The organism is Deinococcus arboris (genome assembly GCF_009755355.1).
Taxonomy (GTDB): Bacteria; Deinococcota; Deinococci; order Deinococcales; family Deinococcaceae; genus Deinococcus; species Deinococcus betulae.
Genome location: NZ_WQLB01000003.1, coordinates 113142 through 227228 on the forward strand (window position 1 = coordinate 113142; position 114087 = coordinate 227228).

At 67.5% G+C, this 114087-nt stretch carries 99 protein-coding genes and 1 tRNA gene (2 of these 100 running past the window's edge); 55 read left to right on the forward strand and 45 right to left on the reverse strand.

Features of this window, described 5'->3' with window-relative positions; all coding sequences use genetic code 11:
- The 3 genes from GO986_RS03365 to ald all read right to left on the reverse strand — a co-directional run.
- Positions 1-896 carry the start of an ABC transporter ATP-binding protein gene (locus tag GO986_RS03365; protein WP_439648692.1) on the reverse strand. Its footprint begins 946 nt before the window's first position, so only the first 896 of its 1842 coding nucleotides appear in the window; its start codon is at positions 894-896; its stop codon lies beyond the left edge, outside the window.
- 111 nt (positions 897-1007) lie between these two features.
- Positions 1008-2168, reverse strand: a complete 1161-nt coding sequence (locus GO986_RS03370; protein WP_157457830.1) for a hypothetical protein — start codon at positions 2166-2168, stop codon at positions 1008-1010.
- 354 nt (positions 2169-2522) lie between these two features.
- Positions 2523-3629 carry an alanine dehydrogenase gene (ald, locus tag GO986_RS03375; protein ID WP_157457832.1) on the reverse strand — a complete coding sequence of 369 codons (1107 nt, stop codon included), beginning with the start codon at positions 3627-3629 and terminating at the stop codon, positions 2523-2525.
- 162 nt (positions 3630-3791) lie between these two features.
- Here ald and GO986_RS03380 point away from each other — a divergent pair, with 162 nt between their 5' ends.
- The 4 genes from GO986_RS03380 (at position 3792) to GO986_RS03395 (ending at position 7221) form a co-directional block, all read left to right on the forward strand.
- Positions 3792-4262, forward strand: coding sequence for an Lrp/AsnC family transcriptional regulator (locus tag GO986_RS03380; RefSeq protein ID WP_157457835.1), 471 nt, complete (start codon positions 3792-3794; stop codon positions 4260-4262).
- A 465-nt stretch (positions 4263-4727) separates the two neighbouring features.
- Positions 4728-5468, forward strand: a complete 741-nt coding sequence (locus GO986_RS03385; RefSeq protein WP_157457837.1) for a peptidylprolyl isomerase — start codon at positions 4728-4730, stop codon at positions 5466-5468.
- Positions 5469-5504: 36 nt separating this feature from the next.
- Positions 5505-6170: a phosphatidylserine decarboxylase gene (locus GO986_RS03390; protein WP_157457840.1), complete on the forward strand. Its 666-nt coding sequence runs from the start codon at positions 5505-5507 to the stop codon at positions 6168-6170.
- A gap of 181 nt (positions 6171-6351) precedes the next feature.
- The gene (locus GO986_RS03395; protein WP_157458005.1) at positions 6352-7221 is read left to right on the forward strand and encodes a hypothetical protein; all 870 of its coding nucleotides are present in this window, start codon (positions 6352-6354) and stop codon (positions 7219-7221) included.
- 95 nt (positions 7222-7316) lie between these two features.
- On the opposite strand, the gene GO986_RS03400 is transcribed toward GO986_RS03395, so the two are convergent.
- Positions 7317-7763: an Hsp20/alpha crystallin family protein gene (locus tag GO986_RS03400; RefSeq protein WP_157457841.1), complete on the reverse strand. Its 447-nt coding sequence runs from the start codon at positions 7761-7763 to the stop codon at positions 7317-7319.
- A gap of 358 nt (positions 7764-8121) precedes the next feature.
- On the opposite strand from GO986_RS03400, the gene pyrR reads away from it, so the two are divergent.
- The 6 genes from pyrR to GO986_RS03430 are packed head-to-tail and all read left to right on the forward strand — an operon-like array spanning position 8122 to position 12829.
- Positions 8122-8670 (forward strand): bifunctional pyr operon transcriptional regulator/uracil phosphoribosyltransferase PyrR, encoded by a 549-nt coding sequence (gene pyrR, locus GO986_RS03405; protein WP_157457843.1) that lies wholly within the window; start codon positions 8122-8124, stop codon positions 8668-8670.
- Positions 8667-9611, forward strand: coding sequence for an aspartate carbamoyltransferase catalytic subunit (locus GO986_RS03410; protein WP_157457844.1), 945 nt, complete (start codon positions 8667-8669; stop codon positions 9609-9611). The genes pyrR and GO986_RS03410 overlap by 4 nt, the downstream gene beginning before the upstream one ends.
- Before the next feature lie 26 nt (positions 9612-9637).
- Entirely contained in the window at positions 9638-10255 is a 618-nt protein-coding gene (locus GO986_RS03415) for a hypothetical protein (protein WP_157457845.1), read from the forward strand.
- An 11-nt stretch (positions 10256-10266) separates the two neighbouring features.
- A complete protein-coding gene (locus GO986_RS03420) occupies positions 10267-10896 on the forward strand; it encodes a hypothetical protein (protein WP_157457846.1) in 630 nt (209 codons plus the stop codon).
- A gap of 4 nt (positions 10897-10900) precedes the next feature.
- Positions 10901-11551, forward strand: a complete 651-nt coding sequence (locus tag GO986_RS03425; RefSeq protein ID WP_157457847.1) for a hypothetical protein — start codon at positions 10901-10903, stop codon at positions 11549-11551.
- Positions 11552-11563: 12 nt separating this feature from the next.
- Entirely contained in the window at positions 11564-12829 is a 1266-nt protein-coding gene (locus GO986_RS03430; protein WP_157457848.1) for a dihydroorotase, read from the forward strand.
- A gap of 60 nt (positions 12830-12889) precedes the next feature.
- Here GO986_RS03430 and GO986_RS03435 read toward each other — a convergent pair whose 3' ends face one another.
- From GO986_RS03435 to GO986_RS03445, 3 genes are all read right to left on the reverse strand, one after another.
- Positions 12890-14098 carry an NAD(P)/FAD-dependent oxidoreductase gene (locus GO986_RS03435; RefSeq protein WP_369409117.1) on the reverse strand — a complete coding sequence of 403 codons (1209 nt, stop codon included), beginning with the start codon at positions 14096-14098 and terminating at the stop codon, positions 12890-12892.
- Between the two features lie 151 nt (positions 14099-14249).
- Positions 14250-15359 carry a Gfo/Idh/MocA family protein gene (locus GO986_RS03440; protein WP_157457850.1) on the reverse strand — a complete coding sequence of 370 codons (1110 nt, stop codon included), beginning with the start codon at positions 15357-15359 and terminating at the stop codon, positions 14250-14252.
- A 163-nt stretch (positions 15360-15522) separates the two neighbouring features.
- Positions 15523-17301, reverse strand: coding sequence for a tetratricopeptide repeat protein (locus GO986_RS03445; protein ID WP_157457852.1), 1779 nt, complete (start codon positions 17299-17301; stop codon positions 15523-15525).
- Positions 17302-17491: 190 nt separating this feature from the next.
- Here GO986_RS03445 and GO986_RS03450 point away from each other — a divergent pair, with 190 nt between their 5' ends.
- Positions 17492-18352, forward strand: coding sequence for an IclR family transcriptional regulator (locus GO986_RS03450; RefSeq protein ID WP_157457854.1), 861 nt, complete (start codon positions 17492-17494; stop codon positions 18350-18352).
- 519 nt (positions 18353-18871) lie between these two features.
- Here GO986_RS03450 and GO986_RS03455 read toward each other — a convergent pair.
- Both GO986_RS03455 and GO986_RS03460 read right to left on the reverse strand, forming a co-directional pair.
- Entirely contained in the window at positions 18872-20449 is a 1578-nt protein-coding gene (locus GO986_RS03455) for a S8 family peptidase (RefSeq protein ID WP_157457856.1), read from the reverse strand.
- Between the two features lie 575 nt (positions 20450-21024).
- Positions 21025-21348 carry a winged helix-turn-helix transcriptional regulator gene (locus GO986_RS03460; RefSeq protein ID WP_198170378.1) on the reverse strand — a complete coding sequence of 108 codons (324 nt, stop codon included), beginning with the start codon at positions 21346-21348 and terminating at the stop codon, positions 21025-21027.
- A gap of 336 nt (positions 21349-21684) precedes the next feature.
- Between GO986_RS03460 and GO986_RS03465 the strand changes: the two genes are divergently transcribed.
- Positions 21685-22092, forward strand: a complete 408-nt coding sequence (locus GO986_RS03465) for an antibiotic biosynthesis monooxygenase family protein (protein WP_198170379.1) — start codon at positions 21685-21687, stop codon at positions 22090-22092.
- Between the two features lie 59 nt (positions 22093-22151).
- Here the strand turns inward: GO986_RS03465 and GO986_RS03470 are convergent, their stop codons facing one another.
- The 3 genes from GO986_RS03470 to GO986_RS03480 all read right to left on the reverse strand — a co-directional run bounded on the left by GO986_RS03470 (position 22152) and on the right by GO986_RS03480 (position 30500).
- A complete protein-coding gene (locus GO986_RS03470; protein WP_157457861.1) occupies positions 22152-26165 on the reverse strand; it encodes a VWD domain-containing protein in 4014 nt (1337 codons plus the stop codon).
- Between the two features lie 569 nt (positions 26166-26734).
- On the reverse strand, positions 26735-29911 hold the full coding sequence (locus tag GO986_RS23370) for a BTAD domain-containing putative transcriptional regulator (protein ID WP_157457863.1): 3177 nt from the start codon (positions 29909-29911) through the stop codon (positions 26735-26737).
- A 382-nt stretch (positions 29912-30293) separates the two neighbouring features.
- Entirely contained in the window at positions 30294-30500 is a 207-nt protein-coding gene (locus GO986_RS03480; RefSeq protein WP_157457865.1) for a hypothetical protein, read from the reverse strand.
- Positions 30501-30821: 321 nt separating this feature from the next.
- On the opposite strand from GO986_RS03480, the gene GO986_RS03485 reads away from it, so the two are divergent.
- Positions 30822-32009 (forward strand): M20 family metallopeptidase, encoded by a 1188-nt coding sequence (locus GO986_RS03485; protein ID WP_157457867.1) that lies wholly within the window; start codon positions 30822-30824, stop codon positions 32007-32009.
- A gap of 176 nt (positions 32010-32185) precedes the next feature.
- Here GO986_RS03485 and GO986_RS03490 read toward each other — a convergent pair whose 3' ends face one another.
- From GO986_RS03490 to GO986_RS03510, 5 genes are all read right to left on the reverse strand, one after another.
- Positions 32186-34879, reverse strand: coding sequence for an HD domain-containing phosphohydrolase (locus GO986_RS03490; protein ID WP_157457869.1), 2694 nt, complete (start codon positions 34877-34879; stop codon positions 32186-32188).
- Positions 34880-35098: 219 nt separating this feature from the next.
- Positions 35099-35710, reverse strand: a complete 612-nt coding sequence (gene folE / locus GO986_RS03495; protein ID WP_198170380.1) for a GTP cyclohydrolase I FolE — start codon at positions 35708-35710, stop codon at positions 35099-35101.
- 408 nt (positions 35711-36118) lie between these two features.
- A complete protein-coding gene (locus GO986_RS03500) occupies positions 36119-37336 on the reverse strand; it encodes an adenylosuccinate synthase (RefSeq protein WP_157457870.1) in 1218 nt (405 codons plus the stop codon).
- Positions 37337-37503: 167 nt separating this feature from the next.
- Complete coding sequence (locus tag GO986_RS03505; RefSeq protein WP_157457873.1) at positions 37504-37929, reverse strand: secondary thiamine-phosphate synthase enzyme YjbQ; 426 nt, start codon at positions 37927-37929, stop codon at positions 37504-37506.
- A gap of 323 nt (positions 37930-38252) precedes the next feature.
- Positions 38253-39140 carry an intradiol ring-cleavage dioxygenase gene (locus GO986_RS03510; RefSeq protein WP_232337382.1) on the reverse strand — a complete coding sequence of 296 codons (888 nt, stop codon included), beginning with the start codon at positions 39138-39140 and terminating at the stop codon, positions 38253-38255.
- A gap of 146 nt (positions 39141-39286) precedes the next feature.
- Between GO986_RS03510 and GO986_RS03515 the strand changes: the two genes are divergently transcribed.
- Positions 39287-40654, forward strand: a complete 1368-nt coding sequence (locus GO986_RS03515; protein WP_157457875.1) for a DUF4403 family protein — start codon at positions 39287-39289, stop codon at positions 40652-40654.
- Positions 40655-40658: 4 nt separating this feature from the next.
- On the opposite strand, the gene GO986_RS03520 is transcribed toward GO986_RS03515, so the two are convergent.
- On the reverse strand, positions 40659-41324 hold the full coding sequence (locus tag GO986_RS03520) for a flavin reductase family protein (protein ID WP_157457876.1): 666 nt from the start codon (positions 41322-41324) through the stop codon (positions 40659-40661).
- 257 nt (positions 41325-41581) lie between these two features.
- Here GO986_RS03520 and xseB point away from each other — a divergent pair, with 257 nt between their 5' ends.
- The 6 genes from xseB to GO986_RS03550 all read left to right on the forward strand — a co-directional run bounded on the left by xseB (position 41582) and on the right by GO986_RS03550 (position 46163).
- Complete coding sequence (gene xseB / locus GO986_RS03525) at positions 41582-41815, forward strand: exodeoxyribonuclease VII small subunit (protein WP_157457878.1); 234 nt, start codon at positions 41582-41584, stop codon at positions 41813-41815.
- A gap of 287 nt (positions 41816-42102) precedes the next feature.
- On the forward strand, positions 42103-42759 hold the full coding sequence (locus tag GO986_RS03530) for a lysophospholipid acyltransferase family protein (protein ID WP_157457879.1): 657 nt from the start codon (positions 42103-42105) through the stop codon (positions 42757-42759).
- A 261-nt stretch (positions 42760-43020) separates the two neighbouring features.
- Positions 43021-43893: an ABC transporter substrate-binding protein gene (locus GO986_RS03535; RefSeq protein WP_157457881.1), complete on the forward strand. Its 873-nt coding sequence runs from the start codon at positions 43021-43023 to the stop codon at positions 43891-43893.
- Between the two features lie 72 nt (positions 43894-43965).
- Positions 43966-44913, forward strand: a complete 948-nt coding sequence (locus GO986_RS03540) for a FecCD family ABC transporter permease (protein WP_439648695.1) — start codon at positions 43966-43968, stop codon at positions 44911-44913.
- On the forward strand, positions 44906-45721 hold the full coding sequence (locus GO986_RS03545) for an ABC transporter ATP-binding protein (protein ID WP_439648693.1): 816 nt from the start codon (positions 44906-44908) through the stop codon (positions 45719-45721). The genes GO986_RS03540 and GO986_RS03545 overlap by 8 nt, the downstream gene beginning before the upstream one ends.
- A 97-nt stretch (positions 45722-45818) precedes the next feature.
- Positions 45819-46163 carry a (2Fe-2S) ferredoxin domain-containing protein gene (locus GO986_RS03550; RefSeq protein WP_157457883.1) on the forward strand — a complete coding sequence of 115 codons (345 nt, stop codon included), beginning with the start codon at positions 45819-45821 and terminating at the stop codon, positions 46161-46163.
- Positions 46164-46304: 141 nt separating this feature from the next.
- Here GO986_RS03550 and GO986_RS03555 read toward each other — a convergent pair whose 3' ends face one another.
- Positions 46305-47990, reverse strand: a complete 1686-nt coding sequence (locus tag GO986_RS03555; protein WP_157457885.1) for an HRDC domain-containing protein — start codon at positions 47988-47990, stop codon at positions 46305-46307.
- A 352-nt stretch (positions 47991-48342) separates the two neighbouring features.
- Between GO986_RS03555 and GO986_RS03560 the strand changes: the two genes are divergently transcribed.
- The 3 genes from GO986_RS03560 (at position 48343) to GO986_RS03570 (ending at position 51487) form a co-directional block, all read left to right on the forward strand.
- Complete coding sequence (locus tag GO986_RS03560) at positions 48343-49296, forward strand: peptidoglycan-binding domain-containing protein (protein WP_157457886.1); 954 nt, start codon at positions 48343-48345, stop codon at positions 49294-49296.
- A 196-nt stretch (positions 49297-49492) separates the two neighbouring features.
- Entirely contained in the window at positions 49493-50701 is a 1209-nt protein-coding gene (locus tag GO986_RS03565; protein ID WP_157457888.1) for a vWA domain-containing protein, read from the forward strand.
- 255 nt (positions 50702-50956) lie between these two features.
- On the forward strand, positions 50957-51487 hold the full coding sequence (locus GO986_RS03570) for a hypothetical protein (RefSeq protein WP_157457889.1): 531 nt from the start codon (positions 50957-50959) through the stop codon (positions 51485-51487).
- Between the two features lie 194 nt (positions 51488-51681).
- On the opposite strand, the gene GO986_RS03575 is transcribed toward GO986_RS03570, so the two are convergent.
- From GO986_RS03575 to GO986_RS03625, 11 genes are all read right to left on the reverse strand, one after another.
- On the reverse strand, positions 51682-52134 hold the full coding sequence (locus GO986_RS03575; protein WP_232337383.1) for a DinB family protein: 453 nt from the start codon (positions 52132-52134) through the stop codon (positions 51682-51684).
- A 62-nt stretch (positions 52135-52196) separates the two neighbouring features.
- Positions 52197-52604, reverse strand: coding sequence for a large conductance mechanosensitive channel protein MscL (gene mscL, locus GO986_RS03580; protein ID WP_157457891.1), 408 nt, complete (start codon positions 52602-52604; stop codon positions 52197-52199).
- Between the two features lie 51 nt (positions 52605-52655).
- Positions 52656-54110: a DUF512 domain-containing protein gene (locus GO986_RS03585; RefSeq protein WP_198170391.1), complete on the reverse strand. Its 1455-nt coding sequence runs from the start codon at positions 54108-54110 to the stop codon at positions 52656-52658.
- 577 nt (positions 54111-54687) lie between these two features.
- Complete coding sequence (gene ribH / locus GO986_RS03590) at positions 54688-55152, reverse strand: 6,7-dimethyl-8-ribityllumazine synthase (protein ID WP_157457893.1); 465 nt, start codon at positions 55150-55152, stop codon at positions 54688-54690.
- Positions 55153-55237: 85 nt separating this feature from the next.
- Positions 55238-56461, reverse strand: a complete 1224-nt coding sequence (gene ribA / locus GO986_RS03595) for a GTP cyclohydrolase II (protein WP_157457894.1) — start codon at positions 56459-56461, stop codon at positions 55238-55240.
- The gene (locus GO986_RS03600; RefSeq protein ID WP_157457895.1) at positions 56458-57099 is read right to left on the reverse strand and encodes a riboflavin synthase; all 642 of its coding nucleotides are present in this window, start codon (positions 57097-57099) and stop codon (positions 56458-56460) included. The genes ribA and GO986_RS03600 overlap by 4 nt, the downstream gene beginning before the upstream one ends.
- A gap of 54 nt (positions 57100-57153) precedes the next feature.
- Entirely contained in the window at positions 57154-58194 is a 1041-nt protein-coding gene (gene ribD, locus GO986_RS03605; RefSeq protein ID WP_439648696.1) for a bifunctional diaminohydroxyphosphoribosylaminopyrimidine deaminase/5-amino-6-(5-phosphoribosylamino)uracil reductase RibD, read from the reverse strand.
- 430 nt (positions 58195-58624) lie between these two features.
- Positions 58625-59116, reverse strand: coding sequence for a hypothetical protein (locus tag GO986_RS03610; RefSeq protein WP_157457897.1), 492 nt, complete (start codon positions 59114-59116; stop codon positions 58625-58627).
- Between the two features lie 307 nt (positions 59117-59423).
- The gene (locus tag GO986_RS03615; RefSeq protein WP_157457898.1) at positions 59424-60155 is read right to left on the reverse strand and encodes a Sir2 family NAD-dependent protein deacetylase; all 732 of its coding nucleotides are present in this window, start codon (positions 60153-60155) and stop codon (positions 59424-59426) included.
- Positions 60156-60164: 9 nt separating this feature from the next.
- Positions 60165-60686, reverse strand: coding sequence for an RNA 2'-phosphotransferase (locus tag GO986_RS03620; RefSeq protein WP_157457899.1), 522 nt, complete (start codon positions 60684-60686; stop codon positions 60165-60167).
- A 210-nt stretch (positions 60687-60896) separates the two neighbouring features.
- Entirely contained in the window at positions 60897-61760 is an 864-nt protein-coding gene (locus GO986_RS03625; protein WP_369409118.1) for an ion transporter, read from the reverse strand.
- A gap of 40 nt (positions 61761-61800) precedes the next feature.
- Here GO986_RS03625 and GO986_RS03630 point away from each other — a divergent pair, with 40 nt between their 5' ends.
- Both GO986_RS03630 and GO986_RS03635 read left to right on the forward strand, forming a co-directional pair.
- Positions 61801-63297, forward strand: coding sequence for a carboxypeptidase M32 (locus GO986_RS03630; protein ID WP_157457900.1), 1497 nt, complete (start codon positions 61801-61803; stop codon positions 63295-63297).
- Between the two features lie 2 nt (positions 63298-63299).
- A complete protein-coding gene (locus GO986_RS03635) occupies positions 63300-64109 on the forward strand; it encodes a YDG/SRA domain-containing protein (RefSeq protein WP_369409119.1) in 810 nt (269 codons plus the stop codon).
- 194 nt (positions 64110-64303) lie between these two features.
- Here GO986_RS03635 and GO986_RS03640 read toward each other — a convergent pair whose 3' ends face one another.
- Positions 64304-66529, reverse strand: coding sequence for an esterase-like activity of phytase family protein (locus GO986_RS03640; RefSeq protein WP_369409120.1), 2226 nt, complete (start codon positions 66527-66529; stop codon positions 64304-64306).
- 45 nt (positions 66530-66574) lie between these two features.
- Positions 66575-67258, reverse strand: coding sequence for a glycerophosphodiester phosphodiesterase (locus GO986_RS03645; RefSeq protein ID WP_157457901.1), 684 nt, complete (start codon positions 67256-67258; stop codon positions 66575-66577).
- A 303-nt stretch (positions 67259-67561) separates the two neighbouring features.
- Between GO986_RS03645 and GO986_RS23355 the strand changes: the two genes are divergently transcribed.
- Both GO986_RS23355 and paaI read left to right on the forward strand, forming a co-directional pair.
- Positions 67562-68398: a MerR family transcriptional regulator gene (locus GO986_RS23355; protein ID WP_157457902.1), complete on the forward strand. Its 837-nt coding sequence runs from the start codon at positions 67562-67564 to the stop codon at positions 68396-68398.
- A 28-nt stretch (positions 68399-68426) separates the two neighbouring features.
- Positions 68427-68789 carry a hydroxyphenylacetyl-CoA thioesterase PaaI gene (paaI, locus tag GO986_RS03655; RefSeq protein WP_157457903.1) on the forward strand — a complete coding sequence of 121 codons (363 nt, stop codon included), beginning with the start codon at positions 68427-68429 and terminating at the stop codon, positions 68787-68789.
- Here paaI and GO986_RS03660 read toward each other — a convergent pair.
- The 5 genes from GO986_RS03660 to GO986_RS03680 form a co-directional block, all read right to left on the reverse strand.
- Positions 68767-69843: a DUF4357 domain-containing protein gene (locus GO986_RS03660; RefSeq protein WP_157457904.1), complete on the reverse strand. Its 1077-nt coding sequence runs from the start codon at positions 69841-69843 to the stop codon at positions 68767-68769. The genes paaI and GO986_RS03660 overlap by 23 nt on opposite strands.
- Positions 69844-69926: 83 nt before the next feature.
- Positions 69927-70523 carry a DUF4384 domain-containing protein gene (locus tag GO986_RS03665; protein WP_157457905.1) on the reverse strand — a complete coding sequence of 199 codons (597 nt, stop codon included), beginning with the start codon at positions 70521-70523 and terminating at the stop codon, positions 69927-69929.
- A gap of 217 nt (positions 70524-70740) precedes the next feature.
- Positions 70741-70814, reverse strand: a tRNA-Gln gene (locus tag GO986_RS03670).
- Positions 70815-70881: 67 nt separating this feature from the next.
- On the reverse strand, positions 70882-73521 hold the full coding sequence (locus GO986_RS03675) for a DEAD/DEAH box helicase (protein WP_369409121.1): 2640 nt from the start codon (positions 73519-73521) through the stop codon (positions 70882-70884).
- Between the two features lie 599 nt (positions 73522-74120).
- Positions 74121-75161 carry a bifunctional nicotinamide-nucleotide adenylyltransferase/Nudix hydroxylase gene (locus tag GO986_RS03680; RefSeq protein WP_157457907.1) on the reverse strand — a complete coding sequence of 347 codons (1041 nt, stop codon included), beginning with the start codon at positions 75159-75161 and terminating at the stop codon, positions 74121-74123.
- Between the two features lie 98 nt (positions 75162-75259).
- On the opposite strand from GO986_RS03680, the gene GO986_RS03685 reads away from it, so the two are divergent.
- From GO986_RS03685 to GO986_RS03715, 7 genes are all read left to right on the forward strand, one after another.
- Positions 75260-75748 carry a YbjN domain-containing protein gene (locus GO986_RS03685; protein ID WP_157457908.1) on the forward strand — a complete coding sequence of 163 codons (489 nt, stop codon included), beginning with the start codon at positions 75260-75262 and terminating at the stop codon, positions 75746-75748.
- A 166-nt stretch (positions 75749-75914) separates the two neighbouring features.
- Positions 75915-76814: a DUF1206 domain-containing protein gene (locus tag GO986_RS03690; RefSeq protein WP_157457909.1), complete on the forward strand. Its 900-nt coding sequence runs from the start codon at positions 75915-75917 to the stop codon at positions 76812-76814.
- Between the two features lie 277 nt (positions 76815-77091).
- Complete coding sequence (locus GO986_RS03695; protein ID WP_157457910.1) at positions 77092-77505, forward strand: methylglyoxal synthase; 414 nt, start codon at positions 77092-77094, stop codon at positions 77503-77505.
- Between the two features lie 62 nt (positions 77506-77567).
- Positions 77568-78635 (forward strand): PP2C family protein-serine/threonine phosphatase, encoded by a 1068-nt coding sequence (locus GO986_RS03700; RefSeq protein ID WP_157457911.1) that lies wholly within the window; start codon positions 77568-77570, stop codon positions 78633-78635.
- Positions 78636-78665: 30 nt separating this feature from the next.
- A complete protein-coding gene (locus tag GO986_RS03705; RefSeq protein ID WP_157457912.1) occupies positions 78666-79043 on the forward strand; it encodes a RidA family protein in 378 nt (125 codons plus the stop codon).
- 331 nt (positions 79044-79374) lie between these two features.
- Positions 79375-80241, forward strand: coding sequence for a PSP1 domain-containing protein (locus GO986_RS03710; RefSeq protein WP_157457913.1), 867 nt, complete (start codon positions 79375-79377; stop codon positions 80239-80241).
- Between the two features lie 122 nt (positions 80242-80363).
- A complete protein-coding gene (locus GO986_RS03715; protein ID WP_157457914.1) occupies positions 80364-82085 on the forward strand; it encodes a M3 family oligoendopeptidase in 1722 nt (573 codons plus the stop codon).
- 108 nt (positions 82086-82193) lie between these two features.
- Here the strand turns inward: GO986_RS03715 and GO986_RS03720 are convergent, their stop codons facing one another.
- A complete protein-coding gene (locus tag GO986_RS03720) occupies positions 82194-83288 on the reverse strand; it encodes a DUF4384 domain-containing protein (protein WP_157457915.1) in 1095 nt (364 codons plus the stop codon).
- Positions 83289-83448: 160 nt separating this feature from the next.
- Between GO986_RS03720 and GO986_RS03725 the strand changes: the two genes are divergently transcribed.
- Complete coding sequence (locus tag GO986_RS03725) at positions 83449-86385, forward strand: tetratricopeptide repeat protein (protein ID WP_157457916.1); 2937 nt, start codon at positions 83449-83451, stop codon at positions 86383-86385.
- Here the strand turns inward: GO986_RS03725 and GO986_RS03730 are convergent.
- Positions 86382-86996 carry an endonuclease dU gene (locus GO986_RS03730; protein ID WP_157457917.1) on the reverse strand — a complete coding sequence of 205 codons (615 nt, stop codon included), beginning with the start codon at positions 86994-86996 and terminating at the stop codon, positions 86382-86384. The two genes, GO986_RS03725 and GO986_RS03730, sit on opposite strands and share 4 nt — an antisense overlap.
- A gap of 170 nt (positions 86997-87166) precedes the next feature.
- Between GO986_RS03730 and GO986_RS03735 the strand changes: the two genes are divergently transcribed.
- The 4 genes from GO986_RS03735 to GO986_RS03750 all read left to right on the forward strand — a co-directional run bounded on the left by GO986_RS03735 (position 87167) and on the right by GO986_RS03750 (position 92085).
- Positions 87167-88213 carry a GNAT family N-acetyltransferase gene (locus GO986_RS03735; protein WP_232337384.1) on the forward strand — a complete coding sequence of 349 codons (1047 nt, stop codon included), beginning with the start codon at positions 87167-87169 and terminating at the stop codon, positions 88211-88213.
- 512 nt (positions 88214-88725) lie between these two features.
- Positions 88726-90249 carry a Ppx/GppA phosphatase family protein gene (locus GO986_RS03740; RefSeq protein WP_157457918.1) on the forward strand — a complete coding sequence of 508 codons (1524 nt, stop codon included), beginning with the start codon at positions 88726-88728 and terminating at the stop codon, positions 90247-90249.
- A 162-nt stretch (positions 90250-90411) separates the two neighbouring features.
- Entirely contained in the window at positions 90412-91308 is an 897-nt protein-coding gene (gene pdxY, locus GO986_RS03745) for a pyridoxal kinase PdxY (RefSeq protein WP_369409122.1), read from the forward strand.
- A gap of 183 nt (positions 91309-91491) precedes the next feature.
- Positions 91492-92085, forward strand: coding sequence for a hypothetical protein (locus tag GO986_RS03750; protein WP_157457920.1), 594 nt, complete (start codon positions 91492-91494; stop codon positions 92083-92085).
- 477 nt (positions 92086-92562) lie between these two features.
- Here the strand turns inward: GO986_RS03750 and GO986_RS03755 are convergent, their stop codons facing one another.
- Entirely contained in the window at positions 92563-92997 is a 435-nt protein-coding gene (locus GO986_RS03755; RefSeq protein ID WP_157457921.1) for a response regulator, read from the reverse strand.
- A complete protein-coding gene (locus tag GO986_RS03760; protein ID WP_157457922.1) occupies positions 92994-94601 on the reverse strand; it encodes a sensor histidine kinase in 1608 nt (535 codons plus the stop codon). Before GO986_RS03760 ends, GO986_RS03755 begins: the two co-directional genes overlap by 4 nt.
- Positions 94602-94772: 171 nt before the next feature.
- Here GO986_RS03760 and GO986_RS03765 point away from each other — a divergent pair, with 171 nt between their 5' ends.
- Genes GO986_RS03765 through GO986_RS03775 form a run of 3 tightly spaced genes read left to right on the forward strand, consistent with a single transcriptional unit; the run spans position 94773 to position 97310 of the window.
- Positions 94773-95543: an enoyl-CoA hydratase-related protein gene (locus GO986_RS03765; RefSeq protein WP_157457923.1), complete on the forward strand. Its 771-nt coding sequence runs from the start codon at positions 94773-94775 to the stop codon at positions 95541-95543.
- A gap of 38 nt (positions 95544-95581) precedes the next feature.
- Positions 95582-96427, forward strand: a complete 846-nt coding sequence (locus GO986_RS03770) for an SDR family oxidoreductase (RefSeq protein ID WP_157457924.1) — start codon at positions 95582-95584, stop codon at positions 96425-96427.
- A gap of 55 nt (positions 96428-96482) precedes the next feature.
- Positions 96483-97310, forward strand: coding sequence for a metallophosphoesterase family protein (locus GO986_RS03775; protein ID WP_157457925.1), 828 nt, complete (start codon positions 96483-96485; stop codon positions 97308-97310).
- On the opposite strand, the gene GO986_RS03780 is transcribed toward GO986_RS03775, so the two are convergent.
- Positions 97268-99787 carry a G8 domain-containing protein gene (locus tag GO986_RS03780; protein ID WP_157457926.1) on the reverse strand — a complete coding sequence of 840 codons (2520 nt, stop codon included), beginning with the start codon at positions 99785-99787 and terminating at the stop codon, positions 97268-97270. The two genes, GO986_RS03775 and GO986_RS03780, sit on opposite strands and share 43 nt — an antisense overlap.
- Before the next feature lie 204 nt (positions 99788-99991).
- On the opposite strand from GO986_RS03780, the gene GO986_RS03785 reads away from it, so the two are divergent.
- From GO986_RS03785 to GO986_RS03825, 9 genes are all read left to right on the forward strand, one after another.
- The gene (locus GO986_RS03785) at positions 99992-101377 is read left to right on the forward strand and encodes a nicotinate phosphoribosyltransferase (RefSeq protein WP_157457927.1); all 1386 of its coding nucleotides are present in this window, start codon (positions 99992-99994) and stop codon (positions 101375-101377) included.
- Positions 101374-102000 (forward strand): hypothetical protein, encoded by a 627-nt coding sequence (locus tag GO986_RS03790; protein WP_157457928.1) that lies wholly within the window; start codon positions 101374-101376, stop codon positions 101998-102000. Before GO986_RS03785 ends, GO986_RS03790 begins: the two co-directional genes overlap by 4 nt.
- Before the next feature lies 1 nt (position 102001).
- On the forward strand, positions 102002-102634 hold the full coding sequence (locus GO986_RS03795; protein WP_157457929.1) for a hypothetical protein: 633 nt from the start codon (positions 102002-102004) through the stop codon (positions 102632-102634).
- Positions 102631-103104, forward strand: coding sequence for a hypothetical protein (locus GO986_RS03800; RefSeq protein WP_198170382.1), 474 nt, complete (start codon positions 102631-102633; stop codon positions 103102-103104). Before GO986_RS03795 ends, GO986_RS03800 begins: the two co-directional genes overlap by 4 nt.
- Before the next feature lie 30 nt (positions 103105-103134).
- The gene (locus GO986_RS03805) at positions 103135-103728 is read left to right on the forward strand and encodes a hypothetical protein (RefSeq protein ID WP_157457930.1); all 594 of its coding nucleotides are present in this window, start codon (positions 103135-103137) and stop codon (positions 103726-103728) included.
- 94 nt (positions 103729-103822) lie between these two features.
- A complete protein-coding gene (locus GO986_RS03810) occupies positions 103823-104413 on the forward strand; it encodes a nicotinamide mononucleotide transporter family protein (RefSeq protein WP_198170383.1) in 591 nt (196 codons plus the stop codon).
- On the forward strand, positions 104406-105410 hold the full coding sequence (locus GO986_RS03815) for an AAA family ATPase (protein ID WP_157457931.1): 1005 nt from the start codon (positions 104406-104408) through the stop codon (positions 105408-105410). Before GO986_RS03810 ends, GO986_RS03815 begins: the two co-directional genes overlap by 8 nt.
- Positions 105407-106231, forward strand: a complete 825-nt coding sequence (locus GO986_RS03820; protein WP_157457932.1) for a class I SAM-dependent methyltransferase — start codon at positions 105407-105409, stop codon at positions 106229-106231. Before GO986_RS03815 ends, GO986_RS03820 begins: the two co-directional genes overlap by 4 nt.
- 3 nt (positions 106232-106234) lie before the next feature.
- On the forward strand, positions 106235-106999 hold the full coding sequence (locus GO986_RS03825; protein WP_157457933.1) for a TM2 domain-containing protein: 765 nt from the start codon (positions 106235-106237) through the stop codon (positions 106997-106999).
- A 49-nt stretch (positions 107000-107048) separates the two neighbouring features.
- Here GO986_RS03825 and GO986_RS03830 read toward each other — a convergent pair whose 3' ends face one another.
- Entirely contained in the window at positions 107049-108302 is a 1254-nt protein-coding gene (locus tag GO986_RS03830) for an aminotransferase class V-fold PLP-dependent enzyme (RefSeq protein ID WP_157457934.1), read from the reverse strand.
- Positions 108303-108342: 40 nt separating this feature from the next.
- On the opposite strand from GO986_RS03830, the gene GO986_RS03835 reads away from it, so the two are divergent.
- The 3 genes from GO986_RS03835 to GO986_RS03845 all read left to right on the forward strand — a co-directional run bounded on the left by GO986_RS03835 (position 108343) and on the right by GO986_RS03845 (position 110847).
- On the forward strand, positions 108343-108813 hold the full coding sequence (locus tag GO986_RS03835; RefSeq protein ID WP_157457935.1) for an NUDIX domain-containing protein: 471 nt from the start codon (positions 108343-108345) through the stop codon (positions 108811-108813).
- Positions 108814-108845: 32 nt separating this feature from the next.
- Entirely contained in the window at positions 108846-110063 is a 1218-nt protein-coding gene (locus GO986_RS03840; RefSeq protein ID WP_157457936.1) for a hypothetical protein, read from the forward strand.
- A gap of 82 nt (positions 110064-110145) precedes the next feature.
- On the forward strand, positions 110146-110847 hold the full coding sequence (locus GO986_RS03845; protein WP_157457937.1) for a creatininase family protein: 702 nt from the start codon (positions 110146-110148) through the stop codon (positions 110845-110847).
- Positions 110848-111238: 391 nt separating this feature from the next.
- Here GO986_RS03845 and GO986_RS03850 read toward each other — a convergent pair whose 3' ends face one another.
- Complete coding sequence (locus tag GO986_RS03850) at positions 111239-112465, reverse strand: lipid-A-disaccharide synthase-related protein (RefSeq protein ID WP_369409123.1); 1227 nt, start codon at positions 112463-112465, stop codon at positions 111239-111241.
- Between the two features lie 29 nt (positions 112466-112494).
- On the opposite strand from GO986_RS03850, the gene GO986_RS03855 reads away from it, so the two are divergent.
- Positions 112495-113484, forward strand: a complete 990-nt coding sequence (locus GO986_RS03855; RefSeq protein ID WP_157457939.1) for an NUDIX domain-containing protein — start codon at positions 112495-112497, stop codon at positions 113482-113484.
- Positions 113485-113507: 23 nt separating this feature from the next.
- Here GO986_RS03855 and GO986_RS03860 read toward each other — a convergent pair whose 3' ends face one another.
- On the reverse strand, positions 113508-114087 hold the 3' end of the coding sequence (locus GO986_RS03860) for a phenylalanine--tRNA ligase subunit beta (protein ID WP_157457940.1). The gene runs 1877 nt beyond the window's last position; 580 of the gene's 2457 nt are visible here — the last part of the coding sequence; its start codon lies off the right edge, out of view — the gene reads right to left on this strand; it ends in the stop codon at positions 113508-113510.

The window sequence follows — 114087 nt, forward strand, 5'->3', positions numbered from 1 at the left end:
TTGCCGGGGGTCATGGCGCCCCCCATAACCTGCCGCCCGCCGTACCACAGCACCACGGCCAGCGCACCAAACGTCAGGAAGCTCATGGTGCCGGTCATCAGGGCCTGCAATTGCGCGCGTTTCAGGGCGGCCAGAAAGCTCAGCTTCACGCCCTGGCCGTAGCGGCCCCGTTCCAGGTTTTCGGCGGTAAAGCTCTGCACCACCCGCACGCCGCTGATGGCTTCCTCGGCGCTGGCGTTGGCGCTCGCCACCGCGTCCTGCACTTCACGGCTGACCACGCGAATGCGGCGGCCGATGGCAAAGGCCGTGCCAATCACCAGCGGAATCACCGCCAGCGTCAGCAGGCTCAGGCGCGGACTGGTGGTCACCAGCAAGATCACCGCCCCGATCAGGCTGACCGTCTGCGCCGCCAGCTGCGCCAGTGCCGAACTCGAGACGCCCTGCACCGTGGCCACATCGGCGGTCAGGCGGCTGGTCAGGTCGCCGGTCTTGTGGTCGCCAAAAAAGCGCGGCGAGAGGGTCAGCAGGTGCGAAAACAGCGCCCCCCGCAGGTCTGCCACCACCCCTGCCCCTACGCGCGCCAGCAGATACGACTGCGCGGCCCCGAACAGCGCCGACAGCGCGAAAATGCCCAGCAGGCCCAACACGGTGCGGTCCAGCGGGCCGGTGTCAGTGCTGCCCACCTTCAGAAACGAGGCGTCGATCAGCTGCCCAAACAGCGCCGGAAACGCCAGGTTCAGGCCGCTGGAAACCAGGGTGGCCAGTACGCCCAGCACAAACAGGGCGCGGTAGGGGCGGGCGTAGGCCAGCAGGCGGCGCAGCTGCCGGGGGTCGCCTTTGGGGCGGCGGCCACCAGCGCCGGCCGTCACCATCATGGAGCTGGGGCGAGAAAGCATGGCTGTAGGGTACGCCCCCACCAGGGGGACGGGTGGCTCAAGAGAGAAGTGGGCGGTGGCCAGTCGGGGGTGAGACCAGCGGGGGATGAAGCGGCCTTCCCCACCTTCTCTTTACTTCAGGCCTGTGACCACTGGCCGCACCCAGCATTCACCCGTAGCTTCGAGGTCGTCGCCTTCCTGACGCAGGGCGCGGCCCAGGACACGGTTGGTCAGTTGCAGGCCTGGCCCATCAAACTGGTCTACCTTGGCAATCCCTATATCGCGGCCCTGCTCTACCACGCAGGCGTGAATGACGCCCTGGTCGTCGTGGCGGAAAAAGAACACCCGCTCCTGGGCGCTGCCGCCGTCCACCCGCTCAATGCTCAGCAGCCCCGATGTGGGCCCGAACCAGCCGCCGGTCAACTCGCCTGAGGCGGTGCGCTCCGCCGCCACACCGGTAAAGGTGCCCTCCGGCATGCCCATTTCCCAGACCTGACCAGCTCCCAGTGCCAGCGGCCAGCGGGGGAGGGCGCTGGCCAGGCGTGGGAGGGTGGTGCGCGCTGGCCGCATCACACACAGGCCCACGGGCGTCCCGCCGCTGCTCAGGTATTGTCCCTGAAGCACGCCATCTTTCAGACCGTCCAGACTGGCCAGGCAGCCGGTCTGCAACTCGACTGGGCGGGCCGTGGCGAAGTTGATGCTGAATCCCTGGGGGTCATAGGTGGTCAGCGCCAGCAGGTTGGGGGCCGCGCCCAGGTCACCCAGCCGGCCTTTGACCGCCTGCCCGCTGGGCGTCTTCCCGAAACTCGTCAGGCGGGCGGCGTAGATGCCGTCAGGCGTGTCTATTTCCCAGTCCCCCACGGCGGGAATTCCAGCCCAGGTCAGCGCTTGGCCCTGCGGAAGCAGGTTGCGGGTTTCACCCCGGCAGGTGCCCAGGTCGTGACCGCTTTCCCGCTGACTCAGGTAAACCCGCGCCGCGCCGTTCAGGACTGTGCTGCTGGATGTGAGACCAGTGGTCGGCACCCGGCATATCCACCACGTCGTTTTGTCCACGGCCACGAACCTCAGAGCGTCGGCTTCATGCAGCACGAAGCCCGACAACTGGCGACCACCTACGTTAACCTGCCCCAGCGCGTCTCCATCCTTGTCTGTGCCCTTGGCCTTGAACGTCATCATCTGCGCCCCCAGCACAAACGTCCAGGTGGCGCCCGCCTGGGGATGAGGCTGGCTCTGGGCCAACGCGGGTGAGGCGAGGGCGGCGGTCAGGGTCAACCAACGAACCAGGCGTGTCATGGCCCCAGCTTGCCCCTCCACCTGGGACAGTTAGCAGGACAGTTCGGTCGTAAGGAGCCGCGCTGCGTGGTTTTTCAAAAGTCGAACCAATTGCATGCACCAAGGCTTCCTGTCCCAGTGCCACCTAGGTTCAGGCAAGGCCGTTGTGCGCACAGCGTGCAGGCCCTTGCGATGGGCGCAGGGGATAGCGTCGAGGCCAAACCCGTCAACGAAAGATGCGACCTCGCCAACGCCAGTAAAAACTCTTGCCCAGTGCCGACGTCTGTTCCCCGGCACTTTGGGGATAGGGGCCACGCTCAAAACAAAACCGCCCCCCACCTCACCGGCAGGGGACGATCTCTAGTTCTGTCTCTCTTAGGCCAGCGCCGCTTCCGCCGCTACATACGGCAGGTCAAAGGCGTCGGCCACACCTTGATAGGTCAGCTTGCCCTGGTGCGTATTCAGACCCAGGCCTAGCGCCTTGCTGCGGGCCAGGGCCGCCACGCCGTGGTCGGCCAGCAGTAGGGCGTAGGGCAGCGTCTGGTTCGTCAGCGCAAAGGTGCTGGTACGGGGCACGGCGCCGGGCATGTTCGCCACGCCGTAGTGAATGACGCCGTCCACCAGGTAGGTGGGGTCGTCGTGGGTGGTCGCGTGAATCGTCTCCACGCAGCCGCCCTGGTCCACGGCCACGTCCACGATGACGCTGCCTTCCGGCATGAGCTTCAGCATGTCGCGCGTCACCAGATGCGGGGCCTTGGCGCCGGGAATCAGCACGCCGCCGATCAAGAGGTCCGTGTCGGGCAGCAGGGCGCGGATGTTGGCCTCACTGCTCATCATGGTGGTCAGCTTGCCGAAGAACACGTCATCCAGGTAAGCCAGGCGGCGCTGCGACACGTCCAGAATGGTCACCTTGGCGCCCAACCCCATCGCCATCTTGGCGGCGTTGGTGCCCACCACGCCCCCGCCGATAATCGTGACCTGGCCAGGCTGCACGCCGGGCACGCCGCCCAGCAGGACGCCACGGCCACCCACGGGCTTTTGCAGGTGGTACGCGCCGGCCTGCACGCTCAGGCGGCCCGCAACCTCGCTCATGGGGGTCAGCAGCGGCAGGCTGCCGTCTTCAAGCTGCACGGTTTCGTAGGCCACGCCGGTTGTGCCGCTTTGCAGCAGCGCGTCGGTCAGGGGGCGGTCGGCGGCCAGGTGCAGGTAGGTAAACAGCAGCAGATCGGCCCGCAGGTACTTGTACTCACTGGCAATCGGCTCTTTGACCTTTACGACCATCTCGGCGGCCCAGGCGTCGTCGGCGCTGCCCAGGGTGGCGCCAGCGTCTACATATTCCTGATCGGCAATGCCGCTGCCCACGCCCGCACCCTGCTGAACGGTGACGCGGTGGCCCCGGCGCACCAGGGTGGCGACCCCGCCGGGCGTGAGGGCGACGCGGTTTTCCTTGACCTTGATTTCTTTGGGCAGTCCAATATGCATGGTGACCTCGCAGGCCGCGCAGGCAAGGGCCTACGGGCAGATGTGGTTTAACTTTCAACGCAAGATTAACAGTTTCGGCTGCGGCAACGATTGCCAACACAGGCCGGATTTGGGGGCAGAGCCGCAACACAGTTGCGCGAATGTGCCAGAATAGTGGCAATCATGTCGCAAGCCATTCTGGACGCCACCGACCGGCAGATTCTGGGCATCCTGCAACGGGACGCCCGCATTCCCAACACGGAACTGGCCGATGAAATTGGCCTGACCCCTGCCCCCACCCTGCGCCGGGTGCGGCGGCTGGAAGAAGAGGGGGTCATCCAGCGCTACGTGGCGCTGCTGGACCCCAAACTGGTGGGCCGCGAACTGATGGTCATGGTGCGCGTGACGCTGGACAAGCAGACCAAAGCGGGCTTTGAGCAGTTTGCCCAGAAAATGCAGGAGCGGCCCGAGGTGCTGGAATGCTTCCTGTGCCTGGGGGACATCGACTACCTGCTGAAAGTCTGTGTGCCGGACCTGGACGCCTACCAGCATTTTCTGGTGAACACGCTGGCGGCGATTCCGGGCGTCAGGAATACCGCCAGCACGATTGTGGTCAAGCAGGAGAAACACACCACGAGCCTGCCGCTGGACTGAGGATTGGGGGACTCCAATTGATGACAGGGTCAGCCTCCTGCCCAGAGGGGCAGAGGGAGCCCCGCTACGCCCGGCAAACGTTTTGATTTGAGCTGGCGGTGTTGACTGCTCTGTTCATACGTCTTGCTTCGACGCCGCCCTTCGCCCATTAAAAAACCTGCGCGCCCAAGCGCAAGTGGGCCGCTTGAGGTAGCAGGGCGGGCGGGAACCGCCCCCAAGCGAGTGGAGATACTCAAAGGCCTCGCCTATGCCTGGATGCCACCGGAACAGGACTCTTGTTGCGGCCTAGAGGTTTTTTCTCCTCACCCGCAGGGAACTCATCAAGCTGCGGAGCAAAGAGAGGGCGTCCGGGCTTACTCCCCTACTCCCGACTGCCCACATCCCATGCCTCTCCGCACCCCCCTTCCTGTATCACCTATACCCCACTCTCCCCTCTCTCATCTTGTGCATGAAACACTGCAGTTCATGCGTTCATGCCTTCCGTTTGCCCTGGCCCTGACGGGACTGCTCGCCTCCTGCGCGCCTGCGGCGACCACCACGACCCAGCCGGCGGCTCCGTCGCCTGCCCGTGTGGCCACCACGCCAACCGCACCGACGGCGCCTGCCAGCCCAGCGCCAGCCCAGAGCTTCACGGCTGTCGCGCCCCTGTCAGCCACGCCAGTCCGCACCTTTAGCGCGGCGCCGGCTCAGGTCACCGACCCCGCCAAGACGTACCGCGCCGTCCTGAAGACCAGCCGGGGGGACGTGACGCTGGAACTGCTGCCCAAGGCGGCGCCAGTGGCCGTCAACAATTTTGTGTTTCTGGCGCTCAACCACTTTTACGACGGCACCCGCTTTCACCGGGTCATTGACGGCTTCATGGCCCAGGGCGGTGATCCCCTGAGCGCTGATACCAGTCGGCAAGCGGTGTGGGGCACGGGTGGCCCCGGCTACCAGTTCAGCGCCGAGGTGAACAGCGGCCTGCGCTTTGACCGCGCGGGCGTCTTGGGCATGGCGCGCGCCCAGAGCCTGAATTCTCAGGGCAGCCAGTTCTTCATCACGGTGGCGCCCGCCGACTTTCTTAGCGGCAGCTACACGGTTTTTGGGCGGGTGCTGGCCGGCCAGGACGTGCTCGATAAACTGACGCGCAACTACAACAACGCTGGACCTATCGCCGGGGCCGCCGCCGACACCCTGCTGAGCGTGCAGATTCTTCAGTCGCCGTAAACGCTGGGCGCGCGGCCCACTGGCTACACTGGGCCTATGCGCGCGCGCTTCGCCCTGCCCCTGCTGGCCGCCGCTGCGGCTGGGTGGTACCTCCGCAGCGTCTACCGTTTTCGTGATCCGGTGCGGCTCCCGCCCCCTGACGCTGGTGCTGTACTCAGCCCAGCCGATGGGGTGGTCTGCTTTGTTCGGCGGGTGGAGGGCGGCCTGATCACCGGTGAGACCGCTGTGGAAGCGGCGGCCCTGCTCGGCACGGCCGTGAGCGACGGGTGGCTGCTGGGCTTCTTTGTGGGGCCGCTGGACGTGCATTACGCCTACCAGCCGGTCACTGGTCAGCTCCTTCACGCCAGCCACACGGGCGCGCGGGTGAATGTGCCGCTGCTGGGTCTGGGCGAGGCCCTGGGACTCCTGACTGGTCGCCCCGCTGACCTGCTGGCCCAACGCGGGCCGCTGGAAAATGAACGAATGACCGCTGTCACCCGTACCGCCCACGGTGACGTGACGCTGACCCTGGTGGCCCCAGGCGCGGGGCTGCACGGCACGTCTTTTGTGCGCGCAGGGGACGAGGCGAGGGCTGGACACAAAGCCGCGTTTCTGGCTGAAGGCGGGCTGGCGCTGCTTCACCTCCCGGCTGGGTACACGCCTGCCGTCATCGTGGGCGACCGGGTCCAGGGCGCCCAGAGCGTGGCGGCGCGGCAAGACTAATCAGCGTCACGGCGCGGCGGCGGCCAGAGCGGCTATGCTGCCGCAGCGCGTGCCACCCGGCCGCGCCAAGGGAGAGAACGTGACCAGGGAAGGCAGGAAGCCCGCCAGGAGCAGCGAGCCACAAGGGCTGGACAGCCAGGGAACCGAACGCCACAGCCCCGAACGCGTCGGCGAACGCCTGATGGCCGACCGCAAGGTGCGGGCCGTTGCCCAGGCCGGCAGCTACGGCACCGAGTTCACCTGGGCCGGCAGCCTGCCCACCTTCGTGACCTTTGAACGTGGTCTGGCTGCGCCCCTCAGCGAGGCCCGCGCGGGCATTGTCACCGAACGCTTTTCCTACGAGCAGCTTGAAGCGTGGCGCGACTGGAACGTGGCCCGGCAGGAAGCGCCGCTGGCCCTGCTGGCCACCAGCCGCGTGCTGTACGACCCCACCGGGCATTACGGCCGCATTCAGCGCACCCTCTGGAACCTCAGTGATGCCCAGCGCTCAGCCCACCGCACCGACCTGCTCAACGCTGCCCAGAGCGCTATAGACAGCGCGTGGCAGGCGCACACCGGTCCCGGCCACGGCGTGCAGGAACAGCTCCTGGCCCTGGCCGACGCGCGCGAGATTGCCCTGACGCTGCTGTACCCCGCCCTGCTGACCCGGCTGCACCTGTGGCCCGAGTTCGAGATCCGGCTGCCACATGCGTGGCGGGCCTCGGCAGGTCTGCGCTTTCCCAAAGCGGTGTACCGCCTGGAAGCCCTGTACGGCTTTGGCGGCGAGGACGAGGCGCGGCGCGTGCTGCTGGCCACCCGGGGCTTTGGCCTATTGGCCCAGGAACGCCGGGCGCGCGCCGCCTTTCAGGCCGGCTACTACGATGGGGCCGTGCGCTACTTGCGCGACGAGGCCGCCCGCACCCACAGAGACGACCTGCGCCGCTGGCTGGCCCTGACCCCCGCCCGCCGCGAGAAACTGGGCACCCTGCTGGGCGTCACGCGCGCGCCGCTGGGCCCGGCCGCCCTGCGGGTCACGCAGGAACTGCTGGAGGCGGTGCAGGAAGGACAGTAAGTGGGCAGTGGCCAGTGGAGAGAGCACCTTCTTCCACTGACCACTTCCCACTTTCTCCTTTGACAAGGGCGAGTCTGGAGGCTCGCCCTTTATCTTTACGCGCTGGCGCCGGTGTCCTGCTCCAACACCTTGCCGGTGCGGACCGTCACCGTGCGCTTCTGCGCGGCCTCGCTGCGGGGCACGCGGAGGGTCAGGGTGCCGTGGTTCAGCTCGGCTTCGACCTTGGTCAGGTCGTATTTGGGCGGCACGCTGAAGGTGCGGGCCAGGGTGCCATGGGCGCGCTCGACGCGGTGGGCGGTGCGGCCTTCCTTGCGCTCGTAGGCGCGGGTGGCCTGCACCGTCAGGGTCTGGTTCTCGGCCTCAATCTGAAGGGCCTCGGGCGTCACGCCGGGCAGGTCAAGGGTAAGTTCCAGGCCCTGCTCGTCCTCATGCACGTCAACGGGGGGAGCAAAGCGGGTGGGGGCGGCACTGGCCTGGCCAAACGTGCGATCCAGGCGCTGGGTCAATTCTTCAATCTCACGGAAAGGGTCAAATCGCATCATGCAAGTACCTCCTGGGACTGGAAGCGTGTGGCCAACTTGAGTGCCTCACGCTCAACTTGATATAGATTAAAACCTGAGCGTCATGTTGTCAAGTTTGATGCGCCATTAAAGAACTGTCTCTGCTGGACAGTCGCCCGCCGAGGTGGGCTGAGACTGGGCCGGCGGTGTACACTGCCACAGACTGCGCCGGCTCTGGTGGCCTGTGCGATGGTCCTCAATTCGTTTTTTCGTCCTTTCCCGGCAGTCCCGTGAGGCTGCACCCGCCCCGTGAGGCAGGAGAAGGAGTGCCTATGCAGAGTCATCCCGTTTGCCCTCAGCCGGTGCTGAGCGGCGTTTTTTTTACCCAGCTGGGGCGCGCATGACGCCCAAGGCCACGATTCTGACCTCGGACGAGGTGCGCCGCGCGCTGACCCGCATTGCCCACGAGATCATCGAGCGTAATAAGGGCGCGCAGCAGCTGGCGCTGATAGGCGTGCATACGCGCGGGATTCCGCTGGCGGCCCGCCTGGCCCAGAAGCTGAGTGAGCTGGAAGGCGTAGACGTGCCCACCGGCATGCTGGACATCACCCTGTACCGCGACGACCTCTCGGAAGTGGCGCAGCAGCCGATTATCCGCGAGACGCAGGTGCCGTTTGACCTGCGTGACCGCCGCGTGGTGCTGGTGGACGACGTGCTGTACACCGGCCGCACCGTGCGCGCCGCCCTGGACGCCCTGATTGACCTGGGCCGCCCGGCGGGCATTCAGCTGGCGGTGCTGGTGGACCGGGGCCACCGCGAACTGCCTATCCGCGCCGATTACGTGGGCAAGAACCTGCCCACCGCCGCCAACGAAGTCGTGAAGGTGAAGGTGCAGGAAACCGACGGCGTGGACAGCGTGGAGCTGTGGGACCTGGAGGCGCTGCGATGAACGCGCCCGTGAGCATGGGGCCGCGCCCCCGCAACCTGCTGGACTTTCAGGACTGGACCCCCGAACGCCTGACGGCCATCCTCGACAACGCCGACACCATGCTGCAGGTGCTCGACCGCCCGGTGAAGAAGGTTCCGGCGCTGCAAGGCCTGACCGTCTGCAACGCCTTTTTCGAGAACTCCACCCGCACCCGCACCTCGTTTGAACTGGCGGCCCGCCGCATGAGCGCCGACGTGCTGACCTTTGCCGCCGGGGCCAGCAGCGTGAACAAGGGCGAGAGCCTGCGCGACACCTTAGAAGTGCTGACCTCATACAAGGTGGACGCCTACATCGTGCGGCACCATGCCTCCGGGGCGGCGCATCTGGTGGCCAAATACAGCGGCAAGCCCGTGATTAACGCCGGGGACGGCCGCCGCGCCCACCCCACCCAGGCGCTGCTGGACGCCTACACCGTGCGCCAGGAATTTGGCAGCCTGGAAGGCAAAACGGTCGCCATTCTGGGTGACGTGCGCCACAGCCGCGTGGCGCGCAGCAACGCCGAACTGCTGCCCAAACTGGGCGCCAAGGTCGTGCTGTGTGGCCCGGCGACCTTACTGCCTGCTGGGCTGGCAGCCCTACCCGGCGTCACCCTGACCACTGACCCGCGCGAAGCCGTGCGCGGCGCTCACGCCGTCATGGCCCTGCGCCTGCAACGCGAGCGCATGACGGGCGGCTTTCTGGGCAGCCTTCAGGAGTACGCCGACACCTACCAGGTGAATGAGCGGCTGATGCAGGAGGCCGAGAGCGGCGCGGTGGTCTTGCACCCCGGCCCCATGAACCGTGACCTGGAAATCAGCGGTGAGGCGGCCGACGGCCCGCGCAGCCGGATTTTGAAACAGGTGGAAAACGGTCAGGCGATCCGCATGAGCGTGCTGTACCACCTGCTGGTGGGCCGGGAGTAAGGGTGAGGCGGGCGGCCTTATGGCTGATGGCAGCCCTGCACGGTGAGGCCTGGGCGTGCAGTCCTCTGCCACCCAGTCCGGCCCTGCTGCAGGCTCAGGCTGCGCTTGAAGCGGCGCAAATCACGAGTCCTCTGTGTGCGGGTAAGGACGAGTCCAGCTGCGCCGCTTACCGCCTGGGTGCGGCGCAGGCCGCTGCACTGCGCCTGACGGTGGCCCGTGAGGTCAGCCGACTGAACCTGGGCGCGCCGCTGCCCGAGCTGACGCTGCGCCAGCAGGGCAGCACCTGGCACCTGACGGAATCAGTGCGGTACGGGCTGGACACACAGCTCCGCGCCGTTCCTGGCGGCAGCGTGGCCCTCACCACGGACCGGCAGACGGCCCACGAACGGGTGACTGAGCGCCTGAGCCGGGCCGCAGGTCGGTCGGCTTTTTGGTGGAGCTGCGGGCTGGCGGGGCTGAGCGGCGCAGGGCTTGTGGTGCGTGACTGCCGCTGGACGCCAGCCACTGGCGAGTGGCCCCGCACCTTTGACTTCACGGTGGTGCGGGCCGATGCCAGTCTGCCGCCGGGCCGCTACTCGTGGTATGCCCCAGACGGAGGCAGCTGCCACGGCGGCGTCCCGTTTCGCAAAGCGGATATCCGCTAGGAGGGAAAGCGATGCGCCACCTGCTTGTCATCCTTCTACTCAGCCAGACTGCGGCGCTGGCGTGTCTGCCGCCCTACCAGAGCCCGGCCATGATGAGCGCCGAGCGCACGCTGAGTGCACTGGGGGTGGGTGAGCCGTGCCCTCCTGTGGTGGACGACACCTGCCAGCGCACCTACCGCGCCGGGCCGCAGGAGGTCGCGCGGCTCTTTGCCCAGCAGCAGAACACGGTGGCCCGACGCAGCGGCGCCGTCTGGACCGTGGTGTTGGACGAGTACCGGGGCCAGCAGGTTCAGATTCGGGCGGTGGCGGAAGGCGCGAAGGTTCTCCAGAGCAACCGGGAAACGGCGTATGAAACGCTGCTCTCGCGGCTGGTCGAAGCGGTAGACCGGGCTGGGCACAGCGCTCAACCCGTGACCTGCGCGCAGTTGGGCCTGGCCAGTGACCCCGTGCTGGGGTTTCGGCAGTGCCGTGTGAGCTGGGAAAAACTGCGCTTCCCTCTGCCTGGACAGGTGGAACAGGCCGTCATTCACTTCACGCTAGACCGCAGTGCAGATAGAACGGCGGAAGTCGGGCGGGCGTTCGTCTATAGCCCACTCATGCCGGGCGATTATCCCTGCGCCAGTCCACTGAACTATGACTAGGCGAGTGACGACAAAGCGAGCAAATCTCGGAGCCAGACTCTCAAAATTCTGCCGAGTAGGGTTGACTGCGCTATTCACGGCGCAGGGGTGGGCCAGCGCCTGTGATCGGTCAGGAACACTGGAAGACTTTCTTTTGATCACCCAGGACGAAGAATGGATGCGGCCAATACCATGTAGCCCCGCCGTTTCTTCTGGGGTAAAGACGCGCTCATGCTTCAAGACCCGCAACCTGAATGACATCTTCCAGGAAACGTTCTGGCCGTATGAACTTGAACGGCGAGGCGACCGATTTGAAACGTCGAAGGACACTTTCTTTGAGACGGGCATCAGGGCCAGAGCTCTGCCCTACTGTCAAGGCCATCTGCTCATCGTTGAAAAGGCCCTAACACACTATTCTTACCTCCTGAACCTTTTCGAGTCAGTCAGTTTTTCACGCGATACTCTTTGTTCTAAAGTCCTGCAAAATGATAAAGCTGCACTTATAGAGACCTGTCAACTGAATGAATTTGAAGATGATAGAGGAGATCGCTACGGCAGCACGGAGTATGTGCTGCTGACTCTTACACGCCATACAGAATTCGGGCGATGCGGAGAACCTGTTCTCCTCATCATTGGCCTCTGCAATTGGTTCATCAGACCACTTAAAGATCTCTAAGGAGAGTCATCTATGACCATCACCATTACCAACATCAAGCGCGTCGGTTCGGGCGCCACCGAAACGGTCACCATCGAAAACGGCGTCATCAAGGGCTGGAACCTACCCGAAGAGGGGCAGGTCATTGACGGGCAGGGCGGCACCGTGGCCCCGGCTCTGATTGAACTGCACGCCCACCTGCGCGAACCCGGCCAGACCGAGAAAGAAGACCTGGCCTCGGGCCTGGCCGCAGCGGCGGCGGGCGGCTACGGCACGGTAGTCTCAATGCCCAACACCAGCCCCGTCGTAGATGACCCGGCCATTGTTCGCACGCTGATCGAGAAGGCGGCAGGCCTGGGTTTTGCGCGCTTGAAACCGGCCGCCGCCCTGACCAAGGGCCAGCAGGGCGAGACCCTGGCAGAGCTGAGCTACCTGAAAGCCGCTGGGGCCGCCATGTTCACCGACGACGGGCGCACCAACGAGAACGCCCGCACCCTGCGCCTGGGCCTGGAAACGGCGGGCAGCCTGGGCCTGATGGTCTCTGTTCATGCCGAGGACGCCTCGCTGCGCGCTGACGGTGTGATGAACGAGGGGCCAGTCAGCGAGGCGCTGGGCCTGCCCGGCAACCCGGCGGCGGCCGAGGCCGCGCGCGTGGCCCGCGACATCGAGATTGTGGCGGAGTTGCATGCGCAGGGGCGCCCAGCGCGGCTGCACATTCAGCACCTGTCCACCGCCCGCGCCCTGGACCTGGTGCGCGGGGCCAAGGCGCGCAGCCTGCCCGTGACCTGCGAGGTCTGCCCCCATCACCTCACCCTGACGGACGAGGCGCTGCGCTCCTTTGATGCCATCTACAAGGTGGCCCCGCCCCTGCGCACCCAGGCCGACGCGGACGCCCTGCTAGAAGGCCTGAAAGACGGCAGCGTGGACTGCCTGGCCACCGACCACGCGCCCCACACCCGCGCCGAGAAGGAACGGGACCTGCTGGACGCCCCCAGCGGCATCGCCTACATCGAACTGGCGTTTCCGCTGATGTACACCCGGTTTGGCGATACGCTGGGCCTGCAAAACCTGCTGAACCTGTTCACCGTGGCCCCCGCCCGCCTGATGGGCTGGACCGAGCCGAGCCTGGAAGCCGGCGCCCCCGCCGACCTGGTGGTGCTGGACCTGGACACCGAGCGCACGGTGAACCCAGCCGAATTCAAGAGCAAAGCCAAGTTCACCCCCTGGGCCGGCGAAGCCTTAAAGGGCTGGCCGCTGCTGACGGTGGTGGACGGCAAGTTGGCCTACCAGCGAAGCTGAGTCAGAGGCCGAGAGCGCCGAAGGGTCCAGGGGAATACCTCTCCCTGGACCCTTCGACCTTCACCGGTCCAGACGGAAAATCCGCAGGTCGTCCTCGGCGTGGCCCTGAATGCAGGCGGTGAGCAGCCGCGCCGCCTGCACCGAATAGGTAATGCCGTTGCCGCCATACCCCAGGGCAAACAGGAGCCTCTCTCCGGGCGCCTTTGGGCCGATATAAGCGAGGCCGTCTTTGGTCTCGCCGAACGTGCCGGCCCAGGCAAAAGCCACTTCAGGGTTCAGGTGAGGCAGCAGCTTTTCCAGGCGGCGTTCCAGGCGCCGCTGCTTGGCCGCCAGGGCGCGGTCCCGCCGGGCCGGGTTGTGGTGGGCATCGTCCTCGCCGCCCACGACCACGCGGCCGTCGGCGGTGGTGCGGGCATACAGGTACGGGCGGGCCGTCTCCCAGATCAGGCAGCCCTCAGGCCACGGCTCGCCGTCCGTCTGGGCAATCGGCTCGGTGGCCAGGGCATAGGAATTTTTCAGCTGCGCCAGGCGCCGCCCCAGGAAGGTTTCTGCCTCGTAGCCGGTCGCCACGACCACCCAGCGGGCCTGCACCTGTGCGCCCCGGTCGGTATGGGCCGTGAAGAGGCGGCGGTCCTCGTCCAGGCGCGTCACTACCGTCCGGTCGTAGACCCGAGCGCCCCGGCCCAGAGCCCGCTGAAGCAGATGCTGCGCCAGGCGGTAGGGGTCCACCTCGGCGCCGTCGGTGCTGTACAGCGCTGCTGGGGCGTCAATCCCGAAGCGGGCTTTGAGGTCGCGGGCGTCCAGATACTCGACGTTCAGGCCGGCGCGGGTGCGGGCCGCGTGTTCTTCTCGCAGCAGCTGGGCGTCCCGCCGGCGACTGGCGTAGTACAGGCTGCCCCGCGCCCTGAACCCGCAGTCGTCGGGCAGCCCAGCGGTCAGGTCACGCACCCGGTCAATGGCGTCCCGGCACAGGGCGTAGGCGCGTTCAGCGTCAGGCTGACCAATCATGGCGCTCAGGTCCACGAGGTTGGTGTCGATCTCGTATTGCAGCAGGGCCGTGCTGGCGCTGGTGCTGCCAAAGCCAGCGTCGCGGCGGTCCAGCACCACCGTGTCGAGCCCAGCGGCGCTCAGGGCGTCGGCCAGCAGGGCGCCGGTAATGCCGGCCCCGATGACCAGCACGTCTGCCTGCTCATGATCCAGCAGGGGCGGGTAGGTGTGCATCAGTCCGTTGGTCAGAGGCCAGAAGGCGCGTCCACTGCGAAGGTCCACCGCCCCAATCTACGCAGCACGCTGCCCCCTGAACTGCGCCCAATGCTCCGGTTGTGCCCCAGAGCCGTTTCTCTTCAACTCTCTTCAATGCCGCAAAAAGCCGGGAGAGTGTCCTGGCTTCTAACGCTATTCAGTCAGGCCCGCTGCGCCGTCACTCTTCCTGCTTCGGCACGTCGGGCTGGGTGCCCCGGAAAGCGTCCTGACCGTCAACCTTCGGCAGCTCGACCACCCGCCCAGTGCGGGCACTCTCGTAGATGGCGGCCATAATCACGTGGTCCTGCACCCCTTCCTCGCCGGGGGTCCAGGGGGTCTGGTCCTGGCGAATGCAGCGGGCAAAGTGGTCAAATTCCAGCCCAAACTGGTTGTAGTCCGGAAAGGACGGCTCGCGCTTGCCCGCCTTGTCGCTGATCTGCACCTTGAGTCCTTCATAGGGAAAAGCCGGGTCCATCAGCAGGCTGCCGTCCTCGCCCAGCACGCGCAGGGTGGTGGTTTTATAGGCCCCGTAACTGGTCAGGGCATTGGCGATCACGCCGCCCGGAAAGCCCAGCATGAAGCTGACCGATTCCTCGACTTCCCTGAAGCGCGGGTCACCGCCGGGCTGGTGCTGAGCCGCAAACACCCACTGGGGCTCCTGCCCCAGCACGAAGCGCAGGGTGTTCAGGCAGTAGATGCCCACGTCGGGGACCGGCCCGCCGCCAGCCAGGTCCCGCTTGAGGCGCCAGGCTTCGGGGTCATCTTCCACCTGAACGTGAATGGAGTCGAGCAGCTTGACCTTGCCCAGCGCGCCGCCCTGCACCGCCTCCCGCGCTGCCCAGTGTTCAGGGGTGTACTGGCAGCGGTAGGCGGTCATCAGCTTGACCCCGGCCTCCTGGCAGGCGTCCACAATGGCCTGGGCGTCTTCCACATTCACGCTCAGGGGTTTTTCGCACAGCACATGCTTGCCCATCTGGGCGGCCCGTACGGCGTACTCGCGGTGCAGGCTGTTGGGCAGCACGATATACACGGCTTCCACGTCGTCACGTTCGGCCAGACGGTCAAACTCTTCGTAGCTGTACACGTCCCCTTCGGTCAGGTTGAAGGCGCGGGCAAAGGCCTCGCCCTTGTCCTCTTCACTGGTGACCAGCGCGGCGATATAGGCTTCCTCGCTGATGCGGGCCGCCGGAATCAGTTCCTCGGCTGTCAACTTGCCAATGCCCACCAGCGCAAAGCCCACGCGCTGGGCCTGGGGGGTCGGAGGGTCAATGTCGGGTTTCAGAGGCATGCGCCCACCGTAAACGCGGCGGCCCCCAGGCACCATGCGGCCACCATTGAGCTGTTCTTCAGCCCAGCAAGACCTCTTCTGAAGAATTGGGCCTAAGTAGGAAAGGCAGAGCGCCTGAGAGGAAGGTACGTTGACCCAGCCAGGCCAGGACCGGTCCTTGCCACTACGGCTGAGACAGGTCACCCGCAGCAGAGTGGCGCCCAGTGGCCCGGCCGGCGGAATGTTGCTGCCGCGCCTGGTCCAGCATGTCCTCGGCCTGGGCGCGGGCGGTGTCGGCGCACACCGTGCTCCCCAGCGTCAGGCGCAGGCCCGGCAGGTCTGGCCAGGCCCGCGCGGCCAGGGCCCGGCGCAGCCGCTCCAGCAAACGCTCGGCGCCCTCTGCGTCGGTGCCAGGGAGCAGCAGTGCGAAGTCGTCGCCGTCCAGGTGCGTCAGCAGGTCACCCCCACGAATGAGCTGCTGAATCTGACGGCCCGCGTCTTGCAGCACCCGCGCAGCGGCTGGGGCCGGCACCGGCTCGGCCCCGAAGTCCAGGCTCAGCACGGCCAGCGACAGGGGCTGATTCCCGCGCCGCGCCTGCTCGAACGCGCGTTCCAGCGCCGGCAGCAGGACGCGGCGCCCAGGCAGGCCGGTGCGCGGGTCCAGCAGGGCCTGCCCGGCCAGTTCGGCGCGCAGCGGCCCCAGGGTGTGGTGGTGTTCCAGCCCTGCCTGCGCCAGTTGCAGCCCCTCAAGCCACTCGCGCTGGGCCGCCGCCACCTGGCGGCTGCGCTCCAGGTCCCGCTCAATGACCCGCACGGCGCTTTGCCGCTCGGCGGCGGCCCGGTTCAGCGCCACCGTCAGGCGCAGGTGTTCGCGCAGATGGCGCAGCGCCCCTGTGAGTTCCTGGCGCGTTTCATGCAGGGCGCACAGCTGTTTGTGGGCTTCGCTGGCAATCGCGTCGGCATGCAGGCGTTCGGCCAGGGTCAGTGCGCGGTGCAGGGCGTCCCTGGCCGACTCCAGCTGGCCGCCGTCCAGCAACGTTGTGCCCCGGCGCAGCTGCACGCTGGCTTCCAGATAAAAGTCGCCCATGCGCCCCACCAGCGTCAGGGCCTGCTCGTAGGCGGCCAGGGCGCTGGCGGCGTCGCCAAAGCGGCGGTGGGTGTCACCCAGGCTGGAGCAGATTTCCACCAGATTTTCCAGGTCGTCGGAGGTTTCAGACAGCTCGCCAGCCCGGCGCAGAGAACTCAGGGCGCCGTCCCGCTGGCCCAGGGTGGCCTGCAAGCTCCCCAGATTGGTCAGGGCCACAATCTCGTTGTAGGGGCTGCCGTGGACGCGTGCCAGGTGCAGGGCCTCGTTCTGGTACGACAGGGCTTCCTCGTGGCGTTCCAGGGCCATGCACACGTTGCCAACGTTGTTGGTCGCGGCAATCCGCACGGTGGTGTTGCCCACGCCCGTTGCCATCCGCAGCGCGCGCAGGGCGTAGTTCAGCGAGGCCGGGTTGTCGTCCAGGCGGTGATACACCAGGCCTATGTTGTTCAGGCAGGCGCACAGATACCACTCGTTGCCCTGCGACTCGAACATGGTCTGCGCCGTGAAGAGGGCTTCCAGCGCGCTGGGCAGCTGGCCCAGGCTGGAGCGCACAGTGCCGGTGCCCATCCAGCTGCGCGCCAGCCCCACCGTGTCGCCCGCCGCCTCATGGCCGCGCGCCGCTTCGTCCAGGGCGTCCAGAGCGGCGCGGTACTGGCCCATGCGGTAGAGGCTGCGGCCCAGTTCCAGCAGCGCCTGCGCGTGGGCGCCGCCGTCCTGCAAGGTCAGGGCCAGGGCCGCCGCTTCCTTTGCCCGGCGCACGGCGGCGGCGGGGTTCTTGTCCCACAGTTCGGCTGCCAGGGCCAGCAGCGCGCGCAGGCGCTCACGGCCCTGAGCGGTGTGCACCTGACGCTCAAGCTGGTCCAGCAGGTCGGACATGGGTCTAGGGCACAGTGTAGACCCCGGCGTTCAGGCCCGGCTCGGCCCAGCGGGACACCCCGCCGCTGGTGTACGATAAAGCTCCTGTGTGGGGGAGCCTGTGGAAGTGGCCAGTCAACCGGAAGTTCAGCGGTCAGCCTGCCTCACGCCTGCACCCGGCGCCGCGCGCCCGCCTCTTTCCGGAGGCCGCGTGACGCCCCCCGCAACCCTCAGCACTCCCCGCCCGGTCGTGCAGGGCACCGACGTGCCGACACTGGAGCGGCCCCTCTTCGTGCTGACGTTCTTCACGCCGCAGCAGCCGCAGTGGTCTCTGTCGAATCTGGCGCGGGCCAGTGGGCTGCCCAAGGCCAGCTGCCTGCGGGCGCTGCGGGTGCTGGAAAAATACGACCTGCTGGTGCGTGAGGGCGACCGCTACCGCCTGGGCAGCGGCTTTATCGCCATGAAAGCCCACGCCCAGCAACACGCGCCCCCCCTGAATGTGGCCCTGCCACATCTGGCCCACCTGGCCGAGCAGACTGGCCTGCAGGTGTCGTGGGCCGTGCTGGACGACGAACAGACCCTCTACACCGAGGTGCTGCCCCTGGCCGGGTCAGGGCTGGCGCCGGGGGACCGGCGCGCGCTGCTGGGGGACGCTTCAGGGCGTCTGCTGCTGGCCTTTGCCGAGCGCACCCTGCGCGAGCGGGTTTTTGCCGGGGCCGCTGCACTGGACCACGCCGAGCGCGCCACCCTGGACACCCTGGACAGCGTGAGCCGCCGCACCTGGCTCTCGGCGCCGGTGGCGCGTGACCACCTGGAGGGCGCGGTGCAAGTGGCCGCCCCTGCCTTCCGCGCCGGCGGACGCCTGGCAGCGGCCCTGGCCCTGACCTGGCCCGCCGCCCCCACCACCTGGGCCGGTGCGCACGACACCGTGCAGCATCTGGTGAACACCGCCCAGAAGGTTTCGCGCGACCTGGGGTACGAACGGGCCTGGGTCACGGACACCACCTTCTTCCTTCAGGTGCTCACGCGGCTGTCCATGCCGGCCCTGTCTGACCTTCCCCGTCCAGAGTAGGGGCGAGAGGTACGGCGCGGCCAGGAAAAGGCGCGGTGGGCGGGGCTGACGCGCGACCAGAATGGCAAGGCCCGCCGTGGGATGCTCCCTCTCAGCAGGATTCCCAGAGCACCCCCCTCTCCCGAAACCATGCATACGGTCTCCGACTGAACTGCTGGCACAATCAGTAAAAGCTGACCGAAGAAAGCAGGAGCAGGAGCGAGCTGACCGGCGTGGAGTTTGCATATCGGTCCTGTTCCAACGTGTCAACGGAACATATGGAATCTGCCTCACAGCGGCTGCCCGTTCCATTGAGGGGCCAACCACGCCCCTCCACTCCCCTTTCGCCGCTGTCTCTGACGGACACTCCCTGTGTTCGCCTCAGCGTGGTTAAGGACCATCACTTTCAACCACGCTGAGTTCCGTCGTCAGGCCCTGGGCGGGCGCCTCGTCACCCCCCTTCTCAACCTCACCAAACAAACTGCCTGGCCGATATGGCCAGGCAGCTTCTCCCAGGTGTTCAGCCGCAGAGGCTCTGGATCAGCGGTTTTCCACCAGGGTGTACTGGCCGCTGCCAGCGTAGGCGTACACTTCCCAGCGGTAGTAGCCGCTGGCCGCGTTGTAGGTGATGTTTTCGGTGCTGGTGCTGCCTTCGGCGGCGGCCACGTCCACCCAGGCGCTGCCGTTGTACTTCTGGAGGTAGAGGTCGAAATCGGTGCCGCTGGGGCCCGTCAGCGTGGCCTTCAGGGTGCCGCCCGCGTACTGGAAGTAGCCAGGGTTGCCAGGCTGGTAGCTGGTGCCGCCGGCATACACGCTGCCCTTGTAGGTGGTGCCAGGCGTGGGGGTGGGGGGCTCGGGATCAGGGTTGGGGTTGGTGGTGCCGCTGGGGTTCGTGAACAGCAGCTTGTTGGGGCTGCCGGTGCCCACGTTCGAGATCTTGTTGGCCGAGGAGGCGTTGAGCAGCGCGCTCGTGACCTGCGCGTTGGTGTAGCTGGGGTTGGCCGCCAGGATCAGGGCGACGGCGCCGGCCACGTGGGGGGTCGCCATGCTGGTGCCGCTGATGGAGTTCGTGGCGCTGTCGCTGGAGTTCCAGGTGCTGGTGATGCTCGTGCCGGGCCCGAAGATATCCACGCAGTTGCCGAAGTTGCTGAAGGTGCTGCGCACGTCAGAGCTGTCGGTGGCGCCCACCGTGATGGCGCTGGCCGCGCTGGCCGGGCTGTAGTTACAGGCGTTCTTGTTGTCGTTGCCGGCGGCGATGGCCATGATCAGGCCCTTGCTGGCGGCGTTGTTCACGGCGTCGTTGACCGCCTGGTCAAAGCCGCCGCCGATGCTGAGGTTGGCGACTGCCGGGCCGCTCTTGTTGTTCAGGGCCCAGTTGATGCCGGAGATGATGGCGCTGTACGCCCCGCTGCCCTGGCAGTTCAGGACCTTCACGGCCACCAGCTTGACGCCCTTGGCCACGCCGTAGGTGCTGCTGCCGATGGTGCCGGCGACGTGCGTGCCGTGCCCGTTACAGTCGGTGTTGTTGCCGTCGTTCAGGGCATTGGTGCCCCAGACGGCGCGGCCGCCGAACTGGCTGTGGGAGGTGCGGATGCCGGTGTCGACCACGTAGGCCGTGACGGTGCTGGCGGTGGTGTCGTAGGTGTAGGTGCCGCTGAGGGGACGGTCGCGCTGGTCAATGCGGTCAATGCCCCAGGTGGCGTTGCTCTGGGTGGCCACGGCGTGCGCCATGGCGTCTTGCTGGATGTACTTCACGCGCTTGTCGGCCCGCAGGGTGGCGAGGTTCTGGGCGCTCAGCTTGGCGGCAAAGCCGTTCAGGGCCTGGTTGTAGAGGTACTGAACAGTGATGCCCTGAGGATCCAGGCCCAGGGCGCTGACCAGGCCGCCGCTCTGGGTGGCCAGGGTGCTGGCGGAAGTGCCGCCGCTCAGCACGACGATGTACTGGCCAGGGATGGTGTCGGCGGCGTCCTGGCCCAGCACAGGCGCCAGCGCGGGGGCGGTGCGCGCCACCGTCGGCGCCGAGGCGTCGGGCACCCCAGCCTGCAGGGCGGTTTGCTGCCCACAGGCAGCCAGGAGGCCAGTAACGGTCAGAACAGCGGCAGTCAGACGTGCATTCATGGTGAAACCTCCTGGTCACCTGCCCCTTATGTAAAGAGCAAGCGGCCTGCCTCGGTGGCAAGATGAGATGACATTGAGCAGACAAATAAGTTTTATTCGTTTCACTGAGTGGAACAACAGGGTTGTCTAGGTCGCTCAGCGGATGATTTCCAGCCTGGCTGCGCCTGGGGTCTGAAAGGGCAGATTCTTTCCGGCCATTTCCATCTGGGTGCCTATAAACACGACGTTTTCAGCCCTCTTCTTCCTGGAGAGAGGCGGAGGAAAGCGGGCTTGTTGGCCTCTTGGGCAGCGTTGCATTGATTGAACCATCAGGGGACTGCACCGCTGTCGGAACCATAGGTCTCTGGGGTTGGGCAAGAAAGAGTGCTCAAGGAAAACCGTTCTTCTGGACGGGGGTTTTCAATTCAATGTCCAGAGGATTAGGGCCACTGCGCGCAGAGGTCAGAAGGCCAAGCAAGTGAAAGGGCCAGCGCTGACACTGGCCCCTCGTTGAAGGAAGTCCTCTCAGTGTTGGACAACACGGTCAAGCGGTCAGAAGCGGCCCTCCATCACCGGCCCACTGGGCTGTTCATCACCTACTCCTTTGCGTCGTACTCGGCGCGAGCAGCTTTGATCTCCGCCTGGTTACTCAGCGCCCACTGAACCAGCGCCTGAATGGTGGGCACCAGGGTTTGACCCAGGGGTGTCAGCGCATAGTCCACCCTCGGCGGGATGCTGGGATAAACCGTGCGGTCAACCACGCCGTCGCGCTCTAGCTTGCGGAGGGTCGCCGTCAGCATCCGCTGGCTGATGCCGTCAATTTGCCGCTTGAGGGTGCTGAAGCGGGCCGGGCCCTGGGCAAGATTCACGATCACGCTCGCGGCCCATTTGTCACCGACCCGTTCCAGGATGCTCCGCACAGGACACTCGGCGTCGTCTGCCTGCGGACCACAGAGAGGCACATCGGTGATACTCGGTTCCCTTGGTGTGCTGTCTTCCATACCGGCCCAACATGGCACATACTCCATTCAGTTACGAATCCTGCCTTAGTTCTATTTCGTAACCCAGCTGGACACGGCCTGTCTATCGTGGCGCCTTGCCGTCAACCCAGCCTGCAGACCAGCGCCACCGCTGATGCAGTGCGGGTGCCAGACAGGTCTCGGGGGCAGTCCATTCGGGGACGGAAGACACCACCTGCCCAGTCCCCACGCATTCCTCTAACCGCCCCTTAGCTGTTGTTTCCAAGGAGAAATCACTTGACCCCCATTGACCCCACTTCACAATCGTCAGGAGCAGGAACAGCGGAGACGCCGCTGACCACGCTTAACCCGGCTGCCGGGCACCTCACCATCATCAACACCTACACGGTGGCGCCCGAACGCGCGGACGCGCTGCTGGCAACGCTCATCCGCGCCACTGAGGAGACCCTGCGTTTTGTTCCGGGCTTCGTCTCGGCCAACTTTCACATCAATGCCGAGCGCACCCAGATTGTCAACTATGCCCAGTGGGAGAGTCGAGAGGCGCTGCTGAGGGCCGGAAGCGACCCTGCGGTGGTTACGCGCATTCAGGAGGCCGGCCAGATCGCAGAGCGGTTTACCCCGGTGCAGTACGAGCTGCGGCAGTCTATCGCGGGGGCCAGTGGCCTTGACTCGCTGAAACCCTGAGCCGGGCACACCTATTCTCAGGTGTGCCCGGTCAAAGCTGGGCCGCAGGGAAGTGGTCTTCAGGGGTCGCAGGGTGCCTGGTCAATCTTGACGTCATAGCGGCCAGAATTGTCCAGCGAATAAGTGTCGTTATGGGTCAGCCACAGGTGACCGCCCGCCGGCACACACGTCCATTCCGTAAACCCATAGCCCCAGGTCAGGGCCGACTTGTCCGTCTTTGGCTGCCCCGGCTGCGTAACTCGGGCCACCAGGTTAAAGCGGTTTTGCACGTTGTCCGCCGGGAAGTCGTAGGTCCAGCCAGCGCGGTCGACCCCTTCGGGGCCCAGAGGCCAGTTCAGCCAGTTGCCGTGGTCGCCCACAAACACTGTCCCGGCAGCCACCAGGCGCACTTTCGTGTTGGCCGGCAGCGTGATGCCTGTATCCTGCCAGTTGTAGTCCGTGCCCCGGATATCGAAACTCAGGTCGGCGGCCACGACCGTTACCGTCACTTCGCGGGTCAGGGCGCCGCTGACCGCGCGCACCCTGTACGTTCCGGGCTGGGCCGGGGCGGTGTAAGTGCCGTCTGCGCCCACGGTCCCCTGGTCAGCGCTCCAGGTGATGCTGGCCGGATTCAGGCCGCCGGTCAGCTGCACGCGCAGAGGCAGGCTCCGGCCGACAAACACGGTGGCCGTGCTGGGCTGGACCGAGAACCCCGGCGTGTGCTCCTCGCGGTGGTGCGCCAGGACTTCCGCATCGCGGTCGGTCAGCAACACGTCCATAACGCAGGCCTCCAGGGCCGAGGGCGGCAGGGGCACGTCCGGCGTGGCGGGGTCGGTGTCGCGGCCCAGGCAGCGGTCCTCGGCCTGCTGAAAGGCGGCGGGGTCGCGTCCACGCAGGCCGTCCAGGGTCACGATCTGGCTGGGGAAACTGAGGTCCGTGAAGGTGGCGGTGGACTGGCCGGCGGTGTAGTCAAACAGCGAGGTTGCGTCCGTGACACGCCAGCTGTGGCCAAAGGTCCAGTGGAGGTCGTGGGCGCTAGGGTTCGTCAGGGGCTGGCCAGCGCCCTGCACCACAAAGTCGTCGTCCTGGCCGTTGGCATTGCCCAGCAGGCCGGTGACCTGCCCGCGCCGCGCCGCCGCCAGCCGCACATGCACGGACGAGCCGTGCATCCGAACGAAGGTGCCGTCCGGCCAGGTCACGGTGACGCGGGCGCCGTCGCGGTCAATGCGGCCACCGCCCGGCAGGGTCACGGTGGGCACACCTGCCCCGATGCCCTGTCCATTCACTCGCAGCGCGCCGTCTCCGGCCACGTTCACGCGGTTCTGCCCGACCCGCAGGGCGTAGGCGCTGTTCCAGGCCACCTGACCGTAAAACCACCCGTTGGGTTCCTTGACCGTCCGCACCTGCACTTCAAAGTCGCTTGCGCTCTGGGTGGTGCGCGCCAGCACGAACTCGCCGACCAGTTGCAGGTCGTAGCGCTGGCCGTCCAGCGTTTCCAGGTGCGGGTCCCCGGTGCTGCCCCCGTCCGGCGCTTCACCCTTGCAGACAAAAGTGACGGTGGCGTCGCGCGTTTCGGCGTGCCCACCCACGCTGACCACCGCCCGGACGCTGGCCGAATGCACCGAGTCCTCGGGCACCTGGGGACAAGTAAAGCTGAGGGGAATGCCCAGATTGCCCTCGCCGCTCTCGAAGACGCCCGAGGCAGGGGCTGAACTGCTGGCCCCGGTCCAGCTCAGGTCGTAGTGCGCGGGGGCGCCGCCCTCTTTGACCGTCAGCCCCACCGTTTTGGTCACGGTTTTACCCGCTCGGCCCTCGGCGCGCGAGTTGGGGGGGTCCAGGGTGACGAGCAGGTTGCGGCAGGTGATGTCAATGCCCCCCACATACCCCGCCGCTGGCACGCGACCAAACAGCCGGTTATGCGACAGCAGCATCAGGTGGCCGCTGTCACCCATGCGGTCGCACAGCGCCTGCGTGACCTCGATAGGCTGGGTGTCCAGGCGCGCGGCGTCCTCGCTGCCAGGGCTTTCCACGATAAAGTTCGGCACGTCGGCCCCCAGCGCGAAGGTCTCGTCACCGTCCACCCACACGCCGCCCCGGCGGGCCACCAGGCTGCCTGGCTCGGCCAGCAGGCCCGTTACGTCTTCCAGGGTGGCCTGCCCGCCCAGTTGCAGGCGGTCCCCCACGCGCACCCGGCCGCCGCCGAAGGGCTGACCATTTTTCAGGGCCTCAAAGTCGCCCTCGCCCACCGGGCGGTAGAAGTTCAGCTCGGCAGGGCGCCAGGACAGCACGTCAAAGGGGCCCAGGTCAGCCAGACCCAGCCGGCTCAGGGCCTCCGAGACTGCCCGCACGAACTTCAGGTCCGTCTCGACGCTCAGGACCGCGCCGGCCTCGGTGGGGGTTTCCCGGTTCTGGGCCACCGTGATGTCGTCCCCGTACACGGCCTTGAACTCGGGGCCAATCTTGACGGTCACCAGTTCCAGTTTGGTGGCCTCCAGCAGGGGGTCAAGCCAGCCGCCCAGGTTCAGCCAGCCCGAGAGGCGTTTCAGGGCGCGGGTGGTCTGACCGCCCACGATCATGTTCAGGCTGCCGGTGCCGTACAGGCCGGCTTGCTGCTCGAACGTCCAGGCCTTGAAATCCGGTTCCAGGGTCCAGTCCAGGGTGGGGGTGGCGGGCAGCACCTGCACCCCCCGCCGGTAATCGGGGTCGTGGCGCCCGGCCACGTCGGCGTCGGTGCTGACCGGCACGATGACCTTGACGCTGGCGGTGGCCTCGGCTTTCAGGTGGGGGCCGCCTTCCAGCTGCATGGAGGCCTCGAAGCTGGGGGTCAGGGTCACGCTGGGCGAGAGCACGGCGGCAAACGGCCCTGTGATGGGCAGGTCAATGTCGAGTTCGCCCAGTTCACAGCTCACCTCGGCCGAGCCACCGCCCCGGAACTCCGCAGAAGATTTGAGGCCCAGCTGCGCGGTCAGTTTGGCGGCCATGACCGGCTCAGCCGACATCAGGTCGGCGTAGACATCGAAGTCGAAGTCATGTGTCAGTTCCAGCGGCTGCACCGACCCGTTCCCCAGCTGGCCCGAGACCTCGCACAGCTCGCCCGGTCGCGGCCGGGCCTGACGTGAAGTGCCCCCGACCGGCGCCGCGACCTGATGAACGCGGGCCAGGTCCCAGCCCTGGGCGGTCAGGCGGGTGGTGTCCAGCCGCAGGTCGTACTTGCCCAGATACAGGGCGATGGCCTCGGTCTCCAGCTGCACCAGGCTGTACTCGCCCCGCGTTTCGGCGGCGCGCACCGTGCCCATGACTGTGGCGCCCCCCTGCCCCAGCAGCCGCGTGCCCAGCGCCGGGGCCGGGCCCCGCAGGACCACCGGCTCGCGCACCAGCTGAACCTTCCCGCCGTCCAGGGGCCGCGTGATCAGCGCCGCCTGCACCTCCTGAACCGAGAACCCGCCCACCAGGCCGTTTTCAATGCCGGGCAGCGGAAAGTTGCCGGGGTCAGCGCCGTCTGGGATGTAGCCCACCGGAAAGACCACCTGCTGGTCACTCAGCAGCTGGGTGCCCTTGGTGGCGGTGGCGGTGGCGACCAGCACGGGCGGCGCGGTCAGCACCGTGTCCGCCGGCCCCGTGGCCCGCACAGCGATCAGGCTGGACCCCACGGCCGAGGTGGCGGTAACGCGCACCCGCCCCTTGCCCAGCGGCTCGACCGTGTAGGCGCCGCGCGCCGAATTGGCCCATTCCAGCGAGGCCAGCACCTCGTCCGGCAGTGGCGCGCCGGGCCGCGCGGGGTCAAAGTAGTGCACCGTCAACTCGGCACTGTCACCCGCACGGGTCAGCAGGGCCGCGCTGGGGGTCACGTAGAGGCTGGGGGCGGCGCGGCCCGGCAGCGGGCGACCGGGCGAGGCTGGCGCCGGGGTGCCCTGGGGGGCCACGCTGGCACGGGGGCTGGCCGCAGCCTGCGCCGGGCTTTGAGCCGCTGGAGCGGCGGGCGTGTTCAGGCCGCAGGCCGTCAGGGCCAGGCACGTGCCGGTCAGCAGCAGCGTCCGCAGGGGCCGCCGGGGCGAGGACGGAAAGACAGTGGTGGGCGGGTGGGGGTCGTTCATGCGCGTTCCTCCTGGGCCGCGCGCCTGGCCTGAGGGCCGGGGGCGGGGTGGCACGCGTCACGGTAAGAGGGGCCTGCTCATACGCCACTCGCAAGAACAGGGCATTTGGTAACGGGGTGGTAGAGGGTGAGCTGAGGAGAAGCTGTCTTCAGGCGCTCGAGACAGATCAGACGTTTCAGGCCCGCTGATCCGGCTTCCATCTGTTCTGGACGCAGCGCAGACAGTAGGCAGTTGCCAACACGGGATGGCTGACACTGTGCCCGAACAGGGTTGGGGTCACTCTCTCCTACCTCACCACTCCGCTCTGATTAGGGCTGCCTCGCGCGCATTTCCAGAGTCGTGCCTGTATGCCTCTGAGCCATTGATCTGATCCTCGGCGTTGGCATGTTCCGGTCGGACCTTCGAGAGATCATCGGTGCCCCGCCGGAAAAGGCTTCAGATTCAGACGGTCAGCAGTTGAGCTGGATAGGCCTTTCCGCTCGGTCTCTCCTAGAGCAACACGGTCGGAGGGCCTGGGCACAGCAAGGACAGCAGGACCTGACGCCCCGCTCCTAACTTCTGCTGCCGCCCTACCCGGCGGGGCGCTCATCCAAAAAATCCTGCCACGCGGGCGGCAGGGTCTCCCCCACTTCGGCAAAGCGCGCCGCTGCACTCTGGTATGTGGCTAGGGCGCCCTTGCGGTTGCCACTGGCCCGCAGCGCGCGCAGGGTCAGGGCCAGCGCCGCCCGGTCATAGGGGTCGGCCTGCAGCAGGATGCGGCCCGCGCGCGCCGCTTCCCTGGGGTCATGGGCCAGCGCCGCGTCTGCCGCACTGTGCAGCGCCGCATACAGCAGGTCGGCCGCGTCGGCGCCCTGCTCGCTGTCCAGACCGTCCAGCAGCGGGCCGCGCCACAAAGACAGGTCCCGCGTGTGCAAGAAGGTCTCGGCGTCGCACATCACGTCGCCCAGCGCGTAGCCCCCCAGGGTGGTGCGCACACTGGCCGCCCCCAGCGCACGGCGCAGGTGATACACCACCTGTTGCAGCCGGTTCAGGGCGTCGGCCTCGGTCTGGGCGTCGGGGTCATCGGGCAGACCCAGGGCCAGCGCCCGCGCGCTCAGGCTGTCCTGGCCGGTCAGGCGCGCCAGGGCCAGCCGGGCCAGCACCTCGCGCCGCAGCCCGCCGGCCACGCGGACCACCTCGCCCCCGACCACCACACGCAGGGGCCCCAGCACCTCCACACGGCATCCCGCCGTGGCCGGCGCTGGCATGAGGTGGGGCGGCGCTGCCGTGCCAGGCGCACCCAACTCGCTCAGGGCGCGGCGAGTCAGCGCCGCCGTGTGTCCCCCACCCTGTGCCTCCAGACGGGCCAGCAGGGCGTGCAGGGCTGCCGCGTCCCCCTGCACGCGGGCCAGCGCCAGGGCCGCCAGGTCGGCGCCCGCCGTCTGGCCCTGGGCACGCAGCGCCGCCTGGCTGCGGGCCAGGGCAGCTTCGGCTTCGGCCGGGCGGCCCAGCCGCTCTAGCAGCAGGCCCCGCACCGTCAGGGCGTCGGCGGCCGGCGCGCCTACCAGGCGGTCGTGTTCGTCCAGCAGGGCCAGGGTCGGCGCCTCGGCACCCTGCGCGGCCTCCACCCGCGCGGCGCTCAGCAGGGCGCTGGCCACAATGGTGGCGGCCCCCGAGGCGCGGGCGCTGCGCAGGGCGTCGCGGGCGTGTTTCTGGGCGCGGGCCAGGCCATGTGGCCGCTCGGCCTCCAGATTGAGGGTCACCAGCGCCTGCTTGGCGACCATCACGAGGTACATCTGGTCCCCCTGCGCCTCCAGCACGTCGGCGGCACGCAGCAGGGTGGCCTCGGCCTCGTCGTAGCGGCCCAGCTGCACCAGGGTGGAGCCCAGATACGCCTCACGCTGCGCCAGGCGGTAGGGGTTCCCCAGGACCTCGGTGGCGGTCACCGCCGCCGCAAAGTCCTGCCCGGCCCCGGCGTAGTCGCCCTGCGCCAGCCGCAAAAAGGCGCGCTGGGTCACCGCCAGTTCGCGGGCGCGCTGCAGGTCGCGGTCGGGGCTGTCGCCCGGCAGGGTGCCCAGCAGGGCCAGGGCGCTGCTCAGGCGCTCCAGGGCCAGGTCGGGCTGACCCTGGTGGTAGGCCACGCCAGCGTAGGCCATCCACAATTCGGCGCGGGCCAGCGGGTCAACGCCGCACCGGTCCAGCGCGCCGCTCAGGGTCGCTGCCGCCTCATCCGTGCGGCCCAGGCGCATCAGGGCGTCGCCCACCACGTACAGCGTGGCGGGGGGCGCCCCAGCCTGCAGGTTGGGGGCAGCGGCCCACTGCTCGGCGGCGGCAGCAAAGTCCTGCCCCATCCCCAGCAACTGCACCTGTTTGTGGTGCCAGCGGGCCTGGCCCGGGGCGCCGCCCCCCAGGCTGGCCATCAGCGCACTGGCCTCGGCTGGGCGGCCCTGTTCCCACAGCAGTTCGGCACGCAGCAGCCACATGTCCAGCCGCTGCTCGGGCGTGGCCTGCGGCATGGTGTCCAGCAGCGCGGCGTACCCCTCGGCCCGCGCCGGGTCGTAGGGCTGCCAGGCCAGGGCCGTGCGCACGGCGGCGCCCGGCCGCGCCGGGTCAGGCGGGGCCAGCGTCGCCAGGTGGGCAGCCCAGTGACCAGCGGCCTCCTGCCCGGCGCCAGCCGCTTCGGCGGCGTGGGCGGCCTGGGCCAGCAGGTCGCGCGCCTGGGCCGGGTCCAGCGCCGCACTGGGCACAAAAGGCGCGCGGGCGCGGGGGTCACTCAGCACCTGGAGCGCGCGGCCAGCCAGCGTACGGTGCACCGGGGCGGGCAGGTCACGCCGCACCACCTCGCCGTACAGCGGATGCACAAACAGTGGCCCGGCCAGCAGGCCGCGCGTTTCCAGGAGGTCACGGGCCTGGGCAAAGGCCGGCGCGGACAGCCCCGCCACCGCCCGCCAGACTTCCGGGTCGGCCCGCTGTTCGGGGCTCAGCAGCGCGGCGGCGCCCAGCAGCACCTCGGCATCGGGGTCCTCTACGCGCACCGCCTGCCCCAGCAGCGCCTCTATGGTGTCGGGCAGGGGGTCGCTGCCCGGCGCCTGCCACCGCCAGCCCTGGCCGTCGTTCCACAGCTGGCGGCTGCGGGTCAGCAGGCGAAAATATTCCAGAGCGAACAGCGGGTTGCCCTGGGCGCGCGCCGTAATCCACTCGGCGGCGGCCGGCGGCAGGGGCGCGTCCGCCTGCCTTTCCAGCAGGGCGGCCAGTGCTGCCGGGCTCTGGGGCGGGACCGGCCAGCCACACCAGGGGTCGGCTTCCCCCTGCGGCTGCCGGCTGGTGCCCAGCACGCCCACCCCCCGCTTGTGCGCCGACTGCCGCGCCAGTTCGGACCACAGCGCCGCGCGGGCAGGGGTGCCAGTGTGCAGGTCCTCGACCAGCAGGACCACGGGCGCCAAAGTACCCAGCGCCGAGAGCAGCGCGCCGGCCAGGGCCGCCGGTTCCAGCGCCTCGCCCGCGGCAGCGCGGCGCAGCAGCCGCTCGGCCCAGCCGCCCGCTCCCGGCACCAGGGCGGCCAGTGCGGCGGGGGCGACGTCGGCCTGCACCGTCAGGGTGCGGCAGCCCAGCGCCGCCAGCACCTGCTGGGCCAGGTGGGTTTTGCCCCGGCCAGCCTCACCCCACAGCAGCTGCGGCGCGGCGGCGCGGCGCGACTGCACGGGGCGCAACGCCGCCACCACGCGGCGGGCCAGGTCCACTGGCACGGGGGCCACAGCTTTCCTCACGGTGCACTCACCTCCTGGATGGGGCAAGTGTACCTCGAGTCAGCCAGGACGGGTTTGAGGGCGAGGCGAGCGCGCCTGTTCCCAGTTCCCTCTTGCGCGGCGGGTTAACCCAGCAGCGCTATACCGCCTGACCCACAAGCGGCCTCATACGGATTCCGTCTATACCGCCAACAAATCGGAAAAGAAGTGACTTGCACACTCCACGCCTGGAACCCGTTTTTCTCTTTCTGGCTTTTCTGCGAAGCTCTCCGAGTCTGCTGCGCCGCTTGCCAAGTCCACTTGGATTAAATCGTTTTTACAAACGATTTAATCGGAGGCTGTCTCACACCATAGCGTCCCCGCCCTGACACCACGTCAGGGCGGGGACGGCATAGGCAGCGGTTTAGAACCAGCGGCTGCGGCGACTTTTGCCCCCCAGCTTGCGCTGCGCCTGATTCAATATGAAGTCGAAGGCGCGGTCACGCTTGCTCGCTTTGGTGTACTTGCTTTTGCGCCCAGACTTGCGGGCCAGGGCCAGCAGTTCAAGGATGACAGGAGCAGCGGTCAGCAGTAGGCCCAGTTTGCCTTTGGAGCGGGTGCGCGTTTTCATGCTGCCCAGTACGGGGCGAGGGGCAGAAAAGTTGCGGGGATAAGGCTCAGGTCTGACCCTCAAGGCAAGAGTGGCTCCAGACAGGCCGCCGGGGCGCTGCGCCCTGCTCTGGCAGCTGAGACAACGGAACCATTCAGGCCCCTTGTGGGTCAAATCTCAAGCCCGTCACCCCACCGACTTGCCAGTCTTCCGCCACCGGCTTACCTCTGCTCGGCTTCCAGGGCCACTCCATCCGAACAGGACTGCATGGCTTGTCCGGGCATGGCCGCCTGTTCGCCTCACGGCCGCTGCCTTGCCCTCCAGGCGCGCTAGGCTAAGGCCATGACCGCAATTCAGGAGAAGGTGGCGGGGCTGCGAGAGCAGCTCGTGGCGTGGCGGCGGCATCTGCACATGCACCCGGAGGTCGGCTTTCACGAGTACGAAACGTCGGCCTACATTGAGGCCGAACTGCAGCAGATGCCGGGCCTGACCGTCACGCGGCCTACTGCCACCAGCGTCCTGGCGGTCCTGAAGGGCGGGCAGCCGGGCCGCACCGTGCTGCTGCGCGCCGACATTGACGCGCTGCCCATCCACGAGGAAAACAACTTCGAGTTCGCCTCCACGCGTCCCGGCGTCATGCACGCCTGCGGCCACGACGGGCACACGGCCATCTTGCTGGGGGTTGCTAAGCTGCTCTCGGAGCATCCCCAGGACGTGCCGGGCGAAGTACGCATGATCTTCCAGCACGCCGAGGAAATTGGGCCGGGCGGGGCCGAGGAACTGGTCATGAACACCGACCTCATGAGCGGCGTAGACGTGGTCACAGGCCTGCACCTGAACAGCCAGCTGCCCGCTGGTGTGGTGGCGGTCAAGCCCGGCGCCTTCATGGCGGCCCCCGATATGATTGAGCTGACCATTCGCGGGAAGGGGGGCCACGGCGCCCACCCCGAAGAAACGGTGGACCCCATCGCCGTGGGCGCGCAGGTGGTCACCAACCTGCAGCATGTGGTCAGCCGCCACGTGGCCGCGCAGGACGCGCTGGTGGTCAGCATCACGCGCTTTGCCAGTGGCACGACCCACAACGTCATTCCCGACACCGCCGAGCTGATGGGCACGGTGCGGACCTTCGACCCGGCCCTGCGCGAGCGCGCCCCACAGCTGATCGAGCGCGTGATTAAGGGCGTCTGCGAGGCCCACGGCGCCACTTACGACCTGCGCTACGAACTTGGTTACCGCCCCCTGATTAACACCGACTGGGTGGCGGCGCAGCTGAAAGCCATCGCCCTGGACGTGGTGGGCGCAGAGCAGTTCCGCGAGGCCCGGCCCACGATGGGCGGCGAGGACTTCAGCGCGTACCTGGAAAAGGCGCCGGGCGCGTACTTTAACGTCGGCTCGGGCAGCGACGAGGCCGACAGCCGCTGGCCGCACCACCACCCGCGCTTCACCATTGACGAGGCCAGCCTGGAAGCCGGGGTGCGGATGCTCCACGCCGCCGCGCTGCGCCTGACGGGTCCAGACGCGCAGCTGTAAAGCCTCTGGAGAGAGCCGCCGCTCACAGCGAGCCGTGATGGCAACAACGATCCACTCACGAAGAGCACTGGAGGGCCGCAGAGACTCGCTTTTCTGTGCCCGTCTGCTCGCCCCAGCGGCATGAAGGATCAATCTCTCCATGCCGCTGGGTGCTCCTCTTCGGGCAAACTGAACTTTTACGCTGCTGGAATCCCCGCACCGGGTGCGCCTTCGGGTGCCGGCACCACCTTTCCAAACAGCACGGTCAGTTCGGGGTCAAACTGGCTGCCACTGCCGGCCATGATGATGCCCAGGGCCTGTTCGTGGGTCATGGCGCCCTTGTAGGGCCGCACGCTGGTCAGGGCGTCGTAGACATCGCACAGCGCGAACACGCGGGCCAGCAGCGGAATCTGGGTGCCCGCCAGGCGGTCCGGGTAGCCGGCGCCGTCCCAGCGTTCGTGGTGCCAGCGCACGACCCCGTGGGCCTGTGGGTGCAGGAAGGGAATGCGCGAGACCAGTTCGGCGCCCAGCGGCGCGTGCTGCTCCATGACCCGCCGCTCTTCCGGGGTCAGGCGGCCCGGTTTGAGCAGGATGGTGTCGGGCACGCTCAGCTTGCCGATGTCGTGCAGGGTGGCGCCGTGACGCAGGGCAGTCAGCTCGTCTTCGGGCAGGGCCAGGGCTTCCCCCATGCGCTGCGCCAGCGCCCGCACACGCTGGGTGTGCCCCTGGGTTTCCAGGTCGCGGGCTTCCAGCGCCACGCCCAGCATGTTCAGCGAGGCTTCCAGGGTGGCGCGCAGGTCGCTCAGGTGGGCGCCTCGTTCCATCACCCGGGTGCCCACCGAGGCAATCATGGCCGCCAGCGCCTCGTCGGTGGTCTGAAAGGGCCGGCCAGCCAGGCGCAGCAGGCACAGCGCGCCCAGCGGCTGACGGTCATGCGAGAGCAGCGGCACGGCCATGACCGCACTGTCGGCAGTGCTGCCGTCCGGCTGCAGGTGGGCGCCAGGGGCGTCGGCCAGGCGGTCAGCGCGAATAATCTGACCACTGTCCAGCGCCTGCCAGGACAACCCGTCGCCCCGGCGCAGCAGGGCCGGGGTGGAGGGTCGGCCCACGACAGGCCCGGCCTGCGCCGCCGGCACCAGGCAGTCCTGGGCCGCGTCGTAGCGCAGCAGCAGCGTGGAGGTGGTGCGCAGCAGATCGTGGGCCGTCGTGGCCAGTTGCGCGGCCACCGCCTGGTCATCGGCGCTGAGATTCAGGTCGCCGTGGAGCCGCGCCAGCTGCTCAAGTTCATGCCAGCGCTCTTGAAGTTGCAGCAGCGCCGCAATCTGCTGGGCAAACACCTGGGCATCCTGAATGGCCACCTGGGTAAAGGCGTCCTCGGCCGCCGTGGATTCCAGGTTCAGGTGGGCCACGACCTCGCCGCCCAGCACCACCGGCAGGCACAGGCTGGCCTTGAGGGCCTTGCGGGCGCCCAGCTCCTCAAACACCTGGCGCTCCTCGGTGCCCAGCCGGGCGTCGGCCTCAGCCCACACCTGCCCGATATCCTGACGGCGGCGCACGCGCGGCACGCCACGGCGCCACGCCTCTGGCCCCTGGCCGTACCAGCTGACCTGCGAGACCTCAGACAGCGGCGTGCCCACCAGGTCTGGCGCATAGCCCTGCACCGCCCGAATAAAGAAGGTGTCGCCCTGGCGGATGTTCAGGCTGCCGCAAGTCACGTCACCCAGGGTGGCCACCGCCAGCCGCAGCAGCTCCTGCCAGTCGGCGTCGGTCAGGGGGCGGCGCTGCGAGAGCAGTTCCACAGTGGTGCGCTGCGCCTGCCACAGCGAGTAACGGGGCCGCAGGTCCGGCAGGGTTGAGACCGGCAGACGCCGGGGCATGTGCTCCACGGCCACCAGGCGCCCCCCCCCGTTCGTCTTGGCCAGATACAGCGCCTCGTCGGCGCGGTGAATCAGTTCGGCGGGTTTCTCGCGTGTCAGGCGGGTGGCCAAGCCTGCCGACAGGGTCAGGGCCGCCCAGGGCGCCGCGCCGGGTTCGGCCAGCTGCGCCTGAATATGGGCCACCACGGCGCGCACCTGCGCTTCAGGCTGGTCCAGCAGCAGCGCAAACGAATCGTGGCCCAGCCGGAAACTGTGGCCCGGCGCGGCGTCACGCAGCACCTGACCCACGTAGCGCAGCGCCCGGTCACTCTCATCGGGGCCGTGCGTGTCGGTCAGGCGGCGGAAGTCGTCCAGGTCCAGCAGCACCAGGTGGCCGCCAGTCTCCAACCGGGCCAGTTCCTCTTCAAAGCGGCGGCGGTTGCCCAAGCGGGTCAGGTCGTCGGTTAGCACCTGCTGGCGCAGGTCATGCGTGACCTGCAAGAGCTTCAGGCGAGTGTGTAGCACCCCCAGCACGAGCAGGGTGGCCACGCTGTGCAGCAGCAGCATACCGGGGTAGGCCAAGAGCCCCAGGCCGCGTGATTCGGGCACGACAAACAGCGCCGCGCCCACCCCTAAAAAGGGAATGGGCACCTTCCAGAAGTCCCACATGGTCAGGCGCGTCATATCCAGGGTGGGGCGCAGCAGGCTGGAGAGCCCCAGGACACTCAGCGTGTTGACCAGCGACACCAGGCCGCCGCTCTGGGATTCCAGCAGCCGCCACACCACCACTGGCAGCGCCACCGCTGCCCCCGCCCGGAAGCCGTAGCGCAGCGTAATTAGGGCGATAGGCACGTAGCGCAGGTCCAGCTTGAACGCACCCACCGACTCGGTGTAGTACACCAGCAGCAAAGTAGTCATCCCGGCCAGCAGCAGCCGCAGGGCATGTTCGTTGCGTGAGCGGCTGACCGGCCACTCGCGGTAGGTCAAACTGACCAGAAACGTGCAGGTCAGCAGCAAGCAGAGATTGAGCAGCACGGCACGTCCTCCCGAGCTACCCTACCCAGCGGCCCCTTACACGAGTCTCACGCCGCACCACATGTTGTAACCGGTTCAACATTGAACAGAGCGCCGCCCAGGTTGAATCGTGGGCGGTGGCGACCTTGCCGGTAGACAGGTCCGCCATCAGCAGGAGTCATACCAGTTCTGGCGCCGCTCGCCTCATCTCGAAAACCCACGAAGAGGCGGGCGAGAGGCTTACCGGCCGCGCAGGGTGCCCTGCACGGCGCTCATGAACTCGGCGCGGGTGCGCGGATCGGTGCGGAAACGGCCGCGCATGGCGCTGGTGGTGGTGCTGGAATTCTGCTTCTGGACGCCGCGCATGGCCATGCACAGGTGAACGCCTTCCATGAAGACGGCCACGCCCTTGGGCGAGAGCAGGGCCTCGGTGGCGTCAGCAATCTGGGTGGTGATGCGCTCCTGCACCTGAAGGCGGCGCGAGTACAGGTCCACGATGCGCGCAAACTTGCTGAGGCCCAGAATCTTGCCGTCCGGGATGTAAGCCACATGCGCCCGCCCATAAAAGGGGAGCATGTGGTGTTCACACATGGAATAGAACTCGATGTCCTTGACGATCACCATCTCGCTGCCTTCGGCGGCGAACACGGCGTCCCCCACGGCGTCCTCCAGCGTTTTGTGATAGCCGGCGGTCATGAAACTCCAGGCCTTGGCCACGCGGTGCGGGGTGCGCAGCAGGCCCTCGCGCGCGGGGTCTTCCCCGATGGCCGAGAGCCATTCGTGCGTCAGGGCGCTCAGACCGGGCACCTCCTGCTTCTCGTCGTTGGCACTGATGACGGGTTCGGTGGTCAAAATGTCACTCCTTTGGCGGCGCCCGCACGGCAGGCCGGGCGCCACGATGAATGCCGCGAGTGTACGGCGGCCGGGGTGCGTCTGGTGTCCTCCTCTCCCCGAACACCACCGGAAAGGAAGTTCACGACCCGCACCACGGCTCTTTGACCGCTCATCCCGACGCCGATTGAATCGTTTACAAACACGACGAAAGCCAACCGGAGGAAGGAGCCAAGAGAGTTCTGGCCGTGGAAGTGGCACATCGGTTCTTGCCCGTTGTGTTGGCGTGACAGACACGGCAGTCCGTCTCACGCCGCTTGGGCCAGTCGTCTACTGAACGACCTGCCTCCAAGTGGGCCTCACCGCCTCTCGCAGCAACTGTCGGCTGGCTTTCAGGCGGCGAGAGGCCTGCCCCCGCCCCACCTGTGTTCAGGTCCAGCTGACCTGGCCGTAAGTCTGCTCGCGCGCGGGCCCGGCCGAGAAGATGACCACTGGGCAGCCCACCGTCTCTTCAATCAGGTCGAGGTAGGCCTGCGCTTCTTTGGCCAGCGTCGCGCGGCTGGTGGCGCCGTCGGTGGTGGCCCAGCCGGGCATCTCTTTGATCAGGGGCTCGCCGCTGGAGCCGTAGCCCACGCACACGGGAATGGTGTCCAGGCCCGCCAGAATGTCCATCTTGTTGATGACCAGGCCGTCCAGGCCGTTCACGTCCACAGCGTATTTGAGGAGGTGCAGGTCCAGCCAGCCCACCCGGCGGGCGCGGCCGGTGGTCGTGCCGTACTCGTCCCAGGGCTTGGAGCCGTCACCGCGCAGGCGCAGAATGCCGGCTTCGTCGTGCACTTCTGTCACAAAGGGGCCGTGGCCCACGCGGGTATTGAAGGCTTTGGCCACGCCGTAGACCTTGTGAATGGCCTTGTGGTTCACGCCCGCGCCCACCAGGATGCCGCCTACGGTGGGGTGAGAACTGGTGACAAAGGGGTAGGTGCCGTAGTTCAGGTCCAGCAGGGTGGCCTGCGCGCCTTCAAACAGCACGTTGCGGCCCTGGGCAATGGCCGCCCGCAGCTGCGCGCCCGTGTCCTGAATGAAGGGGGCCAGCGCCTCGCGGGTGGGGGCCAGGCTGTCCAGGGCCACCTGAACATCCGTCCACCCCGCGTCGCGGGTGGAGTTGGGCTTGGCTTCCAGCAGGCGCTCGATACGCTCTGAGAGCACGTGGTCGTCCAGCAGATCGCCAAAGCGGATGCCCACGCGCCGGGCGCGGTCAGCGTAGGCCGGGCCAATTCCGCGCCCGGTGGTGCCCACGAAGTCCTTGCGGCCGTCCACATATTTGTGGTGCGGCAACACCAGATGCGCCCGGTCGCTGATACGCAGTTCGGGGTCCAGTCCACCGGCTTGCAGGTTGCGCCGCTCTTCCATGAACTTGTCGGCGTCAATGACCATCCCGTCGCCCAGCACACTGACGGTGCCTTCGTGCAGCACGCCACTGGGCAGCAAGTTGAGCTTAAAGGTCTGCCCCTTTGCCGTGACCGTATGCCCGGCATTGGCCCCACCCTGATAGCGCACCACGAACTCGGCTTCCGGCGCGAGAAAATCGGTGATTTTCCCCTTGCCCTCGTCGCCCCACTGGGCGCCCACAATTGCAATTCCAGGCATGTATTGCCCCTTATGCTGCGCCGCCCAGACTTACTTTTCCGGTCCCTGGTTGGGGCAAAAAAAAGCACGGCGCGCAGCACCGTACCTCAGTGTAAGCGAGAGGGGGCTGGAAGGCGCGGGACTTGTTTACGTGGGGTGGACGCGGGCGCAGGAGGCACTGCGCCGCGTCACAGCCGCTCGCCCTGCACCGTCAGCACCAGCCGGCGCGCTCCGCCATCGTCTCTGTGTTCGCACAGATAGATGCCTTGCCAGGTGCCCAGCGCCAGGCAGCCCCCCTGCACCGGCAGGCTCAGGCTTGGCCCCAGCAGACTCGCCTTAATGTGCGCGGGCATGTCGTCTGGACCTTCCAGGGTGTGCTCGAAGGCCGGCCAGCCGTCAGGGACTGCATGATTGAAATACCGCTCGAAGTCCCGCCGCACGTCGGGGCTGGCATTTTCATTCAGGGTCAGGCTGGCGCTGGTGTGCTGGAGAAAGACGTGGAGCAGGCCCACGCGAAGCCGGGCCAGTTCTGGCACTGCCGCAGCGACCTCCCGCGTGATGAGGTGAAAGCCGCGCCGCCGCGCCGGCAAGGTCAGAAGGTGCTGCGCCCACATGAGGGGAGTGTAGAGGCCAGGCTGTTGCGAGGCGCTAAATCAGGTCGCCAGAGCCGCTCGCGCTGATTGGGCAAAGAAAAAGCCGCGCTGACAGTTCAGATGCCGGCGGCCAGAGGGGGCGCTGAGAGCCCGCACAGGCTGTATGGGGCGCGGCTTCGTGACTTCACCGTTTCAGGGTGCGCTCCAGAGGGTCGCCCAGACAGAGGCATGCTTATCAGAACGTCACCCTGGTCGCGCACGGCCTCGCTGAAAAGAGATAGAAAACGCATGGACCACCATCAAGCAGGGCGAGCCCGGCGGCCCGCCCCTGCCACCTTCCGCCCTTACCTTGCCAGTCCTACCGTCAGATTCGCCGTGTACCCCGCCGCCACACTGCCGGTCACAGTGGGCAACTGGGTGGCGTATCCGTCGCTGAACACGTTGTCGCGGCCCAGGCTCGTCTGGGCCAGGTTGCGGGTGCTGCCCGCGTAGGCGGCCTGGGTATACACCTGGGCGCACATGTCCTGCGGCAGGGCCAGCTGCGAGGTCTGAATCTTGTTGCTGGCGTTCGTGGCACTGGTCAGAGTCGGGTAAACCTCAAAGTGAATGTGCGGCCAGCGCCCGGCGTAGCAGCCCGGCACGATGGTCTGGAAGGTCACGGTGCCGTCAGCGTCCGCCACCTGCACCCCCCGCAGAAAATCCTCGCCCACCGCCGAGCCGCTGTACATCGAATACTGGCCGTCGGCGGTGCAGTGCCAGGCGTAGACCGCGTAGCCTGCCAGGGGCGCGCAGCTGGCGTTCACGTTCACCAGTTTCAGGGTCAGGGTCAGCGGCACGCCCGCCGCCGTGTTGCCCGTGCCCAGGCTGGTGCGCAGGTCGCGGCGCACGATCCCGCTGCGGGTCAGCACATTCAGCGACTGACCCGAGGCCACCGAGCCGTCGGCGGGGTACGGCCCGGCAGTCTCTGAAGGAATGGCGCTGGGGCAGGCGTCCGTGCCTGGCGTGGTCGGTGTCGTTGGCGTCGTGGGGGTGGTCGGCGTGCCGGTGGTGGGGGCGGTGGCCGCCACGCCGCAGCCCACCAGCAGGCCAATGCCCAGCAGGCCCAGGCCAATCACCTTTCGCCGGTCAACCACCGGACGCAGAATCATGTTGGTGTCGGCCTGCAGGCCCAGGTTGTTCAGGTCGTCATGGTGGTCGTGGTCGTCGGCGGGGTAGGGACGGATGGGGTTCATGGGGGCCTCCTGTGTGGGGGTGCTCGGCTCTTGCCACGCCCCCTTTGCTCTTGCTCCGCACAGTACGGAGGGCCGGTTAAAGGACTGAGAAAGCCGGAGAGGCCAGGCGGCGGCGGGTCTCATGGGAGGCCGGTAGCCTGCCCCGGATGCGCCGCCTTCTCATGCCCGCCCTGTTGACTGTGCTGATGACTGCCCCCGCCGCTGCCGTGTCCACCCTGACGGTGCCTGTCACCGTGCCCCTGGCCAGCGTGCAGGAGGCCGCCAACGCCCGCGTGCCGCTGGAATTTGCGCGGGTGGATGAAACCCGCAGCTTTGCCGGGGGGCTCCTGAGCGTCAAGCTCGGCGGCACAGTTACGCGCGCCGGGCACGTCCGGGTGGGGCCCACGGCCGACGGGTCGGGCCTGGTGGTCCGCGTGCCCATTCGCGCGGCGCTGCGGGCCACGCCGGGCGGCGCCGGGGCCGTGCTGGCCCGCGACTTTGGTGGCGAGGCCACCGTCAGCCTGACCGTGACGCCCTATGTCACGCCCCAGTGGGAGGCAGGCGTGCGGGTCAGGGGCGACTACACCTGGACCGACCCCCTGAGCGTGGAACTGGCGCCGGGTGTGCGCGTCAGCGTGCAGTCGCTGGTGGACACGCAGGTGCGGGCGCAGCTGGACCGGGTCACGGCCCAGGTGGAAACGGCAGTCCGTGACGGCGCCCGGCTGCGCGAGCGGGCGCAGACCCTGTGGACGCGGGCCGCCCAGCCCTGGACCCTGCCCACCCCCGACCCGGCCTACGCCCGCGCCCAGCCCCGCAGCCTCAGCGTGACGCCCATTCGGTTTACTCCGGACGCCCTGAAGCTGACGCTGGGGGCGGCGCTGGACCTGAATGCGGGGCTGGGCCGCCCGCCAGCGGCGTCCTCTGCCGGCCCCCTGCCGGCCCTGAACACGGTGCCCAGCCTCCAAGAGGGGCTGGACCTTCAGGTGCCGGTGCGCCTGCCCTACGCCGAGCTGTCACGGGCGGCCACACAGGCGGCGGCGACCCGCACCCTGCCGCTGCCCGTGCCCACCAGTCCGGTGCTGCGGGTGCTGGGGGTAACCCTCTCGCCGGCCGGGCCACGCCTGAATGCCGCCGTTCAGGTGCAGGTCACCGGGCCGCTGGGCCTGCGGGTAGGCGCTACGGTGGACGTGCAAGGAACTCCCGCCCTGGACCCAGCCGGCCAGACACTGACCCTGAAAGACGTGCGCGTGGTTACCCGGCGCGAGGGCGTAACCGGCCGCGTCATCGGCTGGCTGGCCGACGCCCGCGCGCAGGCTTACGTGCAGTCGGCGGCACGCTTTGACCTGCGGCCCCAGCTGGAGAGGGCGCGGGCGCAGCTGCAGGCGCGCCTTCCCCTGACCCCCGCGCCGGGGCTGGTGCTGGCCGGCACAGTTCGCACCCTGAGCGTGACCGGCGTGCAGGTCACGCCCGAGGCCCTGGTAGTCAGCGGCCAGGCCACGGGCGACCTGTGGGCCACCGTGGAGATGCCGCGCTAAAGGTTTACCCTTCCCGGTCTTGCCCCGCCTGCCAGGCCTCAAAGGAAACGCGGTCCAGCGAAAAGGTGTCGCGGGTGGTGGCGTAACCCCCGCCGCCACCCAGCCGGCCCACCAGGTCCAGCCGGGCGGTGTCAATGTGCCAGCGCGCCGCGTCCTGAACGGCGTCGCTGCGCAGGGTCAGACCCAGTACCTCACCCAGAATGATGCGGGTGCGCCCAATGGTCAGGGTCTGCACCTCGCGGCATTCCAGCGCGGCAGGGGCCGCCTGCACGCGTGGCGTGGGCACCTGCCGCCCTGGCTCCAGGGCAATGCCCAGGGCGCCGGGTTCGGCGTGCCCGTACGGGAAATCGGTGGCGGTGGCGTTCATCAGGGGCGCCAGGTCCGCGCTGACCAGATTGACGGTAAAGGTGCCGCCAGCGCCGATGTTGCGGGCCGTGTCCTTGGGGGTGCCGTCTGGGCGGTCCCCTGGCGCAAAGGCCACCACGGGCGGGTCCGACCCCATCAGGCCAAAAAAGGAGTAGGGAGCCAGGTTGACATGGCCGTCTTCCCCCAGCGTGCAGACCCAGGCAATCGGCCGGGGCACCACCGTGGCGGTCAGGAGCTTGTAGCGGGCCGCCGCTGGTAGCGCGCCGAGATCGAAATGCGTCATGGGAGAGGGAGAGAACGCCATGCGTCAGCCTAGAGCAGGGCTCCGAGGGCCATACCGAGAACACAGGGAGCCCAAGTCACACCATGCTCTGTACAGCAGCAGGGCCAATTTAAGAGATCGCGCCCCACAGTGGTCAAAACGCCAAAAGCGCTTCATGTCCGCCACGACCTCCTTAACCTCCTTTGTTTGCTCCTCGCTTCCGCTGGCAATAAGCGGCCACCGCCTTAACCGCGCCCTTCTCCCCTTTCCCGTTCTGGCTCTGGCGTTAGCATGCGCCCATGACCCTGCCCGAAGCGGCCACCTACCGCGAGGCCTACGCCCGGCTGACCCGCATTGCCGCCGAACTGGAGGGCGGCGAGGCCGACCTGGACCGCGTGCTGCCCCTGCTGGAAGAGGCGCGCGCCGCCTACGCCCAGTGCCGGACACGCATTGAAGCGGTGCGCGCCGTATTGGCCGGTGACTGGGGCGCTGAAGAAGAGGACGACGAGCCCGAATCGGACGACGACGCCTGAGAGCGGAACCCAGAGCGGTCAAAGGGGATGACCCTCAACCCCGTCTCAGGCGAATGAAGTAAGTATCCGCATGAGCCAGTAGCGTGAGCTGCTCTGATGCTGGGCCGCCGCTGTGAGGCCGTCTCAGAGAGGCTTTCGCTAAGGTCAGGGGCGACCGAAATACTCCGCTGGCCGACCTTACTCCCTGTCACTTGCCCGCCCCCTTTCTCGCCCATTCTGCTCGCGCCTCATCTTATCCCGGCCAGGTCAGGCCGCACCCCAGGCATGCGGCGCGTATCTTTTGGCCTATGAGTGACGCCGCCCCTGTCCAGTCGGCCTCCCCCGCGCCCACCGCCGAGCCGCCCGCCCCACCGGTCAATCCGCGCGTGTACCGCTTTGTGGTGGACGTGACCTACCTGCCGGTCCTCCTGAGCGGCATGCACCTGGAAGTTCATGGGCGCGAGCATGTGCCGCCGCCCGGCACCCCCCTGGTGGTGGCGGCCAACCACGTCAGCGGTATTGACCCCTTTCTGGTGGCGCGGGCGTTGCCGCCGGGGCGCTACCTGCAGTTCATGGCCAAGAAAGAATTGTTTTTGCCGGTGATCGGCCACATCATCCGGGCGGGGGGGTCTTTTCCGGTAGACCGCAGCGGCAACGACCTGGGCGCCGTGCGCACCTCTCTGCGGGTGCTGAAAGCCGGCGGCACTGTGGGCATCTTCCCGCAGGGCACGCGCGGCGGCGCCGAGATGCAGGGCGGCGTGGCCCTGATTGCCGCCAAGGGCCGCGCGCCGATTTTGCCGGCGGGCATCAGCCGGGCAGGCAAACGCTGGATTATCCGCTTTGGGCCGCCCATCTCGCCGCGCGGCGGCATCAAGGCGATTACCGCCGAACTGGGCGCCGTGCTGGCCGAACTGTCTGTGCCGCCCGGCCAGCCGCTGCCGCCTGCGGGCTATACTGCGCCCTGACGGCTGCGGGGGAAAATCCGGTGCAAGTCCGGTTCTGTCGCGCAACGGTAAGCTCTCTCCTTTATGGGCGGGAGACAAGACCGAACACCTCCGCCGTTGCGTGCCCCCGAAGCGGGAGCGCGTGGCCTGACCTCTCGCGGAAAGGGGGCGCGCCGTGACCCCTGCGCCCCTGCCGGGCGCGCCACGGCCTGACTTCCTGCTCCGCCCCCTGAACCGGGGCGGCGTTTTTGTTCCGGCGGGAGGCCCCAAGGAGAGTGCCCCATGACCCGTGCCCTGACCCTGACCGCCGCCCTGCTGGCTGCCCTTTCGACCGCTGCCAGCGCCGTGACCTACCCCCTGACCCTGACCGACGACCTGGGCCGCAAGGTCACCATCAAGGCCGAACCCAAGCGCATTGTCAGCGCCCTGCCCAGCACCAGCGAGACCCTGTGCGCCATCGGCGCCTGCGACAAGCTGGTCGGCGTAGACGACTACACCGATTACCCGGCGCAGGCGGCCAGGTTGCCCAAAGTCGGCGGGCTTTACAACCCCAACTTTGAAGCCATGATCGCCCTGAAGCCCGACCTCGTGATTATCAGCAAGTACGGCAAGCTGGAGCCCACGCTGACCCAGGCCGGCATTCCAGTCCTGGCGATTAACCCCGAAACCTACGACGAGGTCTTTAGCAAGACCCTGACGCTGGGCAAAGTGGTGAACCGTGAGGCCCAGGCCAAGGCGCTCGTGACCACCATGAAGCGCGACATTGCCAAGGTCGAGATTCTGACCAAGAACGCAGTCCGGAAACCCACCGCCTACTACGAGATTGACCCCACGCCGTACTCGATTGGCCCCAACTCGTTTATGGGGGTGCTGCTGACCAAGGCGGGCGCGCGCAACATCATCCCGGCCAGCATGGGCGACTTTCCCAAGGTGGACCCCGAGTTTATCGTCAAGCAGAGCCCGCAACTGATTCTGGGTGTGGACGCCAAGACGGCGGGCGCGCGGCCCGGCTGGACCAGTATTGCGGCGCTGAAGACCGGCAAGACGCAGACTATTCCCGCCGAACTGGGCAACATCCTGTCGCGCCCTGGCCCTCGCCTGCCCCAGGCGCTGCGCGGCCTGGCCAAGATCATTCACCCCGAACTGTTCAAGTAAGCCGTGACGACGACCCCTGAAGTGGCCGCCCCGCGCGCATCCGGCCTGCCGCTGGCCCTTCAGGCGGCGGGGCTGACCTTCCTGCTGCTGCTGGCGGTGGTGCTGGGCACGGGGCTGGGCAGCGTTTACGTGCCGCCGGGCGAGGTGCTGGGCGCCCTGTGGCGCGGCCTCAGTGGACAGGACCTGGCCGGCAACGACGTGATTGTCTGGCAGATTCGCCTGCCGCGCGTGGTCATGGGCGTGCTGGTGGGCGCCAGCCTGGGCGTATGCGGCGGCGCCTTTCAGGGTGTCTTCCGCAACCCCCTGGCCGACCCCTACCTGCTGGGCGTGGCCAGCGGCGGCGCGCTGGGGGCCACCCTCTCAATCGTGGCTGAGTGGCCGCGCCCCGTAATTCCCCTGACCGCCTTGCTGGGCGCGTTAGGGGCCGTGGCCGTGACCGTGGCGCTGGCCCGTGAAGGCCGCCGCTTTCCGCCCACCCGCCTGATTCTGGCGGGGGTGGTGGTGGGCAGCACCCTGGGCGCGGCCTCCACGGCCCTGATCTTGCGCGGCGAGGACCGGGCGCGGCAGGTGCTGGCCTACACCCTGGGCGACCTGGGCTTCAGCGGCTGGCGCGACGTGGCCACCGTGCTGCCCTACGCGGCGCTGGGCTGCGGGGCGCTGCTGCTGCTGGCCCGCGCGCTGGACACACTGCAACTGGGCGAATTGACCGCCCGCAGCCTGGGGGTGCCGGTAGAACGCCTGCGCCTCCTGGTCATTGTGGCGGCCAGCGTCGCCACGGCGGGCGCGGTGGCGTACGTGGGCATCATCGGCTTTGTGGGCCTGATTGTGCCGCATGTGGTCCGGCTGGCCTTTGGCCAGGGCCACCGCACGCTGCTGGTGCTCTCGGCGCTGCTGGGCGGCACGCTGCTGGTGCTGGCCGACCTGCTGGCGCGCACCACGCCGCTGTCGCAGGTGGGCATTGTCACCACCTTGCTGGGCGGGCCCTTTTTCCTGTGGCTGCTGAGGCAATCCCGTGAGTAGCGCGGGCGCGCCCAGCCACGCTGCTGCAGGCCTCTCGGCCACGGATCTGCACGTACAGGCGGGCACTTTTCCGGCGGTGCGCGGCGTCAGTGCCGCATTCGCGGCGGGCCAGCTCTCGGCGGTGATTGGCCCCAACGGCGCGGGCAAGAGCACCCTGCTGCGCGCGCTGCTGGGGCTGTCGCGCCCAGAGCGGGGCGAGGTGCAGCTGCTGGGCCGGCCCCTAGGAACCTGGAGCCGCGCCGAACGCTCGCGGCAGCTGGCTTACCTGGCCCAGGGCGAGGCGCTGCCCGGCGACATGACGGTGCGTCACGTCGTGGCCCTGGGCCGGGGCGCCGGGCAGTGGCGCTTTGGCCTGCTGCCCCGCGACCCCTGGAACGAGGCGGACGAGGCGGCGGTGCAGGGCGCCCTGGACCGCACTGACACCGCGCGCTTTGCCGGACGCCGCCTGGCGGAACTCTCGGGCGGCGAGGCGCAGCGGGTGGCCCTGGCGCGCGCGCTGGCCGCTCAGCCACGATTTTTGCTGCTGGACGAGCCCACCAACCACCTGGACCTGGCCTACGCCCTGGAGGTCATGCGGTACCTGCGCTGCGAGGTGGCGGGCGGCCTGGGCGTGGTGGCCGTGCTGCACGACCTGAATCTGGCCGCGCGCGCCGACCATCTGGTGCTGCTGGCGGGCGGGCAGGTGCTGGTGAGCGGCCCACCAGAGACCGTGCTGACCCCAGAGCACCTGCAGGCGGCCTACGGCGTCCGCACAAGGGTGGTGCGCGACGCAGACCGCCTGCTCGTGATCCCCGAGGATGGGCTGTGATGACTGGCCAGCTCTGTCGCCCTCACCCCTCTGCCCGGCCCAGCTGGGCCGCCCCTGGACAAACCCGCTCCTTCCTCTCCCGGCTGGAAGTCTGCTGATGGCACCCAAGTTCTTTGCCACCCGCGCCCACCTGCTGGTGTGCCAGGGCCAGAGCTGCCAGGGCCGGGGGTCGGCGCTGCTGTACAAGGCCCTGTGGAATCACCTGGAACGGCAGTCGCTGGCCTATTACAAGAAGGGCGGCAGCCTGCGCCTGACCGAAAGCGGCTGCCTGGGCGCGTGTTCCTACGGCCCTACCCTGTGCGTCTACCGCCCGAAGCCAGCAGGCGGTGGCCTTGAAGAAGCCTGGTACGCCGCTGTGGACTTTCCCCTGGCCACCCGCATTGCTGGGGCCGCGCACGAAGAGACGCCGCTGCCAGAAGAACACCGTTACGGGCCAGAGTGAAGCACAGCAGAGCCGCGGCGCTGGGAAAAGTTCCTCCCAGCGCCGTCTCTAGTTCCCGGTCCCGTATCACGGTGCCGATACAGCACTGTGGCTTCCAGATTCAGGGCCGCGCCATGACGGCCCTCTCACCTGTCCGGCGCGTCAGCCTCTGACCACTTCCAGAATCTTCTCGCCGTACTTGCGTAACCGCTCTGGTCCCATGCCGCGCACCGCCCGGAGGTCGGCCTCGGTGTAGGGAACGCGGCGGGCAATTTCGGCCAGGGTGGCGTTGCTGGCAATGATAAAGCGGCTGATCTCCTGGCGCTTGGCCTCGGCGTTGCGCCACTCGCGCAGGCGGGCGTAGACAGCGGCCTGCTCATCCGTGAGGTTCGCGGCCGGGTCTTCCTTGCCGCCGGGCAGGTCAGGAGGCAGGATGACCGGGGCCGGTTCCGGGGCGGGCGTGGGCTCGGCCACTTCCGGCTCGGCGGTGGCTTCAGGGGCCTCGGCGTCGGCGGCCAGCTGACCCTCCTCAGCGCTGCTATCCACTACGGTAGTCGGCGCTTCGGCGTCCAGGTTGGCCTCTGCCCCCAGGTGGGTCACATCGGGCAGGCCCGCCGGCTGCTCTGGGGCGTCGGGACCCGCACTGACCGGCGTGGGCAGCGGCGCGGGGGCGTGGGCCGGCGAGTCGCTGAACACGATTTCAGGCTCCCAGACTTCCTCGGCGGGCGCGGCGGGCGGAGTCCAGGGCTCCAGCGTCAGGTTGGGGGTCGGCGGCTGCTCCTCGGCCGCGCCTGGGGCTTCAAAGGTAAAGCGCTGGGGGGCGCTGCGGTCCCCCTCGTCCCCGCGGCGCTGGGGAGGCTCGGGGCGCTCAGAGCGGCTGGGCCGCTCGCCGCGCCGGCCATCACGCGGCCGGTCGAAGCGCTCGCGGCGCCCCCCCCGGAACTCGCGCCGGTCGGGCCGGTCCTGCGGGTCGCGCTCGGGGACGGGGCGCTCGGCTGGGGCCGGCGCCGCGCTGCGCTCGGGTTCGCGGGTGGCAACTTCACGGGTCTGGTCGCGGCCAGTGTCGCGCCCCAGCAGGGCCAGCGCCGTGCCCAGGTCTTCCAGGCCGGGCGTCAGCAGCACGCCGCCCGTCACGCTGCGCGCGGCTGCGCGCACGCCGCCCAGCGGGGCGCTGGTGTCAGCCACGGCGTCGGGGGCCAGCAGCAGGGCCGTGGGCCCGGCCGGCTGCGCGGCGCCGCCCAGGCGCTCGCCCAGGGCCGCCGCCGTGCGTGCCGCTCGGGCCAGACGTAGCGGCAGGGTCGCCACGTCGCGCAGCACGTAGGCCACGCTCAGGTCACTGGGGGCGGCGCCGACCGCTTCGGGGGCCCGCCCGGCCCCGAAGAGCGCGGCCAGGGGCGCGTCGGCGTGGCCACTCAGGGTGGCGCTGTCGCTGTAGGTCACGGCGGCGGCCCCGCGCGCCAGCCAGTCGCTGCCGGGGGCCAGGGTGGCGTCCACAATCACCGGCACCCCTGCCCGGCGGGCGCGGTCCAGCTCATCGCGGCCCGGTTCAAGCAGCCACACGGCCTGCGCGCCGCGCCAGTCGGCGTCCAGAGGCGCGGCGGCCAGGCCAGCCCCCGCCAGGGCGTCACGGTTAACACGCAGGCGGGGGTCCACGCGCAGGGTGCCGCGCCCCAGCAGCGCGGTCAGTTGAAGGGCGAGGGCGCGCGGGCCCTCCAGCAAGAGCCCCCACTCGGCGCCTTCCAGGTCAGCCAGGGCGCCGGCCAGGCGGGCATGGGGGTCGCCCCGTTCGGCGTGCAGGCGCACAAGTCGGGCGTCGGGACGCTCGGAGGACAGGCGGTCTTGGGTCATGGCGCCTATTGTGCCGCACCGCTGGGCCAGGGTGCCGCCTGGACATTCTTTTGGATGCAGCCTTCCCTGGCCAGAGCTGCCGCTTCGTGGGCGCCTGTTAAGCCTGATGTCATCTGAGGCACGAACCTGATGACGCCACCAGCATGCGCCCCTGCCTGCCCCAGCCCTTGCCCACCGCGCCCCATTTCTGAGGACGGGCCCTCCCATCTTTAGGTCCAGGGGCCCAGCTGAGAACTTTCTCTTTGGGGCTTTCGCCACAGTCTGGACACAATGCCTGGCGTTGGCCTCCCGCTGACCTCCGGGCCTTTCCTGGGCCTGGCCCGCAGCCTGCCGCTGCGGAAAGGAGAGCATCATGCGTCACGTCTTCCTGAGCGCCACCAGCATTGTCCTTGTTGCGTCTGTCTCGCCCGTCTCCGCCGCCACCCTGACCTGGCAGAACCTGCGCCAGGGCGACAGCGGGCGCGACGTCACCACCCTGCAGTACCTGCTGCGCGAGGCCGGGCAGACCGTGGACATAGACGGCCTCTTTGGGGCGGGCACAAATACCGCCGTGCGGAACTTTCAGGGCGCCAGTGGCTTGACCGTGGACGGCATCGTGGGCGGCAACACCTGGGAAGCCCTGATTAAAACCGTCCGTCAGGGGGACAACAACAACGCCGTGCGGGCCCTGCAAGACCAGCTCCGCAGCGGCTACGGCTACAGCAGCGTGACGGTGGACGGCGCCTTTGGCCCGGGGACCAACACCGCTGTGCGCGATTTTCAGAGCAAGCGCGGCCTGACCGTAGACGGCATCGTGGGCCTGAACACCTGGCAGGAACTGGTGACCGGCGCCAGCACGGCGCCCAGCACCACCACCTCAGGCCTGGCCAGCCAGATTCTGGGCAGCAGCCGCATCACACTGGGCACCTCCAGCAGCACCACGAACGGGAACCCCCGGCAAAATATGAGCGACGCCGCGGCGGGCCGACTGGTCACCCGTGGGTGCAACAGCAACGTGAACTGCGGCCTGACCGTGGCGCTCAAACGCTCCATGCTGGAAGGTGTGCTGAGCATTGCAGGCGCGGGCAACACCTTTTTTATCACGTCGGTGGCGGGGGGCAAGCACTCGACGAATTCGGACCACTACGCGGGGCTGGCCATGGACATCGGCATCTGGAACGGCACCAGCCTGGGCACCCCCAACAGCGCCCATACGGCGGCCCGCAACGCCTGCATTGCGGCGGGCAGCGACCCCAGTCAGACCTTCAACGCCTACAACGACTCCAGTGGCGGCCACAACAACCACGTTCACTGCGCCTGGAATTAACGCCTGACCGCTCTGTGCGCCCTCTCCCGCTGTGGAGGGGCTTCTCAGAGCCGAGCAAGGCCCCTGAGCTCAGTTCTGGCAGCTCTAACCCTCAAGGTATGACCGGCTCTGTCTCAGCCCGCCAGCCTCAAACGCCCAGCCTCTTACAAACGCGCCCGCCCAGAGGCGCCATGCTGAAAGGCGAACGGAGGCACCTATGGCGCGCATCACCCGGTACAGCAAGTTCGAGGGCGAACTCGACCAGCTCGACAGCAGCGAGCTGATGCAAATGATTCAGGAGGCGCTGCTGGGCCAGGGCATGAACGATCCCTATGACCCCGACCCCAACGCGCGCCCCAGCATGGACGACCTATTTGACGCCATTCTGGAGGCACTGGCCGAGCGGAATATGGTGCCAGAAGAGCAGCTGCTGGAAGCCATGCAGGCCGACGACATCCGCGAGACTGCGCTGGGCCAGCAGATTCAGCGGCTGATGGACCGCCTGCAGCAAGACGGCTTTATTCGCAAGGAATTTGACGAGGACGCCCAGGGCGGCGCAGGCGACCCCGGCGACGCCAAATTCCAGCTGACCGACAAGAGCATCGATTTCCTGGGCTACAAGAGCCTGCGGGACCTCATGGGCGGCCTGGGCCGCTCCAGCGCGGGCGCCCACGACACCCGCGAGTATGCCAGCGGCGTGGAAATGACCGGCGAGCTGAAAAGCTACGAGTTCGGCGACACCATGAATCTGGACACCACCGCCACGCTGGGCAACGTGATTTCCAAGGGCTTTGACAACCTGGAGGAATCCGACCTGGTCATCCGGCAGGCCGAATACAACAGCAGCGCGGCCACGATTGTGCTGCTGGACTGCTCTCACTCCATGATCCTGTACGGCGAGGACCGTTTTACCCCCGCCAAGCAGGTAGCCCTGGCGCTGGCCCACCTGATCCGCACCCAGTACCCCGGCGACACCGTGAAGTTCGTGCTGTTTCACGACAGCGCCGAGGAAGTGCCGGTGGCCAAGCTGGCCCAGGCGCAGATTGGGCCGTACCACACGAACACGGCGGGCGGTCTGCGGCTGGCCCAGCAACTCCTCAAGCGTGAGAACAAGGACATGAAGCAGATCGTGATGATTACCGACGGCAAGCCCTCGGCCCTCACGCTGCCTGACGGCCGGATTTACAAGAACGCTTATGGCCTGGACCCCTACGTGCTGGGCGCCACCCTGCGCGAGGTCGCCAACTGCCGCCGCAGCGGCATTCAGGTCAACACCTTCATGCTGGCCCGCGACCCCGAACTGGTGGGCTTTGTGCGCCGGGTGTCGGAAATGACGCGCGGCAAGGCGTATTTCACGACGCCGCAGAACATCGGCCAGTACGTCCTGATGGACTTCGTGACCAACAAGACGAAGCTGGTGAATTAAGACGCACTCCGATTGAATCGAGCACCATGCTCGGTGAACTCCGAGAGGACTTGGAAAGGTGCGCCGCAGAGCGCGCAGGAACAGATGCGGATTTCGCGAGATGGAAGCGCAGACGGTGCCTGTCCAGCTGCGCTGCAATGAAGCGGAATCCGTAGAGGGCGGGGAGCAAAAGGGCTGAAGGGTCTTCGCCTTCAGCCCTCTTTGTCTGCCGCATCTGCGGCTCCGCTGGCCCTGGCCGCCCGGTAGGCTGAACCCATGCGCCGCCTGCTTCTGCTACTCTGCCCGCTGTTCGGCGCCTGTGGTCTGGTCCCGCTGCCCGAGGTTGAGGCCCGGGACTTTTACTTTACGAACACCGTGCCGGATTTACAGCCGCACGAGGTCGCCTACATGGACACCAACCAGCTGGACTTTCTCTCGCTGCCAAGCGCCAAGTACCGGCACGTCACGGTGGACGCCGTGCTGACGCCCAGCGGCCCTGTCCCGGATGCCCGCGTACAAATTTTCGCCTCGCCCACGCGCCCAAGCTGCCCGGTGGTGCAGCCCCCAGAGGACAGCCCGAATGACCTGAGCGCCGCCCTGCGCTGCGACGGCCCCGCTGGTGGTCAGCTGCTGGCCGAGGTGGGCCTCCAGCGGGGCACCCAGACGCTCGTGCATCTGGAGGGCGCGGCGCTGGAGGAGGCCCTTCGCCGCCGACAGCTGTACATCGGGGTGCGCCTGCTCAGCCGCGAAAACACTTATGGGGCGGTGGTCTGGGTCCGCCAGATTCGCGTGCGTGCCCGGCTGTAAGAGGGACTCCGACCCCACCGTTCAGACAAACGGTGAGGTCCGAGCAGGCCTAGAAAGCTCAGCAGGCTCGAAGAGCTCCGAAGACGAGCGAGAAAAAATGGGGTCCGGGCGTGGCGTTTACCACTCGGTGCTGTCCCGATGTCTTGACGCGACAGCTGGAAGCCGTAGGGGCCCAGCCAGACGGGCCGCCTCGTTTAGCCCATCCGCACGAACATCGGCGGCTTGACGCCCACCATGCGCGCCATGACCCAGACCTGGCCCTTGTGGTGGGCCTCGTGGGCAATAATGGCGTCCAGCAGCGCGGCCACGGGCATTTCACGGCCACCAAAGGCTGGAATGCGGCGCGACAGGTCCTCGTCGGTCATGGCGGTCATGGCAGCGCTGGCGGCCGTCATGCTCTGACCCAGGCGCTCGCGGGCTTCGGTCAGGGTCTGGCTGGGCTCGGGCAGGTGGCCGGGGGCCTGGCCCTGAATCATGTTCAGGAAGCGCGCGGCGCTGCCCGAGAGGTGGTCGGCCTGCCCAATGAAGCTGAGGCCACCGTCCCAGGCCGCAAAATTCCCCTGATCTTCGGGCAGCTGGCCATACAGGTCCAGCAGGGCGGCGCGGTGACTTTCAAAGTTGCGGGCGTAGATGGCGCTGCGGTTCATGGGGCGCAGCATAGAGCGGCGCCGGCCCTCGGGGACGCCAGGCCCCACGCCGCAGAGGCGCCTTACAAAGGTCGATTTTTTAAGGCGTCACGGATTTCGGCCAGCAGTTTTTCCTCATTGCTGGGTTCGGCCACGGCAGGCTTTTCCTCGCGCTTGAAGCGTTCGGTGATTTTATTCATGGGCGTCACCACAAACAGGTAAATCACCAGCGCCGTCAGAAAGAAATTAATGAGGGCCGTAATAAATGCCCCGTAGTCCATCGTGATGGCGGTGATCCCCCGTGTGGGGTCTGCGGCGCGCAACACGAGTTCGCCCGCCACCGAGCCGCCCGTGACCAGCTTGACCAGCGGGTCAAGGAACCCCTTGGTAAAGGCCGTGACTACGCCACCAAAGGCCGCCCCGATGACCACACCGACCGCCAGGTCCACGACGTTGCCGCGCAACAGGAATTTCTGAAAGCCACTGACCATGCCGCAGTGTTTCTCTCAAGCTCAGCCGCACGGCAAAATCTGTCTAGACTGTTAAGCCTGCGCGGTGTCCTTGACGGCGTGGGCGCTCATGCCCCACTGGTGGCCGCTGCTCTGGGCCCCCTGCAGAATGACGCGGGCCAATTCGCCCAGGGTGGCGCCGCCCGCGCGCACATCCATCTTCAGCTCGGCGCGCAGCTCGCCCAGGCTCACGTCGTCCAGCATCAGTTCGGTGCCGTAGCGCAGGGTGGTGGGCGGGACAATCAGCAGGTCGGCCTCGCCCGGCTTGACCGCGTGACGAAAGCAGCGCCCCGTCAGCAGGCCCGCCACGGTGGTCACCTTGCCGAAAGTCTTGTTTTCCACGGCGCGCACCTCAATGCTCAGGCCCTCAATGGCGCGCAGCGGCTCCACGGCACTGTCCAGCGACTCGGCAAACAGGGTGCCGGTGCCCAGAATGACCCGGACCGGCTGGGGCAGCGCGGCGGGCAGGTCCGGCAGCCCCTCGGTGAGAAAGTCCCGAATCATGCCCACGCCGTTTTCCAGCATGGGGAACCCCTCGTACTCTTCCTCGGTGGGCAGGGCTTCCCCGGCCAGCAGATACAGCTCGTCACTGGGAAAGACAAAACGGGTGCCGCGTTCGGCCAGAAACTGCTTGCGCCAGATGTTCAGGCGCCGCAGGGTGTCCTGGGCTTCCTCGCGGGTAAAGGTCCGCACGTCCGGCAGGTTGGTGCGGTGGCTGGTCAGGCCAATCGGCACCACCGCCGCGCTGATGACATTGGGGCGGCTGGACAGGTACTCCACCGTTTCGTCCAGATGCTCGCGGTCGTTGCGCTCGGGCATCAACACGATCTGGGTGTAGAGGTCAATCTGTTCCAGGCGCTCGATCATGGAGCGGATCTGCACGGCCTGGGGGTCTTTCACCTTCAGGCGCCACCACTTCATCATGTCCTGGCGCAGGTCCTGGTTGGCGGTATGCACCGAAACGTACAGCGGCGAGAGGTTCTCGTTCTCGATGCGCTGAATGTCGTGTTCGGACAGGTTGGTCAGCGTGACAAACGAGCCGTACAGAAACGACAGGCGGTAATCGTCGTCCATGATGTACAGGCTCTTGCGAAAGCCGCGCGGCATCTGGTGTACGTAGCAAAAGTCGCACTTGTTGGCGCACTTCTTGATGCCGTCAAACAGCACCTCTTCAAAGTCCAGGCCGGGGTCTTCCCATTCCACCGTGAAGGTAAAGGTGTCGTCCAGGCTGGGCGGGGCGGGCAGCATCAGGCGGTGGTGGTCCTGGGCAGTGCCGGGCACGCCCGTCATGACACGCGGGGCCTCTTTAGGGCGAGCAATTTCCAGAGTCGCGGCGCCCTGCGACAGCAGATGCCGGTACGCCAGCACGTCGGTGACTGCCTGGCCGTTTACCCGCAGCAGCACGTCTCCGGGCTGAACCCCGGCCCGCTCGGCGGCGCTGCCCGCCTCCACACTTTTAATCGGTGCAGGAAAAAGCTGCTCCTGCATCTGCTGTGCTGCCGTCAAAACACATCACCCCACCTTCGCCTGTTCTGGCAAGTTCGCGGTGCGACTGTCCTTCGCGGTCCCGCACCAAGCACAGCAGCTTAACAGGGGCTGAGCAGGGCCGATGTGAGTCAGAACGGGATTGCGGGACAGAGGGAGCGTGAAGAAGAGGTGTCTGCGGCGTGAGCCCACCGGAGGAGCACTGATCTGCCAACTTCTATTTCCCTCGGCGCACTTGTCTCCTGTTGGCGTTGCCCCGATTGAATCGCGTTCGTTGGCGACTTTACCGGAGACTATAAGGGCAGCACCCACAGGGGAGGCGCAGCACCCAACAAATTGGGCGTCTCTCATTTCTCCAGCTCTTGCAGGTCAACTCAGCCACACACCCAGAGCGAAGAGGCCGGGAACGCCCCAACAGGCTGTCCCGACCTCCAGACGCTGACGCGCAGACGTCATCTATTTCGTTGACCACTCGGCACAGCACCGAGTTGCACCCTCCACGCCCGTCAGCCCGCTGCCGACTCGACTCGCTTTGCCGCGAAGCTCTTCAAGGCTGCTTAGCTTTGCAAGTCTGCTCGGCCTACCCTATGTGCCGCAGTAAATTGACGGTTTCAATCATGGCCAGCACCGCCTCAGCGCCCTTATTCCCGGCCTTGATCCCGGCGCGGTTCAGGGCCTGCTCAACGGTATCGGTGGTCAGCACGCCAAAGGCGATGGGCACGCCTGTGTCCAGACTGGTATTGAGGATGCCGCTGGCCGCGCCGCCCGCCACGAAGTCGTAGTGGTCGGTGTCTCCCTTAATGACCGCGCCCAGGCACACCACCGCGTCGTATTTGCCGGACTGGGCCAGCTTGCGGGCAATCAGCGGCACTTCATAACTGCCGGGCGCGAGGTAATGATCCAGATGGTCACTCTGACCGCCGTGCTGCACGAAGGCCAGTTCGGCGCCTTCGACCAGACGGTCCACGATCAGGTGATTCCAACGGGTGCTGACGACAGCAAACTTCAGGTCAGTGGCCAGCAGGGTGGCTTCGATTCGGTTCATAGGGCTCCTTCGGAGCAGGAGTGGAGAAGAGGTTGTGGGAAGTGGGTCAGGCACAGACAGGGCACAAGTTCTCTGCCACCGGCTGTCAGCTTTCTGCCACCGGCCATTCGCTCTCGGTAGCCAGGTGGCCCAGCTTGGCCCGCTTGGTGCCCAGGTACGCGGCGTTATGGACGCTCTGGCCCACATGCAGGGGCACACGCTCGGCGACCTCCAGGCCAAAGCCGCCCAGGGCATGCAGTTTGCGGGGGTTGTTGGTCAGCACGCGCAGGCGGCGGGCGCCCAGCAGATGCAGCATCTGGGCCCCGATGCCAAAGTCGCGGGCGTCGGCGGGAAAGCCCAGGCGCAGGTTGGCCTCGACCGTATCGGCGCCGCCGTCTTGCAGCGCGTAGGCCCGAATCTTGTTCAGCAGGCCAATGCCCCGGCCTTCCTGACGCAGGTACACCAGCACGCCCCGGCCTTCGGCGGCAATGGCGCGCAGCGCGGCGTCGCGCTGGGGGCCACAGTCGCAGCGCAGGGAATGGAAACCGTCACCCGTCAGGCACTCGCTGTGGACCCGCACCAGCAGCGGGGCCTCGGTCACTTCACCCATCACCAGCGCCACATGCTCGGCGCCGCTCAGGCTGTCTTCAAAGCCCACCAGCCGGAACTCGCCGTACTCGGTGGGCAGCCGCGCCTCGGCCACCAGCCGCATGGAGGGGTCGTGGGCCAGGCGGTAGGCGATCAGGGCCTCAATGCTGCCCACCTTCAGGCCGTGCTTCTCGCCGTATGCCAGCAGGTCGGGCAGGCGGCTCATCTCGCCGTCGTCGCCCATGATCTCGCAGATGACGCCCAGCGGAGCAAAACCGGCCAGCCGCGCCAGGTCACACGCCGCCTCGGTGTGCCCGGCGCGGCGCAGCACTCCACCAGGGCGGGCAACCAGGGGAAAGATGTGGCCAGGACGCCGGAAATCGGCCGGCTGAGCCGCCCCGTCCAGCAGGGCGGCAATCGTGGCCGCGCGGTCGTAGGCACTGATGCCGGTGGAATTGCTGACATGGTCCACGCTGACCGTAAAAGCCGTGCCGTTGGGATCAGAGCTCTGCCCTGCCCCCACCATCGGGGTCAGGTCCAGCGCCTGCGCGCGCTCCGGGGGCAGGGTCACGCAGATCAGGCCCCGGCCCTCGCGCGCCATGAAGTTGATCCAGTGCGGGGTGGCGGTGGCGGCGGGCATCAGCAGGTCGCCCTCGTTTTCGCGGCCCTCGTCGTCTACCAAAATCACGGGGCGCCCAGCGCGCAGGTCGGCCAGCAGGTCGGGAATGGAGGCGAGGGTCATACCGTGGCCTCCGGCGCCCAGCCGCGCATCAGCAACAGCCGCTCGACATACTTGGCCAACTGGTCGGCTTCCAGATTGACCGGCGTGCCGGGCACCCAGGTGTGCAGGGTCGTGACCTCCAGCGTGTGCGGCACCAGCCAGAGGGTGAACTCGTCGGGCGCCAGGTCCGCGCGGCTGCCGGCCGGCCCACCCACGTCCACCACCGTCAGGCTCACGCCGTCGGCCGTCACGCTGCCCTTAGGGACCAGATAGCGGGCCAGCCCTGCCGAGGCGCGCAGGGTCATGGTGTAGGCGCCGGGTTGGGCGTCTACCCGCAAAACCTCGGCGACGCCGTCCACATGCCCACTGACGATGTGGCCGCCAAATCGGGCCTGCGCGGTCATGGCGCGCTCCAGATTGACCGCTGCGCCGCTGTGCCAGTGCGGCGCCGTCTTGGCCAGCGTCTCGTGGCTGAGATCCACAGTAAAGCCTGTCTCGTCCCACCCCGTCACGGTCAGGCAAGTGCCGCTGACGGCGATGCTCTCGCCCAGGTGCAGGTCGGGCCACAGTTGGGCAGGCTGAATGGTCACGGTGAGGTGGCCATTCTTCTCTTCGGTGTGGGCCACGCGCCCCACCTGTTCAATGATGCCGGTAAACATGGTTGACCTCCGGTGCCGGCCAAAGCGACCTTTCCCGCCCTGACCGGCGCAGAATCAGAGACGGGGAATGTCGTTCAGGAAGCCAGTGATCAGCACATCCGGGCCGAGTTGTTCGGTGGTCACGTCGCGCAGGGACTGAGCCAAGTGCATAGACCGGACCGGGTCACCCAGAGGAGACAGGCCCGCGCCCAGCAGCTTCGGCGCGATGAAGACCCGGACCTCATCCACCAGCCCAGCCGATAGGAAAGCCGACAGGAGGGTCGGTCCGCCTTCCAGCAGCAGGCTGGAAAGACCGAGGGTACCCAGAGCGGTCAAGGCTTCTTCCAGATGCTCGGCCCGCAGCACGGTCACGCCCGCCGCCTTATGGGCGCTGGTGTCGGCCTCTGGGCCAGTCACCAGCACCGCGCCCGCTCGCCAGAGCCGCGCGTCCGGAGCGGACCGAGCGCGGCGGTCAAACACGACGGGGCGGGGGTCACGGCCGCCAGGCACGCCGCGCGTGGTCAGGGCCGGATTATCGGCCCCGACCGTGCCGCGGCCCACTGCAATCGCGTCCAGCTCGTTGCGCCAGGTCATCGTGCGCTCACGGGCCGCCGGGCTGCTCACCAGGCCGCCGCCTTCGTTCAGCGCGGCGACTTTGCCGTCCAGGGTCATGGCGTACTTGGCGACCACCCAGGGCCGGCCGCGCGTCACCAACGACCGGAAACCCGCTTGCTGGCGCAGGGCTTCGGCTTTCCCGGGCCCTACCACGACCTCTATCCCAGCCGCGCGCAGGCGGGCCACGCCCTGCCCGGCCACCAGCGGATTCGGGTCCAGGGCCGCCACCACCACGCGCCCCACGCCCGCTGCCGTCAGGGTGTCCGCACACGGTGGAGTGCGGCCAAAATGGGCACACGGTTCTAGGGTGATGTATGCGGTGGCTCCGCGTGCCCGGTCGCCGGCCTCCCGCAGAGCAAAGACCTCGGCGTGAGGCTCACCGGCTGCCGGATGAAAGCCGGCGCCGACCACCATGTCGCCCTGCACCAAGACGCAGCCCACCGGCGGATTGGGGGCGGTGCGGCCTAAGCCCCTGGCCGCTTGGGCGAGTGCCAGCGCCATAAACCGCTCGTCAGGCGGCAACGACGTCTCCGGCCCAGGGGGCGGAGCAGTTCTCTTAACCATAGGGTGTCGCTGCCCGCCGGGGTCGGTGGGATCAGCGGTCCTCCTTCTCTCATCCGGACTGGACGGCGAGAGAGGCAACGTTCAGTGGCTTCAGGCTTGGGGGCGGCCCCTCACCTGTCTTGCCGCGTTCAGCGCGTCTCTGCTTGCCATGACACCGTCGGCCCCAGACTCTCACCGGGTCGGGCCTGGGCGTGGTGCAGTTTGCCCAGGCTTCGCGGGCTGAGGCGTGCGTGTGCGCGCCATCACCGCCGGTAGGGATTCACACCCTGCCCCGAAGGAAGCAGCCCACCCGTAGCGAGTGGGCCACGAGGAGGCTAGCACCGGCCAGGCGGGCGCCGTCTGTGGGGGCCAGACAGGACGAAGGAAGTTAGGGACTCCTTTCCCTGCGCCGGGGCTGATCAGGATTCAAGTCGATAAGTTCGCGGACCTCACCCTGATGAACCCGAAACAGCCGCCCCGCCCCTGCCAAGAGCAGCTCGCCACGCCGGTCAAAGTCTGCCCAGGTGGCGTCCTGCACTTCCGGGATGTCGGGCTCGCCCAGCCAGCGGTAAGCCGCAGAATACGGGTACAGAGGCGAGCTGAAGCGCAGTTCCAGTTGACGCTTTTGGGCTTCACCGCTTCTTCCCCAGCCCTCCGGTTCGCGCGTCACGCGCCACCCTGTTCGTTTCAGGGACGTCAGTAAGGTCTTCGCCGGCTGTGGCGGAGCCACCGTCACCTCAAACCCTGGAGGGCGCAGGAGTTGCTGCTCTGGCCGGGCGTGGTTGACTGTTATCTTCCGGTTGCCATCAAAGACGCCGCCTCCACTCCAGCCATCTGAGGCATTCCACAGCCCCAGCGCCCGGACGGACGGCGGCTCCACGACCGCACCTCAGTGCCGAAAGTGCGGTGGGCGGCACTCATCTGATCGGGCGACTCGTTCCGCGCCATGTAGAGCAGGTGTTCTCCGTCGGGCGACAGGTCACTCATCCAGGGATACAGCTGGCCCCTAAACCACGACCCCGGCGTAAAGTGATCGGTCTGGGTGTTCCACAGATACAGGCGTGTCCAGCGGCTGGGGCCACGCCGGAAAACCACCGCCTGGTCCGCTTCGCTGGCCAGCAGCACCTAGAGGCGCGCGGGCGAAAGCTGGACCATTCCCTTGACCCGCCCCGAAGGCCCGGCCGCTGTCACAGCAGCGCCGCCAGCCCCCTGGACGCCACATCCCGCAAGCTGAAGCTCATATAGGGGGTCAGTTCGGTGGCGTCGGGGTTGATTTCGATGACGGTGCCGCCGCCTTCCAGTGTCTCGAACGCCAGCCCAGCGGCTGGATACACCACGCCACTGGTCCCGATAATCAGGGCCACCTCGGCAGCGGCAAAGGCGGCCTGGGCTGCGTTCAGGGCCTCCTCGGGCAGATACTCGCCAAACCAGACCACGTTGGGGCGCATGCGGTGGCCGCGCGGCGAGGTGGGCGGCGTGACGAGGGTATCCGGGTCGGGCAAGGGAACAACCTCTCCGGTGTGCTCATCCCGCGCACTAACCAGATTGCCGTGCAGTTCGACCAGCTGCCCGCCGCCCTGACCGCTGCCCGCACGCCCATGCAGGCCATCCACGTTCTGGGTGGCCAGGAAGAAGCCGGCGCCCTTCTGACGTTCCAGCTCAGCCAGCAGCCGGTGTGCCCCGTTGGGTTGGGCCGCCAGCACGTCGCGGTAGCGTCCGGCGTACCAGTCCCAGACCAGCTCGGGGTCGCGCTCGTAAGCCGCTGGGCTGGCCAGATCTTCGGGCCGGAAGCGCGCCCAGTGGCCACTCTGGGCGTCACGGAAGGTGGGAATACCGCTCTCGGCGCTGACCCCAGCGCCGGTCAGCACCGCCACGCGGGAGGCGGCCGCCAGCGCGGCGCGGGCAGAGGCAAGGTCCATAGTCACAGGCTAGCGCCCAGGCCAGACCAGGAATTCCGGCGGCGCCGCGTCGGTCAACCACACGCCGTTCTCGCTGCGGTAGAAGACATGCCCGGCTTCGTGCATGGCCCCGGCGCGGACGGTCAGGACGGCGGGCCGGCCCCGCCGCGCTCCAACCTGAACGGCGGTCTCGCGGTCCGCCGACAGGTGAACGTGGTGACGATTCATGGGCCGCAGGCCGTGCTGGCGAATAGCCGCCAGTGCGCCAGGGTGCGTGCCGTGGTACAGGAAGGGCGGCGGCACCACGGGTTCCAGGTTCAGGTCCACCGGCACGCTGTGGCCCTGGTTAGCGCGAATCTGGTCGCCGAGCAGACTGAAGCGTGCCTTGTCGTTGTTGGCCACCACCCCCTCCACCGCCGCGCGGGTCACCCCCAGATGGGTCAGCAGCGGCGCCAGCGGCACCCAGCCGCCAGGAGCCAGGGTCAGTCCGGCTTCGTGCGGCGCGTGGCGCAGCAGGTAAGCCAGGCGTTTGGACAGTTGGCGGTCGTTCATGGGGGCAGTGTGACTCCAGCCGGGACTCGGGCACATCGGCCAGATGGACGCGGCCGCTGAGCATTCTGGTCGTGTCGGGTAGAGAGGCGTCTGCCGGCGACTGATCCGGCCGGGCTAGCACGGAACCCGCCCTACGCCTACTTGCGCCGCTTGAGTCAAATCGTTTGTGTACCCAAGTGAACCGGAGTTCGTCTCACCCGCTAGGCGGCCTCAAGACACAGGCGAGCTAACGGGGAGGCTGGGCAGCCCTTCGCCGCAGCGGCGGCAGTAGCGCGCGTCCGGTTCGTGGGGCGACAGGCCGCAGCGGGCGCAGGTCACGGTGGGGGCAGTGTCCAGCCAGGCGCCGCGCTGCGCCTGCGTCAGCCCCACAGTCACAATGCCCGTGGGCACCGCGATGATGCCGTAACCCAGAATCATGACCAACGAGGCCAGCCCTTTACCCAGGGGCGTTTCCGGCGCAATGTCACCGTAGCCTACCGTCGTCATGGTCACGATGGCCCAGTAAATGCTGGTGGGAATGCTGGTAAAGCCGTGCTGGGGGCCTTCAACGACGTACATCAGCGTGCCAACAATCACCACCAGGGTCAGCACCACCGCCAGAAAGACCGTGATTTTGGCCAGGCTGGCCTGCAGGGCTCGCGTCAGCACGCTGGCTTCACTGAGGTACCGCACCAGCTTGAGGACTCTAAAGATGCGCAGCAGCCGCAGCACCCGCACGATCAGCAGGTACTGCGCGCCGGGAATCAGGAGGGCCAGATAGGCCGGCAGTAGGGAGAGCAGATCCACCACCCCGAAAAAACTCCGCGCGTAATGCGAGGCCCGGCGCGCGGTCAGCAGCCGCAGCAGGTACTCGGCGGTAAACAGCCCCGTCAAGGTCCATTCGGCGGCGCGCAGTTGCGGGGCATACCGCGCCCGCAGCGGCGCCACGCTGTCCAGCATGACCGCCAGCACGCTGGCCAGAATCGCGGCGATGAGAAACAGGTCAAAGACCCGCCCCGCCCGCGTGTCCGAGTTGTAGATGACGTCGCCCAGACGAACGCGCCAGGCGGCTCTGTGGTGTGCCTGACTGCTCACGGCGGCAGTCTAGCGCCCGGCCCGCGCTACCCTGGGCGGCATGACACAACCCGAACCGTGGGCGGCGCTGCGGCGCCACTGGCAGGAATTGGCGGACCTGGGGGGCATCGGCGCGCTGCTGGGCTGGGACCAGAGCACCTACCTGCCGCGCGCGGGGGCCGCCAGCCGGGCGCGGCAGCAGGCACTGCTCTCGGGCATTCGCCACGCGCGGGCCACCGACGCCGCCTACGGCCGCCTGCTGGACGGGGCGCAGGCCCAGGGCGACCTCACCCCAGTCCAGACGCGCACCCTGGCTGTCGCGCGGCGCAACTTTGACCAGGCCACCCGCCTGCCCGCCGAATTCGTGCAGACCTTCTCGCAGCACGCGGGCGAAACCTATTCCGCCTGGGTGCAGGCGCGCCCTGAGAACGATTTTGCGCGTCTGGTGCCGCTGCTGGACAAGACCCTGGACCTGAGCCAGCAGGCCGCCGCGTATTTCCCCGAGTTCGCCACGCCCATGGACTACTTTATTGACGCCGCCGACGAAGGCATGACCGCCGAGCAGGTGGACCGCGTCTTCACCGCGCTGCGCGAGGCCCTGGTGCCGATGGTGGACCAGGCAGCGGCCGCGCAGGTCCGCACCGACTTCCTGTCGCGCCACTATCCCATTCCCGCGCAGTTGGCCCTGGGCGAGGCGATTGCCCGCGACTACGGCTACGACACGGGGGCGGGCCGTCAGGACCTGACCGCCCACCCCTTCATGACCCGGCTGGGCGCTCACGATGTGCGCATTACCACCCGCGTGCGGGAAGATGACCCCACCGACGCCCTGTATTCCACCCTGCACGAAGCCGGCCACGCCATGTACGAGCAGGGTGTGGCCGAGGATCTGCTGGATACCCCGCTGGGCGGCGGGGTCAGCGCGGGGGTTCACGAAAGCCAGTCGCGGCTGTGGGAAAACCTGGTGGGCCGCTCGCGCGCTTTCTGGGCCGGGCAATTTGGCCGCTTCCGCGACGCCTTTCCCGAGCAACTGGCGGACGTGACCGAGGACGAGATGTTCCGCGCGGTCAACGTGGTGCGCCGCAGCCTGATCCGCACCGATGCCGACGAACTGACCTACAACCTTCACGTCATCACCCGCTACGAACTGGAGCGCGACCTGCTGAATGGGCGACTGGCGGTGCGCGACTTGGCGGACGCCTGGCACGCCGCCTACGACACCAACCTCGGCCTGCGCGCGCCCAGCGATGTGGACGGCGTTTTGCAAGACGTTCACTGGTACGGCGGGCGCATCGGCGGGGCCTTCCAGGGCTACACGATAGGCAATGTCCTGAGCGCGCAGTTCTATGCGGCGGCGCAGGCGGCCACCCCTGGCCTGGAGGGCGACCTGGCGCGCGGCGACTTTACCCGCCTGCACAGCTGGCTGCGCGAGCAGGTCTACGCGCCCGGCCGCCTGTACACGCCCGGCGACCTGGTGGAGCGCGTGACGGGCCAGCCGATGACCGTGGAGCCCTACCTGGCCTACCTGCGCGGCAAGTACGAAGGGCTTCAAGGCTGAGGGTGACGCCGCTGGCTGGTGAGGTGCCGGGTGTGCCTGTGGGCACCTGCTTTGAAGGGCGCCGCGCCCTGAGCGAGGCGGGGGTGCACCGGCCCCTTCAGGCCGGCATTGCAGGGACGGCCCTGGGCGGGGCCGTGTCGGTGGTGCTGTCCGGCGGCTACGAGGACGATCAGGACAGCGGCGAGCGCATTCTCTATACCGGCGAGGGTGGCCGCGACCCACGAACCAGGGCGCAGACCGCCCACCAGCTGCTCACGCAGGGCAACCTCGCCCTGGCCCGCAGTCACCTGCTGGGCCAGCCGGTGCGGGTAATCCGCCGCGTGTCGGGGTCCACCTACCGCTACGACGGGCTGTTCCTTGTGGCTTCCGTCTGGCACGAAGTGGGGCGCTCGGGTTACCTCATCTGGCGGTTTTTGCTGGAGGCGCAGGTGCCCCAGCCCGCCGGGCGACAGGTCACCACGCGCCTGAGTCGCAAGAGCATTCACGCCGCCCAGGTCAAGGCGTGGCATGACCACACCTGTCAGCTGTGCAGCCTGCGCCTGACCACACCCGCTGGCCCTTACGCCGAAGCCGCGCATATTCGCCCTCTGGGTCAGCCGCACCACGGCCCCGACACGCCGGAGAATCTGCTGTGCCTGTGCCCTAACTGCCACGTGCAGTTTGACCTAGGAGGCGTGGGGGTGGAAGACGACTTGAGCCTCCTGGGACGCCCCGGCCTGCTGCGCCGGGTGCGCGCCCACCGCGTAGACCCGGCCGGCCTGGCCTACCACCGCGCGCACATTTACAGCGCAGACCCCGGCGACCCAGACTGAACCCCACACGCAAGGGCCGCGCTCGGAGGGGGAACACCTCGGCGCGGCCCTTTGGGCTGGGGGTGAAGAGGAGTGGGCACTTCGGCCCACGGTCATTGAAGGCCCTTATTGTGTGCGCCGCTGCCTGACAGAACTCTGAAACCAGGCGCTGCGCCTAAAGCCGCAGAGGACGACAGCCGCCGACGGATTCCTGCTTACTTGCGGCCCACGCCCGCCACCACGTTCAGGGGCGTGTCCAGTTTCAGCCACAGGAACTCGTTGGCATCTTTCACGTCAGCGCCGCGCCCACCCGTGCCGGGGTAGTTGTTGTCGTTGGCGACCAGAATGGTGTTGGCGTCCAGCACCAGCACGTTTTCAATGGTCACGTAGGGGAACTTGAACACGCCGCCCTGGGTGCTGGGGGCCAGGCCCTGGGGGTCTTTCACGTTCATCAGGTCGGCCACCAGCGTCTTTTTCAGGGTGCCGTCGGCGTTCTTTTCATTCAGGCTGACCAGATACACGCGCTTGGTTTTGGCCGCCGCGCCGCTGAAGTTGTCGCGTTCCAGCACCAGGTACTGCGTGGCATTCACCGGCGTCAGGTCACCGATGGCGTTGGCGGTGTCGTCCAGGCCATAGCGGCCCGCCAGCGTCCACTGCTTGCCCGCCGGGTCGTAAGCGTGCAGGCGCAGCTGGCCGGGCAGGTCACCCGTCACCGTTTTTTCCAGCAGGGCGTACAGCGTCTTGCCGTCCGGGCTGAGGGTGACGCCTTCAAAGCCACCGCTGCCGCCCACGTTGGCCGCCGCGCTGCTGGTGCCCAGGGCGTAGGCCGGGTTCTGGGGGCTGCGAACCTCGGGGGCCGTATACCCGCCCACCACGCGGGCCCCCGTGGCGGGAAAGTCGGTAAAGAAGCCGTCCACACCGGCCCGCAGGGCCTGACGCATCTCGGCTTCGGGGTCGTTGGCATAGCCCGGCAGGAGGTAGGTGGCCTCGTTGCGGAAGGTCCAGGGGTGGACCAGCAGCCCGGCGGCGTGGGCACGGGTCACAAAGTCGGTGGTCGCGCCCTTGTCGTCAATAATCCAGCGCTTGTACGCGCCCACGCCGCTGGCGTAGGTGGCCAGCTCCTTCAGGCCGGCGTCGGTCGTCAGAACGCCGTATTTGCGGGTGTCGCCCTTGGCGGCCCAGTCGTAGGGCGCTTCGTCGGCGCTGCTGACCAGCTGCACCAGCGGCAGGGTCACGCCCGCCTTGGGCATGATGTTCGTCTTCAGGTCCTTGAGGTTGGCGGTTTCGAAGGACTGGATAAAGACCCGCGCCGGGTCGGTGAATCCCTCTTTCTTCAGGGTGTCAATCAGCAGCTGCGAGGTGTTGACGCCCTGGGCCGCGAAGTAGGTCGGGTGCTTGGTTTCGGGATAGATGCCGACCTTGCGCCCGGTCTTCGCTTCCACCTCTTTCACCAGCGCAATGACTTCAGCCAGGGTGGGAATCTGAAACTGGCCGTCGTAGGTCTTGCCGCGCAAGGCGGGCGGTCGAGCGCCTGCCCGCAGGGTCTTCAGTTCGGCCAGGGTAAAGTCCTCGGCAAAGTAGCCGCGCACGTCCACGCCGTCCACCTTCTTGGTGGTCAGGCGGGCGGCAAACTCGGGGCGGGTGGCCACATCGGCGGTGGCTTCCAGCACCTTACCGGCCGCGTCAACGGTGGCAATCACGGGCTCGTGGCGGGCAATCAGCACGCCGTCTTTGGTCACCACAAGGTCGGGTTCGATAAAGTCCGCGCCCCCCTCAATGGCGACCCGGTAGGCCTCCAGAGTGTGCTCGGGACGGGTGCCGCTGCTGCCCCGGTGCCCAATCACGATGGGCGCCTGGCCGCGCAGGGTGGGCAGGCCTGGCAGGTTGGGCGTGGCGACCGGCGCGTCCAGCAGCCGCCCGTCCGCGCTGAAGTGCAGCAGGTACGGCCCGAATTCGTCGCCCACCCACAGGCTGCCGTCGGGGGCCACCGCGAAGCCCTCCACGTCAAAGTCGGCGCCGGTCAGCAGCCGCTCTGGGCTGGCTTCGTTGACGATCAGCCACGGCACCTTGCGGTCGGGGTCCCGCAACTGGATGAAGTCGCCCACGCCCACCTTGCCCTGACCGGCCGGCGCCGTTTTGGCCGTCAGGTTGAGCCGGTACAGGCGCAGCAGGTAGTCGGCGCTGTTGGCCTTGCTGCCGTAGCCGTTGTCACTCAGGAACAGATAACTGCCGTCCTTGCCAAACTGCACGCCGGAAAAGCCCTGCACCGGCTGCGAAGAAAAGCGCGCCGGGCCGCGCAGCCCCGCCCCCGAGTAGGCGCCGCTGGCGGGCCCAGCGGCGAAGGTGTCGGCGGGCAACTCGGCGTAGCCGACCAGGGTGGCGGCAGAAGCGGGGGCGGCCAGGCTCAGCAGGGCCGTCAGACCAATCAGGGCGTGTCTCACGACGGTACGGTGCCGCGCGTTCGTCAGGCCGGGGTGCGCTGCCCGTCAGGGGCGGGTCAACCGCGCACCCAGCAAGACCGCCGGCTCATCGCCAATCAGGCCGTCTACCCCCAGGGCCTTCAGGCGGGCCACCTCGGCGGGGTCATTAACAGTCCAGGCATTGAGCCGCCAGCCGTGGGCGCGGGCCAGGGCCAGTAGGGCCTCATCCACCACTTCGAAGGTGGGATGCAGCGCGGCACTGCCGGTCCAGCGCATTGCGGCGCGCAGCAGGGGCACCGGGTACGCGCGGTGGGTTAGCAGGCCCCGCTCCACCTGCGGCGCCAGGTCCCGCGCGGCCCGCAAAAGCGTGGGCATGAACGAACTCAGGATGACCCGCCGCGTCAGGCCGTAAGCCGTGACCGCCTGCAGGGTGCCGGCCACGCGGTCATCAGGCCGCAGCCCTTCAAACTTCAGTTCGATGTTGACCCACGCGCCCGTATCAGCTGCCCAGGCCAGGGCCGCGTTTAAGGTCGGGACCAGTGGGGGCAGGTCGGCCACACACAGGCTGGGCAGCGCCCGCCCATCAGCCAGCACGACGTCGTGGTGCACGACCAGGGTGCCATCCATCAGGCGCCGCACGTCCAGCTCGACACCGTCCAGCCCGGCGTCCAGGGCCGCCTGAAAGCCCGCCAGTGTGTTTTCGGGGTACTGGCGCGGCGTGCCCCGGTGGCCCAGCAGGAGAGGGGTCATAGGGGCAGGGTACTGCGCGAGGTCGAAGGAATGGCTGTTCAGATGGACGCCGGCAGCATCTCTGATTCCATAAAGGCCCCGGAGCGGACTGAGCCTCCGCAGAGCAGGAAGGGAGCTGGCCAACGCCAGGCCCCCACTCTTCAACGTGTGATCACGCCAGCCACCGTTCGTCATGTCAAATTCAGGGGCCAAAACTTGAGCCGCGGAGCTTGGGGATCCCGCCCTGCTGAATCCCCTGACCTCACCCCTTGACCTTGCCCCTAGGGCAGGGCGCACGCTAAGGGCACCTCCGGAGGACGCCCCATGACCACCCCCGCCCCCCCACTGATGACCATCGGCGCGTTTGCGCGCGCCAGTCGCCTGAGTCTCAAGGCGCTGCGGCTGTACGGCGACCTGGGCCTCCTGGCCCCCGCGCGGGTGGACGCCCAGAGTGGCTACCGGCTGTACGCCCCGGACCAGCTGGCCGACGCCCGCCTGATCGCCCTGCTGCGTCAGACCGAGATGCCCCTGACCACCATTCGCGCCCTGCTCGACACACCCGGCCAGGACCGCCCAGCCGCGCTGCGCCTGCACCTGGCGGCCCTGGAAGCCGCCCACCGCCAGCGGCGCGACCTGGCCCGCCACCTCATTCAGCAGCTTGAAGGAGTGACCCCCATGACCCTGCCCCCCATTCAGACCCGTGCCGTTCCCGCCCAGCCCGTCGTCACCCTGACCCATCACGTCTTTGTCGCTGATCTGCCCGCGACTATTGCCCGCAGCATGACCGCCCTGATGGAGACAGTGAGGGCGCAGCAAGTGGACTTTGCCGGTCCCCCGTTCGTCATCTTCCACGGCGAGGTCAACGCCGATAGCGACGGGCCGGTTGAGATCTGCATGCCCTACAGCGGCGCCCTGCAGCCCAGCGGAGAGGTGAAACTGCGCATCGAGCCGGCCCACACCGAGACCTTTGTGGTCCTGAGCAAGACCCAGTTCGAGTTCCCCGCCATTCTGGCCGCCTACGACGCCACCGCGGCTGCCGCACAGGCCCAGGGCGAGTGCGGGCAGCTCAGCCCGCGTGAGGTCTATCCGTATGACTGGGACGCCGCCGGACCGAATGATCCGGCCGGCGAGGTGGCCTGGCCGTACACACCGCGCACCTGACCCCCCGCCTCTCGCCTACCCTGAAGGCATGAGCTACGCCGCCCACCTGGGCCTGACCGTGCAGGAAGCCAGCCCAGAACTGACCCGCGTGACCGTGACCGTCGGCCACGCGGGCCTGAACATGCACGGCAGCGCCCACGGCGGCCTGCTGTTCAGCCTGGCCGACGAGGCACTGGCGGTGATCAGCAACCTGGATGCCCAGGCGGTCGCCATTGAGACCCACCTCAGCTTCTTCCGCGCCGCACGCCCCGGCGACACCTTGATGGCCCTAGCGACACCCGAACGGGTGGGCCGCACCCTGGCCACCTACCGCGTCGAGATTCGGCGCGAGGCCGACTGGGAACTGGTGGCCCTGTTTCAGGGAACCGTCAGTCGGCGCGAGCAGAAGTAGGCCGGTACATCTGAGCTGGGCGGCCCTGATCATCGCGCCAGACATCCCAACCATTTTTTGCGCCCCCAGAGACGATTCCGGCTGCCCTACTGGGGTTGGTGTACTCAACGTCTGCAGCGAACAAGAGCTGGTCTGCTTGATCAACCAGGACCCCAGCAGCCAGCAACTGAGCACGTTCGCGCTGAACGCCGCCGGCATAAGGCTTGACCTCCTTAACGGCGGTGCTGCCTGCTTTGATCACCCAAGTCCCCTTTGTCAAAGAGTAGTCAGCACGCGCAGCAGCAGTTTTGATCCAGAAGCTGAATGAAATGCTCTCGGGCACAGTTCCTGAACTTTGCGCAAACGTCTCTATCAGGCTCTGCGCCGTAGGCAGTGGGCGGCCCAGCAACACATCCCGCTCTACTTCGGTCAGCCGGTTCATTTCAACCGCCGCTTGAGCCGCCAGCTCGAAGGAAGGAATCTGGTACTGCGCCTGAACAGCGTCAACCGCCGCGGTCTTCTCTCGCCGGATTCGCGCTTCGTCAAGGCGGCGCTGCTGCTGAGCGCCAACTTGCTGCACCGCCGCAGAGAATCCATCTGACCGCCAGACTGCCGGATCGAACAGCGCGGCGAAGTCGTCGGCGAAAGTGTCCCCCTCTTGCCCCAATTCCAGCTTCAGGACTTCATGGTCCTGAAACGTGCCGCCCGGCTGGTGTGTGCGGTCCAAGATGACCCACACGCGGCCGTTGGTCAGCACCGCCCACGGCGTGCCTTCGCTGGCGGCGTAGGTCACGACCTGCTGATAATCTCTGGCGCTCAGCGCCACCGTCATGCCCTTGAGTTCCAGGGCAAACTTGCCCGCCCCGACCCGAATCAGAAAGTCAGACCGGGTGCCGCTGCTGTTGGTTTCCTCAGGCACCACTTCAGCCGGATTCCAGATGTCGAAGCCCGCCGCGTGCAGGAACCGCAGCACGATGGCCTGCCGCACCACGGCTTCACCCGGCGGCGAGCCGTGGGCCAGCCACTTCTGCACCGCATGGACAGCTTCACGAACACGCATCTGCACCGCTGACATGTGCGGGGCAGTGTATCAGCGTGGCGCGGGCTACAAAACAGAAGAAGGAGGCTCTGGGCCCCCTTCCTCTTCTCTGGTCAACTTCAGTAGTTGACGTTGTAGCTCGCCGTGTCGCTCGTCCAGTCCTTCTGGGGAATGGGCTTCTCGACGGGGTTCACCACGATGCTCAGGGCCTGCGCAAAGCCGGGGGTGGTCGTGGGCTTCACGGTGGCAAAGTCCTGCCCCGCCGTGTACGAGCTGAGTTCGCTCAGATTCAGCTGACGGCGGCTGGCCACGACCAGCACGCGGTTCAGCCCTCTGGGGCCCGCCACGTCAAAGGTAAAGCGGTCACCTGTGGCGGGGAAGGCGCGCGTCTGCCCAGCCCGCACATAGTTATTGCCGGACCCTGACAGGCGGTTGGGCAGAATCTGGTCGGTGCTGCCGTCAGGATTGACGTTGAAGAGGTACACGTAGGCGTTCTCGTTCACCGAGGTGTACAGCGTGATGCGGTCACCCACGCGGTAGTTGGGCACGGCGTTGCCGCTGCGGTCGCGGTCAACCCACACCCGCGCTTCGAGGGTGGTGGGCGTGGGGTTCACGATGATGCTCTGGGTGCTCAGCTGCGGCGCAGCGGCGGCGGGCGCGGCGAACACGCCCAGCAGGGCGGCGGACAGGGTCAGGAGCAGAGTAGGCTTGTTCATGATGGACTCCAGTGGGCGCAGTTCGCCTCTCTGCGCGGCTTAGGGCCGTGCAGGTAAGGGAAGGGGAAGCGTCTGCGCTCTGACCCTCACAGTAGGCCGCCCTGCCTGACGGGCGGTGAAGGCCAGCTGACGGAACATGAGCTGCGTTACGTTCAGCCTCATATTCGGGTGCCCATGCAGAAGCGGCCCCCCGGAAAACCGGAGAGCCGCTGAATTCTGGCAGGGATACTAGGATTCGAACCTAGACAAACAGATCCAAAATCTGTTGTGCTGCCATTACACCATATCCCTAAAGCAGGCGCCATTTCTGGCGGGCATGAGTATAGCGGCGCCCCAGGCGCGGGGTCAAGCGCAGGGCTTATGCCGGCGCCGCTGGCCGTTCAGTGACCGTCAGACCGGCAAATTTTAGCAGCAGGCGCTTCTGGCCCACGCCTGGGAAGTACACCAGCACTTCGCGGCGCTCGCCCTGGTGAAAGCCCTGCATAAAGACGCCCACGCCAAACTTGGGATGCTGAAGCCTCAGCGGCTCGGTGGTGCTGACCGCCCGCTGCAATTCCCGGCTGGGAATGCCCAAACGGGCGCTGACCTCGGGCAGAGAGAGGCCGTGCAGGTCCAGCAGTTCACGCGCTTGCAGCGGCCAGCTGGGCGGCAGGACCGGCTCATCGGGCAGAGGGATGGCGCCCGGCAAGGAGACCACCTCAGGCTGGGCCAGTGGCGCCATCCCCGGCAGGCTTTCTAGAAACAGGCGCGTGGCGTGCTTGTCGGTGGGGCGGCGCTCGCCACTGGGCAGGGTGGGTGAAAAGCAGCGGCTGACCGCAATGCATTCGTAGCAACCATAAGTGTTGTTGCAGCAGGTCTTGGACACCAGCCCCAGGGCGCGCTCTAACAGGGCGTCCATCTGCTCATACGCCCGCCGCGCCACGCCCAGGCCGCCCAGCCAGTCGTCGTACAGGAAGAAATAGGTGTCTCGGCCCTCACGAAAGGCGCTGGCCAGATCGTTCTCGTCGCAGGCAATCCGTTCGGGCGTGACCTTGTGCAGCAGGTGCTTGAGGGTATGGGCCACGGCGGTCGGCCGCTCGGTGGCGCGGGGGTCCAGGCCAATTTCAACTGCACTGGTGCGGAAGGCCGGCAGCTCGGTGGGCTGCTCGTACAGGTGTTCCGAGAGCCGGTGGTCCTGCATGCGGTCCTGAATCCGGCCCCCGCAGCGGGCGCAACTGCGTTCGGTGGGCCCGGGTTCGCGGTCACAGCCCACGCACACCCGCTCGAAGACCTGCCGCAGCATCTGGTAGCCCGCGTAGCGCCGCCGAATACTCACTTCGCCGCAGCGGTAGGCCAGCGGCCCGCGCCGTACCCACTCGCCCATCTGCACCGGCGTCACCAGCGTGGCCGACAGCCCGCGCGTAAAGAGGTTGGCAGCCTCATAGCGCTCGACCACAATCGCCGTGCCCGCCGGGTGCTCGTCCCAGCGCAGCACCTTATAGCCCTGGCCGTCCAGGGTAAAGACGGCGCCCTCGTGCTTTTCCGTCAGGGCGTAGTGCTGGCTGGGGCTTTCCAGCGGCGTGTCCAGCGCCTTTGATCCCAGGCGCTCCCAGTCGGCGGCCTCCACAACGGCGTATTTCAGGCTGCCCTCGCCGCGCAGATTCCAGTAGCGGGGGGCCGGGCGCGGTTCGTGGGGCGCAGGCAGGCCAGCCAGACGGAATTCCTCGTTGGCCCGCGCCTGGTGCCGGGGTGAGAGGTAGGGGTTTTGCGCCTCCACCACGGCCTTTTCAATGGGGCCGGTCAGCAGGTCTAGAAAATTGCCCGCGTTGCTGTAAAAAGCGTCGGCCGGCAGCGGTACCCCCTGTTCGTTCAGGGCCGGCAGGTACAGCACCAGCCCCGGCGCAATGCGCCCCGCGCGGCCCGCCATCTGACGAAAGGCCATGCGGCTGCCGGGATAGCCGTCGATAATCACCACTTCCAGGTCGCCGATGTCCACGCCGGCTTCCAGCGCGTTCGTGGCAAACATGACCCCGCTGCGGGCCCGCCGGAACTCAGAGAGGCGGCCCTCGCGGTCGCTGGTGCCGGCCATATACAGGTGGGCGCGGCGGGCGTATCCCGGCTGGGCCCGGTAAGTGGAATACAGCCGCGCGGCGCGTGAGCGGCCCCGGAAAAAGGCCAGCACCTTCAGGTCGTAGCGTTCCGAGGCGTCCATCACCGCGTTCCAGAAGCGGCGGGGCTGCCCTCTGTGGTCGGCCAGCACGAACCGTTTGCCGTGCCGGGCGGCGCCGGACTCGCTGACCTCGGTGGCGTCCACGCCGGTCAGCTCCCGGGCAAATTCGGCCGGGTTGCCGATGGTGGCCGTGCTCAGCACCACCTGAGGGTTCGCCCCCAGCGCGCGGGCCAGGGCCAGCAGGCGCCGGACCATCCCGGCCACCTCCGAGCCAAAGCCGCCCCGGTAGGTGTGGGCCTCGTCCAGCACCAGAAACGAGAGCCCTCTGAGGAACTCGCGCACGCCAGGCTGGGTCAGGGACCAGTGCAGTTTGTCGGGCGTGGCCGTGACCATGCGGACGCCAGGCCTAAACACCTCGCCGCCCTGGGCCGAGCCCTGAAACGACGCCACCTCCCAGGGAAAGCCGCCGCGCTCACGGAAAGTCAGCAGCTTGTCGCGCTGGTCCTGCCCCAGGGCCACCAGGGGGTAGACGAAGAGGGCGGTGGCACTGGGATCGCGTTCCAATCGGTCAAAGACGCCGGGAAAAAAGGCCCCCGTTTTGCCGCTGGCGGTCGGCGTCGTGATGATGACGTGTCCGCCTTCCCGCATCAGGCGGTAAGTCTGGGCCTGGTGGGCGTAGACCTCGGGGAAACCAAACCCGCGCGCTACGGCGCCGCTCCAGCCCAGGTCGGTGACGCTGACGGTCCGGGCACCCTCTGCCTCTTCCTCGTGAAGACGGGTCGCGCCGCTGCCCAGCGTGTCGCGCAGAAAGCCGTCCAGGCGGGCAAAGGGCGAGCGAGCGGGCAGCACGGGGTTCAGTGTAAGGGCGTGCTGGATGGTGGGAGGGGGATTGGGTCACGGTGTGGGGTTGGGAGGTTGGCCTCTCCGGCCGGGGGTGCCCCACCCCCCAGCCCCCTCCCCCAGAGGGGCAGGGGGAGCAGACGTTGGCACTGGGCAGGGGTTGACTGACGCAGCGGGGAGGCCAGGTCTTTCTACGGTGTGGACGCCGTGGTCAGGCTCCGCCCATCGCCCCACGCCCGCGCGCTCCGCGCACGACGGCTTCCGTTGCTGACCCCGTATAGCCGCCGAGTGAGAACGCTTCAAACGCGAGGTTCTACTTTTGAAAAGAGGCTCTGGCTTCAGCGCCCTTTAAAAGTAGAACCTCTGGGCCGCACCAAGCCTTCCTGCTCCTCCACCGCCCAGGTCCAAGCGAGGCCATTGTGCGCGCAGCGCGCAGGCCCTTCCGATGGGCAGCGGATGGCGTCGAGGCCAGACACAGGGACGAAGCGTCCAACCTCGCCAACGCCAGTCGAAACTCTTGCCGAGCGCAGCGCTGCTCCCCCTACCCCTTTGGGGAAGGGGGCTGGGGGGTGGGGCACCCCTGGCCAGGCAGGCCAACTCATCCGCCCCTACCCCCTCATCACAAAATGCTCAACAATCGCGTGGTGGTCCTCGAAAAACTGCTCGGGCTGGCCCAGGGCGTCATTCAGCGGCACCCACAGGGCCTCGCTGGCGTCGCTGCCGCCACTCAGGCGGGGCAGTTGCCCCAGGCCCAGGTCAAAGTGAAAGGCGTGGGTAACGGTGCGCCCGCGCAGGCTGCGGCTGGGATAGTCAAAAACGGCCTGGGCCCGCAGGTGGGCGGCGAGGTCCAGCCCGGCGCCCAGGCCCGTTTCTTCATGCACTTCGCGGATACAGCCGGTCAGCAGCGGTTCGTCCTGCTCCAGAAACCCGCCGGGCATCGCCAGACGGCCGCGCCCCGGCAGGCCGCCCCGGCGCACCAGCAGCACATGGCCGCTCTTGACCACCACGGCGTCGGTGGTCACGAAAATAGGCGGAAAAGGCGCGTCTTTCCAGGCCGCGCGGTAGCGCCTCAGATAGTCGTATTCGGTCTGCAATTCCTGAAACTCAGGGCCGGCGCGAAAGCGGTCCAGAAAGGCGTGGATGCTGGCCGGCACCATCTCCTGCACGTCGTGCAAACGGTTCTCAAAGTAGGCGGTGCGGACATCGGTGGCGCTCAGAGGACTGACCACATGGGTCGGGATAAATTCCCAGGCTGGAAAGGACCTCAGGTAATAACTGCTCTCGTCTTTGATGTGCCCAATCAGGGCGATATCGGTGCTGCCGCGCGTGTGGCCCGCCACCCCGCCCTGCACCTCCGAGAGCCACAGCGCCTCGTTGTAAAAGTAGTCGCGCACATGCACGAACAGCAGCCGGGCACGCGGAACACCAGCGTCGCGCAGCATCGCCACAATCAGCTCCTGGCGTTCGTCGGCTGTAAAAGGGTTCTTGATGTTGCGGGCGGCCCGCGCGCTGCCAATCACCACAATCAGCTTCTGCACACTCTGGAGGGCTTCGAGCATCACCAGCAGGTGCGCCTGATGGGGCGGTTCAAAGCGGCCGATATACACCCCAAAGGTGCGTTTGCGGCGGGCAGGCGCAGGAGCAGTCATATTGCTCATAGTAAGAGAAACCAATCATTAAGAAAATGAGACTCACACCTCATCCTAAAGCAGCTCACATTTTGCGGCCGGGCGTCGTACGCTAAGGCATGAAGAAAAAACTGCTGTCCACGGGCCTGCTGCTGTCTCTCGTCTCCTCCACTGCTCTGGCGGGCAGCGCGGGCGCCCCTGTCGCTTCACAGGTGCTGGCCAGCACCCCCACCGCCCTGGCCGCCGCCCTGCGTGAAGCGGGCTACAAGGTCACCGTGGAGCCGGTGAGCGCCGACAGCGACCCCACCCTGACGGTCACGGCCGGCGACTATGAAGTCAGCCTGTGGCTGAGCAACTGCAAGGCCAATGTCTGTGGCCGCGCCACCGCCAGCGTGTCCTGGGACTACAGTGACGACGAAGATAGCCTGGACCTGGAACTGACCAACGACTGGAACAGCAACTATTACACCCAGGCCTACATCTATGAAGGGGCGTACTACCTGGACTCGACCCTGTTTATCGGCGGCGGCTACACCAAAGCGGCCCTGAAAGCCTGGATGACCGAGTACCTGGACGACGTAAGCGACTTCGAGCTGGAACTGCCCTGAGCTAAAACGTCCGTGCCCAGTGCCCCCAGTCCCAACAGACTGGGGGTTTTGCCGATGCCCCGCGCGCACAGCCCTGTGGATGAAGGGACGACATGTGTCTGGTCAAGAAAAGGAGGTCGGCCCGCAGACCCGTTCCTGGCCAGGAACCAGGCACACTGCACCCCACATGGCGGACCTGAAACATACCGGCGAGGAGCTGGCCTCGCACGTCAAGAGCGGCGTTCACCGCGCGCAGCAGGGGGCCAGAGTCGCCACCGAACACGCGGCGCCGGGCCTGGAACTGCTGGCCCGTGTCGGCTACGCCAGCAAGGGCGTGGTCTACGGCGCCGTGGGGCTGCTGGCACTGGGGGTCGCCCTGGGGCGCGGCGGCGCCACCACTGATTCGCAGGGCGCCCTGATCCGGCTTCAGGACATTCCGGCCGGGTCGGCGCTGCTGTGGCTTCTGGCCGCCGGCCTGGTGGGCTACGCCCTGTGGCAGCTGATTCGCGCGGTGCTGGACCCTGAACACCAGGGCGCCGGGGCCAAGGGTCTGGTCAAGCGCGCCGGCTATGGCCTGAGCGCCGGGGCCAACGCGGGCCTGGCTTTTTTCACGGCTCAGCTGGCGCTGCGCGGCGACATGGCCCGGCAGCAGAACAGCGAAGATCAGGCGGCCAGGACGGTACTGAATCTGCCCGCAGGGCAGCTGCTCCTGGGCGTGGTTGGACTGATATTGCTGGGCATAGCGGCCAATCAGCTGTATATCGCCTACGGGGCCAAGTTCATGAAGCACATGGCCTTTCACGACATGGGGGCGCGCACCGAACAGGCCCTGAGCCGGATTGGTCAGGTGGGTATCGCGGCGCGCGGCGTCCTGATGCTCCTGATCGGCAGTTTCGCTCTGGTCGCCGCGTGGCGCGGGCAGGCCAGTCAGGCTGCCGGGATGTCCGAGGTGCTGACCTGGCTGCGTGAACAGGCCGCCGGCAACGTGCTGCTGGGGGCCGTCGCTCTGGGAACGCTGTGCTACGGCGTCTGGTGTGTGGTGCAGGCCCGCTACCGCCGGATTCGCATTGAGGGCGGTGCCGGGTGAGACCAGACGGTGCAACAGATCAGGTTCAGGCGCTGCAATGAATGAAGACGACACCATCCAATCCTTGACAGAGCCTCTGCGAAGTCTTTCATTCCCACTGAGGAGCGCATCAGCCCCACGTGGAAATGAGTAATGCGCTGTTGTCGCAAGACAGGAAGAGAACAGTGCTGGCTGATCTTTATGCACCGTGCGGACCAGGCGTGAGCCTGGTTCAGCTGGAAACTGCCGCCCCCTCCCCTGTTAGGCGCTGGACCTGTGGCATGTCACAATCGGCGCCATGACCGCCCAGGCCCCCGCCACCCGCCGCCAGGTGGCGCTGATTGCCCACGACCGGAAAAAGCTGGAACTGGCTCTGTTTGCCCTGTCGTATAAGGACGTGCTGGGCCATTTCCCACTGGTGGCCACCGGCACCACGGGCGGCATCCTGGAAAAGCAGACGGGGCTTCAGGTCGAACGGGTCCTGTCGGGGCCACTGGGCGGCGACCAGCAAATTGGGGCGCGACTGGCCGAGGACCGGGTGCTGGCAGTGTTTTTCTTTCGCGACCCGTTGACCGCCCAGCCCCATGAACCGGATGTGTCGGCCCTGGTGCGGCTGTGCGACGTGCATGACGTGCCACTGGCCACCAACCCCGCCAGCGCGCAGGCCCTGATGCTGTGGCTCCAGGGGCAACTGCCCGGCGCCCCGGATTGAGGGGGCTTCCCTTTTCCTCCCCCTCATCTGACCCTGGCCGGAAGGTGGCTTATATTGGTCTCATGCGCGCCCCCGCGACGCCCGTGCTGACATCTGGTCTGCTGACCGATGTGGGCCGTCAGCGCCAGGGCGGCGTCAACCAGGACGCGGCGCTAGCGCTGGACCTGCCGCAGGGCGGACTGTACGCGGTGGCCGACGGCATGGGCGGCCACGCGGCCGGCGAACTGGCCGCCAATCTGGCCCTGGACGCCCTGAGTCAGGCCTACCTGGACGCGCGGGGCACCCCACCGGCCCGCCTGGCCGGAGCGGTGCAGGCCGCCAATGTGACGGTGCTGCGCCACGCAGTCGGGGAATATGTGGGCATGGGCACCACGCTGCTGGCCGCCCTGATCGACCGGGGGGCAGCGCTGCTGGCGCATGTAGGGGACTCGCGGGCGTACCTGCTACGCGGCGGGCAGCTGCACCGCCTGACCGAGGACCACTCGTGGGTGGCCGAACAGGTGCGCCTGGGCCACATGACCGAAGACGAGGCCCGTGACCACCAGTGGCGCAGTGTGGTCAGCAACGCCCTGGGCGGCGAGGAACGGGTGCGCCTGGAACTGTACGGGCTGGAGGTTCAGGCTGGTGACCGCCTGCTGCTGTGCAGCGACGGCCTGAGCGCTGTAGTGACCGACCAGGACATGCTGACCATCCTGGCACGGCCCTTGCCCCCCGAAGCCACTGCCCGGCTGCTCATCAACGCCGCCAACGACGGGGGCGGGCCGGACAACATCACGGCACTGATTGTGGATCTTCAGCGGCCGGGACGTGCGCCGTCCTACGCGCTGCCGCCGCGCCGTGACGACGGCCCGATGTATGTAGACACGCTGCTCAGCGCCCAGCGCGGCAGCAGCCTGCACAGCTACATTCTGCTGATGCTGGCCTATTTCACGCTGCTGGGCATCATGCTGGTCCCCGAGCGCCGCGTGCCCATTGGCCTGATCGGCACGGTGCTGCTGCTGGTGCTGCTGGTGGGGCAGCGCCTGATGCGCCGGCCACCGGCGCCGCTGCGGCCGCCCAGCGCTGTGTTGCCCGGCCTGGGCCAGCCTCCGGCCACCGACAACAGCGCCGTCACAGAGACCCGCGCCTGAGGCCGCAGCCGCGCAGGTATGCTGCTGGGCATGAAAGAAATTATCGAAACGGCCCAGGCCCCCGCCGCCATTGGCCCCTATAGTCAAGCGGTTACCTTTGGCAATCTGGTCGTGACCAGCGGCCAGATTCCCCTGACGCCCGCAGGCGACCTGGTAGCAGGCGGCATTACCGAGCAGACCGAACAGGTGATCGCCAACCTGAAGGCTGTTCTGGCAGCCGCAGGCACCGACCTGGACCGCGTGGTCAAGACCACTGTGTTTCTGGCGGACATGAACGAGTTCGCCGCCATGAACGCCGTGTATGAGGCCCATTTCCGCGCGCCCTACCCGGCCCGCAGCACCGTGCAGGTGGCCCGGCTGCCGCGCGACGTGCGTGTGGAAATCGAAGTGCTGGCCGAGCGCCACTAGCCGGAGCAGCTTTTTTCCTGGCTGGGCGGACAGTGCATGTTCGCCCAGCCTTTGTATGGAGCGGACCACAGGGTCATAACTTGGAGTGGCGCCGGGGTAAGCGGCTGAGCGAACCTACCGGCCCTGTCTGGCCTGAATGCTGTCCCTTTTGAGTGTCAACGAACCGGAAACTCTCAGCTCTGCCCAGACCCTGCTTGCGGAAACATATAGGTGCGCGAACCCTGGCAGACATGCTCTTGCGCGGCCCCAGGCCTGCACACCGCTGCCACCTCGCTCCCTTTGTGCCTCTGGTCTCGACGGCCCCCGGCCAGGCGTGACATCTTGAGCGGCAATGGTCGTCTTGCCCATCCGCTTTGAGCGCAGCCCCCGCCTTCACGCCATGCTGAGCGAGACGGCGTATCCGGCCGGCACGCGCGTGGTGGTGCAGGGCAAGCGCGGCCCCGAGGTGGCCACCGTGCGCGGCGAGGGCCGCGACCCCCAGCCGCAGGAGCGCTACGGCGCCGTGCTGCGCGCGGCCACCCCCGAGGACCTGACCCACTGGGAAGACCTGCACCGCGCGGGCGAGGATCTCAAATGGCTGCTGCGTGCCCGCGCCCGGCAGCGCGGCCTGCCGGTCAAGGTGGTGGCCGTCGAGTTCACGCTGGACGAGAGCCTGGTCACCGTCAGCTACAGCGCCGACGAGCGCATTGAACTCACGGGCCTGATCGGTGAGGTACGGGCCCACACCCGCGCCCGCGTGAATTTTGCGGCGGTGGGCCCACGCGAGCAGGCGCAGATGATCGGCACTCTGGGGGCGTGTGGCCGCGAGAACTGCTCCTCGACGCACCTGCAAGACTTTGCGCCCGTCAGCATCCGCATGGCAAGAGATCAGCAGCTACCCCTGAACCCCGAAAAGCTCTCGGGACCCTGCGGGCGCCTGCTGTGCTGCTTGCAGTTTGAGCACACCCAGTACCTCGACCTGCTCAAGGACCTGCCGCGCAAGAACGCCCGCGTGTGCCACGAAGGCTCGGGGGCCTGCGGCAAGGTCACCAAACTGCATCCTCTGGCCGGCACGGTGGATGTGGCCACCGACCAGGGCCTGCTTCAGAATGTGCCGGCCGCCAGCCTGCGCCGCATGACGGAAGCCGAGCTGAAGGCCCAGCCCGACATGGGGCGGGGCCCCCGTCCGGCCAAGCCGCCCCGCTCCACGCCTTCGTAAGAGGACCAGCAATTGGACTGGCCGCTTCAGCTGGGCCGCGCCGCTCAGCCGGCCACTCCAGTCAGCCGGCCGGCTGACCACCGGCCCGGACACCTGCCACCAACGCGGAGTACACTCGCGGCATGACGGCTTCTGCCCCTGACCGCCGCGCCACTGAAACCAAATTGACCGTATCTCCGGCGGCGAGCGCCTGGACCACCTACGCCCCGCGCTTTGAGGCGCTGCTGGAGCGGCCCCTGGACGCCCGCGAGGTGCCCGCGTGGCTGGCCGAGTGGAACGCGCTGGGCAGCGAACTGGCCGACGTAAGCGCCAAACTGTCAGTCCGCGCCGACTTGAACACGGCCAGCAAGGACATTCAGGCGCGCAAACAGGCTTTCATCAGTGAGGTCAGTCCGCAGTGGGAACGCGCCCAGAACGCCATGACCCAGAAACTGCTGGCCGTGCCCGGATACGTACCGGCCCCCGACGTGACCCAGCTTTACCGCCGCCTGAAAGAAGAGGCGGCCCTGTTCCGTGAAGCCAACGTGACCCTGGGCGTGACGCATGAGGAGCAGAAGAACCGGCATTCCGTGCTAACTGGCAACCAGACGGTGACGCTGGGCGGCGAGGAGCTGACCATTCCGCAGGCCAAGCAGCTGCTGGACAACCCTGACCGCGAGCGCCGCGAAGCCGCGTGGCGGGCGCTGGCGGCCAGCAACGCCGCCCTGGCCCCCGACCTGGACGCGGTGATGCTGGACCTGCTGACCACCCGCCGGGCGCTGGCGCGCAACGCCGATCAGGCCAACTACCGCGACCTGCGCTGGAAAGAGTTGGACCGGGTGGACTACACACCTGCCGACTGCCGCGCCTTTCACGAGGCGGTGCGCGACGAGGTCGTGCCGCTGGTCAGCGCCATGACCGCCCAGATTGCCGGCCGCCTGGGCCTGGACACCCTGCGCCCCTGGGACTACAACCGCAACAACCTGCTGGACGACCAGGCCCGCGCACCCCTGACACCGTTTAAAACCGGCGCGCAGCTTGAGGCCCTGGCCCAGACGGCCTTTGAAGGGCTAGACGCCGACCTAGCGGACCGCTTTGCCCAGATGCGCGTCAGTGGCCTGCTGGACCTCGAATCACGTCCAGGCAAGATGACCCACGCCTACTGCTCGTACTTTCCCACCACGAATGAACCTTTTGTCCTGATGAACGTGGTCGGCACCGCCGAGGACGTGCGCGTGCTGTTTCACGAGGTGGGGCACGCCTTCCACGGCTTTTACAGCGGCGACGCCCAGCCGCTGGGCATGAACCGCTGGAGTCCCATCGAGTTTGTGGAGATTCCCAGCATGGCGATGGAGTTCCTGACGCTGGACCACCTGGGTCATGTGTTTACCCCGGATGAGCTGGCCCGCTACCGCGAGAAGCAGCTTCAGGGCGTTATCGCCTTCCTGCCGTGGGCCGCGCAGATGGACGCGTTCCAGCACTGGCTCTATGCCGAGGCCGGCGAGAATGTCACAGTTGCCGATCTGGACGCCAAGTGGCTGGAACTCGACCGCACCTTCCACCCGTTCGTCAACTGGGACGGCCTGGACGAGACGATCCGGGCCAAAGGCTGGCAGTATTACCACATCTTCCAGGTGCCCTTTTATTACATCGAATACGCCATGTGCTACCTGGCCGCAGTGGGCGTGTGGCGCGGCGCCCAGACCGACCCCCAGGGCGCGCTGAATGCCTACAAGGCCAGCCTGCGCCTGGGCAGCACGGTCAGCATCCCCGAGCTATACCGCGCAGCAGGCGTCGACTTCCGCTTTGACCGGGAATACATCAGAGGCCTGATGAGCTTCGTACAGGAGCAGATGCAGGCGTAAATCAGCTTCTGTCTGCTTTGTTCAGCCTCCAAAACAGACCCGACAGATCCACAAAGACAAAGCGGCGGCCCCTGAAGATACCCAGGGGCCGCCGCTGCTTGCTGCCGTTTAGTAACGGTAGGTGGTGGTTTCGTTGACGTTGACGCGCACGGTGCGGTTGGCGCCCCGGTCCACATTCAGGGTCACGGTGCTGCTGCCGCGCACCAGGGTGCCGCTGTAACCGCTGCCCGTCGTGCGGGTCTGCTGCAGGGCGTAGCCGTCGGTCTGGAGTTCACGCACCTTCTGGTCGTAGGCGCTGCGGGCGGGGTCTTGCAGGGTGGTGCCGGCAATGGCGCCCAGCAGGTTACCGATAAAGTCCAGGACGGGGCTGCCGGTGTTCACGGGGGCCGGCACCGCCGTCAGGGGCTGGGCAAACTCCACGTTCAAGTTGGTCGTGCCGCCGGCCCGGATGGCCACCGTGGTGGTGTAGTCCGAGAAGCCGGGGGCCTGAACGCGCACAGGGTAGGTGCCCGCACGCAGGTTGTTGTAGGTGACGTTGGCGCCGCCCAGTCGCTGCCCATTGAGGGTCACGGTGGCGTTGTTCACGTTGGTGCCCACGAACAGGCTGCCGGTGCTGACCGGGTTCTGTGCGGCCACGGTGTAGAAGGCGGTGTCACTCACCCAGCTGTTCTGGGGCAGGGGGTTGACCACAATGCTCAGGGCCTGCGCCAGTCCGGCCTGACCGCCCTGGGTAGAAACGGTCGCAAACTGATCCTGCGCGGTCTTAAACGAGCTGATCTGGTCGAGGTTCAGGGGCGTAAGGCTGGCCAGCGCCAGCACCTTGTTCTGCCCGATAGGGCCCTCCACGCTGTAGGTGAAGTTGTCGCCGGCAGCCGGGAAGCTCTTGGTGGTGTTGGCCTTGACGAAGTTCTCGCCGCTCAGGCGGTTGGGCAGGATCTGGTCCACGCTGCCGTCGGGGTTCACGTTAAACAGGTACACGTAGGCGTCCCGGTTCACGGTGGCGCTCACGGTAATGGCCTCGCCCACGCGGTAGGCAGGGTTCTGGGTGCCGCTGGTGTCCTTGCTCACCCGCACGCTGACCTGAAGGTCTGGCTGAGTGGGGTTCACGATGATGCTCTGGGCGCTGATTTTGGCCTGGGCGCCCGCCACACTCAGGGTGGCGGCGGTGCCGAGGGCCAGCAGGGCAGTCAGGTTCGCTTTCATGCCAGGCAGTGTGCCGCGCGCGTATGACCGTGCGCTGATGGCACCTGATGGAAGCATTCACAGTTGGGCGGCTGACCGGCACAGGGCCCCCTGCGCGGCGACCGCCTCCCGCCAGTGGGGGCAACCCACATGACAGGCTGACGGTGGCGCACACTGGAGCATGACCTTCAGGGGACGAACGGGCCGGCTGACCTGCTCGCTGCTGCTGTGCGGCGCCGCGCTGCTGGGCACCGCCCAGGCCGGGTGGCCCGAAGCGCGCCAGGCCCTCGCGGCGCGGGACTATGACACGGCGCTGTTCCAGCTGCGGCCCCTGGCGGCGGCCGGCGACGCCGAAGCGCTGTTCGAGATGGGCTACATCACCGAGCAGGTCTATGAGGACCTGGCGGGCGCACTGATCCTGTACCGGCCAGCCGCCGAGAGGGGCTTCGGAGCCGCGCAGCTGCTACTGGGGTTTCATCTCCTTCAGGACAGAGCAGCGCCCACCAGCCACGCCGAGGGCCTGACCTGGCTGCGCCGGGCCGCCGCCCAGAACGCCAACTCCAAAGACACCCTCTTTGCGCAGGAGGTGCTACCCGACCTGCTGCTGGGCGCCTGGCCCTTCGAGGGGCGACCTGACCTGGCCCGCTTTCAGGACGCAGCCGAGGCACTGAAGCTGCTTGAAGGCTGGGCCACGGCCGGGGACACCCGCGCCGCCGAGCGCCTAACTGGCCTTTACCGGACGGGCGTGACCGTGGGCCGCCAGACTATCCGGCCTGACCCGCAGCGAGCGGCGTACTGGCTGGCGCAGCTGACCCGGCTGCCGGCCGCCAGCGCCGCCGATTCAGGTCAGGCCGGCGCGGCTTTCCGGCTGGCCGAGCAGCACGAGCAGGGCCAGGGCGTTCCCCGCGACCTGAAAGAAGCGGCGCGGCTCTACCGTCTGGCGGCCGAGGGCGCCAACCGTGACGGCATGGCCGCCCTGGCGCGGCTGCTGGAGACTGGACAGGGCCTGAATGCTGACCTCCGCGAAGCGGAGCAGTGGTTAACCCGCCTGGCTGAACAGGGGGACCCCCGGGGCTTTCTCAACCTGGGGCGCTTGGTAGAAGGGCGCGGCGACTGGGCTGGAGCCGCCCAGCAATACCAGCAGGGCCTGACAAGAACCAGCGGCCAGGACGCCCTGGAAGTGGCGCTGGCTGCGCTGCTGCTGACGGGCCAACCCGGCGTGCCCCAGGACGCGCCGCGCGCCGCCGAACTGCTGCGCTCGGCCACCGCAGACCTGCGCGGCGTGAACCTGCTGGCCGACCTGTACGAACGCGGGGCGCCGGGTGTCCCAGCCGACCTGGTGCAGGCGCTGGTTTTGCGCCAGGGGGCTGCCCAGGCGGGCGACCTCACGGCCAGGCTGCGCCTGAGCGAGCGGTTCCTCTGGGCCGATACCGCCCTGGTGGGTCGCCTGGCCCCCAGTCCAGAGAACACGGCGAAGGTGCAGGGCTGGCTGCGCGCCGCCGCTGGCCAGACCGCCAACCGGGCTGCGGCCGGCCAGGCCCACTACCTGCTGGGGCGGCTGTTTCAGGAGGGCGCACCGGGCCTGCTGAAGGACGCGGCGGCGGCCAGTGACCACTACCGCCAGGCGGCCGCCACTGGAGATGGCCGGGGCGACGTTGCGGCCCAGCGGCTGCTGGCGCTGCTGGCCTACCAGGACCGGCGCTACGCACAGGCCGTGACGCTGCTGGAAGGGCTAGGCAGCGGCGGGTTTTCGGGCGAACTGGCCGAAAACGCCCTGCTGCTGGCGTCGGTGTACCAGGCAGACTGGCCTGGCCGTAACCTGGCCCGCGCCGCCGACCTGCTGCGTCAGGCGGCCGATCAGGGCAGCGCGCGGGCAGCCTGGCGGCGCGGCGCGGCTTTTCTCTCTGGCGTTGGTGTTCCCAAAGACGTGCCTGCCGCCCTGACCTGGCTGACCCGCGCGGCTGAGCAGGGCTACGTGCCGGCTTACGGTCAGCTGGGCAATCTCTACAAGACCGAGGCCAGCCTCAGGAATCTGGACACGGCGCGGCTGTGGTTCGGGGGTGCCCAGCAGGCCGGAGAGGCCGCCGGGTACGAGTGGCTGCTGAGCCTGAACACCGAGCCGCAACTTCAGCTGCTGAGCCTGACTGACCTGAAGGCCGGCAGTTACTACGGCAGCTACCTGCTCTCCCTGGACAGGCCCGATGTGGCCCACGCCGCGCAGCTGCTGACCCTCTCGCTGGACTGGGTCGAGACCAGCCGCCGCAGCAACCGGCCCCTCAGCGCCGATGAGACCAGGGCCGCCGGGCTCTCGGCGTACCAGCTGGGCACCCTGTACGAGAAGGGGCAGGGCGTGACCGCTGACCTGACCCGCGCGGCGCAGCTGTACGAGCAGGCCGCCGGGCTGGGCAATACGGACGGCCTGGTGGCGTGGGGGGCCATGCTGCGCGACGGCACAGCCGGGGTGCCCCGCGACGGAGCACGGGCCATGACCCTGTTCCGGCAGGCCGCCGACGCGGGGGACCGGGACGGCAAGCGGCTGCTGGGCGCGGCCTACTGGGACGGCAAGATTACGCCGCAGAACCTCACGCTGGCCCGGTACTGGCTGCGGGAAGCGGCCATCGAGGGCAGTGGCCTGGCCGCCCAGGATTTGAGTGTGCTGCTGAGAGACGGACTGGGCGGTCCCCGCGACGCGGCCCAGGCGCAGATCTGGGCCAGCGAAGCTGACATTCTTGCAGGCCGCTTGAAGCGGGCCGACGCCCCGGTGGTGGCGCTGCCGGACCGGCCCCCACCCCTGTCGTCAGCGGTGTTGGCAGTCCCAGGGCCGGCCGCCCAGCCCGGTGACCTGCGCGCGCGCCTAGAAGCCCAGGCAGTGGCGGGCGACCAGCAGGCCATGACCGACCTGGCGCAGGCCTATCTCAGGGGAACGGGCGGCGAGACTGACCTGGTGGCGGCCTACGCCTGGGCCAGAATTGCCAACACCGACATGTGGCGTGACGTGGTGTTTATCAAGAGCAGCCTGTGGCTGGAGATCGAGCGGCAGCTGAGTGCCGAGCAGCAGGAACAGGCCAGTGTGCTGGAACTTCAGCTGCGCCTGAAACTGCCTGCGTTCTACCGCTAGGCCCGGCCGCCCCGGCTGTGCCCCTGCACCAGGGCACGGGCGACCAGATGGGCGGCGCGCAGGGGTTCTGGAATGTGCCCGGTGACGGTCAGGGTTGCCAGCGCCGCCTGCGCCTGCTGCGGACTCAGGCCGGCGCGCTGGACGAACACGCCGCCGCACGGTTCCATCGGCCCGGCGGCCTGCACCAACCGCCATTTGCGGGCGCCGCCCGGCACCTGGGTCAGCAGGGCGGCGCGCATCCGGTCCAGGTCGGGCGCGCGGCGCGCCACCACCAGCACCGGCAGGCCCGTCTGGACGTGCAGCGCGTGAATATTCACCACGTTAAAGCCGGCCAGCGCAATGCCCTGCAACAGGATGAGCTGCACAGGCTGCGTGGTCTGCCCTGCCAGGCGGGCCAGTTCGGCGGTGCTGTTCTGGCCGTCGCGCCGCACCTGGCCGCGCAGCACCGCGTGCAGGGTACGGCGGGCATACACGGTGCCCACCACCGCCACATTGCCCCGGTGCGCCCGCTTAAAGGGCGCGTCGTCAAAGCCGATGGCGCAGGACAGCACCCGCCCAGTGTAGAGGGTGGCTGGCCAGTGGCCGACTGCCTCTTCGGGGCGCCGCTTCATTTGGCCGGGCCACCGCGCTAAGGGTGAGTCGTGTACAGCTCTCCCATGAGCCCAAAACCACTACGCGCGACATGAGCACAGGGAACTCCAGAGACCAGGGCACGGCCTTAAGCACGCCCCTCCGCCATCCGGCGCATGTGAGACAGACCGGCGAGGTTCACACTGCCAGCATGACCTCTGTTCCTGACCAGGCTGAGATGGCCCAGACCGACCCTGCTGCCGGCCCGCTGCCGGTCAGTCCCTTTGACCCGCAGACCGCTGCCCCCGAGCAGCGCCTGGCAGTGGGCCGCCTGCTGGCCGAGGGCTTTGCCTTCGCCAACCCCGACGACCCGCCCCTGGTGCCCGAAAAAGAGGCGCTGGGCCTGACCCATCAGCTGCCCACCGAACGCAAATCCCACCTGGTGGTGTGGCAGGGCGCGCGCGCTGTCGCCTGGGGCACCCTGGAATACGACACCGAGCAGAACACCCACATGGCGCACGCCCGGCTGCTGGTCGCCCCGGACTGGCGGCAACGTGGGCTGGGCCGCGCGGTGGGCGCCGCGCTGCGCGACCAGGCCGCGCGCCTGGGCCGCACCGTGGTGACGTTTGGCACCACCAGCCGCGTGCCAGCCGGCGAGGCCTACGCCCAGACCTTGGGGGCCCAGGCCGCGCTGCCCATGCGCCAGAGCCGCCTGCCCCTGGCCGGCCTGGACCAGAACCTGCTGCGCGAGTGGCAGGTTCGGCCCGAAGGCGACCCTTACCGCCTGCACGTCTGGCTAACAGTGCCCGACGACTACCTTGAGCGCGCCGCGCAGATGATGATGGTCATGAATACGGCGCCCAAGGGTGACCTGGAACAGGACGACTGGACCATCACCCCCGAGATGATTCGCGCCTGGGACGCCATGATTGAGGAATCTGGCGAGATCCGCACCCTGATGGCCGTCGAGGACACGCGCACCGGGGAACTTGTTGCCTACAGCGAGGTGTTCTGGATGCCTGAGCGCCAGGGCCCGGTCTTTCAGGGCGCGACTGCCGTGCGGCCCGACGCGCGCGGGCAGGGGCTGGGCAAGTGGGTCAAGGCGGCCATGCTGGACCACATCCGTGCCCACTGTGAGGGCGCCCGATGGGTCCAGACCAACAACGCCAAGGAGAACGCTGCCATGCTGGGGATCAACATCAAACTGGGCTTTGCGCCCTGGTCGACCTTTACCGAGTGGCAATTGAAACTGAACTGAACGCGGATACCAGAGCGAAATGGAGCTGTGGGCTTGAGAAGCCGGAAACGCCCCTCAACGGAACAAGCAGTCGCTGTGGAGGCGAATCCTCAGGGGGCTTGAGGATATCCCTCAAGCCCCCTGACCCGGAGAGGCGGGCTCAGCAGCGCACCAGAGCGAGTCCCTGTCCCAAACAGGGAATTAACGTGGGGTCGCGGGGTGGTCAGAGCCCCGCAGTCAAGCGCCGTCGGCGCAGACTCCAGTGACTCTGGGGCCGCCGCCTTATGAGGGCGCACAACGGCGTCATGTTGGCCAAACGGGCTGTTCCGCAGCGTGTGCCGTTCAGGCGGACGCCTTCTTCCGAAACAACCCTCTAGAGCGGTGGTGTGTTTAGCCGTGTCAGAGAGGGGATGCGCCACTTCTCCGTGCCTGCACACTGAGGACCACTTGCCACTGCGCCGAACCTCGCCTGGTCAATCACAGCGCCCCGGCCGCGCTACCCTGCACCGCATGACGGCGTACAGGAACAGGCCATGAGGGTCGCGGTGGCCGATGTGGGGACCAATTCCAGCCACCTGCTGATTGCCGAGGCGGTCACCGCCGGCGACGTGGGCGGCTACCGGGTGCTGGACGCCCTGAAAGACCGCACGCGGCTGGGTGAGTGCCTGGACGCCCAGGGCTGGCTCACCCCCGAGGGCGAGGACCGCCTGTCCTCGGCGCTGACCCGCTTCCGGGCGCTGGCAGCGGCGGCGGGTGTTCCCGAGGTGCATGTGTCGGCCACCAGTGCGCTGCGCGAGGCACCCAACGGCGCGGCGGTCGCTTCGCGCATGCTGGCGCGCACCGGGGTCTACCCGGCCATCATCAGCGGCGAGCGGGAAGGCGAACTGACCTATCTGGGTGCGGCCCACGCGGTCGAGCTGGCCGACGACAACGTCCTGCTGGACCTGGGGGGCGGCAGCCTGGAATTTGTGCGCGGCGACCAGGCCAGGGCGCGCGACGTGCTGAGCCTGCCGCTGGGCGCCATCCGCATGACGCGGGCCTTCGTGCCCGCCGAGTCGCCAGGGCGCAAGGAGGTCACGGCGCTGCAAGAGGCGGTGCGCGCCGCCCTGCGGCCCCACGCGGCGCGCTTTGCCGCGCGGCCCGGTACCCGCTTTGTGCTGTCCAGTGGCACGGCCGAAGCGGCGGCCCTGGCCCTTCTGGCCCGCCGGGGCGAGGAGGCGGCCAGCGTCAACGGCGCCCACTGCACGGTCACCGAACTGGAAGGGCTGCTGGGCGACCTGCGTGGGCTGCGCGCGGCGGCGCGGGCGCGCGTGCCCGGCTTTGAGCGGCGCGCTGATACAGCAGTGGCGGGCCTGGCCACCCTGCACGCGGCCCTGACCCTGCTGGGGGCCACCGACTTTACCGTCAGCGAGGGCGCCCTGCGCGAAGGCATGCTGACCGAGGAACTGACCCGGCTGCGCGCCTACCAATCCTCGATCAGCGCCCGGCAGCGCAGCGTGCTGGGCGCCGCCGAACGCTTTGGCGCCAACCTGTCGCACGCGCGGCAGGTGGCGGCCCTGGCGCGTGAACTGCTGGGGCAGCTGGGGGCTGCGGGCGTGGACATTGGACCGGCGGCCGAGGCCCGCAGCCTCCTGACCGCCGCCGGGGCCCTGCATGAAGTAGGGCAGATTGTGGCCCAGAGTGCCCACCACAAACACAGCGCCTACCTGATTCGCCATGCTGAACTGCGCGGTTTCACCCCGCGTGAAATCGAGTGGATTGCCCTGCTGGCGCGCTACCACCGCAAAAGTGCCCCCAAGGCCTCACACCCCGAATTTGCGGCCCTGAGCGCGGCCGAGCAGACCCGCCTGACGCAGCTGGTGGCCGTCCTGCGCGTGGCCGACGGCCTGGACCGCGCCCACGCCGGTGGCGTCCAGATTGAAAGGTTAGAGCGCCGGGGCGGCGGCTGGCACCTGACGCTGCGCGGCGCCACGCCGCTGGACCTGGAGGGCGCCCGCGACAAGGCCGATGTATGGGCGCGGGCTTTCGGGCCCCTGACGCTGCACGCCCTGGCTTGAAGAGCCGGAGCCTCGGCCTGAACCGATGATGAGTACGGTTCAGGCCGAACAGAACAGCTGCAAGGCAAAAAATGGGCGTGCAGTCGGCAGAACTGAAGAGGACCGAGCGACCGGCCAAACCGTTGGGAGGCCAGGGCCGCAATCCTGATTATGCTGGGCAGCATGACGCCAGGGCCGCAGAACCTTCCCCAGAACATCCTCTCTATTCAGTCGTGGGTCAGTTACGGCCATGTGGGCAACGCGGCGGCCGTGTTTCCCCTGCAGCGCCTGGGCTTTGAGGTCTGGGCCATTCATACGGTGCAGTTTTCCAACCACACCGGCTACGGCGCCTGGACCGGCAGCGTCTTTCCCCCCGAACAGGTGGCCGAACTGATTGACGGCATGGAGGCGCGCGGCGCCCTGGACACCTGCCACGCGGTCCTGAGCGGCTACATGGGCAGTGAAGGCACGGTGGCGGCGGTGGTGGACGCCGTGCGCCGGGTGCGGGCAGCTAACCCGGTGGCGCTGTACGCCTGCGACCCCGTGATGGGCGATGTGGGCCGCGGCGTATTTGTGCGCCCCGAACTGCCGGACCTGATTGCCGCCCAGGCCGTGCCCGAGGCAGACCTGCTAACCCCCAATCAGTTCGAGCTGGAACTGCTGACCGGACAGAGCGTAGAAACGCTGGAGCAGGCGCTGGGCGCCGCGCGAAGCCTACGGGAACGCATGCGCCCCGGCGGCCCGCGTCTGGTGCTGGTCACCAGCCTGGTACGCAGCGGCGCCCCCGAGGCCAGCATTGAAACCCTGGTCGTGGCCGATGAGGGGGCCTGGCTGTGCCGCACACCGCTGCTGCCCCTGGACCCGCCGCGCAACGGCACCGGCGACGCGATTGCCGCCCTGTTTTTTGGGCATTACCTGAAGACAGGCCAGCCAGCCCAGGCCCTGAGCCTCGCCATGAGCGCCCTGTACGCCCTGTTGCAGCGCACCCACCTGGCCGGGACCCGCGAGATTCAGCTGGTGGCGTCACAGGACGATTTTGTGCGGCCTGCGCGAGTGTTCGAGACGCAACAGGTGGGATAAAGGCCGTGAGCAGGCTAGAAGCAGGTGCCTCCTGCGCCTTCTCAACCGCCTCTTGAACTCAGCCTCTAAGTGGTCCCACACCCTGCAATTGTGAGGCGCGTCTCAGGGTGGCCTCAGGGTCACCCCAATGCCTATTGCGGGGGTTCTCATAGAGAAGGGCGGCAGGCCAGGAACACTGAAGGCATGAAACATGTAAGCTTCCCGACCGTTGCCGCCGCCGACGCTTTCATTGCCGACCTGCAGAACCAGGGCGTCGTGGCCCAGACCCTGGGCCGCTCGACCTACAACCGCCGAACGGCGGGCACCACCGCGACCACCAGCGACACCTACGTTGGTGACGCCAGCGCGGGCGCTGAAGACGCTGGCGCCGGCGCCGTGAAGGGCACGGGCGTGGGCGTGGCTGTGGGCGCCGCCGCCGGCATTCTGGCCTCGGGCGCTGTGGTGGCCACCGGTGGTCTGGCCCTCCCCGTGATTCTGGGTATGGCCGCACTGGGCTCTGGCGTGGGCGCCGCTGTGGGCGCCACGGGCGGCGCAATGGGCGTGGACGAGAACCACGACGGCCGCACCGCTGACAACGACTACGGTGACCGTTACGAAGTGGACGACACCTACTACGACAACATGAACACCACCGTGACTGGTGGCGGCCGTGTGGTCGGCGTGGAAGACAGCGTGCCTTACGACGCCGTGGTGGCCGCCGCTGGCCGTCATGGGGGCCAAATCATGGACGACAGCACCAGCAACGCTCGCCGCATGGACACCACGGCCAACATGTAAACCCCGGTAGGTTCAGCAGAACCTCCCTAAGGTCCCCAGCGGTTGCAGCCCGCTGGGGGCTGGTCGTTGTTTCGGCAGCGGACGACAACAGACGAGAGATGACGGCGCTCCCCACTTATCTCTTCTTGAACGTCACCAGCTAGCAGAACGCCAGCGCGGACAGAGTGCAAAGGCTCATATCGACTCCGATTGAATCGAGCATTCTGCTCGATGAAAGCCGAACGGACTTGGAAAGCTGCGCAGCAGCGCGAGAGGGAAAAACGACGGATTGCGCGATATGGAAGCGCAGACGGTGCCTGTCCGGCTGTGTCGCAATTCAGCGGAATCCGTATCACGTTCTCCGCAGGACCGCCGACTGGTGGCCAAGAGCCACCGCACCCTTCATCGAGCTAGCGCGCCCTTCTCCGACAAGTCAGGGCAACTCTGCTTGTTCTGGTGGGGTTGCCACCTGGCCTCTGGTTTGCCCTTCTAAGCCGCTCAGGATTCGCTGGGCGTATGGGGCAGCAATACCTTTTGAAACCAGAAGTTCCCCAGGGTTTTAATCACGTCCACGAACTCAGCGATGCTGACGGGTTTGGGAATATAGGCATTGGCGTGCAGGTTGTAGCTGCGCCAGATGTCACTCTCAGCGCGGCTGGTGGTCAGCACAATCACGGGAATGGCCCGCAGCCCCTCGTCCTCTTTCAGAATATCGAGCAGTTCCAGGCCGTTCATGCGTGGCATGTTCAGGTCCAGCAAAATCACGTCGGGCCGAATGGCCTGAGGACCGCGCAGCAAGTCCAGGGCGGCCACACCGTCGCGGGCGTGACTTAGCAGGTGGGGAAAGTGCGCCTCTTCAAAGGCTTCCTGGGTCAGGAGCACATCGGCAGGATTGTCCTCGACGAGCAGGACGTGAACAGCAGTCTGGGTCATGGAACAACTCCGGTGGGTGGGGTCAGGGGCAGGGCCAGGTGGAAGGTGCTGCCCTGACCGGGCGTGCTGTCCACCCACAGCTCGCCGCCCAGCTGCTCGGCGGCGCTGCGCGTGACGGCCAGGCCAATGCCGCTGCCCGCGTACTCGTCCATGCCGTGCAGGCGCTGAAACACGCCGAAAATCCGTTCGTGGTATTCGGGCGCAATGCCGATGCCGTTGTCCTGCACATGAAAGACCCAGCGCTCGGGCTCCGCTGTGGCCGTGAGGCCGACCTGGGGCGCCCGGTCCGGAGCACTGAACTTCAGAGCATTGCCCAGCAGATTTTGCAGGGCGTGGCGCAGCAGCTCGGGGTTGGTCTCTAGGGTGGGCAGCGGCCCGACGGTCACGCGGGCGCCTGTCGTCTCGATCTGGGTCTGCATGTCTTCCACCAGTTGCGCGGCCAGGCGCGCGGTGTCCACCGGGGCAAAGGTGCGCTCGGCGCGGCGCACCCGCGAGTAGGCCAGGAGGTCCTGAATCAGGGTCTTCAGGCGCTGGGTGGCCGCCGTGGTAAAGGCAATGTAGCGGTCGGCGCGCTCGTCCAGCTGGCCGCTGTAGCGCCGGGCGAGCAGTTCGGTGTAGCTGCCGATAGTGCGCAGCGGCTCTTGCAGGTCGTGAGAAGCCACGTACGCAAACTGTTCCAGCTCGCGGTTGCTGCGCTCCAGCTGGGTGTTGGTCTGCTCCAGGGCGTGGGCGGCGCGGCGCAACTGATCCTCGCGGTCCTGCACGGCCCCGGCCATCGCGTTGAACTGCGAGCCCAGCAGCGACAGTTCCTGCACCGGGGCAGGCGGCAGGCGGCGGTCATACTCGCCGCGAGCGATGGACTGGGCGCCGTCATTCAGCTCGCGCAGCGTGCGGGTGACGGTGCGGGCCACACGCAGGGCCGTGACCGTCAGCAGGGTCAGCCCCAGCGCCAGCCCCGCCACGCTGATCCAGCGCACCGCGCTGAGGGTGGCCTGACTCTGGCGGGTGGCCTCGGCCTGGCGAACGGTCTCGTTGCGCTGCATGACGGCCAGCACCTCACGCGCCTCGTTGAGAATGTCCCGGCCGACTCCGTTGCTGACGCGCGCCGCCGCCCGGTCCAGCGACTCGCGCCGGGCGTCCATCTCGGGCAGGGCCGCTTCCTGCTGCCAGCGGCCGACCAGCGCCTGCACCTTGGCCAGATTGGTGCGCTGCATCTCGGTCACCGCCAGGTCCTGCAGGGCATACGCCGCCGCCTGAAATGTCGCCTGCCCTTCCTGGTAGGGCGCCAGAAACTCGTCCTGACCCGTGATGACAAAGCCGCGCTGCCCGTTTTCCATCACGGCCACCTGCTGGGTCAGGTCGCTGATGAGCTGGGTACGGGCCTGGGCGTCCAGCACACTTCTGAGCGCCTGATCGTTGCGCTCCACGCCATACACGACAGCGCCGCCCACCCCCAGCAGCAGCGCAAACGGCAGCACCAGCGGGCGCAGCAGAAATGACCACAGCGGCTCGGCTGGCCCAGGGCCCAGCGGAACAGCCGGCGCCTGGGGCCGCGCCGCCGCGCCAGGCAGCAACTCCGCAGAACCAGGGGGAAGGGCCGACATCGCGTGCATTGTAGTGCAGCGGTTCTGAAACGCGGGGCCCTGCCGCTGTCTCGCCTTGAAGGCCGCCCACCGACAGGCCGCTGGCCCGGCCGGGTTCCTCTGCACTAAACCGGCCCAGAACCCTCCACCTTTTTTGAACCGGGTTCAGGAAAGCAGGGTACAGTGAGGCCCATGACCGACGAGAGCGTGCAGCTCACCCGCAGGGGCGAGGTGGCCACCCTGACCATAACCAGTAAAAAGGGCAGCCTGGGGCCAGCCTTCTGGCGCGCCGTGCCGGGGGTACTGGCCGACCTGAACGGCGCCCGCGCGCTGGTCGTGCGCGGCCAGGACCTGTTTAGCGTAGGGCTAGATGTGAAGGCCACGGCGCCGGTAATTGGCCCAGCCCTGGGCAACCCGGCGGCCTTTCACCTCGTCGTGGCCGAGATGCACGCGGCCATAGAAGCCTTCGCCGCGCTGCCCATCCCAGTGGTGGCGGCCGTCCACGGCTGGTGCATTGGGGCGGGGCTGGAACTGATCGCCGCCTGCGACCTGCGCCTGTGCAGCGCCGACGCCCGCTTTTCATTGCCGGAAGTGCGCCTGGGCATTACTGCCGACCTGGGCGGGTTGCAGCGCCTGCCGCACCTGGTCGGGCGGGGCCGCGCCGCTCACCTGGCGCTGACTGGGCTGCCCATCGACGCTGCGACCGCCGAGCGCTGGGGCCTGGTAACAGAGGTGATGCCGACCCTCGACGCCCTGTTTGCCCGCGCCGAAGAACTGGCGGCGTACCTAGCGACCCTCCCCTCCAAGGCTCTGGAAGGGACTAAGCGGACGCTCCAAGATGGTTTATCCCATACGGAGAGCCTGCACGCGGCCGTGGCTTGGAACGCCCAGCACATGACCGCTGAAGGACTGCTGAGCGCGCTGAAGCGAGATGGCAGCAGCGAGCCCCGCCCGACACCCTAAATTCGCCTCCACCATTCGACCGCATTCAGGAGCCTTCCATGACCCAGACCTCTCCCCTCTCCCCTACCTTTCGCCTTGACCTGCTGGCCGGCAAACACGCACTGATTACGGGCGGCGGCAGCGGCATCAACCTCGGCATCGCCCAGACCTTCGCCGCGCATGGCTGCGCCGTAACGCTGCTGGGGCGTAACCTCGACAAAGCCCAAACGGCGGCCCAGGGCATCGTGGCCGCTGGTGGGCGCGCGCTGGGGGTCAGCGCCGACGTGCGCGACTTTGCGGCGCTTCAGGCAGCGGCCGTGCAGGCCGTGGCCGAGTTTGGTGAGCTTGACATCGTACTGGCCGGAGCCGCCGGCAACTTTCCTGCCCCTGTGGACGGCATCAGCCCCAACGGCTTCAAAACAGTGGTGGATATTGACCTGCTGGGCACTTATAACACGATTAAGGCAGCCGCGCCCCACCTCAAAACGCCCGGCGGCAACGTCCTGAGCATCAGTGCTTACGGCGTGCCCATCCCTATGCAGGCGCATGTGGTGGCGGCCAAAGCCGGCGTGGACGCCCTGACGCGCACGCTGGCCGTGGAGTGGGGCCTGCGCGGCATTCGCGTGAACGCGATTATCCCTGGCCCTATTGACGGCACCGAGGGCATGTCCCGCCTGGCCCCCGACGAGAAGACGCGCCGGCAGTTTATGGGCACTGTCCCGCTGGGCCGCTTTGGGGTGCCGCAGGACATCGCCAATGCTGCCCTGTTTCTGGTGTCCGACGCCGCCAGCTACGTCACCGGCGTGATTCTGCCGGTGGACGGCGGCCAGAACATGCTGGGCGGCGCTCCGCAATACCAGATGTATCAGGCGATGGGTCTGGCCATGCCGAAGCAAGAAGCGTAAAGACTTACGCCAGAGCGCCGATGCCCGGCCTGGCCACTCAGAGCAGCATGGCCATATGAGGCTGCTGCACCTTGAAAAACGTCCGTTTCACCGCCTGCGATTCCTCAATGCGGGGAAAAGAGGCGCAACCGAGACGCAGCAGCTGCCGTTTCTGCGCGGGGTTGTAGACACCTTGCCTGATGGGGTGGACGCTCTCGTCCTGACCAGCGACCTTCAAGGCGTGGTGCGGGACTGGGCCGGCACTTCCCAGCTGCTTGGCATAGCCCTGCTAAACGAACTTCAAACGCTGACGGCTCATGGCCTCCTCTCACCACTGGCCCGCACCGGAGCTGTTCTGGCTGGTGACTTTTACTCGGGCCCTGGCGCTGACCAGCGCGGCGCCTCTGGCGATGTCTGGCCAGTCTGGTCTGCGTTTGCGTCGGCCTGCGCCTGGGTGGCCGGCGTTCAGGGCAATCATGACCAGTACAGTCGGGACATTGATGACCTGCCCAACGCCTGGCTGCTGGACGTAGAAGAAATCGCTCTGGGCGGCCTACGGATCGCGGGGATCGGCGGTGTGGTAGGCGACCCAACCAAGACCGCGCGGCGTTCCGAGGAGGACTATCTGGCTGCCGCCGAACTGGTGCTGGCTCACTCACCCGACCTCCTTATCCTGCATCAAGCGCCGCAGGGGGGAGCCGGACAACGAGGCTGGGCGGCGCTAACCGCCGCTCTTCGAGAATGCCCCGTGCCTCTGACCGTCTGCGGCCATGTTCATTGGGAACAGCCGCTCTTTCGCCTAAGCCCTGATCAGACGGTGCTAAATGTGGATAAGCGGGTCATCGTGCTGACGGCCTCACCTCACTTACACAAGTCTGCTGCGCACACGTCCAGCACGGCGTAATCCTTGTCCTTCTGCACGACCAGCTTCAGGTACAGGGTGCCGCCCTCGTAGGCGTAGCTGTCACCCGTGGTCGCCGCCAGGTTGGCCAGGGCCACCTTTTTCAGCCGGTTGCGGTTGTCCACCCACCAGTCGCGGTACAGCACCGGCTCGGCGGCGGTGGGCAGCGACAGGCGCAGGGTGTCGCCCGGCTGACGCCCACTGAAGCCCAGTCGCCACTGGGCGCTGGTGTTTGTTGGGGTCACGGTGTATGTCTGCCCCAGGCGCGCGGTCGTGCTGACGGTGGTGAAGCTGCCCGGCGTGCCTGTCAGACTGACCTGCCCGTGGGGTCCAGCCACCGTCACGGGGCCAGGCTTGCCGCCCTTGACGTCCTGCAGCCACAGGCGGGCGTAGGTGCCGGCGCAGACGCTGGCGTTCCAGGCGGCGCGCACCTGACAGTCCGGGGCGCCGGCCAGCAGGGCGCTGCCCGTGACGCTCAGGCCCGCTGTGCCCGTCACGCTGCCGTCGCTGTCCAGAAAGGTGGCCGACTTGTCGCCGTCCTTATCGGCCTGCGCGGCGGGCAGGTACACGCGCTGGCTGCCGTCCAGCCAGGTCAGCCCGCGTGCCTGGTTGGCTGGGTTGAGGGGAAAGGCATTTTTCGTCTGGTAGCCCACGCCGCTGGCCTGACGCACGCTGCTGGGCGCAAACGCCGCAATGGCCGCGTCCTGAATGCTGACCTGACCGTCGTAGAACTGAAACCCGCGCACCGGAAACGCAGCGTCCCAGGGCCGGGGCAAGCTGCGGCCCCCTTCGCCCTTGGCTTCCCAGCTTTCAGGCTGGCCCACGTTGGGGGTCTCGCCCACCAGCAGGCCTCCTTTAAACACCGAGAGATTCGAGGCGAAGGTCGCGCCTACAGCGTTATCGGCCAGCACAGCGTTTAGCAGCGTGTGGTTTTCCCCGCGCAGCCAGACGCCGTGGTCGCGCTGCTTGTAGGCTGTAAAGTCGCTGAAGGTGGCGGGCACAGCGGCGCTTTTGGGGTCGGCAGGGGTCGTTACGGGGTCGTAATACGCGGTCTCGGTGGCGCTGCCGTCGGCCGCCGGGCCGTTGTCCACATTCAGGCCACGGTCGCCGCTGTGGGCCACGTTGCCACTGAATTCGCCCAGCGGCGTGCGCCGGGGCCAGAGGTTGGTCTTGCTCGCCGCCAGGCCGGTGGGATGCTCGGCCAGACCGTACCAGAAGCCTGTGCCGTCCACGCCCGCCGCCACGTTGTTCTTGACCGTATTGGCCGGGTTGGCAATCCAGAAGCCGGACGGGCGCTTGTCGCTCTCCAGCAGCGGGTTCTGGCCCTGCTTGCTGTCGGGCGCCTTGACACGCGTGACCAGATTGCCCTGAATCAGGGTGCCGGTTTCGTCGCCGTCTTCCAAGAAGATGCAGTGGCCCAGCGTGTCGTAGGTCACGTTGTCTTGCACGCGCAGGTCGCTGGTGCCATGCACCACCACACAACGGTTGAAGCTGGTGTGCAGGCTGTTGCCGCGCAGGTAAGAGGCCGGCGCGCTGCCCAGCTGGTGAAAATGCACGGGGTAACGCCGCAGGGTGTTCAGCTGCCCCACCCGCACGAACTCGGTGCCCTCCAAGCGCGCGGTGCTTTTTCCCATGACCATAACGTGGGCGCCCACGCGGCTTTGCACGGCGTCCTCGGTGGCCCCCACGACGATGTTGCGGCTCAAGAGGCCCACCTCAGCCCGCTCATTGACGGCGCGGCCGGCCACCGTGATGGCCTCGCCCCAGTGGGTGTACTTCAGCGGCGCGCCCAGCGTCACGGTCGTCCCTGAGACGCGCTGCACCGTCACCTGTTCGGTCTGACCGGGATTGAAGTCAGTGCTGGCCAGGGTCAGGCTGTCGCCGCCCTTCCAATCCGGGGCGCGGTCCAGGGTCAGGGTGCTGCTGCCCGCCTTGGCTGTCGCGGCCAGGCGAGTCCAGGGCAGGCGCGGCTGGCCGTGCAGTTCCAGCGTGCCGTCCATCACGCCCAGCGCGCGGTCGCCCATCCCCATGATGTCCTCGCCGGGCACCGTGTTGGTCAGCAGAATCTCGGCGTGGTGCGCAAACGGCTGGTCTTCGCGGCCCACCCGCAGTTCGCCGTGCACCATGATCCATTCGCTTTGCAGGGTCAGGTCTTTCTCGGCGAAGTCTAAGGTGCTGCCTGTAGGGATAGTCAGGCCAGCCAATGCTGGGGGTGACACGTCCAGAATCACGCGCTTGCCTGCCGGCAGGGTCACAGTGGCGCCGGCTGCTGGTACCGCTCCGCCCCAGGTCGCCGGGTCGCTCCAGGTGCTGCCTGACTGAGTGGGAGCCGGCGCAGGCGAAGGACTCGGAACAGCCGGAGAGGTGGGCGTGGCAGGGGCCGCCGGGCTGGTCGGCGCCGGCTCTCCGCCAGCCGACTGTCCACAGCCAATGAGCAACGCAGACAACGTGAGGGCCAGAGGCCAGCGGTGCTTGAGCATAAAGAGAGTGTAAATGAGCGGTCAGTCAGCCGCCGTGAAGGACTTCGCAGGGCAAGTGTAACCTTTGGCACCGTGCAGCACACGGTTTAGCTTCAGAGCCGAAACCTCCCAAACTCAGCAGGGCAGGTTTTCTATATCTCATAGTTTTCATAGTTACTTTTTTAATTATGAGTCATAAGAAGTTTCGCCCGAGGAGGCACCCCCATGATTCCACTCAGCGACGACAACCTGATCCTCGACACCGACAGCTACAAGAGCAGCCACTTCCTGCAGTACCCGCAGGGCACTACCCGGCTGTTCTCCTACCTGGAATCGCGGGGCGGCCGCTACCCCGTAACGCGCTTTTTTGGGCTGCAGTACATTCTCGACCGCTACCTGACGCGCCGCGTCACCGCCGAGATGGTTGAAGAAGCCCACGCCCTTATTGAAGCGCACGGCGAACCCTTTCCCTACGAGGGCTGGATGCGTGTGGTCAACGTGCACGGCGGACGGCTGCCGCTGGAAGTGCGCGCTGTCCCAGAAGGCACGCTAGTCCCCATTCACAACGTCCTGATGAGCGTCACTAACACCGACCCCGAATTGCCCTGGCTGGTCGGCTGGTTCGAGACCATGCTGATGCGGGTCTGGTATCCGACCACTGTGGCGACCCAGAGCTACCACATCCGCGAAATTATTCGGGTGGCGCTGGAGAACACCAGTGACCGCGCCGCCGAGGAGCTGCCCTTTAAACTGCACGACTTCGGCAGCCGGGGCGTGTCCAGCCGCGAGAGCGCCGGCCTGGGCGGTCTGGCCCACCTGATTAACTTCCTGGGCAGCGATACTCTGGAAGCCCTGCGCGTGGCCCGCAACCACTACGGCGCCGACATTGCCGGGTACTCCATTCCTGCGGCCGAGCACAGCACCATTACCAGCTGGGGCAAGGACCACGAGGTGGACGCCTACCGCAACATGGTGACGCGCTTTGGCAAGCCCGGCGGCGTCTACGCTGTGGTCAGCGACAGCTATGACCTGAAACACGCCATTAACGTCCACTGGGGCGAAACCCTGAAAGAGCAGGTCATCCAGTCGGGCGGCACCCTGGTCGTGCGCCCCGACAGCGGCGAGCCGGCCGCGATGGTTCGCCTGGCCGTGAATGCCCTGGCCGCCAAGTACGGCACCACCACCAACAGCAAGGGCTATAAGGTCCTGAACCACGTACGCGTCATTCAGGGCGACGGCATAGACGAAGGCACCATCCGGCAGATTCTGGGCAACCTGGAAATTGACGGGTACAGCGCCGAAAACGTGGCTTTTGGCATGGGTGGCGCGCTGCTGCAAAAGGTGGACCGCGACACGCAGAAATTCGCGTACAAAGCCAGCGCCGGCCTGATTGACGGAGCGTACCGGGGCATCTACAAAGACCCGGTGACCGACCCCGGCAAGCGCAGCAAGGACGGCGTGCTGGACCTGGTGCTGGAGGGCGAGCGCATGGTGACGAAGGCCTATAAAACCTTTGACACCGACTTTCCGGGCAGCCTGATGCGGACGGTATACCGCGATGGAGAACTGTTGGTAAGGGATACGCTGGAGGATGTGCGGGGGCGAGGATGAAACAGATCTGTATAACCACCTCCTCCATCTGGATTAATTCTCTGATAAGAGCTGAAGTTGAGCCAGCGCAGGCTTTGCCATACTTGACCGAACTTGCTAGCAATCTATGCCCACATGATGACTGGCAAAAGTTCGCCGCGATAAACGTTTGCAGAGACGCAACATCATTTAACGGCTGGCTTATCAAAGCAATCGAAACTTTTACATCAAATCAACCCAGAGATATTTTACATTTCGGTCTTTTTAATCCTATTTACAAAGATAAGGAGGGGCAGTACGTCACCCTGTCAATTTATCTCACTCCTAAGAAAAACCAGTCGTTTGATCAATGGGGAACTGAATCTGATTCGTCTCAGTTCCACTATTACGATTCAGAAGTTTTAGACAATATTTATTCATACGCTTATGGAAGACCACAATCACTCGGGAACTCCGCAGAGTTTCTCCTCGGTCTAGGGTACGCTTCCTCTCTCGTTCTGTACGCAGCACAGTCCTTCGGCTTGCAATTACTTGCAACTTCAACATCACAGTGTGACATCACTATAGGCTTTGACGGCGGCGAGATAGAAACACTCGGGACCGTCACACGTAGCGGATTTCAGCCCAAATCAAGGGTGAACTAACGTGCAGCACGCCACACGTCGAGTGCTCAACTCTCTTTCTATTATCCAATCGCAACTGCTCGCACATCACTCCCTTTCTTTCGCTCAAGTTCAAACAGAGCGACTTATAGAGTATGTAACTGCCCAGCTAGGTAGTCTTGAGGACACCTCCGCCCTCCTCGACCACGCTTACCTCGCCTCCCCCGCCTTTCAAGCCAACCTCAACCAGGCTCTCCGCGCGGCCGAAATCGCTGAATCCGACGACAAGCTGGCGCTGATTGCACGGGCGCTGGCCGGGTGCGCGCTGGCCTTTCCGCCGCCCACACCAGATAAAGTCCAGACCCTGCGCATCGTTGAGGCGCTGTCTATGCGGGAATTTCACGCCCTGGCGGCTGTCTTTGACCGGCTTGACCCGATTGATCCTTACGCCGATGCCCTCCCCGTGGAGGGCGCCTCTGCCCCCGGATTTTCGCGGCAGGAGTTCGAGGCCGCTCTGATAGGGCTGGGGCAACTGGGCCTACTGATGCGAACAGAGCAGCGGCGAGAGCCCGACGCCTGGGCAAACGAATCAGCGGCGAATGTAGCTGTCTGGCGGCTGACCGCGTTGGCGCGCCAGGTCGCCTTACTCATCCGACTGCAAGGAGCAGAGCCATGACCCAAGACTGGCTGGATACCCTCTTCCCCAGCAACGCCGAGCGCACCGTGCCCTGGCCGGCGGTCGGCGAACTCGTCACGCTCTACCGCCCCACGGGCCTGCAAGAGCTGCGCTTGGTGGCGCAGAGCGGCTGGCGGATCTGGCCGCCGCGCCTGCCGGACCAACCGATCTTCTATCCAGTGCTGAATTTTGACTACGCCGAGGAGATCGCCCGCGATTGGAATGCCAAACGCAATGACCCGCCCGTCGGCTTCGTAACGGCCTTTGACGTGCGCGCCGAAGAGGCGACCCGGTACGAGATTCAGGTGGTAGGCGCGCAGGCGCAACATCAGGAACTCTGGGTGCCTGCCGAGGAATTGGACCACTTCAATGCCGCCATCGCAGGGCCCATTCGCGTACTGGCCCATTACGCCGGCGCAGGGTACACGGAACCAATTAATCCAGATACGCATCTGCCTGCTGACTTTTAGCCCCTGTACAGATACCCCATGGAGTCTCCTATGACTGCAGCCGACCTCAACAAAGCCCTGCAACTCAACCGCCTGACGGCGTTCATCGAAGGCCAGGCCGAGGCGCCTGTCGCCATCGCCGGCCAGCTCACCGCCGACGGGGTCTACCTGCTGCCGGGGGAAACCCCGCCGGATTCAGCCGCCCTGACAGAGGCGCTGGCTTTCGCCCACCACCTCGCGGACATCCTCAGCAGCGCGCAGGTCTACGAATCCAGCGACACAGACACGCCATATGTACCGTTTGTGCTGCCCCACGCCTTTTCACCAGCGGCGCTCGCCGAGCAGGTCCCCAGTTGGCTGGGGCTCCTTGCTCTGCCCGAAGGCCAGGCGGTCGTGGACATTGACGAGTCGTCTTTCCGCGCGGCTGAGAAGTTGGCGGTCCACGAACAGGACGAGGATGTGGACGACTACTACGAACCCGAGGAGGTAGAGGCCATTCACGCGGCGGCTGAATTCTTCAATGCCTTTCCAGACCGCCGTTTGGTGCAGCTGACCGCCGGCTACGTGGCCATCCTGCTGCTGGATCTGGCGCAACTGCCTGGCGGGTTCTGGGCGGGGGTCGCCACCCTACGCATCGACACCTGACCAAGGCGTGTATCGAGTTCCAGGCGTGGAGTGTGGAGCTCAGCGCTATGCCGAGTGGCCGGCATGACAGACAGAATTCTTAAAAGGAGACCCCATGACCCTGTTCGGCCTGACCATCCCGGCTCTCGCCCTCGACCTCGCTGGCGGCCTGTGCGTGCTGGTCAGCCTGTACTACCTGTGGGCCAAGAGCAGCACCTACTGGCACTGGAGCAATGCGTCCCTGCTGCCTTACTTCCTGCTGTTTCTGTCCGGCAAACAGTGGATGTTCGCGGGCTTGCAGGTGACATACCTGCTGTTTGGCCTGCACGGGCTGTACCTGTGGCACCTGGAAACGCGCCGGGCACGCGGCGAGATTCAGTTCAACGAGCGCGGCTGGTACGGCGTGACCTGGGCCGCCAGCCTGCTGATTTTTGCCTACACCGTCGCCGCAACCGATTTCAGCGCAGCCTGGAACTGGGTGCAGTTTGCGGCCGTCACATTGGCCCTGGTCGCCAACTTTGGCACCACGCGCCGCTGGTCGTGGTCGTGGCCGGTCTGGGTGGCCGTTAACGCCGTGCAGGCGGTGTACTTCTGGCATCTGGACTACTGGGTGCTGTTCGGGCTGCAGTTCGTGCTGGCCGCCATGAGCATTTACGGCTGGCGGCAGTGGCGGCGCGACGACGCGCGGGAGGTGGCCTTTGCCTGACGCGCCACACCGCTTTCAGCATGGACTGGTCATTGGGAAGTTTGCCCCCCTGCACCGAGGCCACCTGTGGCTGCTGGACGCGGCCCTGGCGCAGTGCGACCACGTCAGTATATGGGTCTACTCCCGCCCGGACTTTCCCGGCATGCCCACGCCGCTGCGCCGGAACTGGCTGCGCGAGCTGTACCCGGCGCGGCTGTTTCCGCACCTCACCTTGCTGCCGGACGCCCCCAACCCGCCCCTGAACACCGAACCCGACGCGGTGCATCAGGCCTACGTGCGCGGCGTGTTGGAGAGCTGGGGGGCTCAGCCAGACGCCGTCTTCACCTCCGAACACTACGGCGACGCGCTGGCGGCCAGGTTGGGGGCTGAGCACGTCTGTGTGGACTTGCCGCGCGCGGCCTTTGCGGTCAGTGGCACGGCGCTGCGGGCCGATGTTCACGCGGGCCGAGTGATGCTGGACCCCAGCGTCTACGCCCACTTTGTGCGGCGGGTGGTCATCCTGGGCGCTGAAAGCACCGGCAAAAGCACCCTGACGCGCGCGCTGGGCGAAGCCTACGGCACGGCGTGGGTGCGCGAGTACGGCCGCGACGTGTACGAACGCGAGCAGGGCGCCCTCTCCCCCGAGCATTTTCTGGAGATTGCGCGGGGCCACCGGGCACTAGAGGACGAGGCAGCCCGCACGCCAGGCGTCCACCGCTGGGTCTTTTGCGACACGGACGCCGCCACCACCCTGATGTGGTCGTATCTGCTGACCGGCACCGCGCGCCCCGAACTGCACGCCCTGGCCGCCGACTGCGCCGCGCGGTACACCCACACGTTCCTCTGCGACACCGACCTGCCACACGAGCAGGACGGCTGGCGGGCCAATACCGAAGTGCGGGCGGTTCAGCAGGCCTTTATCCGGCAGGACCTGGGCACGCGCGGGGTGCCGTATACCCTGCTGCGCGGCACTGTGGCCGAACGGGTGGCCGGGGTGCGCGCGGTGCTGGACGCATGAGCGGCGAGCGCGAGGCCGTCAACGCCCAGCAGTTTGATGCCCTGGCCGCCACCTACGACGAGGTGGGGTTTCTGGCGCTGGCCGCGCGGTTGACGGCCACAGCAGCGCAGGTCCGTCCTGGCGAGGCCGTGCTGGACGTGATGACCGGCACGGGCACGGTTTTGGCCGCACTGGGCCAGCATGACGGGCCGCTGGTGGGCACCGACCTCTCGGCGGGGATGCTGGAGGTCGCGCGGAGGCGGGTTCCAGGGGCCACGTTCGTGCAAGCCGACGCCGCAGCCCTGCCCTTTCCAGCTGCAACCTTCGACACCGTGATCTGCGCCGCTGGCCTGTTTTTCATGCCCGACATGGCCGGGGCCGTACGGGAGTGGGCACGGGTGCTGCGGCCTGGCGGACGACTGGTGATCTCGGCATTCGGGCGGGGCCTGCTGGGCGAGTTGCCGGGCCTGTGGCGCACTGAACTGGCCGCTGTGGGCCTCAAGCCGGGAGCGCCGCCGCTGGGCCGCCTGCCCACGCCCGAGGCTTTGACCGGCGTGCTGCGAGAAGCTGAGCTAACCGACATTCGGGCCGACCTGACCCCACATCCCTACACTCTGCCGGACCCCAGCGCCCGTCTGGCCGACATTCGCGCGGGGCTGGAAGGGCTACCCCTGCGCGACCTGCCGCCAGAAGCACGCCTGGCACTGGACTCTCAGCACCGTGCCACGCTCACGCCGCTGTTTGCCGCCGGGCCGCTGACAGTCCCGCTGCCCCTCATCGTCGGCACGGGACATGCATCTTCCGGGGGACGCAACGCAGGGGCAAAGTGTCGCGTACTGTGAAGCATGACCAACCCTGACGACAAGACGCCTGCCCCGGCCCCCGATACGGCGCCGTCCTGGGTGGATGACGTGCTGAACTCCTCCAGCCAGGCCGGTGCCCCCACCGATCTGCGGATTTCTGATGAGCCTCGCCAGAGCGCACCGGCACCCTCCTGGTTAGAGAAGCCGGCGGCCCCTCAGCCCGCCGCCCCGGCACCATCCTGGGTGGATGAATTGGCGGCCTCGCCCACGGCGCCGCTGCCGCCGTCGTCCCAGCCACCTGCCGCGCCGTATGACCTGGCCAGTGGCGCGCCCGCCAACGACGACTGGGTGACCCGCGCCACCGGCGGCGCGCGCAATCCGACCGTTCCGCAGGGACCGCCGACGGCGCCGGCGATCAGCCCCCGCCCCTTTGACGCCTTTGGCGACCCCTCGCGCCAGATGGCCCCCTCCTTCGGCGCGGGGCCGCTGTCCAGCGACGTGTCTCAGAAGAAGATGATTGCGGGCTTGCTGGCCATCTTTCTGGGCAGCCTGGGCGTGCACAAGTTCTTTCTGGGGCAGACCACGCCGGGCCTGCTGACGCTGGGCGTCAATGTGGGCGTGTGGATTGTGGCCCTGCTGCTGGGCGTGCTGACGCTGGGGGCCGGCCTGCTGCTCACCATTCCCCTGGCCGCACTGGTCAGCAGCGCCCTGGGCCTGCTGGGCCTGGTGGAGGGCATCATCTACCTGACCAAGAGTGACAGTGAGTTCCAGCGCGACTACCTGCTGGGCGGCAAAGCCTGGCTGTAAGACCTCACGGTTGATGGACAGCAGCTATTGGCCAGCGACCGTCAACCGTTTACAGCGCCTGCTCGATGTCCGCCTGTAAATCGGCCAGCGCCTCCACGCCCACGCTCATGCGGATGGTGAGGGGCGTGACGCCTGCCGCGTACCGGGCCGCTTCGGGAACGCGTCCGTGCGTGGTCGTCCAGGGATGCACCACCAGGGTCCGCACGTCGCCCAGGTTGGGGGCCATTCTGAGCACCCGCACGCGCGACAGGAACGCCGAGGGGTCGGGCACCTCGAAGGTCAGCACCGCGCCCTGGCCGCCCCGCAGATAGGTCTGGGCCAGGGTGTGGTGCGGGTGCCCCGACAGCCCCGGATAACTCACTGTGCCCACCTTCGGATGCTCCGACAGCCAGCGGGCCAGGGCCAGCGCCGTCTCGCTCTCGCGGGTGAGGCGCAGTGGCAGGGTTTCTATGCCCTGAGCAATCAGAAAGGCCGAGTGCGGCGCCAGGGTCATGCCCAACTGGTGCGCGCCCAGCCAGCGCTGCCGCCAGGCCAGGGCCGCGTCGCCGCGCATGTTCAGGATGCTGGCCTCGCCGCCCTCGGTGAAGATGGGGTTGCGGGTCAGGTCGTGCCTGGTCCCCACCGTCACGGCGCCGCCCAGGACGCTGCCGTGCCCGCCGGCCCACTTGGTCAGCGACTGCGCCACGATGTCTGCGCCGTGGGCCAGCGGCCGGCACAGAAAGCCCACGCCTCCGCAGGTGTTGTCAATCGCCAGCAGGGCCCCGTGCTCGTGGGCGATGTCGGCAAACGCGCGGATATCGGCAATGTCGCCTGCCGGGTTGCTGATCATCTCGGCCCAGACCAGGCGGGTCTCTGGCCGCAGGGCCGCGCGGATGGCCGCCGGGGTGTTCTCGGTCAGCGTGGCTGAGATGCCCATCAGGGGCAGGATGTTGCTCAGGAGGCCCGTGCTACCGCCAAACAGACTGGACGCTGACACCACATGGTCCCCTGCGCGGCACACGCTGAGAATGGCGGTGAGGGTGGCCCCCTGCCCACTGGCAACCGTGACGGTGGCGGCCCCGCCTTCCAGGGTGGTCAGGCGCTCTTCGAGGGCGCGCACCGTGGGGTTTTGCAGCCGCGCGTAACTGAGACCCGTGTTCTGCCCAAATTCGGCCTGGGCCTGCTCCAGCGTGTCGAACTGAAAGGCCGCCGCCGCGTGAATGGGAAAGCCGATGGTTTGCCCCAGGCCGCGCGGAATGGCGCTTTGCACGGCGGCGGTTTCATAGCTCCAGTCGGCTGGTTCGGGGGCGCGGGCGTCGGTCATTCGCCCACGCTACGCCGCGCGGCGGGATAAGGTACGCCCCATGTCCGACCCACCTGGATTGTCGGTTGGCGTGAGTGTGCTGCTGCAAGACGAGGCAGGCCGGGTGCTGCTTCAGCGCCGGGGCGACGACGGCCGCTGGGGCACACCGGGCGGGCGCCTGAACCCCGGCGAGACCTTTCTGGCAGCGGCCCACCGGGAACTGCACGAGGAAACCGGCCTGAGCTGTCCTGGCCTGACCCTCCTGCCGTTGCCAGACGGGCTGGTGGACGGCCCCGACTTCCGGCACGACTACCCCAGTGGGCAGGCCGTGTTCATGGTAGGCCTGCGCGCCTGGGGGACCATTTCGGCGGCCGCAGTGGAGGACGCTGCGCCTGACGACAGCGGTGAAACCCTCGAACTGGGTTGGTTTGCCCTGGACAACCTACCCGCGTTAAGCGGCGCGGTGAACGTGGCGAGCATGAATCTGCTGCGTGCCAGGGCTGGCCTAGGGCCGCTGGTCAATTCCGCATGACAGAGAGATGAAGATTCCTTAAGCTGCTGCTGATGAAACGCACCCTCGCTGTCCTGACCGTCTCTAGCTTGCTGCTGGCCGCCTGCCGCCCTCAGCCTGTGCCGGCGCCCATTGACCCAGCCACTGTTGAACCTGCCGCCCCCGTGGTGGGGCAGGCACTGGAGGTGCAGCAGATTCCCGGCACCGTCGAGAGCGCTGCCAAGCAACTGACCGCCCTGCTGGACCCCAACAACCCCGACATAGATCCTGACCTGAAAGCCCTGCTGGCCGTCTTTGGTCCTGGCAGCGCCATGCCCCTGGACTTGAAGCAGCCCACCCAACTGGGCCGCAGCTTGGTTCAGAACTTTGCCGCCCACGCCCGTGGTCAACTGCAGGTGCAGGGCGTGACGACACTAAAGCAGACGCTGCCCACTGGCACGACGACCGTGGACCGGACGGGCCGCTCGACCTACCAGAGCGCCCCCACGGACGGCTACGTCATCATCTTTGAAGCACAGAACCTGCGCGTAGACGTGAAGTGGAAAGTGGGCGACGCCGCCACCGTGTTTGTTCCAGCTGGCATGGCCTATAACCCCAGCACCGGCCAGTGGAGCCCCGCCGAGCAGGAACTGCCCACCAACGCCAGCGCCACGCTGACTCGTGGCACGCAGGCCGCCGCTGGCGCCACCTTCACCATGACGCCGGGCGAGTGCCTGTCGGCCCTGGGGCCCACCGCTCTGAGCTTTAACGCCTGGGCCGGCCGCGCCGTGAACAGTCCCGCTGCCCTGAAGCTGAACTACGCCTGGACCGACGCCAACATCAATCTCAGCGGCGACGCCCTGTACGCCACCACCAAGCAGAAGGCCAGCCTGAGCACAAAGCTGGACGTGCGCGGCACGACCGTCAACCGCTGCACGCCCGCCACCTTCGCCTTCCGCCCCACCCGCGCCGACCTGACCGCTAGCGCCGAAGTCCCCAGTCACAAGCTGGACCTGGCCCTGTACCTGCGCGACCTGAGCAACCTGGAATTCAGCGCCGACGCACTGAACGCCCAGAACCCCCTGGCCAAGGTGGGCGGCACGGTCAATGGTCGCCTGAGCTTTAACGGCCGCAGCCTGCTGACCGCTTTCGGGCCGCTGGCCGACGGCGCCGACACCAACCTCCAGCCCGGCGATCAGGTGAAGGTGAAGTACGTCCAAAGCGGCAAGTTGGTCGAAACTGATCTGCCCGGCGCACTGGACGGTCTGGGCGCGCTGTTCCTGCCGTACTGATTCTCACCCGACTCTGGCCCCACCCGCGCTTAGCTGGTGGGGCCGTCTTCATAGCGGCCTGAAGGCTGCGGTAACGTGACCCATGCGCATTCAGGACATGAACTGGCAGATGGTTGAGGCGGCACTGAGGCGCGATGACCGCTGCGTGCTGCCGCTGGGCTGCACCGAGCAGCACGCCACTCTGAGCCTGGCCACCGACACCCTGCTGGCTGGGCGGGTGGCCCGCGAGGCCGCCGAGGGCCTGGGCATTCCTGTCTTTCCGGCGCTGCCCTACGGCATTACACCGACTTTTACGGCTTACCCCGGCACCCTGAGCGTGAGCGTCAGCACCTACCTGGCCCTGCTGGACGACCTGCTCAGCGGGCTGCAAGCCCAGGGCTTCCGGCGCATTCTGGTGGTGAACGGCCACGGGGGCAACGCGCCGGGCCAGGGTTGGATGGGCGAGTGGCTGGCCCGGCACCCGGACGCGCGGGTGCAGTGGCACAACTGGTGGAACGCGCCGCGCACCTGGGCAGCGGTGCAGGCCACCGACGAACTGGCCAGCCATGCGAGCTGGATGGAAAGTTTTCCCTGGACTCGGCTGGAAGGCGTCAGCGCCCCCGAAGAACGCAAGCCGATGGTGGACCTGAATGCGCTGCGGCAGCTGCCTCCCGCTGGGGTCCGGGCCCTGCTGGGCGACGGCAATTTCGGCGGCCTGCACCGCCGCCCCGACCGCGAGATGCTCCGGATCTGGCAAGAGGCGGTGGCCGAAACGCGGGCGCTGCTGGAGACCGGCTGGGCTTAAAGACCATGTGAGGCTGATCTAGGGCCAGCGCAACCTCTGAATTCCGGCAAGAACGCAGCCCATATGCCTTCTCTCTGTTTCGTTGACAAATCGGGGGACACCAGTTCGCAAGCTCCACGCCTGGAACCCGCTTTTCTTCTCGCTCCGCTGCGCAACGGGTCTTGAATCGTTTTGGTCAACGCTTCAAGCGGCGTCCGTATGGGTCGATTCGGAAGCCAGCAAGCCCTCTCAATGGGAGAGGCCCGGCGACTCCAGGCAGCTTCCTCTGGAACGTGGGGCATCCAGACCGCTGCTTCGGTTACCCGTACAGAGAAGACTTGAGCGCCACATCTCACTCTTGCCCAGCTGCCCTCTTCATCTTTTAGGAACCAGAGTTCTTCTCGGCCCAGTCTTAGTTCTCGTCCAACTCGGCGGCCACAGCAGTCAACGCGCCCGGCCGACCAATCCGGGCGCGGCCGTCCGCTTGCGCCGCCTGGAACCGGGTCAGGTCAGTGCCAAGGCTCTGGACCGCAGCGGCGACCGCCTGCGCTGTCGGCGCCGTAACAGTCAGGGCCTGGCCCAGCAGGCGCGTTTGCCGCGCGGCAAACCCCGCCACGTACTGCGGCCCTGGCGTGGGGAAGCCAACGACGGGGACGCCCAGCCCAGCCGCCTGCTCGTTGGCCGTGCCGGCTGTCCCCAGGGCCAGGGCAGCCCGGTGCAGCACCGCCGAAAAAGCGCCGCGCAGCACCAGCACCCGCGTCTCGCCGCGCCGCAGCCACAGGGTCGCCTCGTCCACCTGGCCAGCCGTCCAGCCGGGTAGCGGCGGCAATTCGGCAAATGGGCGGGCAAAGGCCACGGCGGCCTGCCAGGCGGGGAGCTGCGCGGCGGCCTCCAGCATGACTGGCAGGGAAAACGCCGCGTCCCCGCGCTGGCCGGGGAGCAGGGCCAGCACCAGGCGCCCGTCCAGCAGCGGCCCCAGGTCGCGTTCGGGCTCGGGCAGCACATCCATCGCAAACCCGCCCCGGTACGCGGCATTCACGCCGCGCCGGGCCAGGTGAACGGCCGAGGGCTGGTCCCGCGTGTACACCCGCCGCGCCCGCCGGGCCAGGGCCACCTCCCAGGGCATAAAGAGGTTGGCGCCCAGGGCGTTCAGTTCGCGCAGGTGGGCCGCCGGGGTCATGCCCTGCGCGTAGAACGACGACACCAGCGGCTGAAGGTGCGTCAGCGGCAGGCGGGGGCCAGCTGCCCGACCAGCTGGCCGCGCCACCACCCGCGCGGCCAGGGTGCCCACCGCCAGCGCGTAGGTGTCCCCCACCACGACCACCCGCGCCACCTGCCCTCCCAGCCGCCGCGCCGCCGCCCACTGCCGCAGCGAGACGGTCAACAGGCCCGCCTGTACGTCCGCGCGCAGGTTTGCCAGGCTGCCAAAGGGAAAGCCGCCCGAAGGCAGCGCCAGATGGGGACCCTGAAGCTCGGCAGTCCCCGCATACGCCGCGCCCGGCCCCACCAGCGGGAGGGCCAGCACCGGCCCGCGCCCAGCCCGCGCCAGTTCGCGCGCCAGTCTGGCCCCGATCAGATCCTCGGCGTACCCATTGGACACCAGCAGGGTCGCGTCTGTTCGCCGAAAAGTGCTCGCCACGCCCCGCAGGCTAGCGTAGGGTGGCGGCCATGAGTCTCATGGAACTGCGGCGGGTCTGGGGCACACGCCCGCTGATTGGCGCGGCCGTGGGCGTGCTGCTTCAGGACGAAAGCGGGCGCGTGCTGCTGCAGCGCCGGGGCGACGACGGCCTGTGGAGCGAACCCGGCGGCGCCCTGGAACCGGGCGAGGATTTTCTGACCGGCGCGCGGCGCGAACTTCTGGAAGAAACGGGCCTGACCTGCCCCACTTTGCGCCTCTTGCCCCTGCCAGGCGGCCTGCAAAGTGGCCCTGAGCTGTACCACCGCTACCCCCACGGCGACGAGCTTTACATCGTGGGGATGCGGGCGCACGGCACCCTCCCGGCCGAGGCCCTGAACGGCGCCCAGCCCGACGACAGCGGCGAAACCCTGGAGCTGCGTTGGTTCGCTCTGGACGACCTGCCGATGCTGAGCAACAACGCCAACAGACAGTCTATGAGCCTGTTGCGCAGCTGGGCAGGGCTGCCACCGCTGCCACTGCACCCCACGCCGCCCCCACCGCCACCCGGCAACTTTTTACTGGACCTGCGAAAAGTAATTGGCCACCGGCCCTGGTTTGCGCCTGGGGCCAATGTGCTGGTGACGGATGAAGCTGGGCGAATCCTGCTGCTGCGCTGCGGGCACACCGGGCGCTGGACCCTGCCCGGCGGCAACCTGGAACCCGGCGAGAGCTTCGCAGAAACGGCGGCGCGGGAACTGCTCGAAGAAACGGGCCTGACCGCCGCCCGCCTGGACCCACTGGAGATGTTCGCCGGACCCGAATACCGCTTCACCTCCCCGAACGGCGACGTGGTGGACTACGTGTCGGTGCTGTACCGCGCTCACAGCGTGACCGGCACCCTGACCCCGCAGCCCGGCGAGGTTTTGGAGGTGGGCTGGTTCGGTGTGGATGAGCTGCCAGACGACGCTGACCTGAGCGGCGCACTGATTCAGGCCAATTTGCGGTACTGGAAAAAGCTGAGGAGCCAGCCAAACAGCTGACCCCCCCTCGCCCTCTTCCCTGTTTACCGCTCGCGGATGCTCCAGCCCTGGGCCTTCACAGCCGCAATCTGACGCTGGAACACGCCGTCAATCTCCTCTTCGGTCAGGGTCCGCTCGCCCTGGTAGGTCAGGCGCACCGCCACCGAGCGGTTGCCCGCGCCAATCTGCTCGCCCACAAACACGTCAAAGGGCTCAACCTGTTGCAGCAGGGGGCCGCCCTCCTGCCGCAGCGCCGCCGCCACCTCGCCGTAACTGACGGCCTGCGGCGCAATGACCGCCAGGTCACGCCACGCTGCCGGGGCGCGGCTGGGGTCGCGGAAGGCCCACTCGCGGCCCGGCAGGGGTAGAGCCGCTTCCAGCAAGAAAGTCTCGCCCTTGAGGCCGAACGCCTGCGCGATTTCTGGATGCAGGGCGCCCAGCCAGCCCACGGACTGCCCGTTCCACACGACCTCACCGGCAATGCCGGGATGGAGGGCCGGCGGCACCGCTGCGCCGCGCAGTTGCTGCACCTCCAGCCCTGCGCCCAGCGTGCCCGCCAGGCTTTCAACCAGACCACGGAAAGCGCGGAAATCGCCCGCCACCCCGGCCTCGTGGGTTTTGGCG

Bases quoted from the DNA above. Each gene is read 5' to 3' on its own strand.
- GO986_RS03370 (WP_157457830.1), bottom strand. From the start codon at position 2,168: ATGACACGCCTGGTTCGTTGGTTGACCCTGACCGCCGCCCTCGCCTCA.
- ald (WP_157457832.1), bottom strand. From the start codon at position 3,629: ATGCATATTGGACTGCCCAAAGAAATCAAGGTCAAGGAAAACCGCGTC.
- GO986_RS03380 (WP_157457835.1), top strand. From the start codon at position 3,792: ATGTCGCAAGCCATTCTGGACGCCACCGACCGGCAGATTCTGGGCATC.
- GO986_RS03385 (WP_157457837.1), top strand. From the start codon at position 4,728: ATGCGTTCATGCCTTCCGTTTGCCCTGGCCCTGACGGGACTGCTCGCC.
- GO986_RS03390 (WP_157457840.1), top strand. From the start codon at position 5,505: ATGCGCGCGCGCTTCGCCCTGCCCCTGCTGGCCGCCGCTGCGGCTGGG.
- GO986_RS03395 (WP_157458005.1), top strand. From the start codon at position 6,352: ATGGCCGACCGCAAGGTGCGGGCCGTTGCCCAGGCCGGCAGCTACGGC.
- GO986_RS03400 (WP_157457841.1), bottom strand. From the start codon at position 7,763: ATGATGCGATTTGACCCTTTCCGTGAGATTGAAGAATTGACCCAGCGC.
- pyrR (WP_157457843.1), top strand. From the start codon at position 8,122: ATGACGCCCAAGGCCACGATTCTGACCTCGGACGAGGTGCGCCGCGCG.
- GO986_RS03410 (WP_157457844.1), top strand. From the start codon at position 8,667: ATGAACGCGCCCGTGAGCATGGGGCCGCGCCCCCGCAACCTGCTGGAC.
- GO986_RS03415 (WP_157457845.1), top strand. From the start codon at position 9,638: ATGGCAGCCCTGCACGGTGAGGCCTGGGCGTGCAGTCCTCTGCCACCC.
- GO986_RS03420 (WP_157457846.1), top strand. From the start codon at position 10,267: ATGCGCCACCTGCTTGTCATCCTTCTACTCAGCCAGACTGCGGCGCTG.
- GO986_RS03430 (WP_157457848.1), top strand. From the start codon at position 11,564: ATGACCATCACCATTACCAACATCAAGCGCGTCGGTTCGGGCGCCACC.
- GO986_RS03440 (WP_157457850.1), bottom strand. From the start codon at position 15,359: ATGCCTCTGAAACCCGACATTGACCCTCCGACCCCCCAGGCCCAGCGC.
- GO986_RS03445 (WP_157457852.1), bottom strand. From the start codon at position 17,301: ATGTCCGACCTGCTGGACCAGCTTGAGCGTCAGGTGCACACCGCTCAG.
- GO986_RS03455 (WP_157457856.1), bottom strand. From the start codon at position 20,449: ATGAATGCACGTCTGACTGCCGCTGTTCTGACCGTTACTGGCCTCCTG.
- GO986_RS03470 (WP_157457861.1), bottom strand. From the start codon at position 26,165: ATGAACGACCCCCACCCGCCCACCACTGTCTTTCCGTCCTCGCCCCGG.
- GO986_RS03480 (WP_157457865.1), bottom strand. From the start codon at position 30,500: ATGAAAACGCGCACCCGCTCCAAAGGCAAACTGGGCCTACTGCTGACC.
- GO986_RS03485 (WP_157457867.1), top strand. From the start codon at position 30,822: ATGACCGCAATTCAGGAGAAGGTGGCGGGGCTGCGAGAGCAGCTCGTG.
- GO986_RS03500 (WP_157457870.1), bottom strand. From the start codon at position 37,336: ATGCCTGGAATTGCAATTGTGGGCGCCCAGTGGGGCGACGAGGGCAAG.
- GO986_RS03505 (WP_157457873.1), bottom strand. From the start codon at position 37,929: ATGTGGGCGCAGCACCTTCTGACCTTGCCGGCGCGGCGGCGCGGCTTT.
- GO986_RS03510 (WP_232337382.1), bottom strand. From the start codon at position 39,140: ATGAACCCCATCCGTCCCTACCCCGCCGACGACCACGACCACCATGAC.
- GO986_RS03515 (WP_157457875.1), top strand. From the start codon at position 39,287: ATGCGCCGCCTTCTCATGCCCGCCCTGTTGACTGTGCTGATGACTGCC.
- GO986_RS03520 (WP_157457876.1), bottom strand. From the start codon at position 41,324: ATGGCGTTCTCTCCCTCTCCCATGACGCATTTCGATCTCGGCGCGCTA.
- xseB (WP_157457878.1), top strand. From the start codon at position 41,582: ATGACCCTGCCCGAAGCGGCCACCTACCGCGAGGCCTACGCCCGGCTG.
- GO986_RS03530 (WP_157457879.1), top strand. From the start codon at position 42,103: ATGAGTGACGCCGCCCCTGTCCAGTCGGCCTCCCCCGCGCCCACCGCC.
- GO986_RS03535 (WP_157457881.1), top strand. From the start codon at position 43,021: ATGACCCGTGCCCTGACCCTGACCGCCGCCCTGCTGGCTGCCCTTTCG.
- GO986_RS03550 (WP_157457883.1), top strand. From the start codon at position 45,819: ATGGCACCCAAGTTCTTTGCCACCCGCGCCCACCTGCTGGTGTGCCAG.
- GO986_RS03555 (WP_157457885.1), bottom strand. From the start codon at position 47,990: ATGACCCAAGACCGCCTGTCCTCCGAGCGTCCCGACGCCCGACTTGTG.
- GO986_RS03560 (WP_157457886.1), top strand. From the start codon at position 48,343: ATGCGTCACGTCTTCCTGAGCGCCACCAGCATTGTCCTTGTTGCGTCT.
- GO986_RS03565 (WP_157457888.1), top strand. From the start codon at position 49,493: ATGGCGCGCATCACCCGGTACAGCAAGTTCGAGGGCGAACTCGACCAG.
- GO986_RS03570 (WP_157457889.1), top strand. From the start codon at position 50,957: ATGCGCCGCCTGCTTCTGCTACTCTGCCCGCTGTTCGGCGCCTGTGGT.
- GO986_RS03575 (WP_232337383.1), bottom strand. From the start codon at position 52,134: ATGAACCGCAGCGCCATCTACGCCCGCAACTTTGAAAGTCACCGCGCC.
- mscL (WP_157457891.1), bottom strand. From the start codon at position 52,604: ATGGTCAGTGGCTTTCAGAAATTCCTGTTGCGCGGCAACGTCGTGGAC.
- GO986_RS03585 (WP_198170391.1), bottom strand. From the start codon at position 54,110: ATGCAGGAGCAGCTTTTTCCTGCACCGATTAAAAGTGTGGAGGCGGGC.
- ribH (WP_157457893.1), bottom strand. From the start codon at position 55,152: ATGAACCGAATCGAAGCCACCCTGCTGGCCACTGACCTGAAGTTTGCT.
- ribA (WP_157457894.1), bottom strand. From the start codon at position 56,461: ATGACCCTCGCCTCCATTCCCGACCTGCTGGCCGACCTGCGCGCTGGG.
- GO986_RS03600 (WP_157457895.1), bottom strand. From the start codon at position 57,099: ATGTTTACCGGCATCATTGAACAGGTGGGGCGCGTGGCCCACACCGAA.
- ribD (WP_439648696.1), bottom strand. From the start codon at position 58,194: ATGGCGCTGGCACTCGCCCAAGCGGCCAGGGGCTTAGGCCGCACCGCC.
- GO986_RS03615 (WP_157457898.1), bottom strand. From the start codon at position 60,155: ATGGACCTTGCCTCTGCCCGCGCCGCGCTGGCGGCCGCCTCCCGCGTG.
- GO986_RS03620 (WP_157457899.1), bottom strand. From the start codon at position 60,686: ATGAACGACCGCCAACTGTCCAAACGCCTGGCTTACCTGCTGCGCCAC.
- GO986_RS03630 (WP_157457900.1), top strand. From the start codon at position 61,801: ATGACACAACCCGAACCGTGGGCGGCGCTGCGGCGCCACTGGCAGGAA.
- GO986_RS03645 (WP_157457901.1), bottom strand. From the start codon at position 67,258: ATGACCCCTCTCCTGCTGGGCCACCGGGGCACGCCGCGCCAGTACCCC.
- GO986_RS23355 (WP_157457902.1), top strand. From the start codon at position 67,562: ATGACCACCCCCGCCCCCCCACTGATGACCATCGGCGCGTTTGCGCGC.
- paaI (WP_157457903.1), top strand. From the start codon at position 68,427: ATGAGCTACGCCGCCCACCTGGGCCTGACCGTGCAGGAAGCCAGCCCA.
- GO986_RS03660 (WP_157457904.1), bottom strand. From the start codon at position 69,843: ATGTCAGCGGTGCAGATGCGTGTTCGTGAAGCTGTCCATGCGGTGCAG.
- GO986_RS03665 (WP_157457905.1), bottom strand. From the start codon at position 70,523: ATGAACAAGCCTACTCTGCTCCTGACCCTGTCCGCCGCCCTGCTGGGC.
- GO986_RS03680 (WP_157457907.1), bottom strand. From the start codon at position 75,161: ATGACTGCTCCTGCGCCTGCCCGCCGCAAACGCACCTTTGGGGTGTAT.
- GO986_RS03685 (WP_157457908.1), top strand. From the start codon at position 75,260: ATGAAGAAAAAACTGCTGTCCACGGGCCTGCTGCTGTCTCTCGTCTCC.
- GO986_RS03690 (WP_157457909.1), top strand. From the start codon at position 75,915: ATGGCGGACCTGAAACATACCGGCGAGGAGCTGGCCTCGCACGTCAAG.
- GO986_RS03695 (WP_157457910.1), top strand. From the start codon at position 77,092: ATGACCGCCCAGGCCCCCGCCACCCGCCGCCAGGTGGCGCTGATTGCC.
- GO986_RS03700 (WP_157457911.1), top strand. From the start codon at position 77,568: ATGCGCGCCCCCGCGACGCCCGTGCTGACATCTGGTCTGCTGACCGAT.
- GO986_RS03705 (WP_157457912.1), top strand. From the start codon at position 78,666: ATGAAAGAAATTATCGAAACGGCCCAGGCCCCCGCCGCCATTGGCCCC.
- GO986_RS03710 (WP_157457913.1), top strand. From the start codon at position 79,375: ATGGTCGTCTTGCCCATCCGCTTTGAGCGCAGCCCCCGCCTTCACGCC.
- GO986_RS03715 (WP_157457914.1), top strand. From the start codon at position 80,364: ATGACGGCTTCTGCCCCTGACCGCCGCGCCACTGAAACCAAATTGACC.
- GO986_RS03720 (WP_157457915.1), bottom strand. From the start codon at position 83,288: ATGAAAGCGAACCTGACTGCCCTGCTGGCCCTCGGCACCGCCGCCACC.
- GO986_RS03725 (WP_157457916.1), top strand. From the start codon at position 83,449: ATGACCTTCAGGGGACGAACGGGCCGGCTGACCTGCTCGCTGCTGCTG.
- GO986_RS03730 (WP_157457917.1), bottom strand. From the start codon at position 86,996: ATGAAGCGGCGCCCCGAAGAGGCAGTCGGCCACTGGCCAGCCACCCTC.
- GO986_RS03735 (WP_232337384.1), top strand. From the start codon at position 87,167: ATGACCTCTGTTCCTGACCAGGCTGAGATGGCCCAGACCGACCCTGCT.
- GO986_RS03740 (WP_157457918.1), top strand. From the start codon at position 88,726: ATGAGGGTCGCGGTGGCCGATGTGGGGACCAATTCCAGCCACCTGCTG.
- pdxY (WP_369409122.1), top strand. From the start codon at position 90,412: ATGACGCCAGGGCCGCAGAACCTTCCCCAGAACATCCTCTCTATTCAG.
- GO986_RS03750 (WP_157457920.1), top strand. From the start codon at position 91,492: ATGAAACATGTAAGCTTCCCGACCGTTGCCGCCGCCGACGCTTTCATT.
- GO986_RS03755 (WP_157457921.1), bottom strand. From the start codon at position 92,997: ATGACCCAGACTGCTGTTCACGTCCTGCTCGTCGAGGACAATCCTGCC.
- GO986_RS03760 (WP_157457922.1), bottom strand. From the start codon at position 94,601: ATGTCGGCCCTTCCCCCTGGTTCTGCGGAGTTGCTGCCTGGCGCGGCG.
- GO986_RS03765 (WP_157457923.1), top strand. From the start codon at position 94,773: ATGACCGACGAGAGCGTGCAGCTCACCCGCAGGGGCGAGGTGGCCACC.
- GO986_RS03770 (WP_157457924.1), top strand. From the start codon at position 95,582: ATGACCCAGACCTCTCCCCTCTCCCCTACCTTTCGCCTTGACCTGCTG.
- GO986_RS03775 (WP_157457925.1), top strand. From the start codon at position 96,483: ATGAGGCTGCTGCACCTTGAAAAACGTCCGTTTCACCGCCTGCGATTC.
- GO986_RS03780 (WP_157457926.1), bottom strand. From the start codon at position 99,787: ATGCTCAAGCACCGCTGGCCTCTGGCCCTCACGTTGTCTGCGTTGCTC.
- GO986_RS03785 (WP_157457927.1), top strand. From the start codon at position 99,992: ATGATTCCACTCAGCGACGACAACCTGATCCTCGACACCGACAGCTAC.
- GO986_RS03790 (WP_157457928.1), top strand. From the start codon at position 101,374: ATGAAACAGATCTGTATAACCACCTCCTCCATCTGGATTAATTCTCTG.
- GO986_RS03800 (WP_198170382.1), top strand. From the start codon at position 102,631: ATGACCCAAGACTGGCTGGATACCCTCTTCCCCAGCAACGCCGAGCGC.
- GO986_RS03805 (WP_157457930.1), top strand. From the start codon at position 103,135: ATGACTGCAGCCGACCTCAACAAAGCCCTGCAACTCAACCGCCTGACG.
- GO986_RS03810 (WP_198170383.1), top strand. From the start codon at position 103,823: ATGACCCTGTTCGGCCTGACCATCCCGGCTCTCGCCCTCGACCTCGCT.
- GO986_RS03820 (WP_157457932.1), top strand. From the start codon at position 105,407: ATGAGCGGCGAGCGCGAGGCCGTCAACGCCCAGCAGTTTGATGCCCTG.
- GO986_RS03825 (WP_157457933.1), top strand. From the start codon at position 106,235: ATGACCAACCCTGACGACAAGACGCCTGCCCCGGCCCCCGATACGGCG.
- GO986_RS03830 (WP_157457934.1), bottom strand. From the start codon at position 108,302: ATGACCGACGCCCGCGCCCCCGAACCAGCCGACTGGAGCTATGAAACC.
- GO986_RS03835 (WP_157457935.1), top strand. From the start codon at position 108,343: ATGTCCGACCCACCTGGATTGTCGGTTGGCGTGAGTGTGCTGCTGCAA.
- GO986_RS03840 (WP_157457936.1), top strand. From the start codon at position 108,846: ATGAAACGCACCCTCGCTGTCCTGACCGTCTCTAGCTTGCTGCTGGCC.
- GO986_RS03845 (WP_157457937.1), top strand. From the start codon at position 110,146: ATGCGCATTCAGGACATGAACTGGCAGATGGTTGAGGCGGCACTGAGG.
- GO986_RS03855 (WP_157457939.1), top strand. From the start codon at position 112,495: ATGAGTCTCATGGAACTGCGGCGGGTCTGGGGCACACGCCCGCTGATT.